Origin of the sequence: Niastella soli, assembly GCF_017742245.1 — a bacterium.
GTDB lineage: Bacteria > Bacteroidota > Bacteroidia > Chitinophagales > Chitinophagaceae > Niastella > Niastella soli.
Genome location: NZ_JAGHKO010000017.1, coordinates 1 through 115,343, shown reverse-complemented (window position 1 = coordinate 115,343; position 115,343 = coordinate 1). Strand labels below are relative to the sequence as shown.

The window sequence follows — 115,343 nt, the reverse complement described above, 5'->3', positions numbered from 1 at the left end:
GAACTACCCTCGACCCCACAAAAAAAGGAAATACAATAGTATTTCCTTTTTTTGTGGGTGAAATATCATCAGTGATCTCCTCTGTGGGCTACTGAACTTCCTGTAATTCTACATCAAATACCAGAACAGAATTGCCTGGAATGCCCCTGTAATCACTACATCCATAAGCCAGGTAAGGCGGAATGATCAATTTTATCTTTCCGCCCTGCTTGATAAGGGGAATACCTATTTGCCAGCCTACAATTACACCTCCCAACGGAAAACTTGCTACTCCTGAATCGAAAGATGAGTTATTGGTGAATTTCCCTGTATAATTGGCTTTCACCGTTGAATTAATTGTGGGGGTGGCACCGGTGCCCGGCTCAATGATCTGGTAATAGATCCCACTGGCATGTTTGGTAGCGGAAATGCCATTATCATTAATATATTTCTGCATGGTGGCATCATCTTCTGCTGCGGTAGTGCATCTGGGTTCGTTTTTATCTTTATTACTACAGCCCGTCAGCGCCAGGGCCAATACCATACTAAAAGCAAGATTGATCAAACGCATGTATCTTATAAGTTTAGGGACAAATATAATGTGGAGTTTTCTATATTTTACCAATAAATTACCCTCCATAAATGCAAACCTTGAACTGAAAGCGCTTCTCTTAAATTGGCGTTAAAATAGCAGCCATCCTGAAAACTAATGGCTTTCGGCTTTTAGCCAGTGGGTGAACTAATTAAAGCTGCATAAATTGAATCTCTGCGGAACATGGATTGGCGTTCTCCTATTTTTTCGATTTTGGAAAAGCCTGCCTCCCCAAATATCGACCGTGCCCGTGCATACGAAATGGGAAAAGGGACCCATTGATTTCCTTTATCTGTGTCATATTCAATCAGAATAAAAGCTCCTGAGCCATTGCGGAAATGGGTTTTTAATTTTTTGATACAGGCTACCTGTTCTTGTACATAATGAAGCGAATTGGCCATTAATATACCGTCGAGGGGTGGAATTGGTAATTTGTCCTTCACAAAATCTGCCTGGTGAAAAATGATCGCGGGATGACGTTCCGGACCAGGTTGTTTATGCAAATCAACCGAATGGATAGTTGAACCCGATGGTAAAATGGAGAATAAGGCTTCTGAGAATAATCCATTGCCGGCGCCGAGGTCGGCCCAGGTTTGTGGTGAGCTATGCGGCAAAATTCCTCTTTGAATCAACGATATCGCTTCGGATAATTGCATGCTATTGGGGTGCTTTGTATTTAGTACATCTAATTTTTTTAAATATACGGATTAAATCATGCAGGACCAGTATGAGACGTCGTACATTGAGCTTGTTTCGAAAACTGATAATAACTCACTAAAATATCATTAATGATTAAGAAATGCTCCAAATGTGAAGTGCCGTTTACCTGTCAGAACGAGTCAAGGGGGTGTTGGTGTGAGGATATTCAATTGTCAACTCAGGTGTTGACCTATTTAAAAGACAATTATGATAATTGTCTTTGCTCAAAATGCTTGCAGGAATTTCAAAAATTAAACGAAACTCCTAATAATTTGACTTGACGAGGAAATAACCCAACAGGCTGTTGGACTAATGTTGAATAGTCGGCATAAAACTTACCTGGCTGTTAATGAATACAGGATTATTTTTCTGAGAGTATAGAAAGAAAATTACCTGCTGGATCTTTGAACCATGCAATTACCGGCCCGGAACCCCGGCATATGCCTTTATTATCCGTTTTCAATGGGCCACTATCATAGTGTTCAAATACAATACCTCGAGTTACCAGTTCGTCCACTGCTTTTTCCACCTCATCGACATCAAAATTTAATACGGTATAACTGGCGGGCTCATGATTGTCCTTTTCGTATATTATCATGCCATGCTCATTTCCGGGTATATTAAGTCTTAACACATTCATGGGCAGTTTGGAAACATTGAGCTGGAGTATATTGCCATAAAAGTTGAACGCGGCTTCTAAATCGTTAACTGAGAAAGAATTGAAAACTTTATTAAATTTAAGTGTGCTCATATTATCAATTTATAATTTTATAACAAAATTTATGCCTTCCGATTGTACTGCAATTAGGGTAGCGGATTGTGGTTGTCAAAAAAAAGCAATCCGGATGGGTGATAACTTCAGAAATTTGGTATAAAGAATGGATAAACAATAGAAAGTATGCCTGAAATATCAGATGACAGCTTATTGAGTCAATTAAAAAATGAGGAAAATGCAGCGTTTGATTACTTGTATGAAAGCTGCTTCCCTTCAGTTACAAAATACATCAGACAAAACACTGGGAGCGAACAAGACGCAGAAGATATTTTTCAGGAATCGGTTATTGTTCTGCTCAGCAAAATAAGGCAACCTGAATTTCTTTTAACGGCGTCACTTAAAACATATATGTTTTCCATTTCAAAGAATTTATGGCTTAAAAAATTGCGGGACAGCCGGTCTGTAATGGTTGCTGTTGAAGATTGTTTACCAGATATGGCGACCGATGAAAAAGGAACTGCATATGGGAATGGAAATGATCTTTTAATCTGGCTTAAAAAATTAACAGCAAATTGTCAAAGAATATTAAAAGCAATTTTTTATTTCAATGAACCAATGGAAAGCCTGATTATAAAAATGGGGTGGAAGAATAAACATACTGCTTCTAATCAAAAGTATAAATGCATAGAACAATTAAGAAGAGAAAGCAAAAAATAATTGCTGCAATTCGTTGCTTCCTGGGGGTGATAGTTTGTTCCTTTTGGTATAAATAACTGAATCAAGAAAAGTAATCACTTATTGACAATCTTGTAAAACATTAACTATGACCAAAAGAACAAAAATAATCCTCTGTATAACTTCAGTTGCGCTCTTTACATACTGCATTTATCATTTTTTCGCATAAATAAAATAGCCTGACGATGAAAGAAAGCATAAATATTTGGAACATTAAAGAATATGAAGGCGATGGTGTAAGTTGCCCGATAGTTCCCGCAAATTTATCCTGGTACAAAAAAGTTGCTTTGACATTTTTTAGGTTTGGGGTTTGCCCAATGTGTATAACGATGAGTGTTTCATATAGCATTGGAAAATTTTTTAAGAAGCTTTTGAAGGTTGCGACTGGAAATTAAATTTATTAAAGACTATAATGGAAAATCTGCAACTATTATTTCTAAAAGATAAAAATAAAGTAAGGGGCTATTCTTTTATGACCAGAAGGTTCGAGTTATCATGAGCAATAAAGTAGCCTCTTGATGCCGCAAAAGAGGTGGCGTGACGCTTTTTGACGTATAAATCAGTATATTGTCGAATAAACGGTGTGAAAAATAACCCGATCACAAAATTAGCGGTCATTGTATGGCGACACCCTACAAAATTTTGAGTAAATATTATGCAAGAACAAAAAGGGAAATATGAGGGCTTACAGAATGATGAGCTGGGAATAAAGATACGCTCAAACGACAATCCTTATCTTTCTGTTGATATTCAAAAAAAATTGCTGCAACCTCGCAGATTATCTTCTTATTTTATTGTATTAATTGAAAGCGGTTCAATTACATACAATATAGACTTACAAGACTTTACGCTTACTGACGGGCACTTGCTTTTTGCAATGCCAAATCAAATTTTTACACCACCTGCTAAAGCAGACAATCTTAAATATTTCAAGCTGCTGTTTGATGAAAATACTTTGGCATTGTTGCCACAACAGTTTCCCTTTTTAGTCAACCCTTTAAATGCTCAAACCATAGTTTTTAACAGTGCTGCAAAAGAAAGAGTAATAAAGGTTTTTGAAATTTTAAATCAGATACTTCACTTAGATAAAAATGAGACCGACACTGAAATAATATTAGCTTATTTGAACTCATTGCTATCAGAATTAAACGGCGCTTATTTCAAAAACAAAGAACCCGTCAATCTCTTAAACACTAACCTTTCAAAGTTTATCGAGTTCAAATTAGTCGTGGAGACGTACCTTACAGAGCAACCTTCTATCAACGCAATTGCAGAAAAATTAGCTTTATCTACAAACAGTTTATACCGGATTGTAAAAGAATATGCTGGAACATCGCCAAAGGATTATTTTATTAACCGTTTGATAACGGAAGCTCAGAGAAAATTGCGTTATTCTAATATTTCTATCAAAGATTTGGCCTATGAATTGGGTTTTAATGACCCTGATTATTTTTCAAGGCTCTTCAAAAAAAGCACGGGCAAAAGTGCAAGTGAATTTTTGCCCAAGCAAGATTTGTCGGGGAAATAAAATGATTTGTCCATTTCCGCTATTTTTTGGCCCTCTACTTTTGCCTCATAAAATTCACACAAGAAATGAAATTTGCATTAGTAACAGGGGCTAACAAAAGCATTGGCTTTGAAGTTGTACAGCAACTTGCTCAAAAAGGAATTTATGTTTACCTCGGCAGTCGAAATTTAGAAAATGGCATTGAAGCCATTGGTAAATTAAAAGCGAATGGATTAAGCAATGTAGAAGTTATTCAGCTTGATATTACAGATGACGAATCAGTAATTAAAGCCCGTAAGGAAATAGGCAAAAAAACAAAAGTGTTGGACATCCTTATTAATAATGCGGGTGTTTATGGAGGTTACCCACAAACGGCACTTGACTCAACCATTGACCAGTTTAAAGTAGCTTATGATTCAAATGTTTACGGCGTGGTGCGAGTTACACAGGCGTTTATTGATTTATTGAAAAAGTCGTCAGAACCTCGTATTGTAAATGTAAGTTCAAGTCAAGGTTCAATTGCCCTGCACAGCGACCCAACATATAAATACTACGACTACAAAGGTGTTGTATATCTTTCTTCAAAATCAGCCTTGAATATGTACACAGTTGTTTTGGCATACGAATTAAAAAATACCAACTTCAAAATAAATGCCGTTTGCCCGGGATATACAAAAACAGATTTCAATGGACATCGTGGGCCCGGAACTGTTGAAGATGCCGGAAAACGGATAGTAAAATATGCCCTAATTGACAATGATGGCCCAACAGGAAAATATTTTAGTGAGGAAAATAATCCTGGAACAGGAGAAATACCCTGGTAACGAAGATCAATTATAAGAACCGGGTATACCTGGCCCTACAAGGCTTGTTCCCGAAAGTGCTTTTATTATTCCGGAACGATAGTCAGGATGCTTTTCCTTTATCTCGATCCATTTGGCAGCAGGATCAACATTTATATACAATTCGGCGGGTTCATCTCCTCCGTTGATATCAAAAAACAATTTATAATCACCGCCAAGCTTTTCTACTTCGCCTTCCTTATATTGTTTTGCCATTTTGCGAATGTCTACATACCGGGCTGTTATTTCAGCAACAAATAGTACTGAATCACCTGGCTGGTGAACATCCGGATAAGATAACAGTTCCAACAAATGATTACTGGGTTCTCCAACGCTTTTCAGTGTAAAACCATCTGAAAATGGACTCGTTCCGGTGTCTTTGGGAATACTGATCATCAAACCGACCTCCTGGTCGCCATTCAAAGCAAGCACATTATAATTGGTAGCAAAGGTATTCTGGGTGGTGTCTATTACAGACAACCTAAGATCAAGGGCGCCTGTTGGCCGTTTCCCAGGTTCAACGTTTAAAAAAACTACGTTTTTAACCCGGGGATCAAGCTTTTTCTTAGGTGCGTTTTCAGAACAACCAAACATGGCGAGTAAACCAAATACAACTAAACTATATTTCATAGTATGCTAATAAAGCCCCAATATATAAAATAGCCTCAATAGATGCAAGCCCGGTGGGACGCAGCCATAAAAACAAAACCCATACGGGATGTAACGGTATTAGCAGGGTGTTTCGTAAATTGTAGGTAACTTAACCAAAACAACACATGAGAAAGATCATCGCCCCTCTTATAGCAGGATTGGCTTGCCTTATTGCCATCGCTGCCCATTCACAGGTTACAACCCACGCCGACAGTATACGCGCCGCAGGTTATTTGTTTGCCGATTTTGTAGAAGGAAGTGTGTTGATGAAATCTGGCAGTACAGAAAAGGCCCGGCTGAATTACAATACCAACAATCAGCAGATCGGTTTTATGAAGGATGGCCAGTACATGGAACTAACCAGTATGGAAACCATCGATACGGTATACATCAACGGAAAGAAGTTTCTGCCCTACCATGAAAAATTTTACATGGTATTAACTACTTGTTCCAATATGATGACCCTGCTGGCGCTCATTTACAATAGACCAGTTCCGCAATCAGTTTCAATTGAACATTCCGGTCTCGACAAAAGGAATAGTGCAACCGTAAGCAACAATGTGACGAATGCGTATTCAAACCATAACTTCAGAAGCTATTCTGAGTTGACTTATCAGAAGAAGTTTTTTCTGCTGAAAGGCAGGGTGCTGTTAAAAGGCAATAGCCAACAAGAGATCATCAATATCTATCCTGATAAAAAAGAGTTGATCAAAAATTTTATAAAAGAAAACAAAACCAATTTCAACGAGGAGAAAGATGTTATAGCGTTGCTGGCCGAATTAAAATAATAAAAGAGGCTCTGAATTACTAAAAATTAAAAGGCTAGTTCGAAATTCTGGTCCAGATCTTTAATTTTGACACAGACTGTAGCCAAAAACTATGAAGTTAAATCTAAACCAGATCACCATTTCTGTAAAGGACGTTGAGAGATCAATTGAGTTTTACCAAAAACTTGGATTAAGACTCATTGTAAAAGCACTTCCTGCCTACGCAAGATTTGAATGCCAGGCCGGTGAAACAACTTTTTCGTTACATCAATCAACTGAAAGGATAAACGACTCAACCTGGACTTATTTTGAAACAGAGACATTAGACGAGGACGTTAAAAAACTCATAGACTTAGGCGTTGAGTTTGAGACTTTACCAACAGACCAAACCTGGTTGTGGCGGGAAGCAAGGCTTAAAGACCCCGATGGGAATCAATTAATACTTTACTATGCGGGTAAAAACAGGAAAGATCCGCCCTGGCGGATAAAGTAGAAATGATTCGCTCAAGGGAGATCACCGAGTGTAGTAAAATCACCAGGCCGATCGCTATCCGTAAGTAAGGTCGGTACTCTGTCCGACCTCGATAATATAACCGTCCGGATCGCGTATGTAGCAGCGAATCTCGCCATACTTCGGGATCGGCTCCGTGATGAACTCGGCTCCCCGACTTTTCCATAGTTCGTAACAAGCCTGAATATCCGCAACACGGATATTCATAAAGCTGTTGATCTTGTCGGGGTCGGGGACACAAAGTGTTACCGTTGGCTTGTCGGGTGTTGGTCCACCCCCTACGTTGACAATAAGCCAGGTATTCGCAATTTTAATATAAGCTGGTGCGCCGCTGCTGTCGCCTTTGCTCAGAATACTACCATCGAAAACTTTTTCGTAGAAACGTGCCGATCGGTCGATGTCGGCGACGGTGAGGAAGTGTGCAACTGTAAACCCGTCCCGGGGCGGCATCTCATAGCGCTTTTGTTCAACTTGTACGGTGTTTATTGATGACCCCGATCCTGATAAACCGTGCTCATCTGCAGATGCTGTTTCTTTCGTATTCATACCTGCTGCCGATTTGTTGTATGATACGTAAGTTACCAAAAATTTGAAAGTACTATACAAGCATTGATCTATATTAGTGTTTCTGAACACACCAGGTTGTCATGCATCTCATATTTTGCACGTTGGTAGTTTTAATGGGTTCATATAAAACCCCCAATTGGTTGGTATATTTTAACAACACCTGTTCATTAACTAAAAAGCGTTCTGAGCCATCGGGCAGTAAATAGCGATCATTGCCTAGTGGTTTTATCAGGTGCTCTATACCCATATCAGACGCTAACCGGGCAAAGAAGTAACCGCCTGGTCTTAAAACCCGAAACATAGACCGTAGCATGGCGTCAAAATGCTGGCCATCCTTTGCAAAATGCAATACTGCGCTGCAAATTATCAAGTCAAATGTTGCATCGGGATAGGGCAAATTTTCTGCGGCACAAACCGTGAAATTTCCCAGCGGGTTATCAGGGGCTAGCGTGACTGATAATTCCTTAACTGTTTCAATTGCCTGCGGGTGTGGGTCAACCCCAAACACCTCGTACCCGTTGCGTAAAAAATAGATCAGGTTTCGTCCATTACCGCAGCCAACATCCAATACTTTTTTGCAGTTGTCAAAGCGTCCTTTCAGTAGTTGGTCAAACAGATAGATGTCAATATTACCGAATGCTTGTTGAATTTTGTTTTGCATGTGTCGTATAGAACACAATTTACTTCAAATTAGTTTGAAAGGGGCAAAATAAGGGTACTGGAGAAAAGCACCCCCGAACAGATTGTAAACTATCCGGGGGTTGCTTTATTGTTTAAAGACTTATTCCATTAGAAGTGTGCAACAAAGGTCTTGATGATCTTTGTTCTGGCGGCAGGATTATTGTTGGGCGTTATATCGAATGATATGCGTAACCAGGCCTGATCAATAATGGGGTAGGGGTGCTGCTGTCTGCCAACATTATACGCTACTACAGCGTTCGATGCTGGTTCCGTCCAATATACTATATCGCCTACCTGTTCCCTGGTACCATATACATCTTCGTTACCGGTCCGTTCTATAACCACTTCCTGCGTCAGATTGGATATAGTGGCGCCATTAGCAGTACCATTGACTACTGCCGGATTAAACTGAATGGTGTATGAATTGGTATTAATAGCAACTTCGGTCCTGTTTTCATAACTTCTATCGGCGTTTTGAATAGAATAGCTCTCCTTAATCGCCGTGGGGGCACTGCTTAAACTGAAAACACCTAATGGATTTTCATATAAAGGAATATATCCCTGAATATTGGCGCTGTTCGAAGCGGTCAGTCCTTGTGTTCCTGGTACCCAAATTGACGTTGGACTGGCAGGGAATGAGCCGGGTGCAGTAGTCGTGCCATTCAGGGTGAGAGTCGCATTAAGATTCAGGCTGACGGTCTGTTGTTGGGGTTGGGAAGAACCACCAAAGATAGCACTGAATACACCTGCAACCGCACCGGGAATATTACCGGTTGCTGCCGAGAGACCTGCTGCCATTCCATCTTTCATCGATGTGAACAGCTTATCCGGCAAACCCAGGTTGTTATTCGAATTGTGATTCTCATCGCCGGTTACATTTCCCTGGCTATCATAAGTAAAATTTTTGCCCGGATAATTTCCTGCCGCATTATTAAGAAACTGGCTTCCTACCGCAGCCAAACCTACTGTTCCGGCAATTTTTCCAGCATTGCCAAGGGCAGATTTTAATACGTTGTTTGACCCTTCCCCGGAGGCTGCGATCGTGCCCTTGATCGTTCCATCAATATTCCCCCCTAGTGAGATTTGAGAAATGGCATTATAATTTGTAAACCAGCTAAGTTGCATATTGGTAAATGGAATGGAGGCCAGTTGTGGGTCATAGGCTAGTTCATACTGCATCATGAACCATTTGTTGGTTGCCATGGGCATTGAGCCATCGATGGGCGCTTTTTCTATTTGCGTAAAAGACATATGCGGTTGCGTGAGGTCAACAAAATTATTACCCATATAGGCGAGCATTTGAGAAGGGGTACCGGATAATAAGGTCATACCATTCGTAAGATGACTCGATTCTAATGCAAAATTACCGGTAAGGTAGAGGAATATACGCATCAACCCCCTGAATCTGTTATATAATATAAAGTACGGATTTTGCAGCGGGCCCGAAGCATTAGCGTCAAAAGTACTATACAATAATATCCATCCATCCTCGTGTCTGTTGTCACCAATAACATCAATTCCATACAGGGATGTAAGGCTCCCCTGCCCAATCCACGGTACCGGAATGAGCGTTTGCCCCGGAGGAGTGGGCATATAATCCACCGTTTTCCAATCGAAGGTTACGGGAATGACTCCCTTTAATTTAACAGGAGTATCATCTGTGATGTCCTCGGTGGATTTGATGTCTTTTCTGCAACTAACGAAATTGACGGCGAGTAAAAGAAGAATTACATTCTTCCGGATAAGCGTGTTGATCATAATTATAAGATTTAATATTAATGGCGAGAAAATGTTGCATAACTGGTACTCATTAAAGCTAACGAACAATGCTTATTTCAGAGGTTATAATTGATAACCGTGCAGTTTTGACAATAGCCGTGTTGTTTTTTGCAATAAGTGTTAAACTATTGGTGGAACACCGTTAGGAACAGGGTTAAATAGGTGGGATGCAAACGAATTGCAGTACAGACATTGATTTTTCATTTATTACAACAGGAAAAATTATATATTTAGAGTTTAGGAAAAATAAACCCCGTTATGAATTATTACGTCTTCGTGTTATCGCTTTTTTTATTTTGTAATAGCAATGCGCAAACTAAAACAGGAACCACGGTTTGGAAATATCCCACACAGGGCCGGATTGTGAGTACCCCCTGTATTGACAACTCAGCTATTTATTTCGGAAGCGAAGACGGTAATTTTTATTGTAATTCATTGAGTAATGGGCAAATGTTGTGGAAATATATTGCGGGGAGACCTATCCGGTCATCTGCAACGGTAGCGGCTGGTAAAGTATTTTTTGGTTGCGATGATGGCAATGTATATGCATTGAATGCAGTTAACGGAAAATTGCTGTGGAAATTCATGACTAAAGTTGAACAGAAATATGACCTGTGGGATTACTACCGGTCATCGCCCGTATATCATAAAGGAAGTTTGTTTATTGGAAGTGGTAATGGTAATGTATATGCTATCAATGCGCTGAACGGTAAGGAGCTTTGGCATTATACCACCGGTGGCATTGTTCATGCCGATCCGGTTGTTAAGCATGACACGGTTTACGTTGGCAGCTTTGATGGCAGTTTTTATGCTTTGAATGAAATAACCGGAAAACTTATCTGGAAATTTAAAACTATCGGCGACCGGTTCTTTCCTAAAGGTGAAATTCAAAAAGCGGCGCTTGTAACCAATGATGCCATCTATTTCGGCAGCAGGGATTATAACCTGTATGCATTGAACAGGTCCACAGGGGCCGGGCTTTGGAATATGAAAGAATATGGCAGTTGGATCATTTCAACTCCATATGAAAAGGATGGCAGGATCTATTTTGGTACTTCCGACTCTCATAAGTTCTACTCCCTGAATAATTTCTATGGAGAAGTTGAGTGGAAAACAGCACTACCCCTGCGATCTTACAATACCCCAGTAGGTTATGATACACTGATCTTTACTGCGGCGTTTGATGGACATCTTTACGGGTTCGGTCAAAAGAGCGGTCATCTTCAATGGATATTCCAGACCGATGAAAGCAAGCGGAATTATTCAACTGTATATGATTCCACAGGACATTTCAGAAAAGATTTTACGCTTTATGGTAACGATTCGCTTACCCTCGTTGGCGAACAAAAGATCATGAAACTGGGCGGCATTCTGGCTACACCTATTGTTAAAGAAGGTGTTCTTTATTTTGGAAGCGCTGATGGCTATTTATATGCGGTAAAAATTGATTGAGTTCGGAAGAAGCGCGGAAAATCATTGAACAGCAATGGCCGATACATGCTGAATTAAAATATGAGACAAATAAACAAAAAGTTGAACAAGCGTTACTGGATCTATTGATTTATTTTGAATTGCCATAACGAACATATTGCAGCATTCCGACTACATACATTCGTTATAGATAGTGTACAATGAAAGCCTGTAATAGTATATTTAACTGCTTGCTTAACAACTAACGATTAATTGTCTTATGAGAGAAAAATTATTTATAGCAACCGGTTTCGCCCTTTCCTTACTGGCGGCTGGCTGCCTGAAAACCTACCTGAACAGTATCCCTCCTGTGGATACGCCAATACTAAATGAAGCAAAAATTTCAATTAAGGCGGCCCCACCATTGGGCACATTGATAGACAGTGCGGTCTACCGTATCCGGGGTTTATCATCATTGCCTTATGGCCCGGTAGTAGAAGTTACAGGAAACTCAACGGCCGATGCTGCTAAAATTCAGCAATGGTCCTGGTTTCCCAATAACGGGCAAAAATGGAAACTCATAAAAACGGACGCCACTTATTATAAGCTGGTCAATGTTACCAGTAACAAATGTCTGCAATCGCCTTCCACAACTTCCGGTGATATACTGCAACAGGGAACTGATAATGGTACCGATGCGCAACGTTGGGCCATTAGTTATTCCGGCAGCAACAATTTGTTTGCGCTTACTAATAAAGCAACTGGGATGAAAATGGTGGTAGACCCTGATGATAATACACCGGGCAGAAAAATAAGACAACAAGCCAGTGTAACGGGCACGCAGGACCTTTTTGAATTTCGCAACCTCAATTTTCAGAATCCGTTGGTCAATGCCGGCCGTCCCGACCCGTATGTAGCACAAAAAGATGGGTATTATTATTTTCTGTCAACCAAAGGCAACAGGATCACCATTACAAAAACACCTTCCATGTCGTTGTTGGCAGCCATGACCGAAACCCTGGTCTTTACGCCGCCTGCTGGTACAGATCATTCCTCCAATATATGGGCGCCCGAATTACATTTCCTGTCGGGCAAATGGTATATTTATTTTGCCGCTGACAATGGCAGTGATGATAATCACCGGATGTTTGTTTTGGAGAATGCAAATGCAGACCCTACCACGGGTACATGGACGTACAAAGGAAAAATAGCTGATACAAGTGATCAGTGGGCTATAGATGGCTCGGTGCTTACCATCGGCAGCAACAATTATTTCATCTGGTCAGGGTGGGAAAATATAGCTACTAAATATAAGCAATACATTTACCTGGCCCCTATGTCGAACCCCTGGACGATAAGTGGCGCTCGCGTCAAAATTTCTTCACCTACCAATAACTGGGAAAAATATGAACCTAATTCATTAGGCGCCGGCGTAAACGAAGGTCCTATTATGCTGCAAAAAGATGCCAGCAGCCCGGTCTTTATTATCTATTCCGCCAGCCGTTACAGCAGCGATAATTATTGCCTGGCACAAATACAGTTAAAAAGCGGCGGTGATCCAACAACCGCAGCCGACTGGATCAATAAAAAACAGGTGTTTGTCAGAAATGATGCGAACGCTGTTTATGGGCCAGGGCACAACGGCTTTTTTACCAGTAGTTATACCGATGGAAATGGCTTGCTACATACCGAAAACTGGTTTGTATACCATGCGCGTAGCACTGCTGCCACCACCAACGGTGCCCGCAGCCCAAGAATGCAAAAATTAACCTGGAATGCAGATGGATCGCCCAATTTTGGCACCGCTGCGGCCACAGGGGTAAATACTCCCATCCCTATAGGCGACTGATCAAAAAGAAAATAAAACAACCAGATACAAAACAGGCGTTAGGTCGGTAACATCAGTTATTGATTTACTTTCTAATTCATTAATACAATGTTCTTCATTTTTAAACGGAAGCATCCATGCTTCAAAGGGCTTCTATTGCCTTTACTTATGGCTGTTTTGTTGTTGGGATGTAAGAAAGGTTATGACAAGTATTGGTCTGATGAGAATCCTAAAACCGGCTTTATATACGATAAGGTAAAAGGCGATCCCAACTTTACCACTTTCGCTGAAGGTTTGGAGCGGGCAGACCTGGTGAAATTTGTAAATGTTTCAGGGCTGTATACGGTGTTCGCGCCTACTAATGAGGCTTTTCAGCAATATTTCAAACGTACAGGTTACGGCTCAATTAACGATGTTCCTGTGAATGAGCTCTTTGCTATTCTGAGTTATCACATAGCCAACAACATGTGGTATTATTATGATTTCAGAACGCGGTTCACCACTACTAAAAAAACGACTTATATCACCAGGAATAACAAATTCCTGAACATAGATGTATCTGCCGCAGACGTGTTTAAGGTAAATGGGGTTCCTGTTATCAACAACCTGCAGGATATTGATGCTGAAAATGGGGTTATTCATGGAATAGGTGAAGTACTTATGCCGCTGCCGAATGCAGAGCAGCTTTTTGCATCAGCGTTCCCTAATAGCACGTTCTATAAGTTGATGCAAAATCTGGCGAGTAAACAATACGACCGCTTCAATAGCTATGATAGTGACCGGGATGGTACAATTGATTCGGTATTCAAGAGCGCCAGGAAAGCGCTGGTTCGATCTGTTGAGGCTGGCAAGACGCGGCCGGCCGGAAATACTTAAGGAGGCCATCAAGACCCGTATCGGCATCGAAAGGTATAATGAACTGGATCTAAATAATAAATTATCTGATCCTGTCAATTGGTATTTACCTTTTAATGCCGAAGAGGTCAAACTCAATCCAAACCTGAAATAAAAAGATCTATTTATTGCTGTTTCACAAACACATAAGGATCTTCTTCTACAAAATCGCTTTCTTTGGTTTCGATGGATACCACTTTGCTGCCACTGAGCTTGAATTTTACAGAGAAGATGCCATACTCAATATTGTCGTATTGAAGCAGCCATTCATTCGAGTCCATATACGAAAGGGTAGCTGTTAAATGTTCATGGCTGTTGAATTTTATGCGTAAGTCCTTTTTGTCGGCCGACAGATCAATATCCAGCGATCCATACAACCCGTTTGTATAATGGCCCACATAAGCCGATAGCGGAAGTGAAGGCGCTGTGCCTTTTACCCGGGCCTGCCAACCGTGAATGGTTTTTAAAGTATCGGCCATGGTATTGTTGAAATCTGCAAGGTATTTTTTGCTTCTGTTCTGGTAAGGCATCCCCGTATAGGCATCCAGCACCTGAGCCCTCAACGCGCCATACAAACTCTGGTTATCGTTGTTTGTAAGCACAGCCATTCCCAGTCTTTCTTCAGGAACAAAACATACAACACTTACCATGCCGGCAGCACCGCCCGTATGCCAGTAGATCTGTCGGCCGTTGTAATCGCCCACTATCAGACCCAATCCGTATCCTACAATATGGGTAGGCACTACCGCTGATCTCCGGCTTGTAATGGGTGTATTGATATCGCGGGTTGCTTGCAGCACACCAAAAGGCATCACACGTTTTCCTTCGTAGCGGCCGCTATCCAGTTGAAACAATAACCAGTGTGACATATCGCTTACGCTGCTGATCAAAGATGCAGCAGGGGCCAGATTATCCCAGTCGTCCCAGGGCACCTGGTTCAGTTTACCGGTAAAACTGGTTGTATAAGGTTTTGACAGCAGGCGGGTATCAGACAGGTTGTGTATGCTGGTATAGGTATGATTCATCTGCAAGGGCGTTAGGATGCTATCCTGTATGTACTTATGCCACGACTGACCGGTTATTTTGGGTATTACTTCGCCGGCCGCTAAAAAGCAACTGTTACAATATCCGTAATGGTTCCTAAAACCAGCCTCAGGTTTCAGCAGCTTCATTTTTTGCATGATCTGCTGAGAAGTAAGCAGGCTGTTCCAAAAGGTAAAATCACCCTGAAAGGTTTTGGTGCCAATGCGATGGCTAAGCAGGTCACGCACCGTTAACAAACCGGTTGTGGCAGGTTCATATAATTTAAATTCGGGGTAGTATTTGGTGAATTTATCGTCCAGCGAAAGTTTTTTGTTATATGCCAGCTGGCTAAGGGCGGTACCGGTAAACAGCTTGGTATTGCTGGCGATCATAAACAAGGTGTTTTCATCTACGGGTTGGCGTGTAGCTGTATCTGTCACCCCATAACCTTTTATAAAAGCTACCTGTCCATCCTTTACTATTACAATGGCTAACCCCGGTACATTCCAGTCTTTCATACCTTGTTGGATGTAACTATCCAGGCTGTCGGTAATAAAGGCAGGTGTTTGACTGAAGATGCTTTGGCTGAGGTGTACAAGCAACAGCAGGGGCAGTAATTGGCGCATGATCAAAGACAGGTTTGATTAGGCACCGAAAATAAGGAAAATGATCCGGTCGGGTGAAAATTTCCAGGCCGATGCCTGACAGCAATGGCGTCGTGCATTGGCCTGGAAAATAAGTTGCTACTATTCCGGTGATCCCTGTTTTGCCGTAGCTTTCAATTGTTCTGCTTTATTTACCAATTCCAGAAATTCTTTTTTGTAGGCATCGCTGTTACTGTCTATACTACTTTCTGCCAGTGATTTTACCAGTTTATAGTCGCTGCCTCCTTTTAATACTGAGTTTCTTAATACCATTCCAAACGCCGCCACTGCCGACGCAAAGCGCAGATTATTGCTGGCAGACTGGATGTTTTCTTTTACTGGTACTTCCATGAGGTTACTGCTCATTTCATCCGGTTCTTTATAACGGATCTTCACAAACATCAGTTCTTCGGAAAAGGATGCGGAGCGCTTTTTCCGCTTTTTACTTTGGTAACGTAAGGGGTCAACTGTTGCCAATCCTTCATCACCTGCTACGCTGGCAGGGATGATCTCGTACAAAGCAGTAACAGAATGATTGCTGCCCATATCGCCCGCGTCTTTTTTATCATTGTTAAAATCCTCTTTTGCCAGCATCCTGTTTTCGTATCCAATGAGCCTGTACCCTTTTACTTTGGCGGAGTTGAATTCAATCTGGAGCTTTACGTCTTTCGCAATGGTGAAAAGCGTTCCGCCGTATTCGCTGATCAACACCTTTTTTGCTTCATTTATATTATCGATGTAAGCATGGTTGCCATTGCCTTTATCGGCCAGTTTTTGCATTTTGCTATCCTGATAGTTACCTGTGCCATATCCAAGTACTGTAAGGTATACACCAGATTCGCGTTTTGTCTCAATAAGATTTTCCAGCTCATCATCGCTGCTGGCGCCAACATTAAAATCACCGTCGGTACAAAGTATAACGCGATTGTTTCCATCCTTCATGAAATTTTGTTGTGCAGTTTGGTACGCGAGTTTTATACCCGCGCCGCCTGCTGTTGATCCGCCGGCTTCCAATGCATTGATCGCTTCCCTGATCTTGTATTTATCATTGGTGGATGGCAAAACCAGTCCGGCACTACCTGCATATACCACAATGGCCACCTTATCCTGCGGACGCAATTGTTCTGCTAATAAGTTCAATGATGATTTAACCAGTGGCAATTTATTTTCTGTTTGCATACTGCCACTTACATCGATGAGGAAAACAAGATTGGAGGGAGGCAGTTTGTCGAGTTCTATTTTTTTTCCCTGCAGACCGATCATTACTAATTGATGGTCTTTATTCCACGGACACGGTGCAGATTCTGTGGTTATTGAGAAGGGCTTGTCATTAACAGGTTGCGGATAATTATATGAAAAATAGTTGATCATTTCTTCAACCCGAACAGCTCCCGGAGTGGGAAGCGTACCTTCATTGATCAATCTGCGAACATTGCTGTAAGAAGCTGCATCCACATCAATAGAAAAAGTAGAAAGCGGATGATCGGTGACTTTCTGGAATTCATTCTCTTTAATATTGTCGTATCCTTCTCTGTTATAGTCTTCGTTTGGAGAAGAGGCGTTACGATGATTCCGGCCATTGATACTTACTCCTGCAGCGCTTCCGGAAAGTATGGCCACAGAGCCTGTCACGTCCTTTCTTTTCTGTGCTGCATAGCCAATAACCACCACTTCCGAGAGACTGTTTGTAGCCGCCTTGAGTATTACGTTGATCACGGTGTTTTCATTTACCGGAATTTCCTGTACATCAAAACCAACATTTGCAAAGACGAGTGTTGCTTTCTTATCGGGCACCTTAATTGAATAGAAACCTTTTACATCACTTGCTGTAGCAGTATTTGTACCCTTGATCTTGATGGTGACGGCTTGTAACGGCACTCCCTTTTCATTAGTGATCTTTCCTGTAATAGTAATCTGTGCATTAAGCAAAACGGTGCTTGTACACAGCAATAGCAGTGTTAATATAATTTTCATTGGCAGTTTTAGAAGCAGATGCAGGAAAAAAGCCAATTACATAAAGTGATCAGTAAATAAATCAGATTTTCTTTGAAGCCACTAAAAAACCCGACGGTAACCATCGGAGTTTTTAGTGACTTTCAGGGAATACAATAGCAGATATAAACAAAATGCTACATATAAGTAAGGTAGTTAGTGACTCAGTCCGGGAATTGGTATTTAAAATCCTTCTTCTGCCTCAAAGCTGATCCTTTCTTTGGTTTTGGGGTGCATAAATTCGAGATGAGCCGCGTGGAGATACAATCTTTTAGATGCCATACCATAAAGATCGTCACCCACAATTGGGGCATTAAGACCCAGTTCATGAGCCGAGTGCATACGCAATTGATGGGTCCTGCCAGTGAGTGGCCAAAAATCAACTTTGGTCATGGCGTTGTATTTTTTTATCACTTTATACCTGGTGATACTTTTTTTTCCGGTTTTAAAACAAACCAGTTGTCTTGGTCGATTGAACAGATCGGCACGCAGGGGAAGTTCGATCTCACCTTCTGACTGATCAAGCTCTTTAGAAAGTAATGCCCTATAGCGTTTTCTTACTGTACCCTGCATAAATTGCCTTTGGATATGCTTATGCGCGTGTTGGGTTTTGGCCACTACTAAAAGTCCGGAGGTGTCCATGTCGAGCCGGTGAATGATGAGGGGCTCAGTAGCGCCCAATAATTCTTTTAACCTGGAATATACAGACTCTTTGATCTCGACTCCCGGAACTGAGAGTAATCCGGCAGGTTTATTCACTACAACAAGACTTTCATCCTCATAAATTATTTCAAGTTCGCGCCTTTCATGCGGGACCTGCAAGAATGGATTTTCATCAAGAGGTATTCCTTCCAGCATATGGGCCAGAATGGGTTTGCATTTACCTGAACAGGCCGGATAATATTGTTTATGCTTTCTGATCTCAGATTTTGGTGCAGCTCCCCACCAGAATTCTGCCATAGCAAGTGGTTTGTAGCCGTTCGCAAATGCGTATTGCAAAAGCTTGGGTGTTGCACATTCACCTGCTCCGCCAGGCGGTTTGCCAAAAGCTGTCAGGCTGAAGATCTCCTGCAGGCTTTTGGTTTTCCCATCTTTGTTTAAAAATACATATTGTTCAAAAAGCTGTTGTTGCAGGGTAGCCGATCTTTCCTTACGTTCATTTTTTAAATTTTCGATCTCACTTTCAAATGGAGCCAATCCTGTTTGCACAGTCGAAAGGACCTGCGCCCATTTGTTTGTGAGAATGTTCAACTGATGCTTATCGTGTAGACTCTGCTTTATAAGATCGGCTTCAACCACATCATACTCCTGCTGGCTAAGGCTGTTCTTTTGCTTTTCTCGGATCTGCTTCCGGTGTTCTTTATTGTTTCTTAATTGATCTCTGAAAGCTGCTATTTCCTGTGAAGATTGCGCTGTTAATTTTTCAAGTTCCAGGATCAGGTGCTGGTAGTTTTTGTTCAACTCAATCTCCTTAATACGGTCATTAATAGTATTAATGATCACAATCTCCTTGAGAAAAAAGCTGTTCTCAGCCAACATATCGAAGACCGGCGGAACAAATCTCGGATGATCGTTTGAATCTGCCAGTTTACCCGAGAAAGCTGATAGATAACCCACTTTCCCGTTTGTATCCTGCACCACCAACACGCCAAACATTTTGCCGATAGCCGTTCCCTCCGTATCTGTGCTCAGCCCGAAATTATGATCAAGGTGTGTTTGGGTTTCGAGGTAATGTTGCAGTTCAGCGGCTGCTATTTTTGTTAAAGGATGTGGCTCATAATAAAATGGAAAAGTAAAACGCGCTGGTAACTCATTTTCATTTATCGTCGTGTCCAAAAAATAGGAAATCCTTTGACTATTGTCTCTCAACTGTTTTGTTTCGTTTAATGCGCGAAAATATCGTATTTCTGACACGAATGGAAGAACTTAGTCTATTCAGGGGCAATCCTGCCAGAATTAATAGCAATACCTTATTCGTCACAAAGAAAAACAGTTATTAAATGCAATTAAAGGACAATAAATCCCGGGCCTGTCGTAACCTGATTAACTTCAATTTGACCGGAAACCCCAATTGAATAGGGGCAGGGCACAAATTTTGTTGTATCCTGGTAAAATTGAATTATGAAACTGCCTGTTATTGCTACGGTCGAGGGATTGTTTTCTGTACCACCTGAACGTGTATTTGAGGCATTTCTGGATACAAAGATGATTGGTCGTTTTATGTTTGGACCCGAAGTCAGGGAGGAGGAAATTGTCAGTCTTCAAAACGAACCCCGGGTTGGAGGCTCATTTTCTTATGTTGTTCGCAGACAGGGTAAAACATTCAGTCATACGGGTGAGTATATTGAAATTGACCACCCCAACCGTCTGGTCTTCACCTGGGCTGTAAAAGAAGATCCCGCAAATATCGAATCGCGTATCGATATCGAGATCTTACCCGTTATTGATGGCTGCGAACTTACATTAATGCATGAAATGCCGCATGGGCAGGAGGAATTTGTGGAGAAAAGCAAAATAGCCTGGGGCAAAATGATAGACAAGCTTACGGAAATACTTGGCTAGTTTTACCTCAATTTGATATCAAAATGAAAAGGCTTATAAAACATATGTTTTATAAGCCTTTTGAATATAATAGTCCACACCTCTCCCGATCACAGTTTTCAACTATTTATCTCCTTATGTGATATATTGTCTTTGTGAGTTTTATAATGATCTGATAATCATTCAAACATTTTATTTTGTAGAGGTTTTGATGTGGTCGCAAATTTGGCAACCACTCCTAATAAATGCATTTTTGCAATCCCTTCGCACTAACTCCTGCTGATGTATTGAATTAATCAGCTAATGCCCACCGTTGGTTATATGATCAATATGTAATATAAACTGCCTGGTTAAACAACCAGGAGCATTGCCCTATTGCCGAATACACACCCCTGGATTTTACATGAAATCCGTACATTTTTTTTGTAACCTTTAAAAATGAAAACATGGTGAAAAATCCCAGAATGTTGTTGTTTGGCAAAACAAAGCTATGTAGAATGATGTGCTGTATGCTGTTGGTATTGCTGTCGTCATTAATGACACCGGCAGAAGCTCAGTTTAAAGTAGTAGGCTACCTGCCAACCTGGGCCGGTTCGGTAAGTAATATTCAGTTCAGCAAATTAACACACGTAAACTATGCTTTTTTGATACCTACTTCCAATGGCGGGTATCAGCCAATTGAAAATGCTTCAAAACTTCAAAGTCTGGTTACCGCTGCACACGCCAATGGCGTAAAAGTGCTGGTATCAGTAGGTGGCGGAGGCGGTGGCGATGGCTTTCATGGAATAGTGGCCAGTTCAGCCAATCGGATCAACTTTGCAAATAATATGCTTGCTTTTGCAAACCAGTATAATCTGGATGGTATAGACATTGACTGGGAATACCCTTCCGATGGAACAGAGGCTAATAACTTCTTATTGATGATGCAACAGTTGTCAACTACCATGCATAACAATGGAAAGTTGTGTACCATTGCCGTTATCGGTAACTATGGTACCCATATTGTAACCGGCGTTTTTGATACGGTGGATTATCTGACCATTATGGCTTATGATGACAACGATTATGAACACTCTACCTACAACCTGGCGGTACAATGTATGAATTACTGGCGGGGAAGGGGTGTGCCGGCTGCCAAAGCCATTCTGGGGGTTCCTTTTTACGGCCGGCCTACCTGGGAAACTTATGCGCAATTACTGGCTAAAGGAGCAGATCCTTATTCCGATACTTATAATGGGGTAGGATATAATGGTATTACTACCATTAAAAACAAGACCAATCTGGCTTTTGATCAGGGTGGTGGCATTATGATGTGGGAACTTTCTGGTGATGTAAGCGGTCAGTACTCATTGGTATCAGCTATCAATGAAGTGGTAATAAACAGAGGTGGCGGTTCCGTTATTTCTGCAGCGCCCATAGGTAAAACCGTTTCATTATTGGGCGTGAATGCGCAGTATGTAACTTCAAATGGGGCCGCTGGTCCTATTTGGTGCAATGCCACTGCTGTACAAAACGGGAACAAGTTCTTAATAGTTGACGCCGGTAATGGAAAAGTAGCCTTGCGCAATCAGGGAAAATATGTTTCCAGTGAAAATGGAGTGAATGCTATGAACTGCAATCGCGACACCATTGGTGCTACTGAAAAATTTGACTGGGTGGCCAATACAAACGGGTCCATTTCTTTAAAAGGCAACAACGGATTGTATGTAAGCTCAGAGAACGGTGTAAAAGCGATGACCTGTAACCGGACAGCCATCAATACCTGGGAACAATTTACTGTTGGTGTTGTACAGGTAGCACCGGTAACCCAAACTATTTGGCTGCAGGGCAGTAACGCATTGTATGTAAGTTCGGAAAATGGGACAAAGGCAATGAATTGTAACCGTTCTACCCCCCAGGGCTGGGAACAGTTTTTAGTAGCTGATGCCGGAAATGGTAAAGTAACGCTGCAGAGCATGGGAAAATATGTGTCCTCTGAAAATGGTGCGCAGGCCATGACTTGCAATCGCGCTACCCCGCAAGGTTGGGAGCAGTTTGACTGGCTGGTAAATGCAGACAATACCATCTCGTTGCGTGGTAGCAATGGATTGTATGTAAGCTCAGAAAACGGTACAAAGGAGATGACCTGTAACCGCACCAGCATTCAGGGCTGGGAGAAGTTCAACTATGGCAACATCACCACAACAACCAGGGTTGCAACAGCCGCATTTAATATTCCTACAGATAACACGCCAGGTATAATTTACCCCAACCCGGTACAAAAAGGGTCAAAATTAACTGTTAGCGTAAAACAATACAATGCCAATGCATTGGTGCATGTAACTGTAATAGATATCTCTGGTAAAACATTGGCTCAATATAAAACCGGGAACGGTAGTATTAATATTCCAGTGAAATACAGGCCAGGAACATACTTCGTGAAAATTGAAAATGCTGGCAACAGCTATGTTCAAAAGCTGATAGTTCAATAAAGGAAAGCACCGTTAATGTGAGATGGGGTCGCTGTATAGGCGGCCCCTTTTTTGTGCAATTACTAAATAACTGCATCTCCTGCCTTTCAATTATTTAAGTAATTTAGTTTGTATGAACCTTAAAAAGATAAAACACCGGCCTTTTTTGATCTTTCTCCCCATATTAATGGCAGGCTGTTCCTCAAAAAAAGATCTGGCCATATGGAGCAATGCAACATTCGACAACAATATTTTAAAAGTACCTGTGTATGCACAACTAGACAAACAAAAGGAATTGTTCTCTATGCTAGAGAAACAGGACTCTTTGTCAAAGAGAACAAGCGACGTGGAATATTCGTCAGGACAGGCAATGAGTGCTGAATATTTAAAATTTAATAATTGCCGGGCTCACTATTATCATTCGGACACCTTATCCATAAATATTGGAATAGGAACCGGATTTGGCGGAAAAGGCTTTATTATTTTGTATAAGGACGGGAAGTTTTACACAAAACCTTATTTTTTTACTGACGTAATTACGGGAGAACCTGATCCCACCTACAAAATTGTTTATCAAAAACTGATATTGGACAAAACCGCCTATAAGACTGGGGACAGTTTGTATGGATACATAAACTTCCAATCAATTGAAACCGACAATAACAGGGTTAAAACTGAGCACTGGGGAAAAGGTTATTTTAGGACAAGAATTACTGAATTATAACGTACAATATTACACTTGATGATTTTTTGTAAATTCCGACCATGAACTATGATATAGCTATATATAATGATGATCATAAGCAACCGATAATCGACCTGATACTTAGCATCCAAACAGAAGAATTCAAAGTGGCGATAACAGCCGGCGACCAACCCGATCTGCAGGATATTCCTGCATATTACCAGCATGATGCCGGAAACTTCTGGGTAGCAGCCATTAACAACACTGTGATCGGCACCATTGCGCTTTCAGATATTGGCAACCAGCAAGGCGCCTTGCGGAAAATGTTTGTTCATAAAGATTACCGGGGCAAAGACTATGGAGTTGCACAGGCGCTTTTGAACACGCTGCTATCCTGGTCAAGGGAAAAAGGGTTGCAGGAGATCTTCCTGGGCACAACTGATAAGTTTCATGCCGCCCATCGTTTCTATGAAAAAAATGAATTTCAACGGGTGCCGGTTGACTTATTACCTGCTAATTTCTCACGGATGGCCGTTGATAGCATTTTCTACAGGCTTATTTTAAAATAAATTGTGCTGGTTCCTCAAATTCCAATACTCCTGCTGACATAGGGCTGTCACTTGCCCCTTTTATCTTTATAAGGTAAATAAAAAAAATATGACAACTCAGGAAACAGCAGCTCGTTATCACGAATTGGCCAACCAACGGAATTTTATCGAGATCCAGGATACACTTTATGATGAAAATGTCGTTTGCGAGGAGCCTGAAAAAGCCGCATCGATGGGGATGGCCATCTTTACAAATGGTCGGGAAGCCATTAAAGCGAAAGGTGTTGCACGCAGGGCCACCATTGAAACCGTTCATAGTTATAGCTGCAGCGAGCCGATAGTCGCAGGTGAATTTTTTAGCGTCGTGCTTAAACAGGAGATCACGTTCAAGGGCAAACCACGTATGGCACTCGAAGAAATAGGGATCTTTCAGGTAAAGAACGGTATGGTCATCAAAGAACAGTTCTTTTATTAAATTATATTATTTAGGGTCATTTAAGCAAACAGCCAGTACGCAATATGTATTGGCTGTTTGCTTTTGTATTGATGAGCTACTCTGTTCGTAATGACTTCACCGGGTTTGCCAGGGCTGCTTTTATTGCCCTGAAACCTATTGTTGCCAAAGCAATAATTATTGAAACAAATCCGCCAGCGGCAAATAACCACCAACTGATGTTGATGCGATACACATAATCCTGCAACCATTCGTGCATGTAATACCAGGCAATGGGTGTAGCAATCACAAAGGCTATAGCAATAAGTATGATAAATTCTTTGGAAAACATATAAATGATATTCCCTGCTGTAGCCCCAAGCACTTTACGAATGCCCACTTCTTTTATTCTTTGCACTGCCATGAACGAGGCTAACCCATACAACCCAAGACAGCTAAGAAATATGGCGATAACTGCAAAGATCTTATACAACTGGGCTAATTGATTTTCCTGGGTGTAAAACTTGTCAATTTTGTCATCTAAAAATCTGTACTCATAAGCAAAAGCAGGGAATGTTTGCTCGAATATTTTTTTGACAGATGGCAGGGTCGCCGAAATATTTTTTGTTTGAAGTTTTATCCCGGCCTGGCTGTACATAGTTACGTTTGTAGTAATGAGCAATGGCGCAAGATCATGGCGAAAAGACCTGTTATTAAAATCCTTTACCACACCAACAACAGGACATTTTATTCGATCGCCCCAGATGCTTATTTCTTTGTTCAGTATGTCTTCGGGTTTTTTAAGTCCCAGGCTTTTTACTAGCGATTCATTCACCAAAAATTCCCTTGTCATATTAGCAGGGTGCAGATTTCTTCCTGCTATCAGTTGTAATTTATAAGCCGGTACATAGTCGTTATCGGCGAATTTGGTAATAGCTTTAAAATCTGTTTCTTTTTTTGCCTGGTTAAATCTCAATGCGCTCCAGATATCATTATTAGCTTCAACAGGCGTATTTGAACTGAAGCTTACTGCCTGCACGCCGTTTACTGATAGTAACTGTTCCCTTAAGAACTCCAGCCTGCTGATGCGAAGGCTATCCACGCGGAAAGGGACGTTTATGATGGCATCTTTATCGAAGCCCAGCGGTTGATCCATAAAATAATTCATCTGCTTTACAATGATAAGCGTTCCTATAATGAGCGCCTGTGCAACGATGAATTGGAACACTACCAATCCTCTTCTTAAGGTAAGTCCCGTTGTTGTATTTGCGGTGAGTTTGGTTTTTAAAGCGTGAACAGGAGTGAAGCGTGATAAAACAATAGAAGGGTAAAAGCCTGCCAATGCGGTTACAAGAAAGGTTACGCTTAAAAGAAATAAAATAATGGCAGGATTGATGAATACGTTAAATGATAGCGATAATTCCAGAAGCTGATTTACAAAAGGCAATGCGAGATTGGCAACAACTGCTGCAATGATTACCGAGGCGATAACGATCAAAAACGTTTCAATGATAAACTGGATTTGTAATCGGGTTTTATTGCTCCCCAAAACTTTTCTTACACCCACCTCTTTGGCACGGGTAACAGCTTGTGCGGTAGAAAGGTTGATAAAGTTAACGCAGGCAATCAACAAAATGAATGCGGCGATCAGCCATAATACGTTGAGCAGTTCATGGCTGATCGTTTTGTTGCTGTAATTACCTGCTTGTGTGTCATAATGCACTTCAGATACTGGTTGTATAATATGACTGTTCTTATTGTCGGCAGATCCCATCTTTCGCGAGTACGCGCTTAATTGCCGATTGAAATTATTAACGGGAACATTCGACGGCAATAAAATATAGCAGCCAAAATCAGTTATCGTTTCATCCCAATTGGTGGAGCTTGATAAATAATCACCCGTGAACCCGGTTCCAAAGCTGACAACCAGTTTTAGCTGGAAGTCTGTATTGGCAGGTATGGTTTCAAGGATACCTGAAACTTTTAATACTTCCGTGCCGTGTTCGAAGATAAAGCCGCCTGCTTCCAGTTTTATGGTTTTACCCATTGCGGTCCTCCAGTCGCCAAAATATTTCTCTGCCATCTCTTTTGTAAGCAGTACCTGGTTCGGATCTTTTAAGGAGGCATATGAACCAGCGAGTAACGGGAAATCAAACATTTTAAAGAAGGAAGGTGCTGTAAAAAATACACCCCGCTGTTCTTTAAATACTTTTTCTGTATTTCCTGTAGTCTCGGGTATCAGTATCTGATCATTTTGACTTGCAAAAACCGGCGCTATCTGTTCTATTTGTGGAAAGGCGGTCTTCAAGCCTACAGGCAATGGAAAAGGAACGTCTTTTCCATAAGAAATGTTGGCTGCATCTGTATGATGATATTCGGTCAATACACGGTAGAGGCGATCTTTCTTTGCATGAAAACTATCGAAGCTTGTCTGAAATTGTATAATGATAAAGATCATGATACAAACGGCCATACCAACAGCCATTCCGGCGATGTTTATAATCGTGTAATTCCGGTTACGCACTAAACTTCTGAAAGCGGTTTTAAAATAATTGCGGATCATAACTACCATCTTTACCTGTTACGAATACCGGTCCTGTTAGCCGACTGTAAGGAAAACAACATGAGTATCAACAGAATAGTAAAGGATGTGGCAGTGAAAAATATGCCAGGTATTACTGTTTTGAACTTCAATCAATTATAAATGAAGGTATACCAGATTGTTCGTTTCTGATACATTGGGTCGTTTGATTTTGATACAATGCACGTAACATTTGATACCACACAAAGAGAAACCAGCATGCATAGATAGATAGTATTGTTTGCAAAGCAAAACGCCCTGACGATACTGTCAGGGCGTTTTGCTTATATACATCAATTATAAAAGCTTATGTAATTTCAGCACTTTACATGTGTTTGTCCGGATCTCTTTGGCAAGGGCGGCGTCTTTGCTCAATGATTTGCCAAATGAAGGGATCATTTCCCTGAGCTTGTTTTGCCATTCGGGGTTGTTGACATGTTCGCCGAAACATTTATGTACCAGGTCTATCATAATGGAAACTGCGGTAGATGCACCTGGGGACGCACCAAGCAGGGCAGCAATACTTCCATCGGCTGCACTTACCACTTCAGTACCAAACTCCAGGATGCCGCCTTCTTCTTCATCTTTTTTGATAACCTGTACCCGATAACCGGCTACGGCCAGTTCCCAGTCTTCTTTACGTGCATTTGGATAATATTCACGCAGTGCATCGAGCCGTGCATCGGGAGTAAGCCTTACCTGATCGATCAGGTATTTTGTCAATGGGAGATTATTCTTACCGGCAAATAGCATTGCCTTGATGTTGCTGAATTTGATAGATTTGAAAAGGTCCATCAAAGAGCCGCTCTTCAAAAATTTTGTAGTAAATCCTGCATAGGGGCCGAAAAGCAATTCCCTTTTTCCTTTGATCCATCTGGTATCCAGGTGGGGAACAGACATGGGCGGGGAGCCCACGGCTGCAGCGCCATATACTTTAGCAGCATGCTGCTTTATGATCTCTTTATTGGTGCAACGTAACCATTGGCCGCTTACGGGAAAGCCGCCAAATCCTTTTGATTCGGGTATTTTTGATTTTAGCAATAAAGGCAGTGATCCGCCGCCAGCGCCTATAAATACAAATCGTGCGCTTAAAACGTGATGGGTATTATTGTTTTCATTCAGCACCTTTACATGCCATTTATCGTTTTTCTTCTTCAGGCCGGTAACTCCATGTTTAAAAGCAATGTTCACATTTTCCATTGCGCTAAGTCCTTCCAAAAGATTCTTTGTCAGCGTACCAAAATTAACGTCAGTACCTAGGTCCATTTTTGTAGCAGCAACCGGCTCATCACTTTTTCTTCCCTCCATAACCAGCGGTACCCATTGGCCGATGACGCTGCGATCTTCCGAATATTTCATGCCTTCGAAAAGGTGACATGTTTGCAATGCTTCATATCGCTTGCGCAGATAGCTTACATTCTTATCTCCCCATACAAAGCTCATATGAGGAATAGGTTTTATGAATAGGTCGGGAAGTTTGATGATCTGGTTGTCTACCAGATAAGCCCAGAACTGTTTCGATACCTCAAAGGATTCTGCAATTTTTATTGCTTTCGAAATATCAACCGAGCCGTTTTTTTCAGGGGTGTAGTTTAATTCACAAAAGGCGGAGTGGCCGGTGCCGGCATTATTCCAGGCATCTGAGCTTTCAGCAGCTGCACTGTCAAGCCGTTCTACAATTTCAATCTTTAACGTGGGATCCAATTGTTTCAACAACATACCGAGGGTTGCGCTCATGATTCCTGCCCCTATCAGTAGTACATCAGTTTCTACGATTGCTTTACTAGCCATTACTTATAAATTATAAATAATATGCCAAGCAATCGAGGTGTTATAAACGTTTTGTGTGTGGCAATGTTGTGGCGGTAATATTCTTTTTAAAGGAATTACACCTGTTAAAGGAATTACACCTGAGTCGATGGATTCTTTTCGACCCCACATCAAATTTTTGCAAATATAAATGGCTGGTTCAAAATCAGCCGATTTTTGTTTTTGCGGTTACGCAAACGTTTGCAAAAATATCATGTACACTTTAAAAGATATATTTCTTTCTGTTTCGAACATTTTAATTTAGTCTTTCAGAATGTTTCATTATTATTGCTTGATAATCGAAATGAAACTGAACGAAAGCTTAAGTAATCGAATGGAACTGAACCGTACGAAATCGTAATCCCCTGACCTAAAAACTCATTAACGGGGTCCTGGTTCCTGTGTTTACGAATTTTTAAAAAACCTAATGAAATGACTAACTGTCAACGATTGCTCGTCGGAAGACGACTAGCTACTGCTTTGCACTGTATTGCCGTATTGCTATTAACAACGCTCTCCCTACAGGCGCAGCAACAAACCATCTCCGGAAAAATTGTATCGGCTAAAGACGGAACCCCCATGGCGGGCGTCACTATTCAGATCGCCGGAACAACACAGGGCGCTTCTACCAACGCAGATGGAAAATTTACCATACCCGCCAAACCCGGCAGTAAACTGGTAATTTCTTATATAGGTTATGTTGATAAGGAAATAACCGCAAGTGGCGGTGATGCCGGTGTCATAAAACTGGAAGAAGACGCCAAGGCCCTGAATTCGGTTGTGGTGGTAGGATATGGCACTCAAAAAAAGGTTAACCTTACCGGCTCTATCTCCACGCTTAGCATGGCCGATAAAGAAGGACAACCCATCACCAACGTTAGTAATGCATTAAAGGGCATGCCTGGCCTGTTTGTAAATCTTGGTAACAGCCAGCCCGGGGTAGATCGTTCAACAATTCGTATCCGTGGTGTGGGTACCCTCAATGATAATGATCCACTGGTACTGGTGGATGGGATTGAATATTCAATGGATGAGCTGAACCCCAACGACATCGAAACCATCACGGTGTTAAAAGATGCATCTGCCGCTATTTATGGTTCCAGGGCTGCCAATGGCGTTATTCTGGTTACCACAAAAACGGGTAAAGGCGCATCGCGGGTGAATTACAGCTATTATAACGGGCTGCAAAAAGCCACTACATTGCCTGATGCCATTTGGGACCCTATTGTATATATGAAATTGAAAAATCAGGCGGTAAGAAATGGCGGCAAGCAAACGGTTGATTATTCAGATGCCGACATCGCAGAATATGAAGCCGGCATGGCTAATGATCCCATTACGTACCCTGCCAATAACTGGTTTGATATTGCTTTGGGCAATGGTAAAATTCAAAAGCATGACCTGAATATTTCGGGTAGCACTGATAAAGGACAATACCGCCTTTCTCTGGGTTATTTAGACCGGAATGGTATCCTGTTCGGGCCCGGTAACCATGAAAATAAATATTCGCTGGGTTTAAACACCTCTTATAATGTAAACAGCAGATTGAAAGTAGGACTGACCCTCGATGGTTATTACCGCAATTATACTGAGCCGTTGTACAATGCCATCTGGCAGTATCTTTTCCGCACGCTGCCCATTCTTACCGATCAGCTGGCAGACGGAAGATACGGCAACTCGTGGCTGCGTACCACCGGTCGTAATAACTGGGAACATCCCCGGATGCTTGCATACAATGGATTAAGCAATAAAAAAATTCAGCGTTTCCTGTCAACCGTTTTTGCCGAATACAAACTGCCTTTTGATATTAAATACAACATCAAATTTGGAGTTGATAAATACGATGGTTTGCTCGATCAGTTCACACCCCGGATGCAAACCTTTAATCCGAAAACGCTGGCCGCTACCAACTGGAATAGCCCCACTACCGCACCGCGTTCTGCTAAAACGGATTATAACGACATGGCCATCCATTTTTACAATACATTGGGCTGGCAGCACAAATTCAAGGAGGTGCATAATCTGTCTGCCATGGTGGGCGCCAGTTACGACAACTTTGGCACCGATACCTATTCCGCTACTATGACCGGTTATCTGGATGGCAGGTTGACTGCGCTTGATCCGGGTACCATCCGTAATGCTATTTCAGGACATGATACAAAAGATGTACTCGAATCCTACTTCGGCCGTGTCAATTACGATTATGATGGCAAATATCTTTTTGAAGTGTCTTTCCGCGATGATGGATCCTCCCGTTTTGCCGAAGGCCGTCGCTGGGGCTTTTATCCTGCTGCTTCTGCCGGCTGGCGTGTAGATCGCGAATCATTCTTTAAATCGAATTTAATCGATCAGTTAAAACTGCGGGTGTCGGCTGGTAAACTGGGTAACCAGGCTGTTCCGTTGTATAGTTATAAAACAACCGTTAATCTGGGACAGGATTACAGCTTTAACAATTTGCTGTCGGCAGGTGCTGCCGTTACAGGTTACTCTGATTCTACCATTAGCTGGGAATCTACTACCACCTATGATGTCGGTACGGATCTCGCCTTCTGGAATAACCGGATCAATCTTACGATCGACTGGTATAAGAAACGTACAAATGGAATTTTACGCCAGCTGATCCTGCCTGATCAGGTGGGAGATCTCAATGGCCCACAGAAGAACATAGGTACTGTGGACAATAGCGGTATTGAAGTAACCCTGGGATACCACGATCATATAGGCCAGGTAGAATATGAATTCAACGGTAACTTAGCCTATAATAAAAACAAAGTGATTGATCTGGGTGGTCAGGTATTATATAATGATGGCACCAATTTATCAACCATCACCAAAGCTGGTGAGCAAATGAATGCTTATTATCTGCTGGAAGCAGATGGTCTTTTCCAAAGCGATGCTGAAGTAGCGGCCAGTGCCTTTCAAAGCAATGCTACCAAAGCCGGTTATATAAAGTATAAAGACCAGGATAAAAACAACATTATCAACGGCGATGACCGGGTTGTTGTTAAAAATTCCTCCATCATGCCTAAATATACATTTGGCTTTGGCTTTAATGTTGGTTATAAAGGATTTTCTCTTAGTGGATTCTTCCAGGGCGTGGCTGGAATAAAAATATATCCTACCGCCAACCTTGCCTTTCCGTTCAATAATGGCGCCAATGCTACCTGGGAATGGGCTACTGATGCCTGGACACCTGATAACCCTAATGCCCGCCTGCCCATTGTTACTGAAAGCGCTGCCGGCCAGGATAATTTCCAGAACTCTACTTTCTGGTTACGGGATGGTTCTTACCTGCGGATGAAAAATATCCAACTCAGTTATGCCGTGCCTGCCAAATGGTTATCAAAAGCAAAGATCAACAAGGTAAATGTGTTTGTGAATGCAGAGAACTGGCTGACGTTTACAAAGTATAAAGACTTCGATATCGAGTCTATTGTAAACGCGTCTACACTGTATCATTATCCAATGCTGAAAACATTAAGCGGCGGGGTGAATGTTACTTTTTAATTCACCATCTGTTAAACCTCATTTACCTGAATTCAAAAAATGCTGATATGAAAAAGTTTGTTTTAATATTTACATTAACCGGATATATACTGGCTGGTTGTAACAAATCCCTGCTTGATACAAAACCAACGGACCGCTATTATGAAAGTGATTACTGGACTACTCCTGAAGCTGTTACTGCAGGGCTTACTGCCTGTTACTCTTCATTAAGGGGAGGCGGCACGTATGGCAGCACGGCAGTCCCTTTATGGGAAGAAGGGGCATCCTCCAATGTCTATTGTTACAGTAATGATCTGGGTTTTAATTCAATTGCCAAGGGGCAGCAATCGCCCACTACCGGTGGTATCATTTCAAGCCGTTGGGCCAGCTGTTATGGTGGTATCGGCCGCTGTAATACCTACCTGGTAAAATCAGAACTGGTGGATATGGGTACATTGAAGAACCGCATGAAAGGCGAAGCTTATTTTTTAAGGGCTTTATATTATAACATGTTACAGGTGCATTACGGCGATGTGCCTTTGATCCTCGATCCACCCGATCCTGCTACCCAGTCTGATATAAGCCGTACACCCCGTGCACAGGTTGTTGAACAGATCTTAAAAGACCTTGACAGCGCCGCTGCGCTTTTACCCAACAAAAATGCCACTGCCGATAAAGGAAGAGCAACAAAAGGAGCCGCATTGGGCCTGAAAGCAAGGGTATTGCTCTTTGAAGCCAGTCCTTTGTTCAATACAGGCAATGATAATAACAAATGGAAAATAGCCGCCGATGCGGCAAAGGCCGTTATGAATATGGCAACTGCCAGCGGTTATGCCTTAGATACCGATTACCGGCTAATGTTTTTACCCGCGGATGAAAACAATTCGGAAGTATTATTCGATGTACAATACATGTACCCCGACCAGGGCAATTCATTTGACCTTATTTGCCGGCAATACAATTCCAATGCTCCCTTGCTCGATCTGGTCAATGCCTATCAAATGAAGAACGGGTTGTCTATTAAGGATCCTGCTTCCGGATATGACCCAACCAAACCTTATAATAACCGCGATCCGCGTTTATATGCAACCATCGTTTATCCGGGTGATACCTATATGAATGTTAAAGTAACGGATAGCCGCTTTGCGCTTACGGGGTATGGCATGAAGAAATACAGCATTTATGATAAAGGGGTGCCTGCTGCGGGTACATCTGATTTGAAAGATGGCCAGTCAGAAACCAATTTTATCATTTTACGTTATGCAGATATTCTGCTGATGTATGCAGAAGCGCAAAATGAATTTGCCGGTCCTGACGCCACTGTATATGATAACATTAATAAAATACGTAAAAGAGCAGGTATGCCTGATATTGCTGCCATTTATACCAAAGACCAGTTACGTGATATTATCAGACAGGAACGCCGGGTTGAATTTGCAGGTGAGGCTTTGTATTATAATGATCTGAGAAGATGGAAAACCGCGGAAGTAGCGTTGAATGCAACCATTTATAATTTTAAAGGCGCAGCCATTGAAACCCGTAAATTTAATCCTGCGCGTGATTATTGGTGGCCGGTCCCGCAAACACAACGTGATCTGAATCCCAACCTGAGTCAGAATTTGAATTATTAACACTATGAAAAATAAAGTGGAGTAGGAGCTTGATAGAAGTCACATCCCCCTTAACGGTACATTTGATCAGTTGGATCAGGTGTACCGTTTTTTATTGGTGATCGCTTCTGCCTGGCAAAAGCCATTCGCCACGCTACCATTATCTGCCAGCCCGCTGATCGTACTTCATTCAGTTGTGTTTTTTCCGATCCGCCAGTGACAAGATACAATTCGTCAATGCCGCGGCCGGTTTGCCAGCGGGAATAGCAGCCTGTAAGACCTATTGAATGTATAGCCGAAACGTGATATAACACAGCTATGGGGGTGTTTATCCCGTAGCCGTTGGCCGTATGGCGAAAGCTTTCAGGATGACTGAACTCCCTGATCAGGTTCCAGTTGGCGCTGGCCCTGTATTGCACCTGACTATACCGCAGACCGGCATTCACAAATACTTTCTTTGTTAATGCCAGTGAACATAATAACTGTGCATATGGACCAGTCCATTTTGTTTTGTAGGTGCTGTTAAGGTCACTTATAGAAGCTGTATTACCAGTTAGATAGAATGTTTGATGAAACACCCCGTATCCCGCCGAAGGGGTGATGGCGAATTTACTGGTCACCGGGATTTGGTTGGCCAAACCAACCTGCCAGTAATTAGACCCGCCTTTGCCTGCCTGGAACTGTGCCGCATACACTATATTGGTCCGGTCATTGCCACCATAATCCGTATCGGATGCTTTTCCGGATAAAAAGAAGGTGCGCTCATAGTCGCCTTCCAGCTTCCAGTGGTTAAATAACTTAACCTGTACCTGCATACCGGTTACAGGTCCGCCAACCTGTTCCCATTGGAGGGCTGACAATACATTCGGCTGCTGACCATTGGCATTGCCAGCAATGGACCATTGCAAATTGTTTTGCCGGTAGCCGCTGGTTATTGAAAGCTGTAACCTGGGATGCTGGGCCATGGATACATACGAACCGGATAATAGTAACAGCGTGATTAATTTCAACATAATTTTTATGAATGAAGTTGACCTGTAAGGTTCGTCATTGAGTCTTGCACAATCAGCTTGATGCCTTGAACCTGACAGGTCAATTCGCTTCACTTAAACATGACCTGTCAGGAGTGCCTGCGCCCTCTACAAATGAAAGTTCAAAAGGCGCACCTTACAGGTCATCCGTTACTTTTTTCAATTCGACCTGTCAGGTGCAATACAACCCACTAATAAGGCAAGCTCAAATGATGCACCTTACAGGTCTTTTTTTTCTGTAATGGCATCCCGCTGAGGCGGGACGCCATTTAAAAATTCTGAAGCAGACTCTTACAGGTCATTTCTTTAATATTATTGGTTCACGCGGAATTTTTCCCAGCCATCGATAGTAGTGCGGTTGCACGTCATCGGTTGAGTACCATTTTCACTGCTCACAAAAAGACCGTTATTACCCTGGAGAGAAACAGTACCGTCGGAATTGGAGATCCAGTTAAACTGCTCCCAGCCGCCAATGCTCGTTCTGTTACAGGTAATAGGGTTAACGCCGTTCTCGCTGGATACGTATTTACCGGTGCTCTGTAATGCGACCTTGCCACCACCGGCATCTACTACCAGAAACTGTTCCCAGCCTTGTGCAGTAGTGCGGTTACACGTCATAGCCTGTGCACCATTCTCACTGCTTACATACAAATTATTGGGACCTTTGAGCGTGATGGTTTGTCCAATGGGCGGGGCAGATGAATTATTCATACTGTATACCCGCACATAGTCAACATACATGGAGGTAGGCAGGGCACCATTATTAACGGTAGAACCGGGCAGATCGCCACCAATAGCCAGGTTAAGAATAATATAGAATGGCAGGTGGAAGGCTCCGGTGTTATTGATGTTGTTGGCAATATTACCGGTCACATACAGGGTGTTGTCAACATACCACCGGATGCTGGAATTATCCCACTCTACTGCATATACGTGAAAATCTCCGGGTGTGGTAGATATGCTGCTTCCGTATTGAACATGACCACCGCTGTTCCAGTGCATAGTGCCGAGCGTACTGTTGGAGGTGTTTACATGCTCCATGATATCTATTTCACCACATTGAGGCCATCCGGCGCCGGTGTTGATATTGTTACCGAGCATCCAGAACGCAGGCCATGTACCTTGTACCATGGGTAATTTCATGCGGGCTTCAATGCGCCCGTAGGTGACCGAGAATTTTCCATATGAGTTGAGCTTGGCAGAAGTATAAGGCTGGCCGCCCATGCTCTGCTGCCGGGCTGTGATCACCAGGTTACCCCCGGTTACAGTAGCATTGGCCGCCTGATAATATTCCAGCTCGTGGTTTACGTTGGGGTTTCCATTATCTATGTTCCAGTTGGCTGTGTTCACGCTGGTGCCATTGAACTCGTCGGCCCACACAAGCTGATAGGTTACCGCCCTGGCTGAAGTGCCTTCCCTGTGGGCAGGGGAGTCGGGGGTATTCATATTCTTTTTGCAGGATAAGACACAGAAAGATAATGTGATAAAGGCGATAGCGCATACCAGGATGCGCGAAGATTGTTTTCTCATGTTGACAGGTTTAATTTATTTATTTACACCAAAAGCTTCCCATCCACTAATGGAGGTGCGATTACAGGTCATGGCCTGGGTACCATTCTCACTGCTGATATAGCGGCCGTTATTACCTTGCAATGAAATAGTACCGTCTGCATTCACGATCCAGGTAAACTGTTCCCAGCCGCCGATAGTTGTTCTGTTGCAGGTAATAGGGTTGGCGCCGTTTTCACTGGAAACATATTTGCCCATGCTTTGCAGCGCAATTTTTCCACCACCGGCATCCACTACCAGGAACTGTTCCCAGCCCTGAGCGGTAGGCCGGTTGCAGTTCATGGCTTGTGTACCATTTTCACTGCTTACATACTGGGCGTTAAACCCTTTCAAGGTGATGGTTTGTCCAATGGGTGCACCACCACCGCCGCCGCCGTTGTCCTGAGTGCCCGTCCATTTAAACGAAGCCACTGCACCTGCTGCCAGCGTATAGGTAAATGATTCAACACCCCATTTTACTTTGAAGGTTTGGCTGGACCCCGAGGTATTAAGTGCAAGAAGTACTTTGGAACCATCGGGATTTTTGAAGGCTACGTTTTGTATACCACCCGAAAAAGTGTTGGATGAAATGCGAACAGCGCCTGGTTTTACGAATTGTGATGCATGTGCAATAATGTAATAGGCGGTGTTGCGGGTAAAGGAATTGCCGGAGATGGTAACGGCGCCCATACAGTTTGAACAGCCACCGGGCGTATGCGGATTATAATTGGGATCTGAAGCCAGGTTCCATTCCAATGCCACTCTGCTCCAGTTCCTTGTAGAGCCAATAACCACATTGTTCACATGCCATTGAAGATCGCCGCCAAAATTGCCGGGGCCGCCGATATACTGTTCTGTAAAATAGATATTCTTGGCAGGGTAAGCATTATGCACAGTGGTAAGTGCACTGATATCGCCGCCGTATAGGTGAAAAGCAGACCCATCGATATATTGATTAGCGCTGGCATCACCCAGTACCGCCGTAGGATAACCCGGCTGATCGCAGTTGTGATCATATATGATGATCCGGGTGTTAAGGCCATTGTTACGCAGCTGGGGGCCCAGGTTATTCTTGATAAAGTTGGCCTGCTCGCCGGCCTGCATGGTCATAGATGGGTTATTGTACGGATTGAGTGGCTCGTTTTGCGGACATACCGCATAAATAGGGATACCCTGTGCCTGCATGGCCTGAATGTATTTTACAAAATACCTTGCATAGGCATCATAATAGGCTGTGTTCAGTTTACCGCCTGTAAAACCATTGTTGCCAGTAGTGCTCACCTTCATCCATACGGGGGCTGTCCACGGGGTGGCCAGTATCTTGATGGAGGGATTGATGGCAACGATCTTTTTCAAAACAGGCACCAGGTCCTGCATTTCGGGGGCAATGCTGAAACTGTTCAGGTTTACGTCAGTTTGGCCAGCCGGCACGTCATCATAAGTAAAATCATACGAGCTAAGGTCCGAGGCGCCCATGGTGATCCGTACAAAGCTTGAACCTACCTGTGAGAGACTGAATACCTCATTCAGGAATGCTGTTTGATTGGCTCCCAAGCCATTAATGAGGGAGGCACTCCCACCGGTGAGAGTGAAGCCAAAACCATCGATGGGTTGGTAGGTGACTGTTTCATCAACATTTATAGTAGTTGCGTTGGTGCCTGCATCGGCAGCAAAGTTGATGGCTGTTTGCTGTTGTAGCAGTTTGGATTTGTCACTGGTTGTAACCCATATATTCACCGTTTCATTGGCAGCCCTGGCCGTTGTACCGGATGTTGGTCCCACATTGGGTAAAACATCTCTTTTACAGGCAAAAGGGATAATGATTGCGCATAGTAAGGTAAAGACCTGTAACAGCCATGGTCGTTTGAAGTAAAAGAACATGCTAAATTGGTTTTAATTAGTTTGGAAAATGATAGGTGCGCTAAAAGGGGTAAGTGCAGGCGGGGAGTGAGAGGTGCCTTCAATGGGTTGACATAATAAAGTACTTCCTCCCCGGGAGGGGGCAGTAGGCAGCAATCGTTCCATATGGTAGTTAATTTTAGTGGATGCTTTGAAATTGCCAATAAATAAAATAGATACCAAAATAGAGGGCACATCAAAAACACTACAAGGCGGGAAAATTAAAAAAAAGTTACCCCCTCAACACTACTACAGGCGTAAAAGCCTATATATAACGTTAAAGGGGTAACCCATTGACTGTAAGCAATTTTTATTTGCTCCAGAAATTCCTAAATACTGTTATTTCGTTTCTTTCCGGCTAAGGCAGCAGATCCGTAGGAAATAAGAAATTGTAAGGTAAAAAGCGAATAGAGTGTGGTTTGCGATTTGGAAGTCGAAGTAACCCTATTCATACGACACTTACAATATTTTAAATTCAGTTTATAAATAATAACAGGGCAAAAGGCAAACGAGTGGGCGGGGCTGCGCATGCCGGAGTCGAACGGGATGGAGCGAAGTAACCCGTTTTAACGGCACCTGTTGTATTACGGCGATAAAAAATTGTAAGGTAAAAAGCGGATAAAGTACGGTTGATGCTCTACCAGCTGAGCTACCATATCGTTTTGCGATATGGGCGGGAATCGAACCCGCGACACTCACGATTAATAGTCGAAGTAACCCTATTCTACGACACTTACAATTTTTTATTGCTATAATGCTATCTTTTCAATTACATCTATTGCATTGGTCCCATTTTCAATGGCTGCCATCACTTCAAATACTTTATCACTCCAGCCTGCAATCAAATGAACACCATTTTGCTCCACTTTTAGTGGTACATGTTGATGACCTGCCAGGTCAAAGACATACAATTTGGCGTTGGGTGCTATTTTTTTATAAGCATTCCATTGATAGCTAATGGTGTTTTCTGCCGACTGGTTATTGGTATTGCTGTCCCACATTTGCGTATCGGTAAACAACATGATCTTATCTGCAAGATATCTTTTAGTTATAAGGTCTTTTATAACAAGATATCCATTTGTTGAATAACCCACTTCCCCTTCTCTTTGATAGAATGCATCTACATTGGCCAGTATGCCTGTAGAAGGCAATGGCACCATTTTCCAGGTATCGCCAAACATTCCGGTCAACACATTATCGCATTTGGCCTGCAACAGCATACCAAGCAATAATCCAATATCATACATATTGACTTTGCTTTTTGGAGAAACCGGTTGTTGCATAGATCCGGATACGTCGCAGGCAATAACCACTTTTGTACCCAGGTCAAAACCTTTCATGTTTTGAACACTCGCTATCAATGCATTTTCCAACGCCTTCATGATATAAGAGGTGTAACCTGAGTTTACAGCCTTCAGCTCTTTGTAGGCTGCCAGAAACCGGAAAGGCAATTGTTTTGAATTACGCACCGCTGTTGGGTTGGTTAAGTGATCATACACCATTTGCATATGATCTTTACTTACGTCACTCTCCAGGATGTTTCTCAGGTTTCTAAGCAAGGCCATATAACCCAGCTTCCTGCTGCTGATCAGTTCTTCCCATTTGGCTTTTACTGCATGTTGCTTTGCCATTACTGATTCAAATGGTTGTTGACCCAGTGCCGATAACTCGGTTTCCCAGGTATAAGGAACAGCCAGTTCATTGTTTACAATTTTATTGAAAAGCAATTGCTGCGCTTCGTCCTTTGCTTTTGGGTGAACAAGGAATAGGGCATCACGTAATTTGACAGCCGTGTTACGGTTATATTTTGCAAACTGATATTCATCAAAGTTGTTGAAGGAGGCCGCCAAACCCTTTTGCAATTGTTTGGAGATCCTGTTCAGCTTTTTAATACCTGTTCTTTCATTGGCTATTTGATAATAGGCCAATAACTCTGTTATCTCATCAGGTCTTTTCACCACCATTTCAACGGTTTTTCTAACCAGGTCGTTTCCTTTATGAATTTTAGCCAGTTCTGTGGCTAGTACAACAGGGGCGGTACGCAAATTCATTTCCGTTCTTGCATATACAGCCAGTTTTGCAATGAATGGTGTCTTTACCCTGGTCATCAGATCTTTTATCCTTGCTAACCGGTCATCTGCTTTTTCATAAAAGGTATCGTTCAGCATGGTGGTTGCAATGGCTGAGTACAATTCCATCTCAGGAGTTAAAGTATAAGCTTTTGCACCTGCGTGGTTAAGGGCTGTTTTCTCTTTTGATCTGAAATTGAATCTCATAAAATTTGTTTTATCGTGTTGACATTGCAAATATGCACACGCTGCCGCGCAGCCGACTTGCGTAGCAAAATAAATTTTACAAATAATCTTAAAGAGGCTTGAATTTCAGCTTTTTAAAGCAAGAATAAACTTTTTAATAAAGAACGGGAAATTGAAATGCGCAGTTCTATTGCGTAGCTGTTTACTCAACAAGAGTCCAGCGGCGTAAAATGCCAGTCCCAGCCTTGTTAAATAGAACGGGAAAATGTAAAACGACTGCTACAACTATTTGAATGAACATCGATTATTCCATGTTGTTTAGTTAAAGCTTGTTTTAAAGGATCCCCTCCTGGGAGGGGTAGGGGTGGGCCCCCTGTGTTTCATTCCAGGTTAATATTTATCCATTATTGTATAAAAAGAGAGCTGGTTTTAGCGGGAACAGGAAAAACTCCGGATTTACAGGTTTGTAAAATTAGTTGCCATTGTCAACCTATTTTCCTTACTTTGTGTAAAACGAATACTTAATTATAACCCAGGAGGAAATTATGAGAACCATTGCACTGGATGAGATCTCTATAAGAACAACCCTGCTTCCCGGTGATCTCGGGTATGTTGCCTATCTGCATGGAGATCTGTATACAAAAGAGAACGGGTATGGCCTTAGTTTTGAATCGTATGTGCTTAGCGGCCTGGGCGAGTTTGGCCATGAGTATGATGCTGAAAAAGACCGCATCTGGATGTGTGAACACGAGGGCCGGAGGGTGGGTTTCCTATTGGCACAGCACCGTCCAAACGCTTTGCAACTGCGCTACTTTATCTTCCTGCCTGAATACAGAGGCATCGGGCTGGGAAAAAAGTTGATGACGGAATTTATTACATTCATGCAACAATGCGGGGTTAAAGATGCTTATCTGTGGACCACCGACGAACAGGATGCCGCCATCAGCTTATACCTCCGTCACGGATTCAAGCTTACTGAAGAAAAGCCTTCCACTTCCTTTGGTAAAAAGCTTACTGAGCGGCGTTATGACCTGCACCTGGTTTAAGGCAGAGAAACCATTTCCATTAATTTGTTGTCAACGTCAACAAGTATATGAAAGATAAAACCAAGCTCATACAGGACATAAGAGAATTTAACCGGTTCTATACCCGGTTGATCGGTTTGCTCGATGGCCATTTGCTGAATAGCAATTATTCGCTGGCGGAAGTACGTATAATGTACGAGATTTACACCGCCAAACAAATAAGTGCCTCTCAGATCGTTGCTACCTTACATATGGATAAAGGTTATGTAAGCCGTATTTTGAAGAAGTTTGAAAAGGATGAATTGATCAATAAAGAGAACTTCTCTACCGATGCCCGGGTATCGGTGCTGGCACTGTCAGAAAAGGGCCTTAAAGTTTTTCAAACCTTAAACCGGGCGTCAAACGATCAGGTAGATGAACTCATCTCTCCGCTGGCCATCAGTAAACAAAAAGAACTGGTGATGCATATGCAGGAAATTATGCAGATCCTGAATGGGCAGCAGTAAGTCTTGCTGACAGCGGTTCTTTTAATAATGTGAAAAACACATTTGTAAAACACTGGGTTGCAATAAAATATTCTAATCCCCTCTGGTAATAGGTACAAAATCCATTACTTTGTTACCTTTTATTACATTTGACTTACTGAAAGCGATTCCTTGTTAACCTCGGGACCCATACTACCAGATGAAGAACGCGCCTTGCTGGTGCAATTACAGACCGGCAGTGGGGCGGCATTTACGCTTTTATACCAGGCGTATGCAGAACGGTTGTATTATAATATCCTGGCGCTTGTAAAGGATGAGTTAACGGCTGAAGAGTTGGTGCAGGATATCTTTTCCCGCATCTGGCAAAAACGAGAAACTATCCAGATAGATACCAGCTTTGGCGCATATTTGTTTGCGGCCAGCAGGAACCGGGTGTATGACTTTTTCCGCAAACTCGACCGCGATCATCACCTCTATGCGACCATCAAGGCTGCTGCTTCCTATGAATACAGTTATATTGAAGAGGCCTTGCTGAATCGAGAAAATGCCGACATTCTGCAAAAAGCCATCAGATCATTACCTCAGCAACGCCGCCGGGCCTTTGAATTATGCAAGATCGAAGGCTGCTCTTACAAAGAGGCCAGTGAAATAATGGGTATCTCCCTTTCTACCCTGAAAGATCATATGGCAAATGCCCGGGAAGCCATCCGCACTTACGTTTCCAAACATTATGAAATAACAACCATCAGCGTAGCCCTTTTTTATCTTTGGGACCGCAAATAACAGCTGACTGATCCACCTTTGGCGGATGCATCATTTGAGCTTGCATTAGTAGTGGCTAAGTTGCAGCCCGATAAATCGGGAAAGGTCTATATTATTAAAAGCAAATGACCTGTCAGGTTCGATTGATCTTCTTAATTGTTCAAGACCCTATGACGAACCTTACAGGTCGGGCCCAATAATATTTTTAAAGACCGACCGATACTTTTTCTCCGCCGCGCGTCTTTATTAAAATTACATATTGGACAACTCCCTGTTATTTGCCAACCTGTTCCAAAAATACCTGGACAATACCTGTTCCGGGGAAGAGGTTGATCAGTTGATGGTCTTATTAAAAGATGAGGCCTATAAGCAGCAGGCAGATGAATTGATAGAACGGCAGCTGGCTACCCAACAGGATGCCGTTCGTCCCGTTGATGAACTGCTCAGAGAGCGGCTGTCGCTGCGGTTACAGTCGATCCTGGAAACGGAAGCGCCGGCTGAAAAACCAACTCATTACATCCGGCGCAACCGCTGGTGGCTGGTTGCGGCAGCTATTATACTACTGCTTGGTACAGGCGCTTATATCTGGTTAAGCAGTCCGGCAATTCAGCCAAAACCGCCTGTAGTACAGGTACAACCTGAAAGCCCGCTACAAAACGATGTACAACCTGGTGGTAACAAAGCTATGCTTACATTGGATAATGGCGCTACCATAATTCTCGACAGCGCCCAATCCGGCGCGCTGGCCCAACAAGGCAATACACAGGTGGTAAAGCTGAACGACGGACAATTATTATATAATCAGACTGCCAAAAGCAGCGGGAACCCACTCACCACTCACCACTCACCACTGACCTATAACGTGCTCAGCACTCCGCGGGGCGGACAATACCAACTGGCCCTGCCCGATGGAAGTTTGGTATGGTTGAATGCCTCCTCATCCATTCGTTTTCCCACCGCCTTTACCGGTAACGAACGGACCGTAGAGATTACCGGTGAAGTTTACTTTGAAGTAATGCCCCTTCGACTCCGCTCAGGGCAAAAGATGCCATTTACTGTTTATTTCTCCTCTTCGCCAGCTGGCGGAGGAGGCCGGCTGGGGTCGGTAGAAGTAATGGGCACTCATTTTAATATAAATGCTTATAATGATGAAGCGTCCATCAAAACTACATTACTGGAGGGATCAGTAAAGATAAAAAAAGATGCTGCGTCAGCTATACTAAAACCCGGCGAACAGGCATCCGTATCTCATTCATTCCAATCATCCCAGGTCATCCCGGTTCAGACAGCTGATGTAGAAGAAGTAATGGCCTGGAAAAACGGTGCTTTCCAGTTTAATGGGGCCACTATACAAACCGTGATGCGACAGATCACTCGTTGGTATGATGTGGAAGTGGAATACAAAGGGAACATTACCCTGCATTTTGCCGGCGCTATATCGCGTAATGTAAATATTTCGCAGGTGCTTCAAATGCTTGAAAAAGCAGGTGGCATAAAAACATCCATAACAGGAAAAAAAGTAACGGTAATGCCCTGAAACGTCAGGGCGCATATAAGAAAGTGTTGACCCAAAAGAAAACCGGATTCCGGTGGAGCGGAACCCGGTGAATAGCCTGGGCCAACCAATTACAATTCATAGCAGAACTGCCATTTTCCCCCGCGGCTCAGCCGGGGGGAAAGTGTAAAACATTGTTTAACCCAAAACTGAAACAAAGCTATGCTTTTTAGGGATCTATTTAAACCGATGCCAATGGGCAGCGGGCACCTAACCAAAACGTTGCGGCTCATGAAACTAACCGCCATTCTATTAATTGCCGGTTTTATGCAGGTAAGTGCAAACGGCATTTCCCAAACCGTTACGCTTGTCAAAAAACAGGCGCCACTGGTTACTGTTTTCAGGGAAATTCAAAAACAAACAGGGTACCGGTTCTTTTACACGCTCGAACTGCTGGAGAACACCAGCAAGGTAGATGTGGATGTAAAGAACGTACCGTTGAAAGATGTACTTGACAAGTGTTTGGAAAACCAACCGCTGGTATACAGTATTGTCGAAAAGCATGTGATCATTGAGATGAAAGCGACAAAACCGCCTGCTGTTGACCGGTATGCAAAAACGATCAGGGGAACTGTTAAAGATGCCGATGGGAACCCGGTTGTGGGCGCCAACATCATGGTGAAAAATACTACGAGGGGCACCAGCACCAACGCTATGGGGCAGTTCTCGCTGCCTGTAGAAGACAACGATGTGTTGGTGATCTCTGCCATTAATTATGTAACCGTTGAAATACCTGTAGGCAAGGAAGAAACTGTCAGCATCACCATGGAGTTGTCGAAGAAGAATTTGAATGAAGTAGTGGTGATAGGGTATGGTACGCAAAAGGTTGGCAACCTTACCGGGGCAGTCTCCAATGTAAACTCAAAACAACTGGAAAGCCGGCCGCTGGTGAATCTAGCGCAGGGCCTGCAAGGTACTGTTCCGGGGCTGAATGTGAATTTGGGTAATGGGGCGCCGGGGCAGGGTGCTACCTTCAACCTGCGGGGAACAGGCTCCTTCGCCGATGGCAATACAGCGCCGTTGGTGTTGGTAGATGGAGTAGTGATGGACCCCAATCTCATCAGTCCCGATGATGTGGCCGATGTAACGGTACTGAAAGATGCTGCTTCAGCTGCCATTTATGGAGGCCGGGCCGCATTTGGCGTTATACTCATCACTACAAAAAAAGGAAAGCCTAATGCGGGCATGAAAATAAGTTACTCGGGCAACTATACTATCTCGCATCCTACCCGGATGCCCGACTACCTCAATGGTCCCGAATACATCGACATGTTCAGGGCCGCACAAAGAAATTCATCGGGTGGTACTTACCAGAACTTTACCGATCAGGATTCTATCATGGCATTGGCTTATTATAAAGATCCGGCCAATAATCCTACTGTCTATGTTGATCCGGCCAATCCGAATTTGTATCGTTATGTGGGCAATACCAACTGGATAAAAGAATTGTATCCCGGCTGGCAGCCCATGACGAACCACAACCTGTCGGTTTCAGGTGGTGAAGGAAAAACAACCTATATGGCCAGCCTGGGTTATTATAACCAGAAAGGATTGTTAAAGGAAGCGAACCAGGAATATAACCGCTATAACGCCACGCTGAAAGTAAATACCAAAGCTACCAGCTGGCTGGAGCTGAATTTTAAAACAACGCTCAATCATACTGATCTCAATACACCGAACGGCACCAAATTCAATGATACCAATTCGCTGTACAGCGCATTTATTCCAACCGATCTTAAACCCATTATGCCGGTATACCACCCTGATGGCCATTTTTCAGGACAGGGAAGTTTCACCAATCAGTTTGCATTGATGGAATTGAACGGCCGGCAAAAGTATGCGGTCAATGACCTTTGGTTGTCTGGTGGTGTAGTAATAAAACCGGTGAACCATGTACGAATTGTGGCCGACTATACCTGGAATACTTATAACTATAATAGAACGCAGCATTACAAAGCATTTAATGAATACGGCGCCAATGGCGTATTACTGGGTACTTATCCCTGGACAACTCCAAGCCGCTTGTATCAGACCAACAGCAATAACACCTATTATGCGTTGAATGGGTATATTGAATATGAAAACACCTTTGCACAGAAACATTATGTAAAGGCAATGGCAGGTTATAACGAGGAGTTGAAACAGAACAGGGACTTTTCTGTAACTGCCAAAAACCTGATCGATCCAACGATGCCCAGTCTGGTACCCAATTATGATCCGGCACCTGTAGTAGGCGCCTTACAGAATGAATGGGCGGTTAGCGGATCGTTCTTCCGGGTGAATTATATTTTCGATAATAAATACCTGTTAGAGGTGAATGGCCGCTACGACGGTACTTCCCGCTTCCCTCGCGGCAACCGTTACATTTTTGCACCATCTGTATCGGGCGGCTGGCGGATCTCGGAAGAAAAATTCTTCGCCCCGCTCACAAAATATGTTGACCAGTTAAAGGTGAGAGCGTCCTATGGTACACTGGGCAACCAGGCTACCAAAAGCCCTTATCCTTATATAGCAACTATGCCGGTTGGTCAAACAGGTTATGTATTCGATAATAATCTTACCAGCCCGTATGTTGGTGCGCCCAACCTGGTGAATGCCAATTTTACCTGGGAAAAAGTAACTACGTTCAACCTGGGCGCTGATGCATCGGTCCTTGACAGCAGGCTCAATATCAGTTTTGACCGCTATACCCGCACTACCCGCGACATGCTGGTAGGGTCCTTTCCTTTACCTGCTATCTTAGGTACTGACCCGCCATCGCGCAATGCCGCTGAATTGAGAACAAAAGGCTGGGAATTGAACCTGGCATGGAAAGACAAAGCCCTGCACGACCTGCATTATAGTGTAACCTTCAACCTGTCTGATTATTCTTCCACCGTTACCAGGTACGATCTCAATCCAACCGGGCTTACCAGTAATTATTACGAGGGGTACAAGTTTGGTGATGTCTGGGGCTATACAACCGATGGCTTTTTTCAATCGCAGGAAGAAGTGCAGAAATCCCCGTCACAAAACGGACTTGGGTACAGCCGTTGGGTGGCAGGTGATATTAAATACCACGACATGAATGGCGATGGTAAAATTGATGTGGGTGATAATACGTTGAAAAATCCCGGCGACCAGCGTGTTATCGGGAACACTACAGCCCGTTACCGTTTTGGTTTGAACCTGTCGGCTGAATACAAAGGGTTTGATGCCACGCTGTTCTTTCAAGGGGTGCTTAAAAGAGATTACTGGTTAGGCGGCACCTATTTCTGGGCCTTTGCCGATGATGAATGGGGCGTTCCTGTGAAATCTCAACTGGATAGCTGGACACCACAGAACCCGAATGCCTATTATCCTTTAACACAATTTGGCGCCTGGTGGGACCATCAAAACCAAACAAAGTATAAGCAAAATGCAGCCTATACCCGGCTGAAGCAGGCTACTATCGGTTATTCATTGCCGTCGACTATGTTGAAAAAATATAAGATCGACCGCATAAGAGTGTATGTTACCGGACAAAATCTTTTTGAGATCACCAAACTGCATGAAGGCTTTGATCCGGAATTGCTGAGCGCCATTGCCTACCCATTAAGCCGGGCAGTTACATTCGGTCTGCAATTGGGACTGTAATTTCTTAATACCAAACATCACCCGATCATGAAAAAGATCATTTCAATAGCATTTCTTTCAATAATAGCCTTCGGCGCCTGTAAGAAAGAAGATTTTCTTGACAGGTTTCCGCAGGATGCCATAAGCGAGCCTACTTATTTTAAAAATGAGAACGATCTGAAGCTGTTCATAAACAAGTTTTATGACACGTTACCGGTGCAAAGCCCATCGTTCCAAAGTATCTACAACGATTTTAATTCCGATAATTTCGCTCCTGCGGCCATTGACCAGTTCCTGGCAAATCAGTTGACCGTACCACCAAGTGGCGGCGGCTGGTCAAATTCAACCTGGTCAAATATCCGTAGTGTTAATTACTTTTTGCAACGCTATAACAAGGCGGAGGCAGATGCTACAACAAAAGGGTATTATGCTGGCGAAGCCCATTTTTTCAGGGCGTTCTTTTACTGGCAAAAAGTACAACGGTTTGGCGCCGTTCCCTGGTTGTCAACAGACCTAACAGATACTTCACTGACGCAGTTGTACGGTCCTCGCCAGCCGCATACTGTAGTAATGGATTCTGTGCTGGCCGATCTGAACTTTGCAGTGGCCAATGCGGCCGAAGCCACCAATACGCAGTTTGCCGGTCGTATTACTAAAGACGTAGCCCAGGCTTTGAAATCGCGCATCTGTTTATGGGAAGGTACTTATCGTAAATACTGGGGACTGACCGGCGATCAAACCTGGTTACGCGAATGTGTTACCGCCTCAGAAGCATTAATAAACAGCGGCCGCTACGCTATTTACAAAACAGGCAATCCTTCAACAGACTATTACAATCTATTTATTCAGGAAGAATTAAAAGGCAATAAAGAAGCTATCCTGGCCAGAAGATATGTAAAGGATGTGAACATGCAAACTACCACCCGTGATATCTCCAACGTATGGCCTGCGTTGAGCAAGAATTTCGTTCGTTCATTTTTGTGTTCAGATGGATTGCCAACTTCACTAAGTACATTGTATAAAGGCGATGATTCGTTAGACCAGGAAAAACTCAACCGCGACCCCCGGTTCACCCAGATCATTGCTACACGCGGTTTTTCATTTAAGAATAATGTAGATGGTTCTAAAGACCTGATGACACTCCCCCGCATTCCATCCATAGTTACAGGGTATGGCGCCATAAAAGCGTATAGCCCTGATCCTGTACAGTGGAACATCAACCAGTCAACCCTTGATCTGTTTATTTTCCGCTATGCAGAAACATTGCTCAACTATGCCGAAGCAAAAGCAGAATTGGGTGAAGCCGATCAAACCGTGATCAACAATTCCATTAATAAGATCCGCGACCGCGTAGGCATGATACCCATGGTGATCGCTTCATTAGTAAAGGATCCCAAATCAGATTTTCCCGGACTGCCGGTATTGATAGATGAGATAAGAAGAGAGAGAAGGATTGAACTGGTAGGGGAAGGGTTCCGCTACGATGACCTGGTACGCTGGAAAGCAGGTAAACTGATCGAGAATCCCGAAACCATTCTGGGGATGAAGCTGGTACCTGCCATCCGCGCGCAATATCCTGCCGCCCAGATCAGCAGCATACAGGTTGATGCCAATAATTACATCCGGGTATATACGAATATTTCAGCAAGGAGCTGGAACGATAAGTTATACCTGCATCCGTTACCAATTGACCAGTTGACGCTGAACCCGGCGCTGGCGCCGCAAAACCCTGGCTGGTAATAACAGGTTTCAACACTAAACTGTAATGCTTATTAAAAAAGAGAACAATGAAAAAACTAATTATAAATTCTTTAAGCTGCTGTCTTATTCTGGCAACAGGCAGTTGCAAAAAAGATAAAACCTTTTCAGAAGAAAGCGGGGATGTTAAGATCTATATGTCGCAGGCGGTAAGCAACAATGCTGATAACAATGGCTACACCACCATTTCAGTGGTACAACGGGCAACAGGGCAGGTCGATAGCCTGTTCTTGTTTGAGGTAAATGCCTACTTTGGCGGCTCAGGCTACCCGCATGCACCCGGTGATGTACAGGTAAGCTTTCAATTGGATTATAGCAAATGGGACTCCATAAATGCCGACAGACAAAAGGCCGGTCTTCCGCTGTTTGAAAAGATCCCCGACAGTGTATTTTCATTCCCCAACACTACAGCAGTAATTAAAAGCGGCAACAACATCAGTGAGAATATTGTATTTAAGATAAGCTCAAAAAAGATCCAGAAAGATCACAACTACATGATCCCACTGGGTATTGCAAGCGTTAATAACGGGTATCAGATCAATACACAAAAAGGCACTGCCTACTTTTTAGTAAAAGCAGAGGACCCTTCGTTGGATCGTAAAAACTGGACCATTAACGAATTCGACTCACAGGAAGCCTCAGGAGAAGGCCCCAACAACGGCCGCGCGGTATTTGTGCTGGATGGCAATACCAGTACTTTCTGGACGAGCCAATGGGATGGGGTTGAACCGCCATTGCCACACCACGTGTCAATAGATATGCATGCAACAATAACGCTGAATGGGGTAATAATAACCCGCAGACAAAATGTGACCAATGGGTCACCCAAAGCATTTACTGTAGATGTGAGCACCGATGGTACTAACTGGAAGACAGCCGGCACATATGAACTGGCATCTGTAAATGCGAAACAGTTCTTTGTGTTTGTCACGCCCATGTCCGCAAGGTATTTCAGAATTACAGTTACAACTGTATGGGGCGTAGCCAACTCCACCTTCTTATCTGAGATAGGCGCTTTTTAAACTGTTCTCTCTAATACATTAACCCCGACCGCAGCGTCGGGGTTTTTTATTTTATTCAATCACATTCAATTGACCAAGTACTGTTTTGTATAACTTCCTGGAAATAGGAATAGCGGTTTTGCCCACTTTTACGGTGTCTTTTTCCACATTAACGATGTGAAGAATGGAAACTGCCCATCCACGATGTGTTTTAATAAAAAGTTCGGGTGGCAGTTTTTTTAAAGCGTTTAATAGGGTTGACCGTACCATAAAGAGTTTATAATTTCTTAGCACAACTTCCGTATAGTTTCCCATTGCTCTTAAAAACAGTACGTCTTCAGGATTAACAGGTAACAGTTGTTTTGATTTCCATACAAAAAAGGGTATCATCATAACGTATAAGCTTTATAGTTAACGGTAGTACAATTTAATAAAAAAAATAGGTAACAAAAAAATATTGCATTATTACTCAATTCCTCCTCAATGGTACCTTATTGGTACCTCTTTGCCTCCTCTTTGGGTCCTCGGAATTCGAGGTCTTTCGTGGAGAAATCGAGGATGAGCCGGGGAGAAGGCGGGGAGAAGGTGTCATTCATCACAGAACTGTTACCATTCACCCCAGGGTAGTTGTAGTTCCGTCCCAAAAAATGGAGCGTTCCCGAGGAAAAATTACCAACCGTCACAAAAGGTATGCATTTCGTCACATCATGAAGGCAACTCTGGCACATTTCCGTAAAATGGGAAAGCGAGCTGTTTTAGTTTTGTGTCATCAGTCGCCGCAATGGAGTTTCGCTCAGGGCTAGCAGATAGAGCGAGTCTGTGAATCCTCTCCGGCAGCGACTGCAGTCATAACATTTTTCATCTTTAAACATTTATTAAAATGGCACATTCTAATAACAGCCTGGTAACAGGCAAACTAAGAGGTTCACTCGGTAAAGAACTCGTATTTCGTGAGTGGGCGGGGAAAACAGTAGTAGCCAAGGCGCCTAAAAAGCGGAAGGGGGAACCAACCGCCAAACAAGTTGAAATTCAGGAAAAATTCCTGATCGCTTCACGATATGCAAAGGCAATTGTAGAAAGTGCAGATAAAAGCATGGCGGAAGCCTATGCTGCTGTACTAAAACCCCGGCAAAATGTGTATAGCAGGGCGCTGGAAGATTTTATGTCTCCACCCATTGTAAAAAGCATCGATACACGTGATTATAAAGGCACTGCAGGCAACAAGATCGTTGTTCGTGCCATTGATGATTTCCGTGTTGTAGATGTACAGGTGGAAATATATGCCGCCAATGGCACGCTCCTGGAAACTGGCAAGGCAATTCAGGCCATCTATGGTCTTGATTGGACCTACACGGCCACGCAGGCTAATACCCCGCTGGCTGGTACTAAAATCAAAGCCATTGCTACCGATGTTCCGGGAAATGACGGAATATTGGACGTATCTTTGTAGTGCTTACCGGGTCCCGACGGGTAGGCCGTCGGGACCCTTTTTGTTTCATTACAATCAAATGATATGAGCAAGTTATCGAAGCGGCATTTTTGGGAATGGTTCAAGCGAAACAACAAAGAATATCTCGACCTGAATAATAAAACAAAAAAAGAAGCTACTTACTGGTTAAATGAATTGAATGCGCACTTACGCGCCTATTACAAGTTCTTTGAATACAGAATAAGTTTGCCTGATAAAGGGATTCCAAATTTGACTATTACTGTAAGCGGCAAGGCCATGCATTTTAAAAAGGTTGATCTATTTGTGGCCACTGCACCGGAAATAGCTGGCTGGCAAATAAGTGCACTCGAAGATCCTATGCCCATTGAATTCCTATTGGAAAAGCATATGGAAAGTACCGGTATTCATCCGGCTGAATTTAGTTTTTCTTTTGCCAGCGAAGATCCTGAAGATACCAATGTTATAATCTATCATCCTTTATGCACCCCTCAAAATGAAGGACCTTATTTACAACTGGCATATGCAGCCGTATACAATCTTGTAGGGGAGCGTGCTTTTGGGTTGGATATCGGGCAACTGGAAATGTCTAATTTATCCACCGCCGACCCCGATGATGTGTATCCACTGGAAGAATTATTAATTCATATTTCTTTACGTAAACCTGCTATGGTGGTAGGTCCTAATGGTACATTGGAAGGTCTGATTTGAAATAACTGAAAAACCCCTTTCTCGGCTTAACCGAGACCGGGGTTTCAATTTATTCTTTTAGCTATTTTCTATCCCTGTCTGATACACGAAAAAACTGGCTGTCACTGCTGCTGTTCTGTGCTCGGTCACATTGCCCACCGTTTTTTGATAGTGCAAAGTTCCGGAAAGAGTGCCTGCTACCAGTTCTCCCATGTTTCCTTTTGTATAGTAATATTCGATACTGCAGTAATGTTCCCTTTACCGGTATTGATGCTGGCACTTACTGCTACCAGGTTATTGGCTGGAATATCAGCCGGTGTTTTCCGGTTTTACCCCCCGTTTTTTGGTGTTTGCCGGAATTATTTTACCGCCCCTTTACTTCGTTCTTATTTTACGGTAACAAAAAATTGAAACAATGAAAACAAAGATCATCTTGCTTCTTGCCGTGATAGTGATATTTATCCTGCCGGGATGTGTCTATTCCCTATATCCGCTTTACACCAACAACGATCTGGTATATGATAGTAAACTGGAAGGGGTATGGAGTGAGCCGGGTTCCAAAGACGTTTGGAAATTTGAGAACCTGTTTCAGCATGAACTGGCGCCTTATAAAGGCAAAGAACGTGCTGAAAAGGAAAACTTTAAAAAGCAGTTCATTAATAAAAATACATATCTGTTGACCTATACCGAAAACGGGGAAACAAAAAAAATGCAGGTGAATATGGCCAAACTGGATGATAACCTGTTTTTAGATATCTTTCCTGAGTCATTAAATTTAAAGAACAGTTTTTTTGAAGATCTGTATGTGCCTGTCCATACGTATGCTAAAATAAAGATGGTGGGTGACCGGTTTGAATTGTATTTCATTAATACCGAATTACTAAATAAATTACTGGAGCAAAACACGATCAGAATTAAACATGAATCATTGGATTACTATAAAATAATTACCGCTTCTACTGAAGACCTGCAAAAATTTATAAAGAAATATGCCGACCGGGAAGACCTGTTTATAAAACCAACCGTGTTTACTAAAAGCGTTCAATAATTGGAAAAGTCAAAAAAAATTATAAGCGAATACAGGATATTACAACATATCCTGTATTGGTGCGTGTCGTACTATTACCTGATCCACTTCTTTTCTATTACCAATAACATTGAAACGATCGACTACATCTATACGGCAGTATTTCATATAACCATTGTGCTGGCCGTTTATGTCAACCTGTTTGTTTTGGTTCCCCGGTTATTGGGAAGAAAGAAGTATTTGTTATTCGTATTATGCGTGATAGCGCTGTTAGCCATAACGGCCTGGTTAAATAGTTTCATCTACAATTATGCCATCGACTTCTTTTTGCCGAACTACTTCTTTGTTTCCAACTTCAGCTTTTGGCAGCTGGTACAATTTGGGTTTGTGTATGTGGCCATTACCACCTTGTTAAAGTTATCCCGCGCCTGGTTTAAATTGCTGGAATCCCAAAACCACCTGATCAGGCTGGAAAAGGAAAAGGCCAATACCGAGCTGCTGTTCCTGAAAATGCAGATCAATCCGCACTTTTTGTTCAACAGCCTGAATAATATTTATTCCCTGGCGCTGAAAAAGGATACAATGGCTCCAACAAGTATCCTGAAGCTGGCCGAAGTGATGCGGTATATGATCTATGAATCGAATGAGAATGCGGTGCCTTTGCAAAAAGAAATTGAGTACCTGAATAATTATATAGATCTACAAAAGCTCCGCACCCGGGATAATGCTTCGGTTGTATGTAACATAACCGGCGAACCGGCAAACAGGTACATTGCGCCATTGATCCTGCTGGTATTTATTGAGAATGGGTTTAAACACGGTATAAAAGCCACCATACATCAGTCGTATGTGAACATACAAATAAATATAACCGATGAACAATTGCAGATGCGGGTGGAGAACAGCAAGGGGGTGATTGATGAGGTGGAGAAGGACGCCAATCGGGGGCTTGGGCTGGAAAATGTAAAAAGAAGACTGGAATTATTGTACCCGGGAAAATATGAATTGACCATACACGATACCGACAAAAAATATCTGGCTGTATTACAGCTTCCATTACAAAAAAGGAACAACCAATGAAGATAAGGTCCCTGATCGTAGATGATGAACCACTTTCGCAGGAAATTCTTGAAACGTATAGCAAGGACCTGCCGGTTATTGAACTGGTGCAAACCTGTAACAATGCCCTGGAAGCGTTGGAGGCCTTAAAACAGCATGACATTCAGTTGATCTTCCTTGATATAAATATGCCCATGCTGTCAGGTATAAACATGGTTAAAACGCTTACTGCGCCCCCCGCAATAATCTTTACCAGCGCCTACGCCGAATACGCCATCGATGGGTTCGACCTGGATGCGATCGATTACCTGGTAAAACCCTTTTCATTTGAACGGTTTGTAAAAGCCGTTAATAAAGTACGCGATAAACTGGATACACAAAATGCCGCTGCCTTGCTAAAACAAACGCATAAAGAGCAGGACTTCATTGTTATTAAGGCCGATAAAAAATTATACAAGCTCGATTATGACGATATTATCTATTTTACTTCCGTAGGCGATTATGTAAAGGTCTTTACAAAACAGGGCAAAGTGATCATTACCAATGAGACCCTCCGCAATATTGAAATGAGCCTGCCCGGCGAATTGTTTGTAAGGACCCATAAATCCTACATCGTTTCCATTAAAGCCATCCGCTATATAGAAGGCAATCAGGTAATGGTTGATAACAATCCCATTCCTATTGGATTAACCTATAAGGAGGAGCTGATAAACAGGTTTAATGCTTAATATAAGGATGGTCGTTTGATAGCAGCGTATCTTTGAGAATGTTAGTTGCAACAGTGGCGCCTTTGTCATTTAAGTGATCGATGTCATAAAATAGACTGTCTGCGGCCAGTAAATGATTGTTCTGCAGGTTTATATATTTAGTATTGGTACTGTGCGAAAGGCTGTCAATTAACTGATAGTTCCTTTTAAGAAGTGCGGGGTCCAAAAGAGAACATATTATCTATTGTATAGTAATATATTATTTTTATTGCATGTTAATGATGAAATCCCTGATTATCCCAGTGGCAATAACGGCGCCTTTGTCGTTTAAGTGGTCAATATCGAAGAATAGGCTGTCGGCAGCCAATGAAGGGTAGGTTTGCATGTTAATGTAGGTGGCGGTGGTGTGGTGCAGGAGGCTGTCTATTAACTGTTTGTTCTTGTTAACCAGATTGGTATCGAGGTAAGGGTAGAAAGGTTGACATACCGGCATGGTTACTAAAATGGTTTTGATCTGCTTTTGTTGAAGGGTTGAAATAAAGTTCAATAACCTGTTATAGATCTGACGGCTGCTGGTGGTATCTATCCAGTAAGTATTCCAGTCGATTATTTTTCGCTGGTATTTTTTTAATCTGTAGTTCGGGTCAGCTTTTGACAGATCCGCAAACTCGGCCCGGTAGCCCATAATGGTATCATATTGATCGTCTTTACAGTGTTCGTTTATTAAAAACCCACAGGTAAATACATGATACCTTTTAAAAAAATAAGATTTAATAAATTCATCTTTTAAATTCCAGTGATGATACAATTTAGGGGCAGCGTCTTCCCGCTTTCCTGTAAAATAAAAAGAGAAATAATCGATCGGGAAGATCACATATTTTAAATGGGGTAACTGGTCCAGGTTCTTCTCTATTATTTCCATATCCAGTTCTGCCGGTTTGCCCTCTTCGGCAAGGTTCAGGGTTTTGACGGGAAGCAGGGTGGGATTGATCCCATTTAAGGTATGGCTGGTACCTGCTATCAGGCATTGCACGCTTCCCTTGTTCTGTTCAAATAATTGCCGCTTCAGGGTTACTATCCGGTCTTGTTCCTGGCGAAGCCCTATCAGAAACAGCGCCAGCGCCGGGATAATAGATAGTGTAATTATTTTTACAATAAACTTTTTCATCAGAACTGAAAATAAATAAATGACATGTTTTCTTTTTGTATAATGGCATTCAACAGGAATAATGCCGTAAGTGTGTAAATAGTATACATCACCACCCTTGAGCTCAGGGCTGCGAACACATTTCTCTTTGAAATTTCCAGCCTTCTTTCATTTCTTCTGAACTGCCAGTCTATTATTAGCAAGGGCAGAATGTAAAAGAAAATGGAAAGGTAGGAGAGGGATTCAGCAGGGTTTCGGTAATTGGTAAAGATGCTTTTTACATAATCAACCGCATTACTCATATTGTGTATTCTAAAGAAGATCCAGGCAAAGGATACAAAACAAAATGTGGTGAACATTTGCAGCAGTTCTTTACCATTGGGCCATAACCTGTCGGCAGCCACCACTTCTTTAACATGCGTACGATTGCGGTCTAGTAATAATAATGGCAGGAATCCACAGGCATGTATAAACCCCCAGGCAATAAAATTCCAACTGGCGCCATGCCAGAACCCGCTGACCAGGAAAATGATAAAAGTATTTCTGACCGCTTTCCCTTTACCATCCTTTGAGCCACCCAGTGGAATGTACAGGTAATCCCGGAACCAGGATGACAGTGAGATATGCCATCTTCGCCAGAACTCGGCTATATCTCTTGAAAAATAAGGGAACCTGAAGTTACTTAGCAGTTCAAACCCGAATAGTTTGGCCGTACCCAGGGCAATGTCTGAATAGCCGCTAAAATCGCCATAGATCTGAAAGGAGAAAGCAATGGTGCCAAGTACAAGGGTGATACCGTTATGCTCGGGATAATTATTGAAAATATTGTCGGCTATTGATGCGAGGCTGTCGGCTACCACTACTTTTTTAAACATGCCCCATAAGATCAGCCGGCATCCTTCAACGGCCTGCCTGTAATTGAAAATGCGCCTGTTTTGGATCTGTGGCAGCAGGTGCGTGGCCCGTTCAATAGGCCCTGCTACCAGTAACGGGAAAAAGGCTACGAAAACCGCATACTCAATAAAATTGGAAATAGGTTTTTGTTTTCCCCGGTATATGTCAAATACATATGACATGCCATGGAAAGTGTAAAATGAAATGCCGATAGGCAGCCCGATCTGCAATAGAACGGGATGAATATGCAGTCCCAGCATTTCAAACCCCAGTTGAAATTGTTGGGCGAAAAAGTTGTAATACTTGAATACGGCGAGTATACCCAGGTTGTTAATAACACTCAACCATAAAAAGAGCCGTGCTTTTTTCCGGTTTGGGGACGCAACCGAAAATCCATATACATAATCAAGAAAAGTACTCAGTGCCAGCAGTGCCATAAATTGCCAACTCCACCAGCCATAGAAAAAATAGCTGGCTATAAGCAACAGGCAATTTTGCCAGCGCAATTGCTTATTGAACACATACCAGTATAAGCCAAACACAATGGGCAGGAACACCAAAAATGGCAGGGAATTGAACAGCACAGGGATTGAGTTTTGGTATTAAATGGTAAACTAAATTTAAATAAAAAAGCATTCTGATGAATGCTTTTAGTTATGATCTTCGTAATGATCCAGGTCATGATTCTGCGGCTACTCAACGCCTTTGACTTTCATTTCTATTTCATAAATAGCTTCCGAAGCGGTGATGAATAATTTATTTCGTTGTTTACCGTAAAATGCAACATTGGCTGTCCATTTTTCGGGAATATCAATATGGGCGATCTGTTGGCCCTGGTTGTTGAAAACAGTAACGCCCTTGCCTGTAAGGTATACATTCCCTTTATTATCGATCGTCATTCCATCGGACCCCATGTTCACAAACAACTGCCCATTACTTAAAGTGCCGTCTTTATTAATGGTATAACGGTAAGTTTTATTTCCATTGAGGTCTGAGACGTATAACTGACTTCCATCAAGCGTGCCCACAATGCCATTGGGTCGCTTCATGCTGTCAATTAATGGTTGCGGGGTTTTGCTTCCACGCATCAGGACATACACTTTCTCCGCTTCCATTTCAGGTTTGGTCCTCGTCCACCAGGAACGCTGATAATAAGGGTCAGTGAAATAGATATTACCACCGGGTGAAACCCAAACATCGTTCGGGCCATTTAATTTAAGACCACCCACATCGGTTATCAATACTTTTATTTTTTTGCTTCTGTCAATAGACCAAAGCTGGTTTTGTTCATCGGCACAGGAAATGAGGTTGCCTTTTCTATCGAAATACATTCCGTTCGACCGGCCGGCGCTGTCTAGAAATACGGTTAAACTGCCATCGGTGCCATATTTCCAGATCTTGTTGTTGGGCTGGTCGGTAAAAAAAACATTTCCCTTACTGTCAGTAGCCGGGCCTTCTGTAAAACTGAATTGCCGGGAAATAAGGCGGGGTGTGGCGCCATCGGCTATTATTTTTGATTCCGGTAATTGATTGTCTTGCGCTTTTCCCAATAGGCAGCTACAGTACAAAGCAGCCAGTAATAACATTTTCTTCCATGTGCTATTCATGATCAGTTTGATATTAGGCATTGAAGATACAACGGGGAAAGGTTTTTTTTACAGACAGTACAGGATGGTGGCCCATCTAGATGTGTTTAAGGTCTTGTATGTTATATGTTTAAATATGATTATATAAGCAGGGGTATTTCATTTTTCCGTTTTTTCTTGCATCTTTATGCCAACCAATAGACCCTATGCATACAAGAATTGCAGAAATTCAATCGTACCTGCAGCACCATGATTTTTCCCTGGCCGTAAGAAGAATATTAGATGCTTCCCTCGACACGGCAGACGGGACGTTGTTAAAAGAGGCCATTCAGGTGAGTCAAACCTACCGGCAATATAAAGAAGGGGAACTACCCGCGGCATTTTTTGAATCGGCCAACAGCCTGTTGAGCAAGATCAATGCGGTTACAGAGCGGTTTGCTTTTCAACCCGCCCGGTTGGTAACTGCCAGCGAGATCGGCAAAACTTATGATTCAGGCTATTTCAGTCTGGAACCCATCAGCATTCAGGTAAATACCGGCGATATCCTGGGAGTGGTGGGGGAGAATGGAAATGGTAAAACAACCCTGTTGCGTTGTATGGCCGGACAGCTGGCATTGAGCTCCGGTGAGCTTGATTTCCCGCTGTTGGAACATCCCGACCATTACGCCATAAAACACCACGTGGCGTTTATTCCCCAACGTATTCCCAAATGGTATGGGTTATTGAAAGATAATCTTCATTTTGCGGCCGCTATTGCGGGTGTTACCGGCGAAGAGAATACAACGATGGTTGACTTTATGCTCGAGCGCCTCGATCTTACTCCTTATGCACATCTTACCTGGAACCAGATCAGCAGTGGTTACCGCACCCGGTTTGAGATCGCCCGCATCTTATTACAAAAACCCCGGTTGCTGGTCCTGGATGAACCCCTGGCCAACCTGGATATCAATGCCCAGCAAAGCATTCTCACCGATCTGCGGTTCATGGCCAAGTCGGTGCACAACCCCATGGGCATCTTGTTGAGTTCCCAGCAACTGCATGAAGTGGAAAAGATTGCCGATACGGTACTGCTTATAAAAGATGGCACCTGTCTTTTCAGAACAGGTGAGCAGGAAAAAACGGCCACTGCCTTTGTCATTGAACTGGAAACTACGGCTAACAGGGAAACCTTGTTGCAGGTGTTGGATGGTAAGGGTGAGTTACAATTCAATGGCGGCTTTTATACCATTACCTCAAGCAAATTACCCGCGCAGGAAGTATTATCAACATTGGTGACTGGAAGTATCCCTATTACCTATTTCCGAGACATAACCCATTCAACCAAACGTTTTCTTTAATCCTACTACCTATGAACTTAAACAGACCCCTGATGCCAGGGTTCCTTAAAAGAGCTGAACATAAATTATTGCTGAATAACCCCCTCATCTGGAGTACCCGCGTACACCTGGTTTTGTATTATGGGATCTTATTTAACCTGTTGCTGGCCGGTATTTGTTTTCTGGAACCATCAGATCTCAGGTTTAGATCAAAGTCGATGTACTGGGTAAGTTTTGTAATTATTATTGCCATAATAGGACTTACCGTATGGCTTATTTACCTGCTTCGCTTTAATGTATTCAAGAAGTATGGGAACATTAAGCCGTTGCATGGATTGGTAACATTCCTGTTCTATTTTATTTCTGCGGGAATGATCGTGCTGTCGGTGTTTGTTTATCCGATAGTAGAATGTGTGCGTGCCAACAGGGCGTTTAGCGATAAGGAACTGGTTGGGGATATAAATACTATAAACCTCAGTTTGGCCCAGTTAAACCGTGATTCACTCAATATAAGAAAGTATTATTATTCGGACCTGGAATTTGTGTCCAGTTATTGGATAGATGAGCATATGAGAAAAAAAGTATTGGGTTCAGACGAGATCAGGGATGAGATACTCCGGTATACACCAACGGCTGCAGAATTGGCGGATCTTGAAAAAGAGTATTATGCGCTGCGAAATAAGTATGCGGGGGCTGATGAATTTCCCTATAATAATGAGGTTGAAATGTATGCCTGGGATTCACCCGTTGAAAGAGTGCGGAAGCGATACAAGGCCACTAAAATGATTGACAATATTGGGCGTATTACCGAAAAAAAGTATAGCTTTTCAGGAAGGGAATTGTCGTGGAAAATACGGGCGTTTTATTATTTTACATTAGGCATCACCTTACTCGTATTTTGTTTCAGACAAACAACCGTCCGCACCTTTTTCCTCTCCCTGCTTTCGGGAGTGTTGTTGGGTATTTTAACGGTATTGATCATGGCATTTGGAAGAGCAGAACTTTCCACTGTCACCGGCTGGATGATCTGCTATGCGCTTGTATTTTTTGCGGGCTCCCTCTTTACAATAAGGTGTAATAAAAGAAAGGCGCTGAATGGTATTTTCATCAACCTCTTTGTTTTTATTATACCGGTATTCCCGCTGCTTGTGGTGAGTTTGATCTATGAACTTACAAAATACAATCGTTATAAGTATGTTGGGACCGGCAAATCTTATATGGAGGAATATTTCCGGTATGCAGAGATCGGCGGGCCGGTGTTGTTGCTGATACTACTGGCTACTTTCATTCATAAGATCTACCGGCACTGGTATTCGCTGCCGGAGAATTAAACCTTATTAATACCGTTATTGGTGATAAGATCGCATACGTAAGTTTTGACGAATACAGGAAACTCCATATTACCCGGGATACCAAAGAGGTGACCTTTATTTTAAAGTATGCCAGCTGCCAGGAGGTTAAAAAAGAATATTCAGATAATGTGTTTAAACGATAGTAAGTGTATGAAGCAATTAGTGCTTGTCTATATAGTGTTGTTATTGCCAGCATGCGGTCAACATCCTGCTCCTGTTAAGAAAGAAACGAAGATCGATTCAATGCCAGCACCGCAAACGGTACTGGTTTCCGATACAGCTGCCAGTCAAACTGAGGAAGCACCGGAAAACGAGACTGCCACTTATTATATAGTTCAGGTGGCGGCAGGGCACAATTTCGATTCCTTAAAAGCAATTTCAACCAACGCCGTTTCCATTTTGGGCTCCAGGTTCAACATGCTCGACCGCACTTATAAACCGGGCAAGGGGATCATTGTGCCGGACTCTTCTGATGATGAAATGTATGCGGGGTCGTATTACCCAAGGAGACCTACTGAAGACGAGAACTTTGTGAGCATTGAAATGTCCAATCAATTCTGTAATGAAAAAGCCGATAATGCAGAAATGGTTTCAATAGCCGGCATGTATGCTGCAAAAGGTCAGGCCGATAGCGTGACCAGGCTGCTTAAAGACAAAATCCCTTCCGTAAAAACCATAAAAGAGGACGTGTTCATGGGGTGTATGCATTAATAATGCTCCAATTCAAATTTTGGGTGGTATGATATTTTTTGCCTTCAATCCTTGAGTGAGGCAGTTTTATTTGTTCGACGGCTGTCAAAGATTACACCGTAAAATAATAGTCGTAACCGGCTATTTTGTATATTTCACCCGTTTTTTGGAATAGAAAAGCAGGGTGAGGTTGTGTGCGCGCGGTTTTAACGTTCCTTTAATAAACATTTACGTGGATTGTAATACAAAGTGAATAATGAACGAGAATACTATTGACAGTTTGCGGGAGGCGTTGCGGCATTCGCCCAATAATACTCCGCTGAGGTTGTTACTGGCTGATACATTACTGGCACTGAACCGTCTGGAAGAAGCGGAAGCGGAATTTACCCTGGTACTGAAATCATCACGCGATACAAAAGCCACGATAGGCCTGGCGAAGACCTTTTACCAAAAAGGCAATTATTCGGCCTGTAATGTAATTCTGGAAGAATTTATTGAAAGCGGTAACCAGGACGTAGAGGCGCTCACCTGGTATGCAAAAGGATTGCTAAAAGAAAATTCCATTGCGCGGGCTATTGAAACGTATAAAAAAGTATTGTCTATTGACCCCGGTTTCTTTGATGAAGAACTGGATAGTCACTTACGGGTAAAAGGTGGCCGGCCGGAGCCCGAGGTCTATGAAGAAGAGATCTATGACACCCGCTTTTTACAAAAGCCATCGATCAATTTCAGCGATGTAGGTGGTATGGATGCGGTGAAAAAAGAGATCGAACTAAAGATCATAAAACCATTGATGCATCCTGAGCTGTATAAGGCCTATGGTAAAAAGATCGGCGGTGGTATTTTATTGTATGGCCCGCCCGGATGTGGCAAAACCTTTTTGGCCAAAGCAACGGCAGGACAGGTAAATGCCAAATTCATCAGTGTAGGGTTGAACGATATTCTGGACATGTGGATCGGTAACAGTGAGAAAAACCTGCATGAAATATTTGAACTGGCCCGGTACAACACACCCTGTATTTTATTCATTGATGAAATTGATGCCCTCGGCGCCAGCAGGACCGACATGAAGCAATCAGCCGGTCGACACCTCATCAATCAGTTTTTGCAGGAGCTGGATGGCATCGATACCAGCAATGAAGGCGTATTGATCATTGGCGCAACCAATACACCCTGGAACCTGGACCCCGCTTTCAGAAGACCCGGCCGGTTCGATCGGATTGTGTTTGTACCACCGCCAGATGAGCCAACCCGCGAATCGATCTTACGTTTGAAGCTTAAAAACAAACCAACCGATACTATTGACTATTCACAGATATCTAAAAAAACAGAGCACTATTCCGGTGCAGATATTGACGCCCTCATTGATATAGCGATAGAGTTAAAGCTGGAATCTTCCTTCACCGACGGTATTCCCAAACCAATTGAAACAAAAGATCTGTTGAGTGCCGTTAAAAAACACAAAGCAAGTACCCAGGAATGGTTCATGACCGCCAGGAACTTTGCCATGTTTGCCAATGATTCCGGTTTATATGACGATATCCTATCCTATTTAAAAATAAAAAAGTGACATGACGGATTATAGTCTATCGAAGGTTGGTATTCTAATTCAACAAAGAAAATACGACGCAGCAGAAAAGATCCTACGACAATTACTGGCTCAGGAGCCTACTAATATTTATTACCTGGGGTTGCTGTCAGAGTTAAATCTGGCGCAGGCTAAGATAGAGGAGTCTGAAAGTATTATTGAAGATGCAATTGGATTGTCGCCAGATACGGCGCATTTATATTTTATAAAATCCCGGGTTGATATACATAAAGATAAGTATGATGATGGCGAGAAAAGCATTCAGCAGGCTATTTCGCTCGATCCTTATACAGCAGATTATTTTGCCTGGTTCGCGAATATAAAATTAGCCCGCAAGCAGTATGATGAATCCTTACGGCTGGCCAACCGGTCATTGGAGATTGATCCCGAAGACCTGCTGGCCCTGAATGTAAGAAGCACGGTATTAATAAAACTGAATAGAAAAGAAGAATCATTTGCCACTATTGAAGGCGCTTTAAGAAATGATCCCAACAACCCGTATACCCATGCCAACTATGGCTGGGGCTTGCTGGAAAAGGGCGATCATAAAAAAGCATTGAAACACTTTAAAGAAGCCTTAAAGAACGACCCCAATTTTGACTATGCGCAACGCGGCATGATCGAAGCGCTCAAAGCCAGCAATCCCGTATACCGGTTGTTTTTGAAATATGCATTCTGGATCGGCAACATGGGGGCAAAGTACCAATGGGGTATCCTGCTGGGGCTTTGGCTTGGTACGCAGGCATTGAACGAACTGGCCAGTAGGAAAACAGGCTTACAGCCTGTTCTTATTCCCGTGATCGTTTTGCTTGCCCTGTTTGCTTTTTCAACCTGGATCATCAAACCGGTCAGTAACCTGTTCCTGCGGTTCAACCAGTATGGAAAATTCCTGCTTGATAAAAAGGAGAAGATGAGCTCTAATTTCGTAGCGGTGAGTGTGGGTGTTTTATTGACCGGACTGGTAATGCTTGCCGTCAAAGGCGACGTACGATATATGTTTGTAGCAGCTTATGGCTTAACCATGATGGTGCCGCTCAGTGTTATGTTCGTGCCTTCGAAATATAACTCAATACTTATTTATACCATTAGCCTGGCAGTACTGGGTGCAAGTGCGTTAGCCACCGCTTACGCCCAAAGCCCTGTTTTCGACACCCTGGTAATTGTATACCTGATAGCCTTTGTTGCCTTTCAGGTGCTGATTAACTTTTTGGTGATCAGAAGGAATAACAAATAATGACCCAATACTTACAGGTTATGAGCAACATATTACGGCAGCAAATTGAAGCGTTTGTCCCATTGACCGATGAGGAGTTTGAATTGGTGCTGTCACGTTTTTCGGCTAAGAAATTCAAGAAGCACCAGATCATCATAAGAGAAGGGGAATATGTACATAATGACTATTTCCTGGTTAACGGGCTCATGAAAGTGAGTTACATAGATTCGGAGGGCAAAGAGCACATTGTTCAATTTGGGATGGAGCACTGCTGGATCACCGATCCGCAGGCCTACCACCACCAAACAACTGCCACGCTTCAGGTTGATTGCCTGGAAGACTGTGATACCCTGTTTATTACTTTACAGAACCGCGAAAAGCTTTGTCGCGAGGTGCAGAAAATGGAATACTTCTTTAGTAAACAGGCAACGGCTAATTATATTCAGTTTCAACACCGGATCTTATGTTTGATCAGCAGCAGCGTTAAAGAACAGTATGACAAACTGGTCTCAAATTATCCCGGTCTTATTCAACGTGTTCCCAAATCATTGATCGCCTCCTTCCTGGGTGTTTCCCGCGAAACCCTGAGCCGCCTGGCCAGCGCGTGATAATTGTCACTCCATATTAGTGATAAATGTCCTTTATCCCCGGCAGCCATGTACTGAAATTTGTGATATAAATTAAATGCACAAAACATGGAATACAGAAATTTAGGCAGGTCGGGATTAAAAGTACCGGTATTAAGTTTAGGCACAGCAACATTTGGTGGCACCAATGAATTTTTTAAACGTTGGGGCGAAACAGATATAAAAGAAGCAACCCGGCTGGTAGACCTCAGCATTGAACGGGGCATGAATTTTTTTGATACCGCCAATGTCTATTCTCAGGGAGCTTCAGAAGAAATTTTAGGCGCGTCGATTAAAGGCCGTCGTGATAAAGTGATCCTCGCTACCAAGGCCGCCTTTGCTATGGGTGAAGGGCCCAATGACACAGGTTCTTCCCGCTACCATCTTATTAAAGCTGTTGAAGACAGTCTGAAAAGGTTAGGAACTGATTACATTGATGTGTTCTTTATGCATGCTTTTGATGAGGACACGCCGGTTGAAGAAACATTGCGCACTTTAGATTACCTGGTTACCAGCGGAAAAGTAAGATATATTGGGGCTTCCAACTTCACCGCCTGGCAACTGATGAAATCATTGTCAGTAGCTGAACGGCATAACCTGGAGAAATACGTGATCTATCAGGGATACTATTCCCTCATCGGGCGGGATTATGAACAGGAATTAATGCCTTTGTTGAAAGACCAGGGACTGGGGCTGATGGTTTGGAGCCCGCTGGGCTGGGGGCGTTTAACCGGTAAGATCAGACGGAATAACCCATTGCCGGAAGGACGCGTTAAAGCAGGTGGATTGGCCGGAGCGCCACCAGTGGCAGACGAACATCTGTATAACGTGATCGATGTATTGGACCAGGTAGCGGCGGAGACAGGTAAATCCATTTCCCAGGTGTCTATCAACTGGTTACTGAATAATCCTACAGTTTCGAATGTTGTTATTGGCGCCCGCAATGAAAAACAATTGCTTGAAAACCTGGATGCGACGGGCTGGAGTTTATCTCCGGAACATCTTTTACAATTGAATGCGGTGAGTGAGCAAATTCCCATTTACCCGCACTGGGTAGGCAAACGATAACCTATTTTCCAAAATGACCAGCCGTATACGCCGCCAGGTATTGGTTAAAATCAGCTTTTACCTGGTTGGCATATTGCCTGGCATATTCTATTATAGCAGGCATCCAGGCTTCATCACGGCCAAAAGCCATCAATTCATCGGCTATGGCTGAGCCTTGCCGGCCTGAACTTCTTAGTTGGGCTGATGCCGTGAGCAGGGCCATATTTTCCAGTATTTTCTCTATATCATCGAACCGGTTCTCCAAAGTAGCAAAGTTGATCTTATCGGCTGTGGGCTGCATCTCTTTTATTACATACGATTCGTTGTTGAACAGCACTGGTCGCAACAGGGCGGGGGAGATATTTTGCATCCATTCCTGCACGGATACCACCCTGGCCGCCTCAGACAACCAGGCGGGCTGCTTTATAGATAATTGTGATTGAAGGGAAGAAGGGAGCGATAGTTTCATATCCAGCAACAGGTATTTCTGTTCGCCATGTAACCGTTCCAGTAAAAAAAGATAGCGTTTAACGCCCAGGCTGCCAGTTCCGGCTATTCGAAAACCCGAATCAATTACCTGAAAGCGGTGGTGATGCACATTCACCATCCAGCCGTCAACAAACTCAGTCAATTTTTTTGTTAGCGCCGGGTCATTGATGGGGAACAACCGTTTACGGTCTACCAGCAGGGCAATGTTGCCGTTCTTGCGGATGGTGCGTTCTTTTATCAGGTCCTTTTGTTTGCGTTCCCCCACTTTTAACAGAAAGGACCTTACAATGCCCTTGGCGGTTTGCGGTTCAATATACCGCGACCGGCCCTTACTTAACACCAGTGAATAGGATTTAAGATATAGCAGTGCCATGTTTTTGGCTTCCGGCTCGCCCACACCCATAGCGATCAATCCCACAAAAATGCTGGTCAACATCCGGGTCAGTTCCCAGGCGGCAGGCGCCAGGGCCGATTCGTCAAAATCATTCAGGTCGAAGTATACCAACCGGTTATCACCTTTGTAGCTGCCAAAATTCTCGAGGTGCAGGTCGCCGCATGCCCAGATAAGAGGAGAAGCCGGCAGGGCATTGGCACTGGCAAGGTCCTCATAAAACAAATGGGCGGTACCCCGGAAAAAGTAAAACGGGTCCTTGGCCATGGCCTCATATTTCAACCTGGTATAAAAAGGCAGGCGGTTACTGTTAAAGTTTTGTATCCGTTCGACAACTGATGGCAAGGGTTATTTTTTAATAGGAAGTTAATGCAAATTTTGGATGATCAATTGGATTTAATTTTGATAGGGTTAGTATTGGTCCCTTTAACAATAAAAATTAAGTATCATGAAAAAAGTCGTTTTCGTTGTTTGCTTTTTACTCGCCTGTGCAGGAATGAATTTTGCCCAAACTACTCCTGCTAAAAAAGAAAGTGCTAAAAAAGCACAAACCGCTCCTGCTAAAAAAGAGGCGGCCCCAACAAAAAAGGATGGTTCGCCCGACATGCGCTACAAGGCTAATAAAAATGCCGCTGCCGCTGATACCGCTACCAAACATGTGAAGAAAGATGGTACCGCCGATAAGCGGTATAAAGAAAATAAGAAAGGATAACCCGTTACAAAGCTTGTCCCGCCTAAGTGGGGTTACAGGTTACTGGTTTCAGGGGAACACAATTGTGTATCTATAACTCCAAAATTGTGCACCAGCCGCTGAAATAGGTAGCCTGTAACATTTTTTGGTTTGCTAAACACCTACCTTCATTCAAATGATTACAATGAGAAAGTTATCTATTGGCTTAACGCTGGCGGGTTGTTTAATTACTATTGCCAGCTTTGCACAAAAGCAGTCGAAAGGATGGATCTCGCTGTTTGATGGCAAAACGCTTACCGATTGGAAGGTAGGAGAGAATGCCGGTACTTTTACTGTTGACAGCGGTATGATCATTGCCCACGGAAATGTGGCCCACCTGTTTTATAATGGACCCGTTCAGGACCACGACTTCAAAAATTTTCATTTCAAGGCACAGGTGATGACCAGGCCCGGCTCTAATTCAGGCATTTATTTTCATACTGCTTACCAGGAATCAGGCTGGCCATCCAAAGGGTATGAAGTTCAGGTGAATAATTCACACACAGACTGGCGCAGGACCGGCAGCTTGTATGCGATCCAGGATGTAAAAGAGGTGTTTGCAAAAGACAACGTTTGGTTTACTGAAGAGATCATTGTACAGGGAAAAAAAGTTACCATTAAAGTAAATGGTAAAACAACTGTTGAATATACAGAACCCGCTGATGCGAAACGCCCGGCCGATATGAGTGGTCGTTTACTCTCCAGCGGCACATTTGCTTTACAGGGCCACGATCCCAACAGCAAAGTATACTATAAAAATATTCAGGTAAAAATTCTTCCTGATACCAAGTAGTTGATTGCAGGATTTTGCGATTTGGAGATTTTGAGATTTAATCAATAACAGGACTGCCAATACAGAGGAAATCCCAAAATCCCCAAATCTCAAAATCAGAAATTATTTCTTTTGTCCTATTTTTAGCGCTCCGGTAAATTTTTCAACCGCGAGCCGACTATGTTTAACAAATTATCCCTGTTTGCAGCGAGCTGCCTGTTGGTAGTTCTGATTAGTGCATGTTCTTCTTCAAAAAAGACAACTAAAACTGCTGATGTCCGACAACAACCGGCATCGCAAACATCCCAGCAATCGCAGCAATCCCAGTCATCCCAACAATCTCAATCCCAGCCATCCCCAAAATCACCGGTATCCCAGTCTGAGTTTAGAGCTGCCTGGGTAGCCACTGTGGCCAATATTAACTGGCCCAGCAAACGCGGGTTAACTACTGAGGAGCAACAACGGGAAGCTATTCAATTACTCGATTTTTTACAGTCCCATAATTTTAATGCAGTGATCTTTCAGGTACGTCCCCAGGCAGATGCTTTGTATCAAAGCGATCTGGAACCCTGGTCGTATTTTCTTACCGGTAAACAAGGAAAGGCCCCAGAACCATTTTATGATCCCTTACAATTCTGGATAGAGGCGGCGCATGATCGAGGACTGGAATTACATGTTTGGTTGAATCCCTACCGCGCACATTCACCGGCGGGTGGTGAAGTGAGCAATACTTCCCTGGTAAAGAAAAAACCGGAACTGGTGGTAAAACTGAAAGATGGTCACTGGTGGTTCGATCCTTCAAAGAAAGGCACACAGGAACATGCTAATTCGGTTGTGATGGATCTTGTGAAACGATATGATATAGATGGCGTGCACTTCGATGATTATTTTTATCCCTATCCATCTTATAATGGGAATGCAGATTTTCCCGATTCAGGCAGCTATAAAGAATATGTTGACAAAGGTGGTCAGCTTAGCCTGGGCGACTGGCGTCGTAATAGTGTGAATGGTTTTATTGAGACCCTGTATAAAAACATAAAGGCGGAAAAGCCATACGTAAAGTTTGGATTGAGTCCCTTCGGTACCTGGCGGCCTGGCTATCCTTCCATTGTTGAAGGGTTTGATCAGTACAATCAGTTGTATGCCGACGCGCGCTTATGGTTGAACGAAGGCTGGGTAGATTATTTTACGCCACAACTATACTGGAAAATTAATAGCCCATCCGTAAGCTATCCCATTTTATTGGGCTGGTGGTCGGGTGAAAATAAAAAGGACAGACACTTATGGCCTGGTATAAGTGTTGGCCGTGATACAACCCTTTCCAATACAACCGAGGTAATGAACCAGATAATGGTTACCCGGGGCATGTTGCCAAAAAGCAGCGGCGAAGTACATTGGAGCATTGGTTCTTTAACAAAGGATTCCAATCTGGCAAAAGCGGTGGTAGAAGGCCCTTATAAAAAACAGGCATTGGTACCTGCCAGCCCCTGGCTCGACGCTACAGCACCCGAGGCGCCACAAATTTCTTCTTTAATAACAGGCGACTCCCTGAGAATTTACTGGACGCATCCCAATGAACAGGATGTGTTTCACTACGTAGTATATTACCAGTATGCCAATAAATGGAATTACACCATTCTGACCCGTCGCGATCGTACATTCATTCTAAGTAGAAATAAGTTAAGTGGAGTTTTTGTAACAGCTGTAGATAGAACAGGGAATGAAAGTCAGATGGCTACAGTGAATTGGCAATAATCAGTTGTCAGTGGTGAGTTGTGAGTCGGCAATCGGCTAACGTGAAACGGCAAAGAGGTCTAAATAATCGCGAGCCCACTCACAACTCACTACTCACTAATCAACTCACTTCCCGTTTGCCTCGACGCTTCAATCGCTTTCAATTTACTGATGAGCTCATCGCCAAGACCATCAACATGTGCTTCTATAAAAGCAGATAAACGCGGATCATTGGTCATGGCCAGGTAGCAGGCAAAGTTATCGATGATCAGTTCGCCGTTGTTGTCAGCATACAGTTTATCGATGAATTTTTTATTGTCTTCGATATTCAGCTGCGCAGCTATATACTTATCAATTTTGAGAATAAGATCGAGAAAGAAATCAACGGTGGTGCCGTATATATTCTGATGGCGGAAATCGTATTTGGTGGGGCCGTAAATGTATTCGTTCCTTCCGGTTTTATTGGTCTTGATCCATTTTTTTAATTTTTTGGAACCCACATAAGGTAATATCTCAAGGCCAACGCTGCTTCCTGCCATATTGCTTCTTGAGCTCCAGAAATTAATTTCCACGAAAAGATCTTTGGATTCAATCTTTACTTTAGGACGGCTTTTCGTATACTTATAACCTTTCTGTTGATAATAAAATCCGATAGCCTGACAAAAGGCATCAAATATCTCAGCGGGCGGAGTATGTTCGCTTTGATTGGTGAGGATACTATCTTCAGTCCAAAATGTTGTCATATAAGTTTACCAAAACCGAATGGATTTTGACAGTAATTTACCAATAATTTGTACGTTAATTTAGCGAATAACGATTTTAACGACCGCCTGGTTGACAAGAAAATACAATTAAATGATGATTAAGCAGATACAGATTAAAGAAGTAGTGCGATATTGATTAGAATCATCGAAATTAAAAGCGGTTGCCAATTTATTTTGATATGACCACCGTCATTGTTTTGACTTTCTTATTGTTGTAAATTCATATCAGAATTACCAGATGGTGCTTTCGTTAAGGAAGGAAGCTAGTAAAACTGTAACGCTATTGTTTGAAATTAGAGGCAAGAACGATACAGAAAACTAACTGCCTAAAAAAAGCAGAATACATCTGTTATCTTAACGCGAAAACCTGATTGGTTAAGCAAACGCTGATAGCATAATAGGTTTTAATTAACTACAAGCTACCAACGTTAGATGAGGGCGTCCCGTACAGGGACGCCTTTTTTTTATGGCCCCCAAAAGGGGCTATTGGCTTTATTTTCTGCCCTCTGCCTTTCTCCCATTGCTTTGCCCGCCGAAGCTTTAGCGTAGGAGGGCCCTCTGCCTTATTTAATAATAAACTTTATCGTACGCATCGGCATTATAATCGCATGCAGCCCATTATTCAATGCATGGTTCAACTCCAGCAATGATTTTTCCAGTAAATAAGTTTGTAGCATTACCCTGAAATCAGCAGTATCCGGTGGCACAAATTGGGCACCTTTTACTGTATCGAGATATGCCTTCATAAAAAAGCCGCCCATATAATGGGCCCACAGGCGAATGAAAGGAACATATTTCGGCAAATTATCTTTTAGGTGATGGGTTGCATGAAAACCATCAAATATAACATTGTGGAATGAACGCAGCATGGTGGCCACATCATGCAACGGCGATCTTTTCAATCTTCTTTCACTATAGGGGCGAAGCGGGTCGCCGCCATATCCCTGAATGGTAATATCTTTTCCCGTTAGTAATACCTGGCTAAGATTATAAAAACCATGGATGCGGATCTTAAGTACATCCAGTTTTTTGGTATAGATCTTTTTAAAAACATTCAACACATCATCGCGGTGTTTGAGCAATTCTTCCGCTTCGGGCTGTAATTCTTTTGGTAAACGGGAAATATTTCTTTTAAGGTTTTGAAAAACTTCCCGTACCAGCGATACCATGGCCGAGAACAACGATCGCTGGTAATGCAGCGAAAATTCTTCGGGTCTGAAATCTTTCAGTTCAACCCCCGATGCCAGCGCCAGGTGCATTTCACCGGTTCGTACGCCAATCAACCGGGCCATGTCTGCCGCCCGGCTGCTCAACAGTTCTTTTAGCTCTCCGGGCAATTGATCATAAGTAACCGGGTCGGTAAGGCTTCCCTGTTGTTCCCAGGAAGGGAGGTTCTCCTGGTTCAGCGCAAGTATTCTTTCAATATAATTATACACACGCTCCTGAAAGAAACTGTAGCCGTTACCATGGTTTTCTACCATTACCTGTAACATTCCAGTTGTGATCATTCCTTTATCCGTCACCCACTCTATAGCACCCAAAAAAGGAGGAACGTGTTCGAATTTTGCATGCTCGCTAAGGAAATGAGTGATCTCCGCATCGGGGTTTATATAATAATCAACCCGCCGGTAGATAGTTAAAAAGAAACTGTTATCGTAAGTAATTGCAAGTTGATAGCGGTTGCCTTCATATATTTTTGATTTTATATCATCGTGTTGAGCGGCATAAGTGCCCAGTACGCCATTGTTATAAAACTTTATCTGATTATTATCTTTAACGGCCAGTGTTTCATTGCGCACCAGCTTTTGAAGGAGCCATTGTTGAAATCCGGTTACGTACAGGGCGTCGCACAAAATGCCTTCCTGGTCACCCATATGTATATGTGCAATAACTGAATGCGGGAAACTGCTACTGATCTTTTTTGCCACGGCATTCTGAACATATGTAACAATAAATCGATACAGTTCGGGTAACCCGCTTTCGTAAGTTACTTCCAGCAATAATAACGTTGTCTCGGGTGAAGAAGGAATAGTTATCTGGTTAATGATGTCCACATTATGTATCAGCCTCGACCGCCCTGTAAACCATCTGGATTGTTTCAGATAGGCCGGCAAAATGGTATTCTCCAGTTCTGCCCGTGGCCCTTTATTGGAAAGGTCCTTAAGCTGGTTTAGCTGAATTGTCGGGATCACCTTTTGTTCATCAAACTCCGGATGCGCTTTTTCAAGTGAGAACCACAACCAGGTATGCGGACCGAGTGTAAAGAAATACGTCTCTGCTTTGCCAACAGCAGGAAATGTATTCCTGCTCATCAATTCTATTAAGGCAAAGCCTTTGTATCCTTCAAGCGGTACTTCGGCTACCTGTGCAAACTTCGACAGGTTCACCACTATCAGCAGGGTTTCCTGATCATACTTCCGCAAAAAGGCCAGCACTTTCGGATTGTCGACATTCAAAAAAGTTAGATCACCCCGCCCAAATGCTTTGTGTTTTTTACGCATGTTTATCATGCGTTTCATGAACCAGAACAACGATGAGGTATTGCGGCGTTGCATTTCCACATTCACCGACTCATAATGATATTCAGGATCGAGTATCAAAGGCAGATACAGTTGATGGGGATTGGCTTGCGAGAAACCGGCATTACGATCGGGCGACCATTGCATAGGTGTGCGAACCCCATCCCGATCTCCCAAATAAAAGTTATCGCCCATCCCAATTTCGTCACCATAATAGATCACCGGCGTGCCGGGAAGGGAGAACAGCAGCGAATTGAGCAGCTCAATTTTTTCGCGGTTGTTTTCCATCAGCGGCGCCAGTCGATGCCGGATGCCCAGGTTAATGCGGGCCTTGGGATCTTTTGCGTAAACTTTATACATGTAGTCCCGTTCTTCATCCGTCACCATTTCAAGCGTCAGCTCATCGTGATTGCGCAGGAAGATAGCCCACTGGCAATTGGCCGGAATAGCGGGGGTCTGGTCAAAAATATCAGTGATAGGGTAGCGGTCTTCCATTTGCAACGCCATGAACATACGTGGCATTACGGGGAAATGATAGTTCATATGACATTCATCGCCATCGCCAAAATATGAGGCAGAATCCTCAGGCCACATATTGGCCTCGGCCAGTAATACCGTGCCGGGAAATTGGGCGTCAACATGTGCCCGTAACCGTTTTAGAAAAGCATGGGTCTCGGGCAGGTTCTCACCATTCGTGCCTTCACGTTCATACAAATAGGGCACCGCATCCAACCGGAAACCATCGACACCCATTTTACACCAGAAATCGATAAGATTGAACACTTCTTTTTGCACCAGCGGATTGTCATAATTAAGATCGGGCTGATGATGAAAAAAGCGATGCCAGTAGTATTGTTCCGCAACGGGGTCCCAGGTCCAGTTGGAAGCTTCAAAATCCTGGAAAATGATCCGGACATCTTTGTATTGTGAAGGATCGTCTGTCCAAACATAATAATTCCTTTCGGGCGAACCTTTTGGTGCAGATCGTGCCCGCTGAAACCAGGGATGCTGGTCGGAAGTATGGTTGATGACCAGTTCGGTAATTATTTTCAGGTTGCGCTGGTGGGCTTCATGCAACAGGGTCTTTAACTGGGTAATATTGCCATATGAGGTGTTGATGTTGTAATAGTCGGCAATATCATACCCATCATCACGAAGGGGTGATGGATAAAAAGGTAATAACCAAATTGCATTCACACCCAGTTCCTGCAAGTAATCGAGTTTTTGCATCAGGCCGCCAAAATCACCGATACCATCGCCATTGCTGTCGCAAAAAGCTTTAATATGTAATTCATATATAATGGCGTCTTTATACCAGTGCAATTTTTCGTTGAATACGTTTTTTGTTGGTTCCATTTTCGCCTATTAGGTATTTACAATTCTTACATAATTTTTATGCCAGAACAGGGGCAACAAGCCATCATGGAAATACCGGGCAAACCGGTTGGGATTGTTAACGAAATTTTAGAATAAGGCTATTAGCACCTGAAAAGGAATAAATGGTAGAATTGATCATTATCAATTGTCAATTAATAGCTACACCGTATATGCCTAAAAGTTGTACATTAGCATTAGCCTTTGCTGTAGCATGTACTGGTAAAGGTTAATTCAAGGGTTCTGGCAGGCATTCTGATTAGTAAGCGCAAAGCCGTTATTGGCAAAAATTTAAATCGTACTCATCAGCATGACTTTAGTTCTGCCGCTGTTATCCCTAACAGCATCAACTACCGTTCCGAAAACACGTCTCCGCTCAACAGAACTTCCTGGTTTTTGTATTATTCCCCATGCTTCAAGGCCTTTTTTTAAACAATGGTGCATTCACACAATTGATGTCATCCGGATCATGTCGATCCCTTTTTCAGAAGCCCGGCAGGTAGTGTCTGAATTACGCAGTATTTATGGGAAATCTAAACGTGAGTCTATCACGGTGGAGGAGTTTTGCGAATTTACCGGGATCGGAAAAAGTATTGTTAGAATGCACCTCTTATCACGGGCGATGGAGGGGGAACTTAGGAAACTGGGCAATGAGTAGTAGGCAATGGGCAATAGATACGCTAAAGTTCCGGCGGGCGAGGCAGACGGCAAATGGCAGACTGTAAAGGCAATAGGCAATGGGCCGCGTCAAGACCTGTAAGAGCTTGTCCGCCTTTGGCGGATTCGTCTTTTGAGCTTCCCCTACCTCCTCATATATCGCCCCATTAGCTCCCCATAAGCCAAAACATGTCCATCCATGGCCCTTTCCAAATCCTTTTTATCGGTTTGAGCAGGAAGGATCAACTGGGTATCCAGGGCATAGAACTTAAAAAAGTAACGGTGCACACCATAAGGTGGACAGGGCCCGCCATATCTGTTTTCCCTGAAATCATTGATTCCCTGTTCTTTAAGCAAAGTATCCTCTTTTATATGGTGAGACACGGGCATATTCCAGGCCAGCCAGTGCACCCAGGGCCTAATAGGCGCATCTGGGTCGTCCATGATCAGGGCCAGGCTTTTCGTAATAGCTGGAATATCAATGATATCCAACGGTGGATTCACATTGGCACCGTCGCAGGTGAACCGGGAAGGTATAAACCCATTAGGTTCAAACTCCGGGCTTGAAACATGTAAAGCGGCTATATCGCGAAAGGTTGATCTGGTTGTGATATCGAATGAAGTAATTTTCATGGCTATACTTTTTTGATATAGTTGGTCAATCGTCACCTGATGGTTCCTTTTTTTGTCCTTTTACCAAATATATTATTGCTAATAAACTTTAACAATGACCACGATCACCCTTTTAAGGTGATTGCCGTTAAAGGTGATTGGGTATTCCTTTTCTGCAAATCAATTAGCTAATAACAATTTTAAGTAGGTTGCCCAATATCTTTTGAAAGTCTATCGTTATATGTGTACAGATACCCACCACCATTAAACTTCCTCAAAGCCCCTACGTCATACATAATAATGATTAGTGGCTGGTATATAAACCAGTAACAACATTGATTACAGGTTTATATGCTTGCAAACCGCTGTGTGGCCGTTGTATTATTGTGATGTGGTTTTCATTGCTTCACTAAAAATCACTGTTATGTCCAGCTATCCTTTCAACACCAGCTTCACCAAACAATTCAGGCAGGAACAAGCTGTTACCTTTCGCACTGAAGAAAAGAACTACGAGCAGATCGTTATCAGTGCTTTCTCCCCAGTAAATGATGCTGAAATAAATAAACTGGGCAGTGCATTGAATGAAAAATTGTTCGACAATGGCATCATCGATCGTCTGTTAACAAAGCTTACGGAAAAGGACAGTCAGGACGCGCACCGCCTGTTGGCTTTTATTCAGAATACGAAACAGGAATTTCAAAGCCATGCCAGTGCAGAGCCTTTTACTGCTCATTATTATAAACACCTGCTTGAATTACTGGGTTCGTTCCTTGACCTGGTGAATGAGTATGATAACAATGGCCAGGAATTATTACTCGGCAATTTGAATGCGTGTTATTTTGATGAGATCAGCTTTGCGGTTAACCAGTCGGTAGACAGCGAAGAAGTGGCTACTATGCACCGCATTATTGAAGATTATTTGTTCCAGATAGGCGAATTCTACCAGTACTTTCACATGCTGCTGCAAAAGGAATCGGAACAGGACAATAACAAAAGCCGGGTACAGGTTATATCGCACATAGCGTATTACCTCGATACCCTGATCACCTGTACCGAAAAGATGATCATGAATATGGAAGGTACGCTGGATATGCTGATGGAATGGCAGAGCTCCTTACAACACCGAGAAGCGCAGAGTTTGTTTAATTAGTTGACAGGCTCACCCTCACTACCACCGCCTTCGACACCGGCGTATTACTCTTCTTTGCCACACTATTCACTGGCACCAGTACATTGGTTTCAGGAAAATAAGTAGCTGTGCATTTGGTCGGAATAGGATAGGGCACAACAATGAACTTATGCGCCACCCGTTCCACGCCACCATGATGGTTGAAAATATCAACCACATCACCCTGTTTTAAATTACGCTGGTCCATATCAGCCTGGTTCATGAGTATTACCCGTCTTTCTTTATAAATACCACGGTACCGGTCGTTCAATCCGTAGATCGTTGTATTGAACTGATCATGGCTGCGAATGGTCATCATCAGCAATTCCCCCTCGTGCAAATGAATGGGATGGATGGACCCAATATTAAAATGCGCTTTCTTCGAAATGGTGTTAAAGGCCCCATCCCGGTTACAGTTAGGTAAATAAAACCCACCCGGATCTCGTAACCGCTTGTTGTAATCGCCGAAACCGGGAATAGTTCGTTCAATATCTTCTCTTATACGATCGTAGTGTTGTAAATATTTATCCCAGTTTACAGGGCTATGGTTTCCAAGCGTTGCTTTAGCCAGCCGGCAAACAATCACCGGTTCACTCAACAACTGATCACTTACAGGTGGCAATACGCCTTTCGAAAATTGAATGACGCCCATGGAGTTTTCACACGAAACAATTTGTTCTTCCCCATTCATCCAGTCTTTATCACTGCGCCCCAGGCAGGGCAGTATCAGCGCTTCATGCCCATGCACAAGGTGGCTTCTGTTAAGCTTTGTGGATACATGTACCGTCAGGGAACATTTGCGCAACGCAGCGGCCGTATACAACGTATCGGGCGTGGCAGACAGGAAGTTGCCCCCCATGGCAATAAATACCGATGCTTTGCCCCCATGCATGGCTTTAATGGCCTCCACTACATCGTATCCATATTTATTGGGTGGGGTAAAATGAAAGTTGGCCGCAATGGCATCAAGGAATTGTTGCGAAGGCTTTTCATAAATACCCATGGTACGGTCGCCCTGTACATTGCTGTGACCCCGAACAGGGCAGGTGCCTGCACCAGGTTTGCCAATACTGCCTTTTAATAACAACAGGTTTACGATTTCTTTGATGGTATCTACTGCATTCACATGTTGCGTTAGCCCCATGGCCCAACAGGCAATGATCTTTGTTTTATCTTTTAACAGGTCGGCCGCTTCTTTTATCTGGTTTAAAGAAAGACCACAGGCGGCGGCCAGTTGTTCAGGGTCCTGGTGTTGCAGGTCATTGATGAATTCAGCGTAACCAATAGTATTATTCTCAATAAAAGAACGATCGAATACTTTACCCGTCTCCCGTTGTTCATGTTGCCATAACAGGTATTCTATGGCTTTCAGCAGGGCCATATCACCATTGATGATCACCGGAAGAAAGATGTCGGTGAGATGGGTGTCCATGCCCAGCAATCCTTTCATTGATTGCGGGTTGTTAAAACCCATAAGCCCCGTTTCTGGCAGTGGGTTAACGGCTATGATCCGGGCGCCATTAGCCTTGGCTTTTTGTAAAGCCGTTAGCATCCGGGGGTGATTGGTGCCCGGATTTTGTCCTAGGATGATGATCACTTCAGCTTCATACAGATCTTCCAGTTTTACCGAGCCCTTGCCAATACCCAGCGATTCCCCAAGGGCTACGCCACTGCTTTCATGACACATATTGCTGCAATCGGGCAGGTTATTGGTGCCATAGGCACGAACAAAAAGCTGGTATAAAAAAGCCGCTTCGTTACTGGTGCGTCCTGAAGTGTAAAAGATCGCTTCATCGGGGCTTGACAATTTATTTAAAGCAGCACCCATTTTGTGGAAAGCATCATCCCAGCTTATGGATTCGTAGTGTGTGCCGCCATGGCGTAGGAACATGGGCTGGGCAATGCGGCCTTTACGGCCTATTTCATAATCCGTTAGCGTTGCCAGTTCCTGTACGCTATTTTCAGCAAAGAATTCCGGCGTTAATTTTTTAAGAGTGGCTTCATCGGCAACGGCCTTTGCGCCATTTTCGCAATATTCACCCAGGGTGGAACGGTCATCATCAGGATCGGGCCAGGCACAACTGGGACAATCAAACCCGCCTTTTTGATTCATATGGTTCAGTGCCTTAAAACCCCGGGCCGCGCCGGCTTCACCCAATACTTGTTTTATTGTTTCCACAATAGCTGGTAACCCGGCCGCTGATTTCTTAATAGGCCCCAGGTGTAAACCGGTAAAACGTTCCGGATTTTCGGCACCAGGTTGGTTATGGTTGGAATCACTCATAATAACGTTGTTCTTCTTTAATAACGATTTTTTGCGGCCGTAGGTTTATGAGGTATGAAGTATGATGTAGGAAGTACGAGGTTCGCAAATTTCTTATATCCTACTTCCTACTTCCTACTTCTTACTTCGTATTCTTTGTATTGCATAAAAAGCACTTATCCTATACGCCTACTTTAATCCGATTAGCACAAGTATATACATTAAATCTATCCTTTCTTAAAAAACCAATTAAAGTGATCTCATGCTCCGTGGCCATTTGCACTGCCAGACTGCTAGGTGCCCCTACTGCTGCTATAACCTGTATGCCCGCCATTACGGCTTTTTGTATCAATTCAAATCCGGCCCGGCCGCTCAATAACAAAATGAATTGGGATAAAGGCAATTGCCCGTTCTGTAAAGCCGCGCCAATCACTTTATCTACGGCGTTGTGCCGGCCAACATCTTCGCGCAACAAAATACATTCACCATTTAAATTGAACAAACCGGCTGCATGCAAACCACCTGTGCTTTCAAATAATACCTGTTTTTGTTGTAAGGTCTGTTGCAGTCCGTAAAACAGCTTGTCCGGTATCACCAGTTCTTCGTGTTGATGCGTAAATACCGGAACTGTTTTAATGGCATCTATACCTGTTTTGCCGCAAACGCCACAGCTGGACGTAGTAAAGAAATTCCGTTCAGCCTGCTGTAATTGGGGTACAATGCCTGGCTTCAAAGCAACCAGTACACTGTTTTCCTGCGGCAGGATATGTTGTATTTGATCAATGTGTTGAACAATGCCTTCCGTAAATAGAAAACCGGCCGCCAGCTCGGCATCATGTCCGGGAGTACGCATAGTAACGGAAATATTTTTTTGTGCATACCCGGTAGGTTGGTGCCAGCCCAGCTGTATTTCAAGCGGTTCTTCAACGGCCAGTTCATCTTCTATCTCTGTTTGTACACCGGCATTGATCTTTTTTATTTTAATATGGGCCACTGATGGTTGCATTGTGTAAAGTTACTAAAAAGGCCGCAGGCGGTAGGGAATAGCAATGGAATGGTAAATTGCCTTCTGGGCAGTAGGCAGTAGGCAATGGGCAGTAGGCAATAGGCAATAGGTCTCGGCCAAACCGGGAGCAATTCGTTTTGAGAAGCGCTCTTGGATACAATTCGTCAATCGCCTATTAGTTTGTTAGTTTTTTAGTTATTAAGTTCACCCCAGCCTCAAAAGCTAATAAACTAACGAACTAAAAAACTATGAATTGAAAACGTTTACACCACTCAAAAGGGAGAACCCCGTATCCGCGAACAGGCCCATTGCCTACTGCCCAATGCCTATTGCCATAAAAAGTTAAGTGTAAAATTGACAGATATGTTGTTTTAGCTTAGTTTCACGGTGCTAAATAAAAACGATCGCTATGCTGTCTGTCATCCTCCTTTCTATACACTACCAATACTTAACATTCATTAATTATTCAAATTAAAGCTCTTACATGAAACGTTTGCTTTTTGCCTGTTCAACACTGATCACTTTTAATTCGTTTGCTCAGAACAACCTGGTTTTAAATGTAGATGCTGCTAAAACTACCATTAGCCGGCAGATCTATGGTCATTTTGCCGAGCACCTGGGCCATTGTGTATATGGTGGTTTTTATGTGGGAGAAGGGAATACCAAAATACCCAACACAAATGGGGTACGCAATGATGTTATAGCGGCACTGAAAAAATTAAAGATCGCTAACCTGCGCTGGCCGGGTGGTTGTTTTGCCGATACCTATCACTGGAAAGATGGTATTGGTCCCAAGAACAAAAGGCCAACGATGGTAAATGCCTGGTGGGGCGGCGTAACCGAAGACAACAGCTTTGGCACCCATGATTTTTTGAATATGTGCGAACTGATCGGCACAGAACCTTATCTCGCGGGTAATGTGGGTAGTGGCACTGTGCAGGACCTTACCGATTGGGTACAGTATGTAAACTTCAACGGTAAAAGTCCAATGAGTAATCTGCGTCAGCAAAATGGCCGCGAAAAACCCTGGCATGTAACGTACTGGGGAGTAGGCAATGAAGCCTGGGGCTGTGGAGGTAATATGACGCCTGAACACTATGCCGACATATACCGGCAGTATGCCACCTTCATGACTGGTTGGTCGAATGAAACCAAAATATTCCGCATAGCCTCCGGCGCCAGTTCAGATGATTATAACTGGACCGAGGTGCTGATGAAAAATATCCCGATCAATATGCTGGGTGGCGTGGCCTTGCATCATTATTCAGTGATAAACTGGAGTAAAAAAGGCCCGGCAGTTGATTTTAGCGAGGAACAATATTTCCAGATCATGAAACAGGCCCTCCTCATGGATTCACTGGTGATCAGACATTCCGCCATTATGGATAAATACGATCCGCAAAAACGGGTAGCCCTGGTGGTGGACGAATGGGGTGGCTGGTACGATGTGGAAGCGGGTACTAACCCCGGTTTTCTGTATCAGCAAAACACTATGCGCGATGCCATGATCGCCGGCGCCACCCTGAATATTTTCCATAACCATTGCGACCGCGTTAGGATGGCCAATCTGGCCCAAACCATCAATGTGTTGCAGGCCGTTATCCTGACCAATGAAGAAAAAATGATCCTGACGCCTACCTATCACGTAATGGAAATGTATAATGTGCACCAGGATGCCAAAATGGTCCCGTTAACTGTTACCTGTAACGATTATGCTTTTGGAAATGAAAAGCTGCCGGCGATTTCCGCTTCTGCTTCCAAAGACTCCACGGGCGCTATGCATATCTCCCTGGTGAATATCGATTCAAAAGCCACGCAGGATGTAAACATTACGTTGGAAGGCGGGAATTATAAGACCGTTGGCGGCCGTATCCTTGCTTCCGGCAAATTACAGGACCATAATACTTTTGCAGCGCCCGATAAAATTAAACCGGTGCTCTTCCAGGGAGCAACTCTGAAAGGCAAAACATTGAGTGTTAAAATGCCGCCATTCTCTGTAGTAGTGCTCGAGCTAAAATAGTATGTTTGGAGAATATCCAGATATTTGACAAATTTTTAAAGTAACCTATTTTCTAAAACTCAATAAGGGATACCATATGAACAAATTGATTTGCCAGGTAGCATTGCTGGCGCTGCTTACCGGCGCAGCATCCTGCGGGGGCGAAAACAAACAACCTTCAACAGAAAATTCTCAAGACATGATCAAAGCAGGCGTTACAACAAAGGAGTGGGGTGAAACAGATGGAAAAAAAGTGCAGTTGTTCACCCTTACCAATAAAAACGGTGTAACTGTAAGTATTACCAACTATGGAGGTATCGTAACATCCTGGGTTACACCCGAAAAAAGCGGAAACAAATCAAGTATAGTAGTTGGCATGGAAAGTTTGGCCGATTATCTGAAAAAGCCGCCTTATTTTGGTGCTCTTATTGGCCGTTATGGTAACCGGATTGGTGATGCCAAATTCAAACTCGATGGCAAAACCTATACACTGGCTGCCAACAACGGCAAAAATAACCTGCATGGTGGTAACAAAGGGTTCGATAAAGTAGTATGGGATGCTACACCCGCAGCCGATAGCACACCTGCGCTTACTTTAACTTATTTAAGCAAAGACGGCGAAGAAGGTTTCCCCGGCAACCTGAAAGTAACGGTGGTGTATACCTTAACTGATGATGATGCGCTCAATATCGACTACACCGCTGAAACCGATAAAGCCACACCGGTTAACCTGACTAACCACAGTTATTTCAACCTCACTGGCAGCACAGAGAATACTATTTTAAACCATAGCCTGCAGATCAATGGTGATCACTATACACCGGTTGATACCACGTTGATCCCCACTGGTGAGATCAAAGCGGTAAAAGGAACGCCGTTCGACTTTACCAAAGCCGAAACAATTGGCGCCCGTATCGATTCAGTACCCGGCGGTTACGATCATAATTTTGTGTTGAACCGCACCGACAGCACCCTGCAACTGGCAGCTACTTTGTCTGACACAACCAGCGGTCGCAAACTGGAAGTATTCACTACCGAGCCTGGCATCCAGTTTTACAGTGGTAACTTCCTCGATGGTACCTTTACAAGTGGTGGCAAACCCGTAAAGTTGCGTTCAGCGCTTTGTTTGGAAACTCAGCATTTCCCTGATTCTCCCAACAAACCAAAGTTCCCTACTACTATTTTACAACCCGGACAGAAATACCACACCGTAACTAAATACAAAGTTTCGTTACAGTAATTGGCTTTATAATTTAAGACCTGTAAGAGCTTGTCCGCCTTTGGCGGATGCATCACTTGAACTCGCTTTAATAGTGAGTTGTCTTGCACATGACAGGTCTTTACTTTTTAACTGGACGAATCAAAGACCTGACCGTGTTAACCATCTGGTTGTTCAAGACCTGATGGCGGACCTGACAGGTCTTTCTTTTTCTACCTACTGCCGTCTATTGTTTGCCTCGCCCGCCGAAGCTTTAGCGTAGGAGGGCCGTTTGCCATCTGCCGTTTGCCGTCCTTTACCTGGCGCAAGCGTACGCTTGTGCCTCCTATTAATTAATTAAGCGCATCTTGCAGGTCTTTTTTATACCAAACTGGTGGTGCGCAGGCCTTTTCCCGTATAGGTAATCATGAAGCATACACCTGCATTTAAAATTGGTTTGTTTGGGATTGGACTGGATACTTATTGGCCCCAATTTGATGGATTAAAAGAACGACTGGAAGGCTATTTGCAGGAAGTGCATACGCGCATTGCTGCCCTGCATCCTGAGATCGTAAACGCCGGCCTCATTGATACCGCTGATAAAGCCTTTGAAGCAGGATACCGCTTTAGGACCGAAGGCGTAAACATTATATTCCTGTATGTAACTACCTATGCATTGTCATCGACGGTATTGCCTTTGGTGCAGCAAGCCAAAGTTCCGGTGATCGTCCTGAACCTCTCGCCCGAAGCCGCAATTGATTACGCCGCATTCAATAAAATGAACGACCGCACCCGCATGACGGGGGAGTGGCTGGCTTATTGCTCGGCCTGCCCGGTTCCCGAAATAGCCAATGTATTCCTGCGCACCGGCATACAGTTTTATCAGGTAACAGGTATGCTGCGCAATGACCCAGTATGCTGGAAAGAAATAGGGGAATGGGTAGAAGCGGCTAAAGTGGCACACACCATGTCGTTTAACCGGTTGGGTTGTATGGGCCATTATTACAGCGGTATGCTGGATATTTATGCTGACCTTACCCAGCAATACCGCTTCTTTGGCGGGCATATTGAATTGATAGAAGTAGATGAACTGGCAGCTTTACGCCGTTCAGTAACGGATAAAGAAATTGAAGCCCGTGTCCGGTTGTTTTACGACACTTTTGATGTACAGAACGATTGTGAGGTAGATGAATTAAAACGCGCTGCACGTACTTCCGTTGCGTTGGACCAGTTAACGGCCCAATACCAGTTAGGGTCCCTGGCCTATTATTACAAAGGCACCGGTAATGCAGATAACGAGGATACCATCAGCTCCATCATTCTGGGTAACTCTTTATTGACTGCCCGCGGTATTCCCGTGGCTGGTGAGTATGAGATCAAGAATGCACAGGCCATGAAGATCATGGACAGTTTTGGCGCGGGTGGCTCATTTACCGAATACTATGCCATGGATTTTAATGAAGATATTGTATTGATGGGGCACGATGGACCAGGTCACATTGCCATTGCAGAAGGGAAAACCAAAGTACGCCCGCTGTATGTATATCATGGTAAAGTAGGTCGCGGTCTGTCGGTGGAAATGTCAGTAAAGAACGGTCCGGTTACCCTGCTTTCGGTTATACAACAGGGAAATGGAAAACTCGCGCTGTTGGCCGCAGAAGCAGCATCTGTTGCCGGTCCCATTTTGGAAATAGGCAATACCAACAGCCGGTATAAATTCTCCATTGGCGCCCGCCGTTTTGTAAATGACTGGAACAGTCATGGCCCTGTACATCATTGTGCGGTAGGAGTGGGGCATGTAGTTGCTAAGATCAGGAAATTGGGTTTGTTGTTGGGGATGGAAGTTGTTCAGGTGTGTTAAAGATGCAGACCTGTAAGGTCCATCATAGGGTCTTGCTCTATCAGTCTGGTGTTTTGGACCCCGCATGGCGGGGCAGGCTCTTGACAGGTCTGCATCGTCTCACTTTAAACAAGACCTGTCAGGTGCGCATAAACTCACTATCAATGCAAGCTCAAATGGCGCACCTTACAGATTCTGTGTTAACTATTTTATTGTAACGATCTCCCAACCCTCCGGTTTCTTGATCACATGAATGCCCAGATCATGTTCGTTCTTGATCATTTCCAGCTCAAAAAGTTCATCGCCGAAACGTAAGTTGGAGATCCTGATCTGTTTTATGTAATCGGGAAGCATGGGTTTGTATAACGTCAGCTTTTTTTCATGGCCATCGAACGAAATGCGTAAACAGGCCTGTAACAACAGAAATACTGCTGCTACCGACCAGGCTTGTGGTGAACAGGCTACCGGATAAGCTGTAGGCGCCTCACCCCGTCTGAATGGGAAGCCACAAAATAATTCGGGTAACCGTTGCAGCTCTATGAACAGGGAGGCGTCAAACAAACCCTGCATCAGCCGCATGGCAGGTTCCATCATATTATAGCGGGCAAGCCCATATGCTGCAATGGCCGTGTCGTGTGGCCATACCGACCCATTGTGGTACGACATAGGGTTGTATCTCGCCGCCTTTGACGATAAGGTGCGGGTGCCCCAGCCATTGAACATATCATCACTCATTAGCAGTTTGGCTGCCTGAGCGGCCCTTTCAGGCGTTGCTATTCCAGAATATAGAAGATGGCCCACATTAGACGCTACTACCCGGCAGGGCTTTTTATCGCCATCAAGCGCCAGAATATAGGTGCCTAATTTTTCATCCCAAAACACTTCGTTGAAATGTTGTTTCAGGTCATCAGCCTCTATTGTCAATTGTTCGGCCATTTCATTATAGCCTAACCGTTGCGCCATATAAGCGGCCTGTATTTTTGCATCATACACATAACCCTGCACTTCACATAAGGCAATAGGAAAACTGGCCAGATCGCCATTCTCGTGAGAAATAGAATCGTGCGAGTCTTTCCAACCCTGGTTGGCCAATCCGCTTTCCGCTTTTCGCTGGTATTCAACGAAGCCATCGCCGTCCATATCGCCATATACTTTTATCCAGGTAAGTGCCTGTAAGATATTATCCCAGATGGTGCGAATGGTGGCGAGGTCATCGGTCCTTTTTAAATACTGGCCTGCCAGCACAACGAATAAAGGCGTGGTGTCTATGCTGCCATAGTATAATTTAAAAGGAATTTCACCGGTCTCGGCCATTTCACCCGATCGTATTTCGTGTAAGATCTTGCCCGGTTCTGCATCCTGTAATGGCAGCACTTTGGTTGCCTGCCGGGCCGCCTGGTATAATAAAACACCTTTAGCAATATTGGGCGATACCCACAGGGTTTCCAATGCCGTAAAGGTACCATCCCGGCCGAATACGGTGTTGTACCAGGGCACTCCTGCATAAGGATAACTACCAAAAGGTGTTTGCACCAGTAATGACAGCAAATCGTTTTTTGACCGGTTGATCCAGTTATTAAATTGTTCATTGTCCGTAAAGACCTCTGCAATCAATTCCTTGCTTTTTTCCATGCCCGTTCTGATCTTATCGTAGGCAATGAAATACGGCTCAAATTGTACAGGATTGGCATACACGGAAAATACCGAGGTGCAGTTGATGCTATACATCCCCAGTGGCTCCAATTTGATCTTGTAAGTGATCTTATTGTCTTTTATATCCGCCGGTTCGGGATCAAAATGCAGGTTGGTTTGCCGTTCAATTTGGTCGAGCCCGGTATAAGAAACCACTATATGGTTGTTGGCAGATGTAAAAGGAGGTTTCAGCATACCCCGTTTATTTCTTTCCATACCCCGCACTTCGAATATGTCCCTGAAATCACTGTCGAATGTGATCTCCAGGTCCATCTCATGGGAGTCTGATCCATAATTGTACAGGATGATCAACTCATGACAGGCGCCATCCTGTAAAAATTTACTGCGTGAAATGTGTAATGTCCCTTTGGGTATAACTACATTATGGCCATCACTGATATCGGGGTTGGTGAGGTCAACCGACAGCATTTCGTTCTCGTTCTTTATGTTGGAACTAAGCAGCATGGGCCGGTAATGGTTTATTTCCAGTTCCATATCACTTATGAACCGCGTGCCCTGATGATAAATGCCCTGCACACAAGTGCCAAATTGTTTTATATCGCCCCAACGATCGAAGATCCCAAAAGTATCGCCATAATTTAAAGTGAGTACACGATCATCAGCATACGAAGATGATGCGAGTATGTAATACTTGTCGTCATGTAGTTTTACCAGGGTGTCGTGCTTTTTCATAAATAATAATTTATGAATGGTTAGAACTTATTTTCTATACGCTTGTGTTAAGTAGTAACTTCTTTCAGATTGTTTATGCAATGCTTTTTCGTACAGCCGTACATAATTCTGGGCCATCACTAAATCGCTGAATCTTCTTTCAAAAGTCTCGCGGCAGGTGTCCCGGCTTATTAAATGAATATTTTTTAATGCTTCTACTGCTTTGTCCAGGCTGTTTACAATAAATCCTGTTTTGCCATGTTCAATGATCTCAGGTACTGAACCATGGTTATAAGCGATCACAGGGGTACCACAGGCCATGGCTTCTATTAACACCATACCAAACGGTTCGGGCCAGTCAATAGGGAATAACAGGGCTTTGGCATTTGCCAGCAGCGGACCTTTTTCCTGTTCGCCAATCTCTTGCAGGTATTCTACATGCGGTTGATCGAGCAAATGTCTGATCTCTTTTTCAAAATATTTTTCATCTGCTTTGTCAACTTTGGCGGCCACCTTTATTTTCATATTTGCCCGGCGCGCAATTTCAATGGCCCGGTCGGCCCTTTTTTCCGGAGAGAACCTGCCCAAAAATGCAACATAATCTCCTTCACCTTTTCCATATTTATATAGGTCAGCTGGTAAACCATGATATACGGTAGATACCCAGTTGGCCATTGGTATTGGTCGGCGCTGTGAATTGGAGATAGATACCACTGGCATATCATAGAATTTTTCGTATAACGGTTTTAGCTCAGGAATATCTAATCGGCCGTGCAGGGTGGTCAATGTTTTTTTATGGCTGCGCCGTGTTACAGGAAAATGTAAATAATCAGTGTGAAAATGCAGCAGATCAAATTCATGCGACCGGTCCATTACTTCCTGCAATTGCAGAATATTGCCGGCCATAAGATCTACACAATTACTCAATCGTAATGCAGTGGGAGTAACAGATACCAGTTTAGCCCTGGTTATTGAATCGCCGGATGCAAACAATGTTACATCATGTCCCAATTTCACCAATGCATCTGTAAGATAAGCTACTACCCTTTCAGTACCGCCATATAATCTGGGTGGTACCGATTCAATGAGTGGTGCTATTTGTGCAATTCTCAACATAGCCAATATTTTCTGTTAAATGAATAGATATAAAAATTAAAGTTACTGGTTGAGTAAAAGGGTGTTGAGGTCAATGGGGAAAATATGCGTCAGGTGGTTTTCGAAGTATAAAATCATGCATAGTTACGCTCCTTATTTAATCTCTATCTCTTTCTAAATGAAAGTACAAATGTGATTTATGTTAATAAGGGATACGCAATTAGAGTGCCAGGGGATAAAGATTACTTTGTATGCTTGTTTCTAAATTGAATTGGTGTTATACCAACTTTTTCCTTGAACAACTTAGAAAAATAAAAGTTCGATTCGAAGTTGAGTTCGAACGCAATCTCTTTTACTGATTTTGTGGTATGTGTTAATAGCTCTTTTGCTTTGTGGAGCTTTAATTGTATTTGGAATTGTCCCGGCGCAAGACCGGTATATTCTTTAAATATTTTTCTGAACCGGGAATAACTGATCTGTAATTCGTGCGCCACATCAACCGGTGAAATATTTTGCTCGATATTCGATCGAAAGAGTAACCGGGCTTTGTCAACAATGGCTTCTACATTTTGTCCGCTGAACTTTTCCTGTTGCGAAAGAGAATAGATAGTTCCCAATAAATGTAATACCGTGCCGGCAATGTGTGGCTGGTAGCCTGCTTTTTCTTCTTTGGTTTTATCAACGATCTCCTGAAAAAGGTGCAGCAGCGTTTCCTGGTAACCAACAGGTATAACCGGACTGGCTGGCGTAAAGAATTTTTTGGTTAAGAGATTTTTGGCGATGGGTCCGGTGAAGCCTACCCAATATTCATCCCAGCCAGTTTTTTTATCTGGCTTATACCGGTGTCTTTCTTCCGGGAATAAGAATAGGATGGAACCGGCTGTAATGATTTGTTTACCGCCGCTTTTCGATTCAAAGATACCGCCACCCCTGGTGATATAAATAACCTGGAACTCCTGCAATACCCTCCCTTTCTCCCAATTGAAATAATGATGCGCCGGGTGCGAGTCGTAGGGATAGGAAGAACCGGCCACAATGTGCGTGCAACCGGTGTTCAATACGTTCAATCCCCAGCTTTCATCTGTGGAGCTTACGGGCAGGTATTTGTAATAATTGACCATTTATAAATATCAAAAAATACAACGCAAATATCAAATTGGGCAACTGCGCTGCACAATAATAACAATAATTTTAATGGTACAACTATTTGCTATGGACAGAAACACAACAGATAGTCATTTATTGGAATTGTGGCGGAGTGGCAATGATAAAGCCTATCGGGCATTGTTCGATCGTTATTTTTGTAAATTGTATAATTATACAGGGAAACTGATCCCGGACAAAAGGGTTTCTGAAGAGATAGTGATGGACGTTATGCTGGCCATTTGGCAAAAGCGCGATCAGTTGAAAAGCGATCTGTCATTATCTGCCTATTTATATAAATCGGTTAGAAACCGTCTTATAGATCATTTGCGTAAGCAACAGGTGCCCACCGTGTCATTGGAGTTATCGACAGTAGAACCGTCCTCTTCTTTTATAACCGATAGCCGCATATTGCATAAGGAACTGGAAACTTTATACCGCATGTCGCTGAATCGGTTACCGCCCCAAAAGAAACGCATCTTTGCCATGAGCCGCGAAGAGGGCAGTTCGTATAAAGAAATTGCTGATAGATTGCAGCTGTCGAAAAATACCGTGGAGAATCATATGGTTGCCGCGTTAAGGCTACTTAAGCGGAATATGCAGGTTGTAGGGAGTTATTAAGTTATTGAGTTATTAGGTTTGGTTTTTTTCTTCGAACTCAATAGCCTACGAACTAACACATAATAAGCAAAAAGCTGAAATTTAAACAATTGTTACTTCAATACCGCGGCTTTCGAGCTGATTGACCATATGCTCTGATATTCCCTTATCAGTAATTATTCTATCCACTTCTTCTAAACCGCAAATGCGGCCAAAGCCCCGTTTACCAAATTTGGTAGAATCAGACAGTACGATCACCTTTTGTGATACATCGATCATCTGGCGGTTCAGGTGAGCCTCCATAACACTCGTTGTGGTGAGACCGAATTCCAGGTCAATACCATCAACCCCGAGGAATAATTTACTACAGAAAAAATCGGTGAGTATTTTTTGCGCATAAGGTCCGGTTACAGAAGAAGAGCTTTTGCGGATGATACCGCCCAACTGCATGATCTCTACATCGGCGTGTTTGTTAAGTTCAGTTGCTACCGGTAAGGAGGCGGTAATAACGGTTACATTCATTTTTGGGGGCATGTTCTTGGCAAGCGCCAGCACAGTAGTACCGGACGCAATGATAATAGAATCATTATCGGTAATAAGTTGAGCCGCAGTAGCCCCGATCCGCATTTTCTCGCCCGATTGCAGTTTTTCCTTTTCATTAACGGGACGATCAATGGTATATGGGTTATTAATGGTGGCCCCGCCATGTGTGCGGAACAGCAGACTTTTATCCTCCAGCAGTTTCAGGTCCTTTCGAATAGTGACCGAAGAAACATCCAGTTCCTTACATAGTTCAAGCACGTTAACAAAGCTTTCCTTGCTCAGTTTGCTAAGGATGAATTGATGGCGTTCAGTTTGTGAGATCATAATTAGTACCTCAAATTAAATGAAAATTCTCAGACGACTGCAAACCAATTGTTTGATTATCCTTACGGCAGGCAAACAGGGATAAACTCCCTGCTTAATGCCTCCCAGGTCCTTGTGAAGTACTGAGAATATCCTATATCGGTCCTAGCAAGCTCCTTTACTTATACCACCAAACCCGCACTGTATATGGGGGTTCAGTGCGGGTTTGGTGCGGGTTCAGTGCGGGTTTATAGGGGAATTTAGCTATCTAACCTAAGTATGACCAGTGTTGGATAGTGAAACAGGTAGTTTTAAACCGGTATTTGCAGGGAGTAGGCCTTAAAGTTACAGGCGCTCTAGTACCATAATACGTTACAAAGCGTCCTTAAATAAGCTCACTGGTTGATTTTCATTACGATCAAAACAGGAAGGGGGAAAGTAAACAGGCAAAAAATGCTTTCCAAAAGTTTCGATATGTTTTATTCGTGGTTTCAAATTGTTTCACTAATATTGTCTCATAATCTAATTGAAATAAAACGAAAGTCTTCGATATAGAATGGAAGCTGAAACCAAACAAAACCGCAATACCCTGGTAAACAGGCTGACAACGCAGAAAGAATGGGACCTGATCATAATTGGGGGTGGGGCAACCGGCTTAGGCATTGCTTTAGAAGCAGTTAGCAGAGGATACAGTGCCTTGCTCGTAGAGCAGGCCGATTTTGCCAAAGGCACCTCCAGTCGCAGTACCAAACTGGTGCATGGGGGCGTACGTTACCTGGCACAAGGTGATATTCAATTGGTTAGAGAAGCCAGTATTGAACGTGGGCTGTTGTGGCGTAATGCGCCGCATCTGGTAAAAAACCAAACTTTCATCATTCCTATCTATACCTGGTGGGACCGGCTGAAATATACCATCGGGCTTAAACTATACGATTGGATTGCGGGCCGTTTAAGTCTGGGCGCTTCCGTTTTTATTCCCCGTAAAAAAGCCTTAAACAAATTGCCAAACATAAATGCCAAGGGGTTAGTGGGCGGCGTAGTGTACCACGACGGCCAGTTCGATGATTCCCGCCTGGCTATAAACCTGGTACAAACGATCATTGAAAAAGGGGGCGTGGCACTGAACTACATAAAGGTGACCGGGCTTATTAAAGATAATAGCCAGCATATTTCCGGGGTGACCGTAACAGATATAGAAACCAATAAAACCTATACCTGTAAAGCTAAAGCAGTGGTAAATGCCACTGGTGTGTTTGTTGATGAAGTGTTGCAAATGGATAACCCCACAGGTGCAAAAAGTATTACGGCCAGTCAGGGCGTACACCTGGTGCTCGATAAAAGATTTTATCCGGCAGATGATGCCCTGATGATCCCCGCTACCAGTGATGGACGGGTACTGTTTGCCGTGCCCTGGCATGGAAAGGTAGTTGTAGGCACCACAGATACGCCGGTGAAGGAGGCTTCGCTGGAGCCGCAGGCGCTGGAAAAAGAAATTGCCTTTATTCTGGAAAATGCAGCCAGTTACTTTGTAGAACAACCCAAACGTAGCGACGTTTTAAGTGTATTTGCCGGGTTACGTCCGCTGGCAGCGCCACAAGACGGCGAACAAAAAACAAAAGAGATCTCACGCAGTCATAAGATCATGGTAACGCCATCACAACTGTTTACCATTTTAGGCGGTAAATGGACCACCTTCCGCAAAATGGGCGAAGATATGGTTGACCGGGTGGAGAAGGAATTGCAATGGCCGCACAAAAAAACGGCTACGCGTAATTTGAGCATACATGGTGCAGTGGCCAATGTTTCTATGAGCGATCCTTTCTATTTCTATGGCAGTGACAAAGAAAATGTAAAAGCATTGATGAACGGACATACCAATCAATGGCTAAGTAATAGTTTACAAATACACGAAGCGCAGGTGATATGGGCCGTGCGGCACGAAATGGCCCGCAACGTTGAAGATGTATTGTCTCGCCGGACCAGGGCTTTATTGCTCGATGCACGCGAAAGTATGCGCATGGCGGAATCCGTGGCTACGATCATGGCGAAGGAACTTAATAAGGATGATAGTTGGATACGTGAGCAAGTAGCTTCCTACACAAAACTTGCACAGAGGTACGTATTGGGTTAAAGTTACTGAGTTCTTTAGTTTGTTAGTTTTTTAGTTCAAAAACTGATAACCTACAAACTAATAAACTAACAAACTAACAACCTCATTGCCGGTTCGTAGACCAAAGCAGCACTTAAAAGTATAATCTGTATAAATGAAACGTAGAAGATTTCTCTCTTCCCTTGGTTGGCTGACTGCAGGATGGGTATTGACGCCTTTTTCACCAGCAAAAGCATTTATTGGTGCTGATAAGAAAGTAAAAGGAGCTGTTCTGGCGAAAGGCAAAGGATTAAAAAATGTAATTGTAAGCGATGGTTATTCCGTTGTAGCTACCGATGGTTCCGGAAAATATGAAATGGAACTGCATCCCAATGCCGTGGCCATTTTTGTTTCTACCCCGGCCGGCTATGCATTCAATCATGAAAAGGGGTTATCGCGCCATTACAAAATGGTGCAGGACATCAACCCGCGCAAAGCCATCAACTTTGAGCTGGAAGCGCTCACCACCGACGATACCACTCACCAGTTTATTATCTGGGCCGATCCGCAAGTGAAGAATGAAAAGGACGTGGAACGCATGATGGCGGAATCTGTGCCTGATGTACAGAAATTCATAAAAGGCGCCAATGGCGCATTGATACATGGAATAACTGTGGGCGATATGGTTTGGGATAACCATGATCTGTTCCCAAGCTATAATGCTGCCGTTGAAAAAATGGGCATTCCCTTCTTTCAATGCATCGGCAATCACGACATGGATTATAACAAAGGCGGCGATGAGATGTCGGACGATACCTTTCAACAACATTATGGGCCAACCTGGTATTCCTTCAACAGGGGTAAAGCGCATTATGTGGTAATGGACGATGTTCGTTACCTGGGGAAAGACCGGGAATACGATGGCTATATCTCAGAAGAACAATTAACCTGGTTACAGAAAGATCTCTCCTTTGTGCCGAATGATCGCCTCGTGATAGTATGTGTACATATCCCCGTTCATAACGAAGTAAAGAATAATGAGGCGCTGTATGCAGTGCTGAAAGGCCGCAATGTGCATATCATGTCGGGCCATACGCACTACCACCGCAACGTGATACAGAACGATATTTTTGAACACAACCATGGCACCGTTTGCGGCGCCTGGTGGACGGGCCCCATCTGTGGCGATGGCACGCCTTCCGGTTATGGCGTATACTCGGTAAAAGGCACTGAGTTGAGCTGGTATTATCAGTCAACCGGCAAAGAAGCCGATCACCAGGTGAGTATGCATGTGCAGGACCAGGATGCCACCAGCAAAAATCTGCAGGTGAATGTATGGAATTACGATCCGGCCTGGACGGTGGAATGCTGGGTAGATGGCGCCAAACACCATGACTTTAAACAACAGAAAGGTTTTGATGCCCTGGCTGTGGCCTTATATGAGGGACCCCAACTGCCCAAACCACGTGGGTTTGCAGAACCAAAGAAAACAGACCATTTATTCAATGCGATGATCCCCGCCTCGGCTAAGCAGGTAAAGGTGATTGCTACGGATCGCTTTGGAAAGAAGTATGTTTCTGAATACAATGCATAGGTATTATAAGGATATATGAGGTAAGATGTAGGAGGTTGATCAGTTGATCAGGAAGGAATACAGGAGGTAAGAGGTAGGAAAACGTAGGACGCAAGAGATAAGAAATAATAGGAGAGACGAATAATCAGACCCTTCTTACTTCGTACATCATATTTCTTACTATACATTTTAATGGAAAGCTAATTTTAAAAAGGCCTGCCCATTGTTATAAATAATATGTTCTACATATATTTACGGCCTAACTTAAATAAAAAGCTCATATGAAAAGAACGATGCTCGGATTTGTGTCTTGCATAGTATTGATCTTATTGAATGTGAACGTGTTGGCGCAGCAGGCAACCATTGACAGCGCCATCCGCCCTGCGGCTTATAAATTACGGTATGGATTGTTTAAGAGCTATCCGAATTCCACGAAAGACATTATTTTTCTCGGCAACAGCATAACCCAGGGGGTTGATTGGGCGGAGTTGCTGCAGAACCCGAATTGCAAAAACCGCGGCATCTCCGGCGACATCACCTATGGCGTACTGGAAAGGCTGAGCGAAGTGACCGAAGGCAAACCGGCAAAAGTGTTTGTGTTGATCGGAATTAACGATATTGAGCATAATATCCCAGATACGCTGATCGTAAACAACTATCGCCGTATCATCAGGCAGATAAAAGCGGAATCGCCCAAAACAAAGATCTATTTTCATACGCTGTTACCCGTTAATAACGAATTCACGCAATTTAAAAAGCATTATAACAAAGACGAGCATATCGCCTTTGTAAATACAGAACTGAAGAAGATCGCGGAAGAAGAAAAGATCACGTTGATCGATCTGCATCCGCACTTCCTTGATGCCACCAACAAACTGGATAAACGGTATACCCAGGATGGGTTGCATCTCAATGCCGACGGATACCAGGTGTGGGCGGGGATCTTGAAACAATATTTGTTGTGAGTTGTGAGTTGTGAGTTGTGAGTGGACTCGCGAAGATAGAAAAGTCTGAGTAATCGCGATCCGTTTGCCGTCTGCCGTCTGCCGTTTGCCGATTGCCGATTCACGAATGCATCTGTTTTCACTTAAAGACCTTATTTTATAACTAACGATTATATTAAGAAACTATGCCACAATACATCCTATCATTCGATCAGGGAACAACCAGTTCACGGGCCATCATATTCGATCAGGCCGGTTCCATCATATCAATAGCGCAGAAAGAATTTACCCAGTTGTATCCGCAACCGGGTTGGGTAGAGCACGATGCCAATGAGATCTGGGGCACACAACTGGCTGTTGCGGTAGAAGCCGTAAGCAAAGCAGGGTTGAAAGCAACTGATATTGCTGCCATCGGTATTACCAACCAGCGCGAAACAACCGTTGTATGGGATAAAGAAACCGGCATACCCGTACACAATGCTATTGTATGGCAAGACAGGCGTACGGCCGATTTCTGCGATCAGTTGAAAGTAAAAGCCGGCAAATTGATCCAGGAAAAAACCGGATTGATCGTAGATGCTTATTTTTCTGCCACCAAGATCCGTTGGATATTAGATAATGTGGAAGGCGCCCGTAAAAAAGCGCAGGAAGGGAAACTGGCCTTTGGTACCATCGATACCTGGCTGGTTTGGAAGCTCACCCGTGGTCAGGTACATGCCACCGATATTTCCAATGCCTCACGCACCATGCTGTTCAATATTCATACCTGTAGCTGGGATGAAGAATTGTTGAAACTGATGGATGTGCCGGCAGCTATGTTACCAACTGTTCGCTCATCGAGCGAAGTGTATGGGCAAACAGATGCGCAGATCCTTGCCGCGCAAATTCCAATTGCCGGTATTGCCGGTGATCAGCAGGCTGCTTTATTCGGACAAATGTGTACAGAACCTGGTATGGTAAAAAATACTTACGGTACCGGCTGTTTTATGTTGATGAATATTGGCGATAAACCTATTTTATCAAAGAATAACCTCGTGACTACCATTGCCTGGAAAATTGATGGCAAAGTACAATATGCATTGGAAGGCAGCATCTTTATTGGCGGTGCTGTTGTACAATGGTTACGGGATGGATTGGGTATTATTAAGAACTCTTCTGAAATTGAAGAACTGGCCAAAAGTGTGCCTGATAACGGCGGCGTATACCTGGTCCCTGCATTTGCCGGTTTGGGGGCTCCTTATTGGGACCAGCACGCACGTGGCACTATGGTAGGGGTTACCCGGGGTACCACTTCGGCGCATTTGGCCCGTGCTGCCCTTGAAAGCATTGCCTTGCAAACCATGGATGTATTGACTGCCATGCAGGCCGATGCCGGCAAACCCATCAAAGAACTTCGGGTTGACGGTGGCGCAACTGCCAATGACCTGATGCTGCAAATACAGGCCAATGTATTACAGGCAACGGTTATAAGACCTCAGATCACTGAGACCACTGCTATTGGTGCCGCTTATCTCGCTGGTTTGGCAGTAGGCTTCTGGAAGAACATTGATGAAATAAAAAAGCAATGGAAGCTCAATAAAAGCTTCTCCCCCAATGGCACGGATGCTGCGCCTTTAACAAAAGGCTGGCAGAAAGCCATAAAGGCAGCGAAAGCCTGGGCGGAGGAATAGTTCTTTAGTTATTGAGTTCTTTAGTTTTTAGTTCCTGGGTTTTATATGGAACTGAAGAACTAATAAACTAACAAACTAATAAACTGATAACAAACTAACGATAAACTAAACCAAATGAGTCCATTTTCCGCCGAAGTGATCGGCACAATGTTTTTGATCTTGCTAGGGGCTGGTGTTGTAGCGAATGTAATTTTAAAAGGAACTAAGGGCAATAGTGGTGGCTGGATGGTGATCACCACCGGCTGGGCGCTGGCAGTATTTGTGGGTGTTGTAATTGCAGGGCCATATAGCGGCGCGCACCTGAACCCTGCCGTAACTATTGGACTGGCTATTGCCGGCAAATTTGAATGGGCCAACGTCCCTGCGTATATAGGCGCACAGTTACTCGGCGCCATGCTGGGTGCTTTCCTGGCATGGGTCATTTACCGTGATCATTTTGATGCCACTAATGACCCCGATACACAACTGGCGGTGTTCAGCACAGGGCCGGCTATCCGAAATACTACTTTCAATTTATTAAGTGAGATCATAGGCACCTTCGTATTGATCTTTGTGGTATTTTATTTTACCGATGCAGAGATCAAAGAACCCAAATCGCCCATCGGGTTGGGGTCGTTAGGAGCTTTACCTGTTGCCTTCCTGGTATGGGCTATTGGTTTATCACTGGGTGGAACAACTGGATATGCCATTAATCCTGCGCGTGACCTTGGTCCCCGTATTGTACATGCCTTACTGCCTATTAAAGGAAAAGGCAGCGGTAACTGGAAATATGCCTGGATACCGGTGATCGGTCCAATCGTTGGGGCTGTAATAGCGGCCATTTTATACATGACATTGAAGTAATAGACTTGAAGTAATCAAAAAAACATATGAAACGAATTTTGGGTGTAACTGTAGTAGCAGGTTGTTTGGCAGCCTGCACGGCCTCTAAGCAATTGACTATACCTGCCAACTATCCTGTCTTTTATAAAGAAGGTCATCGTGGTACCCGTGGTTTGATGCCCGAAAATACCATTCCGGCTATGAAAAAGGGCGTTGAAGTGGGCGCCAATTGTATTGAAGTGGATGTATACCTTACGAAAGATGGCAAGGTGTTGATCTCCCATGATCCCTTTGTAAATGTGACGCATTCCCTGAATGCCGATGGCAGCGAAATAGCGAAGGACGAGGCTAAAAAATACATCTGGCATCAGATGAATTATGAAGACATTCGCAAATTCGATGTGGGTTCCAAACCATATCCCGCCTTTCCCCAGCAACAAAAAATGAAGGTTGGCCTGCCTTTAATGGGCGACCTTATAGATTCAGTGGAGGCGTATGTTACCGCCAACAACCTGCCCAAACCTATTTATAATATCGAGCTGAAGACCTCGCCCAAATATGACAGTCTGAAATACAATGCAGGTCCGGCCGAAGTAGTAGAAGCTGTGCTGAAAGATGTAAAAGCCAGGAATATCGGTAACCGGTTCTATATACAATCTTTTGATGTACGACCGCTGCAATATGTCCACAAACAGTACAAGGATATTGTAATAGGGTATTTAACTGCCGGAAAGAACATCGACAGCAACCTGAAGAGCCTGGGTTTCCTGCCTCATATTTATAGTCCTGAGTCAAGCCTGGCGAACAAGGCCATGGCCGACTATTGCCATAGCAAAAAAATGAAACTGGTTCCCTGGACCGTGAATGATAAAGAGAAAATGAAAAGCCTGATAGCGGATGGGGTGGATGGAATTATTACTGATTATCCTAACTTATTTGCGGAAATAGGTCGGTGAGTGGTGAGTGGTCAGTTGTGAGTGGGAACCCGATTATTCAGCCAACTGCATTGTCGCGGGCCTACTCACGACTGAACACTCAAAAACTGACCTTTACCTTTTGCCATTGTCTTATTACTTGATGCATGTATCGCCCTTTGGCAGATGAAGGCTGTTTTCCCGCGAAGCGGTATCTACTGCCTACTGCCTACTGCCTACTGCCTACTGCCTACTGCCTACTGCCTACTGCCTACTGCCTACTGCCTACTGCCTACTGCCTACTGCCTACTGCCTACTGCCTACTGCCTACTGCCTTTTTCCGCGTAGCGGTATTGCCCATTCAATGTCGTTTAGTTAATGCTTGTTTTAAGAAATCCCCTCCTGGGAGGGGTAGGGGTGGGTTTATAATGTTAATATTATTCCCTGTGTTTCATTCCAGATTAATCAAGCGTTTATGTGCCGCACGCTGCGGCCTCCCGATGCATCGGGAGGATTTAGCTCTCCTCACCATTGCGCTTAACTAAACGACATTGATTGCCAATAGCCCCTCAATTTCATTCCAGCTACACGATACATTAAATTGCAACTGAATAAGTCGTAATTTCATTATCATGAAAGGTAGTTGGCAAAGCTTCAAAAGCATAGTTGTAGTTTTCTGTTTTGTATTGATCCATTCTTTTTCATTCGCTCAGCATTATACAGATTTTGTAAACCCATACATTGGTACAGCAGGTCATGCACACGTATTCCTGGGAGCCAATGTGCCCTTTGGCGCGGTGCAGCTTGGTCCTGATAATGTGTTCAGGGGGTGGGACTGGTGTTCTGGCTACAATTATACCGATAGCATTATCAAAGGTTTTTCTCACACGCATTTAAGCGGTACCGGCATGCCCGATCTGGGTGATGTGCTTATTATGCCGTTTGCCGGTGCGGTGAAAACTGGTAAAGTAACACAGGAGGCACCCACAGCGGGCCCTTCTTCCCATTTCTCTCATACAAAAGAAAAAGTAACGCCGGGTTATTATGCAGTTACGCTGGATGATTATAACATTCAGGTTCAATTAACAGCTACCGAACGGGTAGGCTTTCATCGATACCGATTCCCCGCAAAGGAAGCTGCCCATATCCTCATCGATCTCAAAGAGGGTATTGGCGATAAAACCACTGAGACCTATCTCGAAAAAGTGGATGATTCCACCCTCTACGGCTATCGCTATTCAAAAGGCTGGGCCCCTGACCAGCGATTGTATTTTGCTATCCGCTTTTCGGCGCCGATCCAGCAGTTTGATATAATTGGCGGGGCCAAAAGCGATAGTATGAAAGGCGTTATCAGCTTTAATAAGACGCCTGCCGATACCCTCTTATTGAAAGTGGGCATCTCACCGGTGAGCTCAGCCAATGCCCTGGCCAATATCAATGCTGAGATCCCGCATTGGAATTTTGACCAGGTAGTGCGGGATGCCGATGCCAAATGGAATAAGGAGCTGGGCAAGATCTCCATTGACACCAAAGACGCTGCCGCAAAAAAGATCTTTTATACCTCCCTGTATCATACCATGATTGACCCGGCTTTGTTCAATGATGTGAATGGTGAGTACCGCGGTCCGGATAAACAAACGCATCAGGCGTCGTTTCAGAATTATACCATCTTCTCTTTATGGGATACTTATCGGGCATTGAATCCTCTATATACCCTCATACAGCCAGAGCGGGTGAATGATATGATCAATACCATGCTGGCCATTTACCAGCAACAGGGCAAACTGCCCATCTGGCATTTGGCGGGTAACGAAACCAACCTGATGCCCGGAATGAGCGGGGTGCAAATAGTAGCAGAAGCCTATTTAAAAGGCTACCGGGGATTTGATACTGCACTGGCATTTGAAGCCTGTAAGAACACCTCCCTGCGCGATGAGTTTGGGCTTAAATATGTAAAATCCCTCGGCTATATCCCTAATAACAAAGTAGAGGAATCGGTGGCCAAAGCCATGGAATATTGCATCAGTGATGGCAGTATTGCGTTGATGGCAAAACAAATGGGCAAACCAGACGATGCCGCTTTATTTACAAAACGGTCGCATTATTACCGCAACTATTTCGATAGCACTACCAAATTCTTCAGAGGTAAAAATGAGCAGGGGCAGTGGAACCAGACCTTTGGTCCGGGCCGCACCAGCCATCCTTTTATAGATGACTACTGCGAAGGCAATGCCTGGCAATACACCTGGCTGGTACCACAGGATGTGGAAGGCCTGATAAAACTGTTGGGTGGTGATGCTGCTTTTACAAAACGCCTGGATACCTTCTTTAAACTAAAAATAGAATTCGATCCCAAATCGCCGCCCGATATTTCAGGGATGATCGGACAGTATGCGCATGGCAATGAACCGGGACATCACACCACTTATTTGTACACCTATGCCGGTCAGCAATGGAAAACTGCCGAGAAGGTGCGATATATTCTCAAAAACCTGTACGACAACAGTACCGAAGGCATCAGCGGCAATGAAGATTGCGGGCAGATGTCGGCCTGGTACATCTTTTCTTCATTAGGGTTCTATCCTGTATTTCCTGCCAGTGGGACCTATGTATTGGGCAGTCCACTGTTTGATAAAGCAACGATCCAACTGCCGAATAAGAAAACGTTTTCGTTAAAAGTAGAACAGAACAGTGCAAAGAATATCTATATTCAACGCGTAATTCTGAATGGCAAGCCCTGGCCTCATAGCTATATTACGCATCAGCAGATCATGAATGGAGGTACGATGGTTATTGTGATGGGGGATAAGCCGAATGCGGGTTTATATAGGCCGAGGTAAGTGTCTTTTAGTTATGTGAAATGGGTGGGTATTGATACTATTAACCTGGAATGAAACACGGAGAATAATATTAACATTATAAACCCACCCCTGCCCCTCCCAGGAGGGGATTCCATTACACAAGCATTAACTAAACGACATTGATTGCCGATTCAGGATTGCCGATTTCACGTTTCACGAAAAAGCTCCAAATGAAAATAGCAGCCTCGTTACTAATTTTAACGCTTGTTACAACTACAGTATTCTCTCAAAAAGTTTACGACATTACCACCTTTGGCGCCAAGGGCGACAGCAGTACTAACAATGCTTCTTTTATTCAAAAAGCCATTGATGAGGCTTCTGCAAATGGCGGTGGTCGGGTATTGATCCCTGCCGGTCGGTTTGTGACCAGTGTTATTCAATTAAGATCGAATGTAGAGCTGCATGTATCGGCCAATGCCATGTTGTTGGGCAGCACCAAACGCAGCGATTATGGTACGGTAAAGGCATCTGCATTGATCGTTGCCGACAACCAACACCATATATCTATTACCGGCACCGGCACTATCGACGGGCGGGGCAGGGAAGTAGTGGCTGATGTTGATCGTATGTTAAAAGAAGGTACCCTGCAGGATCCGCAATGGCAAACGGTTAATCCCTGGGGACAAAAACGTTCGGCTGAATTTAACCGGCCTCACCTGGTCACTTTTAATAAATGCGATCACGTTACCATTAAAGGCATTTTATTAAAAGATGCGGCCTGCTGGGTAGAGACCTATCACGAATGTACCAATCTTACCATAGACAGTATTCGCGTGCAAAGCACCGCGTATTATAATAACGATGGAATAGATATAGATAACTGCAGCAATGTAAAGATCACCCGCTGTAATGTAAATGCCGACGATGATGGTATTTGTTTAAAATCGAACAATGATGCAGCTATCTGCGAAAACGTGGAGATCAGTGATTGTGTGGTACGTTCCAGTGCCAGTGCCTTGAAATTTGGTACTGCATCGCATGGCGGGTTTAAACATGTAACAGTCAGGAATCTAAAAATATATGATACCTACCGTTCGGCCATTGCGCTGGAATCGGTTGATGGCGGCACGCTTGAAGATGTAAGTATCGAGAATATCAAAGCCACCAATACCGGCAATGCCATTTTTATTCGCCTCGGGCATCGAAAAAAAGAAGCACCCATTGGTAAGGTGCGTAACGTCCGGATCACTAACGTAAAAGTAGAAGTGCCGGCGGGTAAACCCGATAAGGGTTATGAAATGGAAGGGCCGGCATTGACCTATCTGCACAATGTATTTCCCGCTTCTATCACCGGGCTGCCCGGGCACCCCGTTGAAAATGTAACGCTGGAAAATATCAGCATCAGTTACGAAGGCGGTGGTAGCAAACAGGTAGCGCAGTTTGGTCTCGACTCCCTGGCAAAGGTACCTGAAAAAGAAGGTGATTATCCTGAGTTCTCTATGTTTGGCGAATTGCCCTGCTGGGGATTATATATACGGCATGCCACTGGAATACAACTGCGGAATGTAAAACTGCAATACAAAAAAGAAGATTTCAGACCGGCCATGGTTGTTGATGATGTACAACAATTGCAGGTGCAGGGTCTGCAAATACCCACTGCCCAATCGGCCCCGGTTATCGTATTGAAAGACGTACCGGAACCAGCCCTCGCTGATATGAAGCTTCCATACGAGAACAGCAAAGCGGTGAAGGTTTGGAAATAACACCATAAGCCAATGAACAGCAAATAGATAGACTTCTTTCCCCGTAAAATTTGGTAGTCTACCGCTCATGCAGGAAATTGCAGCCCTGTTATTCGTCCCGATGTATCGGGCGGGGGCTTCTCTCACCCTGGCTAGCATTGTATTCCGTTAACAAAATTAATTATGAGCATTCTTTCAAAATTTTCATTGGCAGGCAAAACCGCACTGGTTACAGGCTGCAAAAGAGGTATCGGTAAATCTATTGCTGTGGCCCTTGCAGAAGCAGGTGCTGACATTATTGGTGTATCTGCGAGCCTGGAATTAACAGGCAGTAAAGTACAGCAGGAGGTAGAAGCTACCGGCCGTAAATTCAAAGCTTATCAGGCAGATTTCAACGACCGCAAAGCCATTTATGCTTTTATCGATAAGGTAAAAGGCGAGTGCGCCCCGGTTGATATCTTATTCTGCAACGCTGGTACCATTATGCGCAAACCCGCTGCCGAACATCCGGATGAATACTGGGATGAAGTGATCAATGTGAACCTGAACGCCCAGTTTATTTTAAGCCGCGAATTTGGTAAAGACATGATCGCTCGCGGAAGCGGTAAAATCATCTTTACAGCTTCATTATTGAGCTTCCAGGGTGGTATCACTGTACCGGGTTATGCGGCCAGTAAAGGCGCTATTGCCCGTTTAACGATGGCCCTGAGTAACGAATGGGCAAGCAAAGGGGTACAGGTGAATGCCATTGCGCCTGGTTATATTTCAACAGATAATACCGAAGCATTGCGTAATGATCCTGAGCGCGCCAAATCTATTCTGTCGCGTATACCTGCCGCCCGTTGGGGCGAAGGGGAAGATATGAAAGGAGCCGCTGTATACCTGGCTTCTGCCGCCTCTGATTATGTTACCGGTACTATCATCACTGTTGATGGCGGTTGGATGGGGAGATAGAGTTGACAGGGTTGATAGGGGTGATAGAGGGCTCTCGGCTGAGCCGAGACGGATTGCCGATTCAGGATTGCCGATTGCCGACTCGCCCTTCAAGACCTCAAAAACAAGAATTTAAAACTAAGTAATTAACTATGGATAACAGACTCGCTATAAGTCCAAACGAAGCAAAGCAAATGGATACTGCTGCTTTGCGCAAGGCGTTTTTGATAGATAAATTATTTGAAGCCGATGCCGCTCATTTTACCCTGTCGCATTATGACCGGTATATTGCCGGTGGCGTTATGCCTGTGAAGGGTGCTGTAAGTTTACCTAACCCCGAAAAGTTGAAAGCGGCCTTCTTTCTCGAAAGAAGAGAAATGGGCATCATCAACGTAGGTGGTAAAGGTACTATTACGGCCGATGGACAGAAATATGAATTAGACTATAAAGAAGCGTTATACATTGGTAAGGGAACAAAGGATGTGCAGTTTGCTTCAGCAGATGGCAGCAAACCCGCCAAGTTCTATATCAATGCAGCACCTGCACACCATACCTATCCCACCAAAAAGATCTCCCGTGCCGATGCAGATGTAGTGGAACTGGGCAGTCCGGCAACAGCCAATCACCGCGTGATCAATAAATTGATCGTAAACAGTGTACTGGAAGTTTGTCAATTGCAAATGGGGATGACTGAATTGAAAAGCGGCAGTGTTTGGAATACCATGCCAGCCCATACGCATGACCGCCGGATGGAGGTATATTTTTATTTTGAAGTGCCACAAGGACAAAGCGTTTGTCATTTTATGGGCGAGCCGCAGGAAACACGTCATATCTGGATGCAGAATGAGCAGGCGGTGATCTCTCCTAACTGGAGCATACACTCCGGTGCAGGTACCTCGAACTATACCTTTATCTGGGGTATGGCCGGTGAAAACCTCGATTATGGCGATATGGACCACTGCGCTATTACTGAATTGCGTTAGTAGTTTACATTTATAAATTGACCTGTTAGATGCATCATTTGAGCCTGTTATTATCAGGCTGAATTGTACCTGACAGAATCTCATTTATAATGACCTGTCAGGACCGCATAATCATTCTGGTTGTTCAAGACCCGATGGCGGACCTTACAGGTCATTAATTTTTATAGCCTTCTGACCTGTTAGAGCTTGTCCACCTTTGGCGGATGCATCATTTTAGCCTGCGTTATTATTAGGCTGAATTGTACCTGACAGAATCTCATTTATAATGACCTGTCAGGACCGCATAATCATTCTGGTTGTTCAAGACCCGATGGCGGACCTTACAGGTCATCAACTTTTATAGTCTTCTGACCTGTTAGAGCTTGTCCACCTTTGGCTGAATTGCCCCCCGCAAAGCGGGGCAAGCTCTGACAGGTCTTTGTATTTTCTGCCGTCTGCCATCTGCCGTCTGCCATCTGCCGTCTGCCATCTGCCATCTGCCGTCTGCCGTCTGCCGTCTGCCATCTGCCATCTGCCGTCTGCCGTCTGCCATCTGCCGTCTGCCATCTGCCGTCTGCCTGGAGACTCTTACAGGTCATCATCTTTTATAGGCTTATATATTCTTCGTTCGTAGTTAAGCCGTTATAAAAATATTTTTTAAATGTGACGATTACATTTATATTAGGAGTAACGATTGACTGCCAATAATGATCCAGACTGCTATTCATACCGACAACCTTTGTTGGGAACGCCTGCTGCAAGGTGATAAAGAAGCTTTATACGAGCTTTACACCAGGTATTATCACACCCTCTTGTTTATTGGTCTTAAAAACAGTCACGACAGCGATCTTGTAAAAGACGTAATACAACAACAATTCCTGTATCTGTGGGAAAAGCGGCATACCCTGATGGTTGCCAAGAATGTACGCAGCTATCTCATCATCTCCTTTTTACGGCGGCTGACAAGCGATTGGGTTAAGGCCCGCCGCACAATTAATCTGGAAGTGGCCTGGAGCAAAAAAGAAGAAGAAGGATTTGAAACTTCCTGGGAAGAGACCCTGATCATAAAAGACGAGCATGAAGCCATGAGCAAACACCTGATGGCCGTTATCAATGCGCTGCCTGCAAGACAACGTGAACTGATCCTGCTGAAATTTTATGAAGGCTTAAGTTATGACGCCATCACCCAAAAAACCGGGCTCACTCACCGCACGGTATATAATAAGATCCACGAAGCCCTCTACAAGATAAAACAACGATTGGTGCAACCTTCGGTTGTTTCAGGTATTCAATCACTTTTACTATTATATGCAGCCTCTCTGTTTCATTTCTGAAATTTATTTTACAAACGGCGGGTAAATATGGTGGACCTGGTACTCTGCTTATAAAAGAGCGGCAATGCAACCAAAGTACCGGACAGTTGAAGATCTGTTACAAGAGGAGTCCTTTATAAATTATTGTTTACGGAATAATGAACAAGACGTTCGTTATTGGGAAAACTTTATTGCTGCGCATCCCGGTAAAAGAGAATTGATTGCAGAAGCGGTACAGGAGTACCGGTTATTATTCACCGCGCTGGCCCAAAGCGACCTGAATGAACAATTAGGCAATCTTAAGAATAAGCTGGAAGGCAATGAAAGCACGCCGGTTATTGAATTAAACCGGACAGGCAGGCTGCGTGCTCCCTTTTACCAGCGATTTTCTTCTACAGCCATTGTAGCGTTGACAATTATTACCATCGGTCTTTATTTATTCTGGAAAACACAACGTACACCCACGGCCCAGCCAAACAGGGTGCAATATGTTTGCAAACCCGGTGAACGTAAGAGTTTTCAATTTCCTGATGGCACCCAGGTGATCCTGAATGCGGGCAGTGAATTATACCTGAATGAAGAGTATGCCAAAAACACCCGCGAAGTATATCTGAAAGGCGAAGCGTTTTTTGAAGTGCAGCACAATGCTGCCGTTCCTTTTATTGTGCACACCAGCAGTATGGATGTAAAAGCGCTGGGCACAGCCTTTAACGTAAAAAGCTACAACAATGAAAATAAAACAGAAGCCGTGTTGATTCGCGGGTTGGTAGAAGTGACCCTGAAAAAAGATAACAACCGCAAATTGCTGTTGCATCCTGATGAAAAAGTATTGTGGACTGAAAAAGAAGGGGAAGCTACAAACGGACCAGCAGTAAATAAATCGAAAATGGAACAGGCGGTGGTCCAGTCAGTGAGGAAAACAGATAATGGCGATGTGAAAGAAGTGGCCTGGGTACAAAACAACCTGGCATTTGAAGATGAGGCTTTTGAAGAAATAGCCTATCAGCTCAACCGCTGGTACAATGTGACAATCCAGTTTGAATCAAATGACATCAAGCAATATCACTTCACCGCCACCTTTAAAAAGGAGAAAATTGAACAGGTGTTGGATATTCTAAGAACGTCCAAGCGGTTTAATTACAGGTTTGAAGGAGAGCAGAAGATACTTATTTATAAATAGGATGTAGGTCACCTACGCCAAGGCTTCGGCGACCGAAGGAGGTACGAGGTAGGAAGTAGAATGTTGATAAGGAAAGCAAGTTGATCAGTTGCCGAGGAGGGAATTCTGGGGTGACAGGATGAGGTAAAAAATATGAGGTAAGAAATTTTAAGTATAAGGCGCGCGAAATTAACGAGCCTCTTACATCAAACTTCCTACTTCATACTTCGGTATGAAAAAAATCGGTATGCTCTAATTTAACGGGTGCATATTAAATAACAACGAGGTACTAAATAAATAGGGGAATGCGGCAACATTCCCCCGCTTAAAGCCGAAACAGGTTAACGTGAATGGTTTGACCTGTTCCCATTATTCATCTTTAAACTTTCTAAAGGTATGAAAAAATTTCATCCGCCAAAGGCGGATACCTTGCTTTACGTGGCATTAGCCCAAGCTGTAAGGATTATGAAACTAACGACTGCTTTATTGATCATTGGTTGCCTGCATGCTTCAGCCAAGGGACTTTCACAGGAAGAGAAAGTAACCCTTACGTTGAAAAATGCTTCCATTCCCCAATTGTTTAAAAGTATTGAAAAAGTAACCGATTATCGCTTTGCCTACAGCAACGATATCTTACCGCGGGATTTTCTGGTCACCATTTCTGTAAAGGAAACACCGGTATCTTCCGTACTAAGATCTGCGCTTATTGAAAGCGGCTTGCGGTTCAACCTCATCGATAATGAAGTGATCGTGATCTCAAAAGACCTCAATGCCGTGGTGAGCATACCAATCAGCGGCACCGTCACCAATGAAGCGGGCACGCCGATGCAAGGCGTATCTGTAATAGTAAAAGGCTTCACTTCCATAGGCACTGTTACCAACGAAAAAGGATTTTACCGGCTCGAAGCGCCGGATGGAGCTACTACGCTGGTGTTTTCATCCATCGACATGCAAACTACAGAAGTGTCCATCAATAGCAGGGCCACCATAGATGTGGTGTTGAAAAAAAATGTCATTGAACAGGAAGAAGTGGTGGTGATCGGTTATGGAACGCAAAAGAAAAAAGACCTTACTGGTTCCATCAGTACCGTTGATCCGAAAATGTTAAGCAAAATTGCTACCAATGATGTCCTGAAAGCGATCCAGGGGCAGGTTGCCGGTGTAAGTGTTACCAGTGGCGGTCAGCCTGGCGCTGCACCAGCCATCAAAATTCGTGGTATCGGAAACTTCTCCAATAACAGTCCGCTGTTTATTATCGATGGCGTTCAGGCCCCGGTAAATGACCTGGTGATCGCAGATGTAGAATCAATACAGGTTTTAAAAGATGGATCGGCCGCTGCCATTTATGGTTCGCGTGCTGCCAATGGTGTTATCATCATCACCACCAAACGTGGTAAAACCGGTAAATTCAAACTGGATTACAACGGCTATTATGGTGTTCAAAATATTGTAAAACGGTACGACGTAACCAATACGCAGCAATATCAGCAACTGGTGAACGAGGCCAGTGCCAATGCGGAACCAGCGCAGGTGATAAAACCGGCCAATGATCCTGCCTCACCGTTGTTTGTAAAAAATGTAAATACCGACTGGCAGAAGGAAGCCTTCAAAACCGGTAATATTCAGGAACATACAATAGGCATTTCAGGTGGTTCCGATGCCGCTAAGTATTATGTATCTATCAACTATTTCGATCATGCCGGTACGGTAGCGGGTAAAGGCCCAACCTATAAACGCTATTCATTCCGTATTAATACCGATTTTAAAGAAGGGCGGTTCCGGTTTGGTGAATCGTTCAACTATGCAAAGATCGATCAACGCTTTATGACCTTCCTGCATACCGGTAATATCCTGGGATACATTGTAAATGCTATTCCCTCTTTACCGGTGTACGATACCACTACACGCGATGGATACAGCAGTTCCAGCCAAACCATTCACGGCTCTTATACCGCCAACCCCATTGGGTTTAACAATGTGTTGGACAGTAAAACAGACCGTTTCCGTTTTATTGGGAATGCTTATGGTGAATATGAGTTTGCCAAATGGTTGAAGTATAAAATAAGTCTGAGTTATGAAAGGACCGACTGGCGCGATTTCTATTTTGAACCCGTGCATGACCTGGGCTGGTTCTATGTAAATAACATTGCCAAAATGAACGATTGGCGTGGTTCAGGCAATACGGGTACTATCGAAAACACCCTTACGTTTGATAAGGTATTTGGTCAGCATTCATTAAATGTACTGGCCGGGCAGTCGGTGCTGGAAAGCAACTTGTCGCGCAGCTTTGGCCATGCCGAAGGATTTACTCAGCCATATTTACCGGTGTTGAGTAATGGCACCTCCGGTATTACGGCTACAGGCGATGAATACAAAAGCCGCCTGTCGTCTTACTTTGGGCGGGTTAATTATATCTACGATGACAAATATTTATTAACGGCTACCATTCGCCGGGATGGTTCTTCCCGTTTTGCACCTGGTAACCGGTGGGGTAATTACCCTTCACTGGCAGTAGCCTGGAAATTGCACAATGAACATTTCTTGCAAGCAGCGTTGCCATCATTTGTAAATCAGTTAAAGTTGCGAGCTTCTTATGGTGAACTGGGTAACCAGGAAATAAGGGATTATCAATACCAGGCGTTTGTGAATCGTTATGCGCATGCCGTATTTGGAAATCAACTGGCCCTGGGCGCCACACAAACTCTTTTTCCGTCGCCTGATATTAAATGGGAGAGTATGATCAGCCGCAATATTGGTATTGACCTGGAGATGTTCAAAAAGTTAACTTTCTCTGCTGAATATTTCCGCAATACCGGAAAAGACATCTTGTTGCAGGTGCTGATCCCCGGTTCTACGGGTGTGTATCCCGGTGAATACCCCTACATCAATGGTGCGTCTACTCAAAATTCCGGCTTTGAGTTTCAACTGGGTTATGCCGATAAAAAAGGCAGTTTCAATTATAATATTAATGCCAATATCTCTACTCTTAAAAACAAAGTATTGTCACTGGGTTATGGTAACAATCCTATTTATGGGTATGGCAGTCTCACCAAAACTGAAGTGGGCCGCGAAGTAGGGGAGTTGTACGGCTGGGTGATAGATGGTATTTTTCAGTCGAAGTCAGAAATAGATGCATTGAATGCCAAATCGCCTATTAAACGGTACCAGGAAGAATTGACCCGCCCCGGTGATTATCGCTTTAAGGATATCAATGGCCGCGATGCCAACGGGAAACTAACAGGCACGCCTGATGGAAAAATTGATGATGACGACAGAACTTACCTGGGCAGCGCCATTCCCAACCTGTACTATGGCTTTAATGCAGCTGTGTCATACAAACAATTTGATCTGTCGATAGTAGGCCAGGGTGTTAGCGGCAACAAGATCTTCAACAGCATTCGGGCGGGTATTGAAAGTGGTGCCGGCTGGGATAATTATGGCACGCGTTTACTCGATCGTTGGACGCCCTCCCATACCAATACCGATGTGCCCCGCGTAGTGATGTTTGACCCCAACAAGAATGGCCGCGCTTCTTCCCGCTGGCTCGAAAATGGTAGTTTCTTCCGCATCACCACCCTGCAGGCCGGTTATACTTTGCCGCAGCATATGTTGCAGAAAGCGCATTTGTCGAACCTGAGAATTTATGTCACGGCGCAGAACCTGGTAACATTTGCCGAATACACTGGTTTTGATCCTGACTTTGCCAATAATAATGGCCTGTTCGACCGGGCTATTGATAATGGATCGTATCCCAACCGGCCATTCACTGCCAATGAAGCAGGTGGGTTGCCTAATCCAAGATCATTCCTGTTTGGGTTACAGGTTGGCTTGTAATGGGGGCAATGGGCAATAGGTAAGAGGACAACCCTGAAACCTGGAACCCGGAATTTGAAATGCCGCCCTCGACTCCGCTCGGTCGACTGGTACGTCCTTCGACTGCGCTCAGGACTTGAAACCCGGTAACCGGTAACAAAGGACAACTAAACTAACGTGAAATGAACTTCAAAAAAATTATACTAACTATTGTCATAGCTGTTTATGGGATGTCATGTGGTAAAGACTACCTGCAGCTCGACAATCCCAATCAGCAGGTAATTACTACCTACTGGAAAACCGAGAATGATGTTATTATGTCTGTAAATGCCATCTACCAGGGATTGTATTACGATGGTACTTTTTTACGGTTTGCCCAATGTGCGCTCGATTTTCGCGGCGACGATATGATGAGCCCCAGTCCCTGGGATGTATTATCGAATACCGGCTCGTTTAAGCTGTTTAACAATACCATCATGCAGCAATGGTTATGGATCGCCTTTTATGGCGGGGTTACGCGCTCCAACTTTGTGTTGTCTAATATCGACAAAGTGCCTTTTAAAGATCAGAACCTGTACAACCGCTTAAAAGGCGAGGCCCTCTTTTTGCGTGCATTGAATTATTATTACCTGGTCACTTTCTTCAATAATATTCCGCTGATAACAAAGTTCTATGAAAAGCCCGAAGAATACTATCCGGCACAGGTAACACCTGAAGTACTTTGGAACCAGGTATACCAGGATCTTGATGAGGCATCCAAACTGTTGCCGGTTGCTTACAGCGGGGCTGATCTGGGTAGGGCTACAAAGGGCGCTGCGCTGGCCTTCCTGGGCAAGAGTTATTTGTTCAATAAGAAATACGATCTGGCATCGGCAAAGTTTAAAGAAGTAATGGGGCTGGGTGGTTACGACCTCATGGCCAACTATGGCGATAATTTTACCGATGAATTTGAAAATAACAAGGAATCAATCTTTGAAATACAATTCAGCCGCGAGGCGGGCGGTATAACGGTGGGCTGGGTAAGTTCACCCGGGGCCGACTGGAGTAAAACAACTGCCCGCGCCATTACATTTGCACCCGCGCCTTTTGGCTGGAATGATGCCGCACCTACTCAGTGGATCGTTGATGAATTCAAAAAGGAAAAAACAAAAACCGGCGATGATGACCCCCGCTTGCGCGCCAGCATTTATTACAATTACCCCGGTTGTGAACTGTATGGACAAAAATTTGCAACTGTTTATGCCGCAGAGCTGGGCAAACTGGGAGTAAAAAAATATGGCAATGGCGGAGGTAAATTCCTTGATGAAAAGGACTGGCGTTCCGGTATCAATGAACGCCTGATGCGTTATTCCGATGTACTGCTGATGTATGCCGAATGCCAGAATGAGTTGGACCATCGCGCTGAAAGCGCCAAATATATTCAACGCGTACGCAACCGCGCTAACCTGCCCGATCGCGAGGCGGAATTTGCGGCCCTGACGAAAGTACAAATGCAGGACCGTATTTCTCATGAGCGTGCCCTGGAATTTGCACTCGAAGGCCACCGTTTCGATGATCTTCGCCGCTGGGGCTGGCTACAGGACCCCAACAAACTGACCGAACTTAAATCACATGATGCCGAGTTCAACAGTTTTGTACCAGGCCGCGAATTCTTTTCCATTCCACAAGCTGAAATGGATGCTAATAGGAACCTGAAACAGAATACGGGGTATTAGAAAGGGCAATGGGCAGAAGGCAGAAGGCAGAAGGCAGAAGGCAGAAGGCAGAAGGCAGAAGGCAGAAG

91 protein-coding genes are annotated in these 115,343 nt (G+C 43.7%); 59 read left to right on the top strand and 32 right to left on the bottom strand.

Annotation, left to right across the window (positions count from 1 at the left end):
• Positions 1-88: 88 nt before the first annotated feature.
• A complete protein-coding gene (locus tag J7I42_RS31300) occupies positions 89-550 on the bottom strand; it encodes an FKBP-type peptidyl-prolyl cis-trans isomerase (protein WP_209143761.1) in 462 nt (153 codons plus the stop codon).
• Between the two features lie 152 nt (positions 551-702).
• The gene (locus tag J7I42_RS31295) at positions 703-1,227 is read right to left on the bottom strand and encodes a class I SAM-dependent methyltransferase (RefSeq protein ID WP_209143759.1); all 525 of its coding nucleotides are present in this window, start codon (positions 1,225-1,227) and stop codon (positions 703-705) included.
• 132 nt (positions 1,228-1,359) lie between these two features.
• On the opposite strand from J7I42_RS31295, the gene J7I42_RS35800 reads away from it, so the two are divergent.
• Entirely contained in the window at positions 1,360-1,551 is a 192-nt protein-coding gene (locus J7I42_RS35800; RefSeq protein WP_209143757.1) for a cysteine-rich CWC family protein, read from the top strand.
• Between the two features lie 80 nt (positions 1,552-1,631).
• On the opposite strand, the gene J7I42_RS31285 is transcribed toward J7I42_RS35800, so the two are convergent.
• Positions 1,632-2,021, bottom strand: a complete 390-nt coding sequence (locus J7I42_RS31285; RefSeq protein ID WP_209143755.1) for a VOC family protein — start codon at positions 2,019-2,021, stop codon at positions 1,632-1,634.
• A 147-nt stretch (positions 2,022-2,168) separates the two neighbouring features.
• On the opposite strand from J7I42_RS31285, the gene J7I42_RS31280 reads away from it, so the two are divergent.
• The 4 genes from J7I42_RS31280 (at position 2,169) to J7I42_RS31265 (ending at position 5,051) form a co-directional block, all read left to right on the top strand.
• Positions 2,169-2,702: an RNA polymerase sigma factor gene (locus tag J7I42_RS31280; protein WP_209143753.1), complete on the top strand. Its 534-nt coding sequence runs from the start codon at positions 2,169-2,171 to the stop codon at positions 2,700-2,702.
• Positions 2,703-2,905: 203 nt separating this feature from the next.
• A complete protein-coding gene (locus J7I42_RS31275; RefSeq protein ID WP_209143751.1) occupies positions 2,906-3,115 on the top strand; it encodes a hypothetical protein in 210 nt (69 codons plus the stop codon).
• A gap of 260 nt (positions 3,116-3,375) precedes the next feature.
• Complete coding sequence (locus tag J7I42_RS31270) at positions 3,376-4,248, top strand: helix-turn-helix domain-containing protein (protein WP_209143749.1); 873 nt, start codon at positions 3,376-3,378, stop codon at positions 4,246-4,248.
• 65 nt (positions 4,249-4,313) lie between these two features.
• Complete coding sequence (locus J7I42_RS31265; protein WP_209143747.1) at positions 4,314-5,051, top strand: SDR family oxidoreductase; 738 nt, start codon at positions 4,314-4,316, stop codon at positions 5,049-5,051.
• 6 nt (positions 5,052-5,057) lie between these two features.
• Here J7I42_RS31265 and J7I42_RS31260 read toward each other — a convergent pair whose 3' ends face one another.
• Positions 5,058-5,699 (bottom strand): hypothetical protein, encoded by a 642-nt coding sequence (locus tag J7I42_RS31260; protein ID WP_209143745.1) that lies wholly within the window; start codon positions 5,697-5,699, stop codon positions 5,058-5,060.
• Positions 5,700-5,845: 146 nt separating this feature from the next.
• Between J7I42_RS31260 and J7I42_RS31255 the strand changes: the two genes are divergently transcribed.
• Both J7I42_RS31255 and J7I42_RS31250 read left to right on the top strand, forming a co-directional pair.
• Positions 5,846-6,508, top strand: a complete 663-nt coding sequence (locus J7I42_RS31255; protein ID WP_209143743.1) for a hypothetical protein — start codon at positions 5,846-5,848, stop codon at positions 6,506-6,508.
• Between the two features lie 91 nt (positions 6,509-6,599).
• Complete coding sequence (locus tag J7I42_RS31250) at positions 6,600-6,980, top strand: VOC family protein (RefSeq protein WP_209143741.1); 381 nt, start codon at positions 6,600-6,602, stop codon at positions 6,978-6,980.
• Positions 6,981-7,034: 54 nt separating this feature from the next.
• On the opposite strand, the gene J7I42_RS31245 is transcribed toward J7I42_RS31250, so the two are convergent.
• The 3 genes from J7I42_RS31245 to J7I42_RS31235 form a co-directional block, all read right to left on the bottom strand.
• Entirely contained in the window at positions 7,035-7,544 is a 510-nt protein-coding gene (locus J7I42_RS31245; RefSeq protein WP_209143739.1) for a VOC family protein, read from the bottom strand.
• A gap of 73 nt (positions 7,545-7,617) precedes the next feature.
• Positions 7,618-8,226, bottom strand: a complete 609-nt coding sequence (locus J7I42_RS31240; RefSeq protein WP_209143737.1) for a class I SAM-dependent methyltransferase — start codon at positions 8,224-8,226, stop codon at positions 7,618-7,620.
• A gap of 128 nt (positions 8,227-8,354) precedes the next feature.
• The gene (locus J7I42_RS31235) at positions 8,355-10,004 is read right to left on the bottom strand and encodes a hypothetical protein (RefSeq protein ID WP_209143735.1); all 1,650 of its coding nucleotides are present in this window, start codon (positions 10,002-10,004) and stop codon (positions 8,355-8,357) included.
• A 279-nt stretch (positions 10,005-10,283) separates the two neighbouring features.
• On the opposite strand from J7I42_RS31235, the gene J7I42_RS31230 reads away from it, so the two are divergent.
• From J7I42_RS31230 to J7I42_RS31220, 3 genes are all read left to right on the top strand, one after another.
• The gene (locus J7I42_RS31230) at positions 10,284-11,477 is read left to right on the top strand and encodes an outer membrane protein assembly factor BamB family protein (RefSeq protein WP_209143733.1); all 1,194 of its coding nucleotides are present in this window, start codon (positions 10,284-10,286) and stop codon (positions 11,475-11,477) included.
• 238 nt (positions 11,478-11,715) lie between these two features.
• Positions 11,716-13,284 carry a family 43 glycosylhydrolase gene (locus J7I42_RS31225; RefSeq protein ID WP_209143731.1) on the top strand — a complete coding sequence of 523 codons (1,569 nt, stop codon included), beginning with the start codon at positions 11,716-11,718 and terminating at the stop codon, positions 13,282-13,284.
• A 147-nt stretch (positions 13,285-13,431) separates the two neighbouring features.
• Positions 13,432-14,139 carry a fasciclin domain-containing protein gene (locus J7I42_RS31220; RefSeq protein WP_209143726.1) on the top strand — a complete coding sequence of 236 codons (708 nt, stop codon included), beginning with the start codon at positions 13,432-13,434 and terminating at the stop codon, positions 14,137-14,139.
• 143 nt (positions 14,140-14,282) lie between these two features.
• Here the strand turns inward: J7I42_RS31220 and J7I42_RS31215 are convergent, their stop codons facing one another.
• The 3 genes from J7I42_RS31215 to J7I42_RS31205 form a co-directional block, all read right to left on the bottom strand.
• Entirely contained in the window at positions 14,283-15,806 is a 1,524-nt protein-coding gene (locus J7I42_RS31215; protein WP_209143724.1) for a serine hydrolase, read from the bottom strand.
• Between the two features lie 120 nt (positions 15,807-15,926).
• Entirely contained in the window at positions 15,927-17,798 is a 1,872-nt protein-coding gene (locus tag J7I42_RS31210) for a vWA domain-containing protein (RefSeq protein ID WP_209143722.1), read from the bottom strand.
• Positions 17,799-17,999: 201 nt separating this feature from the next.
• The gene (locus J7I42_RS31205; protein WP_236065623.1) at positions 18,000-19,652 is read right to left on the bottom strand and encodes an RluA family pseudouridine synthase; all 1,653 of its coding nucleotides are present in this window, start codon (positions 19,650-19,652) and stop codon (positions 18,000-18,002) included.
• 285 nt (positions 19,653-19,937) lie between these two features.
• On the opposite strand from J7I42_RS31205, the gene J7I42_RS31200 reads away from it, so the two are divergent.
• The 5 genes from J7I42_RS31200 (at position 19,938) to J7I42_RS31180 (ending at position 24,515) form a co-directional block, all read left to right on the top strand.
• Positions 19,938-20,378, top strand: coding sequence for an SRPBCC family protein (locus J7I42_RS31200; protein WP_209143720.1), 441 nt, complete (start codon positions 19,938-19,940; stop codon positions 20,376-20,378).
• 425 nt (positions 20,379-20,803) lie between these two features.
• A complete protein-coding gene (locus J7I42_RS31195) occupies positions 20,804-22,828 on the top strand; it encodes a glycosyl hydrolase family 18 protein (RefSeq protein ID WP_209143718.1) in 2,025 nt (674 codons plus the stop codon).
• 145 nt (positions 22,829-22,973) lie between these two features.
• Complete coding sequence (locus J7I42_RS31190) at positions 22,974-23,531, top strand: hypothetical protein (protein WP_209143716.1); 558 nt, start codon at positions 22,974-22,976, stop codon at positions 23,529-23,531.
• 41 nt (positions 23,532-23,572) lie between these two features.
• Positions 23,573-24,061 carry a GNAT family N-acetyltransferase gene (locus J7I42_RS31185; RefSeq protein ID WP_209143714.1) on the top strand — a complete coding sequence of 163 codons (489 nt, stop codon included), beginning with the start codon at positions 23,573-23,575 and terminating at the stop codon, positions 24,059-24,061.
• An 88-nt stretch (positions 24,062-24,149) separates the two neighbouring features.
• Complete coding sequence (locus tag J7I42_RS31180; RefSeq protein WP_209143712.1) at positions 24,150-24,515, top strand: SnoaL-like domain-containing protein; 366 nt, start codon at positions 24,150-24,152, stop codon at positions 24,513-24,515.
• 76 nt (positions 24,516-24,591) lie between these two features.
• Here the strand turns inward: J7I42_RS31180 and J7I42_RS31175 are convergent, their stop codons facing one another.
• Both J7I42_RS31175 and J7I42_RS31170 read right to left on the bottom strand, forming a co-directional pair.
• A complete protein-coding gene (locus J7I42_RS31175) occupies positions 24,592-27,036 on the bottom strand; it encodes an ABC transporter permease (RefSeq protein WP_209143710.1) in 2,445 nt (814 codons plus the stop codon).
• A 315-nt stretch (positions 27,037-27,351) separates the two neighbouring features.
• On the bottom strand, positions 27,352-28,845 hold the full coding sequence (locus J7I42_RS31170) for a malate:quinone oxidoreductase (protein ID WP_209143708.1): 1,494 nt from the start codon (positions 28,843-28,845) through the stop codon (positions 27,352-27,354).
• A 450-nt stretch (positions 28,846-29,295) separates the two neighbouring features.
• Here J7I42_RS31170 and J7I42_RS31165 point away from each other — a divergent pair, with 450 nt between their 5' ends.
• Positions 29,296-32,370: a SusC/RagA family TonB-linked outer membrane protein gene (locus J7I42_RS31165; RefSeq protein WP_209143706.1), complete on the top strand. Its 3,075-nt coding sequence runs from the start codon at positions 29,296-29,298 to the stop codon at positions 32,368-32,370.
• A 47-nt stretch (positions 32,371-32,417) separates the two neighbouring features.
• Complete coding sequence (locus J7I42_RS31160) at positions 32,418-33,980, top strand: RagB/SusD family nutrient uptake outer membrane protein (protein WP_209143704.1); 1,563 nt, start codon at positions 32,418-32,420, stop codon at positions 33,978-33,980.
• 50 nt (positions 33,981-34,030) lie between these two features.
• On the opposite strand, the gene J7I42_RS31155 is transcribed toward J7I42_RS31160, so the two are convergent.
• From J7I42_RS31155 to J7I42_RS31140, 4 genes are all read right to left on the bottom strand, one after another.
• Positions 34,031-34,972 carry a hypothetical protein gene (locus tag J7I42_RS31155; protein ID WP_209143702.1) on the bottom strand — a complete coding sequence of 314 codons (942 nt, stop codon included), beginning with the start codon at positions 34,970-34,972 and terminating at the stop codon, positions 34,031-34,033.
• 330 nt (positions 34,973-35,302) lie between these two features.
• Positions 35,303-36,520, bottom strand: a complete 1,218-nt coding sequence (locus J7I42_RS31150) for a family 16 glycosylhydrolase (protein WP_209143700.1) — start codon at positions 36,518-36,520, stop codon at positions 35,303-35,305.
• Positions 36,521-36,535: 15 nt separating this feature from the next.
• Positions 36,536-38,419, bottom strand: coding sequence for a glycoside hydrolase family 30 beta sandwich domain-containing protein (locus J7I42_RS31145; RefSeq protein ID WP_209143698.1), 1,884 nt, complete (start codon positions 38,417-38,419; stop codon positions 36,536-36,538).
• A gap of 767 nt (positions 38,420-39,186) precedes the next feature.
• Complete coding sequence (locus tag J7I42_RS31140; RefSeq protein WP_209143696.1) at positions 39,187-40,713, bottom strand: TROVE domain-containing protein; 1,527 nt, start codon at positions 40,711-40,713, stop codon at positions 39,187-39,189.
• A gap of 524 nt (positions 40,714-41,237) precedes the next feature.
• On the opposite strand from J7I42_RS31140, the gene J7I42_RS31135 reads away from it, so the two are divergent.
• The 7 genes from J7I42_RS31135 to J7I42_RS31105 all read left to right on the top strand — a co-directional run bounded on the left by J7I42_RS31135 (position 41,238) and on the right by J7I42_RS31105 (position 50,893).
• Positions 41,238-41,738, top strand: coding sequence for a GNAT family N-acetyltransferase (locus J7I42_RS31135; protein ID WP_209143694.1), 501 nt, complete (start codon positions 41,238-41,240; stop codon positions 41,736-41,738).
• A 47-nt stretch (positions 41,739-41,785) separates the two neighbouring features.
• Entirely contained in the window at positions 41,786-42,223 is a 438-nt protein-coding gene (locus J7I42_RS31130) for a MarR family winged helix-turn-helix transcriptional regulator (RefSeq protein ID WP_209143692.1), read from the top strand.
• 150 nt (positions 42,224-42,373) lie between these two features.
• The gene (locus tag J7I42_RS31125; protein WP_209143690.1) at positions 42,374-42,985 is read left to right on the top strand and encodes an RNA polymerase sigma factor; all 612 of its coding nucleotides are present in this window, start codon (positions 42,374-42,376) and stop codon (positions 42,983-42,985) included.
• Positions 42,986-43,223: 238 nt separating this feature from the next.
• Positions 43,224-44,501, top strand: coding sequence for a FecR family protein (locus tag J7I42_RS31120; protein WP_209143688.1), 1,278 nt, complete (start codon positions 43,224-43,226; stop codon positions 44,499-44,501).
• Between the two features lie 249 nt (positions 44,502-44,750).
• Positions 44,751-48,134: a TonB-dependent receptor gene (locus J7I42_RS31115; RefSeq protein ID WP_209143686.1), complete on the top strand. Its 3,384-nt coding sequence runs from the start codon at positions 44,751-44,753 to the stop codon at positions 48,132-48,134.
• A 27-nt stretch (positions 48,135-48,161) separates the two neighbouring features.
• Positions 48,162-49,853, top strand: coding sequence for a RagB/SusD family nutrient uptake outer membrane protein (locus J7I42_RS31110; protein ID WP_209143684.1), 1,692 nt, complete (start codon positions 48,162-48,164; stop codon positions 49,851-49,853).
• A 47-nt stretch (positions 49,854-49,900) separates the two neighbouring features.
• Complete coding sequence (locus J7I42_RS31105; protein WP_209143682.1) at positions 49,901-50,893, top strand: discoidin domain-containing protein; 993 nt, start codon at positions 49,901-49,903, stop codon at positions 50,891-50,893.
• A gap of 51 nt (positions 50,894-50,944) precedes the next feature.
• On the opposite strand, the gene J7I42_RS31100 is transcribed toward J7I42_RS31105, so the two are convergent.
• Positions 50,945-51,265, bottom strand: a complete 321-nt coding sequence (locus tag J7I42_RS31100; RefSeq protein ID WP_209143680.1) for a LytR/AlgR family response regulator transcription factor — start codon at positions 51,263-51,265, stop codon at positions 50,945-50,947.
• Between the two features lie 487 nt (positions 51,266-51,752).
• On the opposite strand from J7I42_RS31100, the gene J7I42_RS31095 reads away from it, so the two are divergent.
• The 5 genes from J7I42_RS31095 to J7I42_RS31075 all read left to right on the top strand — a co-directional run bounded on the left by J7I42_RS31095 (position 51,753) and on the right by J7I42_RS31075 (position 55,823).
• Positions 51,753-52,322, top strand: a complete 570-nt coding sequence (locus J7I42_RS31095) for a hypothetical protein (RefSeq protein WP_209143678.1) — start codon at positions 51,753-51,755, stop codon at positions 52,320-52,322.
• A 63-nt stretch (positions 52,323-52,385) separates the two neighbouring features.
• Positions 52,386-53,030, top strand: coding sequence for a hypothetical protein (locus J7I42_RS31090; protein WP_209143676.1), 645 nt, complete (start codon positions 52,386-52,388; stop codon positions 53,028-53,030).
• Positions 53,031-53,424: 394 nt separating this feature from the next.
• On the top strand, positions 53,425-54,057 hold the full coding sequence (locus J7I42_RS31085; protein ID WP_209143674.1) for a hypothetical protein: 633 nt from the start codon (positions 53,425-53,427) through the stop codon (positions 54,055-54,057).
• Positions 54,058-55,116 (top strand): sensor histidine kinase, encoded by a 1,059-nt coding sequence (locus tag J7I42_RS31080; protein WP_209143672.1) that lies wholly within the window; start codon positions 54,058-54,060, stop codon positions 55,114-55,116.
• Positions 55,113-55,823 (top strand): LytR/AlgR family response regulator transcription factor, encoded by a 711-nt coding sequence (locus tag J7I42_RS31075; RefSeq protein ID WP_209143670.1) that lies wholly within the window; start codon positions 55,113-55,115, stop codon positions 55,821-55,823. The genes J7I42_RS31080 and J7I42_RS31075 overlap by 4 nt, the downstream gene beginning before the upstream one ends.
• On the opposite strand, the gene J7I42_RS31070 is transcribed toward J7I42_RS31075, so the two are convergent.
• The 4 genes from J7I42_RS31070 to J7I42_RS31055 form a co-directional block, all read right to left on the bottom strand.
• Positions 55,813-56,028 (bottom strand): hypothetical protein, encoded by a 216-nt coding sequence (locus J7I42_RS31070; RefSeq protein WP_209143668.1) that lies wholly within the window; start codon positions 56,026-56,028, stop codon positions 55,813-55,815. The genes J7I42_RS31075 and J7I42_RS31070 overlap by 11 nt on opposite strands.
• A 39-nt stretch (positions 56,029-56,067) precedes the next feature.
• Positions 56,068-56,970, bottom strand: a complete 903-nt coding sequence (locus J7I42_RS31065) for a hypothetical protein (RefSeq protein WP_209143666.1) — start codon at positions 56,968-56,970, stop codon at positions 56,068-56,070.
• The gene (locus J7I42_RS31060) at positions 56,970-58,427 is read right to left on the bottom strand and encodes an MBOAT family O-acyltransferase (protein WP_209143664.1); all 1,458 of its coding nucleotides are present in this window, start codon (positions 58,425-58,427) and stop codon (positions 56,970-56,972) included. Before J7I42_RS31060 ends, J7I42_RS31065 begins: the two co-directional genes overlap by 1 nt.
• Before the next feature lie 108 nt (positions 58,428-58,535).
• Entirely contained in the window at positions 58,536-59,450 is a 915-nt protein-coding gene (locus J7I42_RS31055; protein WP_209143662.1) for an SMP-30/gluconolactonase/LRE family protein, read from the bottom strand.
• A gap of 185 nt (positions 59,451-59,635) precedes the next feature.
• Between J7I42_RS31055 and J7I42_RS31050 the strand changes: the two genes are divergently transcribed.
• The 7 genes from J7I42_RS31050 to J7I42_RS31020 all read left to right on the top strand — a co-directional run bounded on the left by J7I42_RS31050 (position 59,636) and on the right by J7I42_RS31020 (position 67,282).
• Positions 59,636-60,766 (top strand): ABC transporter ATP-binding protein, encoded by a 1,131-nt coding sequence (locus J7I42_RS31050; RefSeq protein WP_209143660.1) that lies wholly within the window; start codon positions 59,636-59,638, stop codon positions 60,764-60,766.
• Between the two features lie 11 nt (positions 60,767-60,777).
• A complete protein-coding gene (locus J7I42_RS31045) occupies positions 60,778-62,076 on the top strand; it encodes a hypothetical protein (RefSeq protein ID WP_209143658.1) in 1,299 nt (432 codons plus the stop codon).
• A 171-nt stretch (positions 62,077-62,247) separates the two neighbouring features.
• On the top strand, positions 62,248-62,808 hold the full coding sequence (locus tag J7I42_RS31040) for a hypothetical protein (protein WP_209143656.1): 561 nt from the start codon (positions 62,248-62,250) through the stop codon (positions 62,806-62,808).
• 235 nt (positions 62,809-63,043) lie between these two features.
• Complete coding sequence (locus tag J7I42_RS31035; RefSeq protein WP_209143654.1) at positions 63,044-64,357, top strand: ATP-binding protein; 1,314 nt, start codon at positions 63,044-63,046, stop codon at positions 64,355-64,357.
• A gap of 1 nt (position 64,358) precedes the next feature.
• Entirely contained in the window at positions 64,359-65,609 is a 1,251-nt protein-coding gene (locus J7I42_RS31030) for a tetratricopeptide repeat protein (protein WP_209143651.1), read from the top strand.
• Positions 65,610-65,629: 20 nt separating this feature from the next.
• Complete coding sequence (locus J7I42_RS31025; protein WP_209143649.1) at positions 65,630-66,196, top strand: Crp/Fnr family transcriptional regulator; 567 nt, start codon at positions 65,630-65,632, stop codon at positions 66,194-66,196.
• A gap of 87 nt (positions 66,197-66,283) precedes the next feature.
• On the top strand, positions 66,284-67,282 hold the full coding sequence (locus J7I42_RS31020) for an aldo/keto reductase (protein WP_209143647.1): 999 nt from the start codon (positions 66,284-66,286) through the stop codon (positions 67,280-67,282).
• Position 67,283: 1 nt separating this feature from the next.
• Here the strand turns inward: J7I42_RS31020 and J7I42_RS31015 are convergent, their stop codons facing one another.
• Positions 67,284-68,486, bottom strand: a complete 1,203-nt coding sequence (locus J7I42_RS31015) for a DUF2252 domain-containing protein (protein WP_209143645.1) — start codon at positions 68,484-68,486, stop codon at positions 67,284-67,286.
• 103 nt (positions 68,487-68,589) lie between these two features.
• On the opposite strand from J7I42_RS31015, the gene J7I42_RS31010 reads away from it, so the two are divergent.
• The 3 genes from J7I42_RS31010 (at position 68,590) to J7I42_RS31000 (ending at position 71,398) form a co-directional block, all read left to right on the top strand.
• Positions 68,590-68,853, top strand: coding sequence for a hypothetical protein (locus tag J7I42_RS31010; RefSeq protein ID WP_209143643.1), 264 nt, complete (start codon positions 68,590-68,592; stop codon positions 68,851-68,853).
• 163 nt (positions 68,854-69,016) lie between these two features.
• The gene (locus J7I42_RS31005; protein ID WP_209143641.1) at positions 69,017-69,664 is read left to right on the top strand and encodes a 3-keto-disaccharide hydrolase; all 648 of its coding nucleotides are present in this window, start codon (positions 69,017-69,019) and stop codon (positions 69,662-69,664) included.
• A 159-nt stretch (positions 69,665-69,823) separates the two neighbouring features.
• The gene (locus tag J7I42_RS31000; RefSeq protein WP_209143639.1) at positions 69,824-71,398 is read left to right on the top strand and encodes a glycoside hydrolase family 10 protein; all 1,575 of its coding nucleotides are present in this window, start codon (positions 69,824-69,826) and stop codon (positions 71,396-71,398) included.
• Between the two features lie 89 nt (positions 71,399-71,487).
• Here J7I42_RS31000 and J7I42_RS30995 read toward each other — a convergent pair whose 3' ends face one another.
• Together J7I42_RS30995 and treS are read right to left on the bottom strand one after the other, a co-directional pair.
• Complete coding sequence (locus J7I42_RS30995; protein WP_209143637.1) at positions 71,488-72,120, bottom strand: hypothetical protein; 633 nt, start codon at positions 72,118-72,120, stop codon at positions 71,488-71,490.
• A gap of 584 nt (positions 72,121-72,704) precedes the next feature.
• Positions 72,705-76,016 carry a maltose alpha-D-glucosyltransferase gene (gene treS / locus J7I42_RS30990; protein ID WP_209143635.1) on the bottom strand — a complete coding sequence of 1,104 codons (3,312 nt, stop codon included), beginning with the start codon at positions 76,014-76,016 and terminating at the stop codon, positions 72,705-72,707.
• Positions 76,017-76,344: 328 nt separating this feature from the next.
• On the opposite strand from treS, the gene J7I42_RS30985 reads away from it, so the two are divergent.
• A complete protein-coding gene (locus J7I42_RS30985; RefSeq protein ID WP_209143633.1) occupies positions 76,345-76,692 on the top strand; it encodes a hypothetical protein in 348 nt (115 codons plus the stop codon).
• A 143-nt stretch (positions 76,693-76,835) separates the two neighbouring features.
• Here J7I42_RS30985 and J7I42_RS30980 read toward each other — a convergent pair whose 3' ends face one another.
• Complete coding sequence (locus J7I42_RS30980) at positions 76,836-77,324, bottom strand: YbhB/YbcL family Raf kinase inhibitor-like protein (protein ID WP_209143631.1); 489 nt, start codon at positions 77,322-77,324, stop codon at positions 76,836-76,838.
• 403 nt (positions 77,325-77,727) lie between these two features.
• Between J7I42_RS30980 and J7I42_RS30975 the strand changes: the two genes are divergently transcribed.
• Positions 77,728-78,453, top strand: a complete 726-nt coding sequence (locus J7I42_RS30975) for a hypothetical protein (protein WP_209143629.1) — start codon at positions 77,728-77,730, stop codon at positions 78,451-78,453.
• On the opposite strand, the gene J7I42_RS30970 is transcribed toward J7I42_RS30975, so the two are convergent.
• Positions 78,446-80,755: an FdhF/YdeP family oxidoreductase gene (locus J7I42_RS30970; protein ID WP_209143626.1), complete on the bottom strand. Its 2,310-nt coding sequence runs from the start codon at positions 80,753-80,755 to the stop codon at positions 78,446-78,448. The genes J7I42_RS30975 and J7I42_RS30970 overlap by 8 nt on opposite strands.
• Before the next feature lie 160 nt (positions 80,756-80,915).
• On the bottom strand, positions 80,916-81,740 hold the full coding sequence (fdhD, locus tag J7I42_RS30965; protein WP_209143624.1) for a formate dehydrogenase accessory sulfurtransferase FdhD: 825 nt from the start codon (positions 81,738-81,740) through the stop codon (positions 80,916-80,918).
• Positions 81,741-82,224: 484 nt separating this feature from the next.
• On the opposite strand from fdhD, the gene J7I42_RS30960 reads away from it, so the two are divergent.
• The 3 genes from J7I42_RS30960 (at position 82,225) to J7I42_RS30950 (ending at position 86,798) form a co-directional block, all read left to right on the top strand.
• Positions 82,225-83,760 (top strand): alpha-N-arabinofuranosidase, encoded by a 1,536-nt coding sequence (locus tag J7I42_RS30960; protein WP_209143622.1) that lies wholly within the window; start codon positions 82,225-82,227, stop codon positions 83,758-83,760.
• Between the two features lie 76 nt (positions 83,761-83,836).
• Positions 83,837-84,979 carry an aldose epimerase family protein gene (locus J7I42_RS30955; protein ID WP_209143620.1) on the top strand — a complete coding sequence of 381 codons (1,143 nt, stop codon included), beginning with the start codon at positions 83,837-83,839 and terminating at the stop codon, positions 84,977-84,979.
• A gap of 385 nt (positions 84,980-85,364) precedes the next feature.
• A complete protein-coding gene (locus tag J7I42_RS30950) occupies positions 85,365-86,798 on the top strand; it encodes a hypothetical protein (protein ID WP_209143618.1) in 1,434 nt (477 codons plus the stop codon).
• Positions 86,799-86,981: 183 nt separating this feature from the next.
• Here the strand turns inward: J7I42_RS30950 and J7I42_RS30945 are convergent, their stop codons facing one another.
• The 3 genes from J7I42_RS30945 to J7I42_RS30935 all read right to left on the bottom strand — a co-directional run bounded on the left by J7I42_RS30945 (position 86,982) and on the right by J7I42_RS30935 (position 91,357).
• Complete coding sequence (locus tag J7I42_RS30945) at positions 86,982-89,162, bottom strand: amylo-alpha-1,6-glucosidase (RefSeq protein ID WP_209143616.1); 2,181 nt, start codon at positions 89,160-89,162, stop codon at positions 86,982-86,984.
• Between the two features lie 27 nt (positions 89,163-89,189).
• Entirely contained in the window at positions 89,190-90,257 is a 1,068-nt protein-coding gene (locus tag J7I42_RS30940) for a glycosyltransferase family 4 protein (protein ID WP_209143614.1), read from the bottom strand.
• 221 nt (positions 90,258-90,478) lie between these two features.
• Positions 90,479-91,357 (bottom strand): AraC family transcriptional regulator, encoded by an 879-nt coding sequence (locus J7I42_RS30935; protein WP_209143612.1) that lies wholly within the window; start codon positions 91,355-91,357, stop codon positions 90,479-90,481.
• 91 nt (positions 91,358-91,448) lie between these two features.
• On the opposite strand from J7I42_RS30935, the gene J7I42_RS30930 reads away from it, so the two are divergent.
• Positions 91,449-92,000 (top strand): RNA polymerase sigma-70 factor, encoded by a 552-nt coding sequence (locus J7I42_RS30930; RefSeq protein ID WP_209143610.1) that lies wholly within the window; start codon positions 91,449-91,451, stop codon positions 91,998-92,000.
• Between the two features lie 81 nt (positions 92,001-92,081).
• Here J7I42_RS30930 and J7I42_RS30925 read toward each other — a convergent pair whose 3' ends face one another.
• Positions 92,082-92,846 carry a DeoR/GlpR family DNA-binding transcription regulator gene (locus J7I42_RS30925; protein WP_209143608.1) on the bottom strand — a complete coding sequence of 255 codons (765 nt, stop codon included), beginning with the start codon at positions 92,844-92,846 and terminating at the stop codon, positions 92,082-92,084.
• Positions 92,847-93,381: 535 nt separating this feature from the next.
• On the opposite strand from J7I42_RS30925, the gene J7I42_RS30920 reads away from it, so the two are divergent.
• The 10 genes from J7I42_RS30920 to kduI all read left to right on the top strand — a co-directional run bounded on the left by J7I42_RS30920 (position 93,382) and on the right by kduI (position 107,296).
• Positions 93,382-94,956: a glycerol-3-phosphate dehydrogenase/oxidase gene (locus J7I42_RS30920; protein ID WP_209143606.1), complete on the top strand. Its 1,575-nt coding sequence runs from the start codon at positions 93,382-93,384 to the stop codon at positions 94,954-94,956.
• 133 nt (positions 94,957-95,089) lie between these two features.
• Positions 95,090-96,508: a calcineurin-like phosphoesterase C-terminal domain-containing protein gene (locus J7I42_RS30915; protein WP_209143604.1), complete on the top strand. Its 1,419-nt coding sequence runs from the start codon at positions 95,090-95,092 to the stop codon at positions 96,506-96,508.
• 260 nt (positions 96,509-96,768) lie between these two features.
• A complete protein-coding gene (locus J7I42_RS30910; protein WP_209143602.1) occupies positions 96,769-97,452 on the top strand; it encodes a GDSL-type esterase/lipase family protein in 684 nt (227 codons plus the stop codon).
• Between the two features lie 164 nt (positions 97,453-97,616).
• The gene (gene glpK, locus J7I42_RS30905) at positions 97,617-99,101 is read left to right on the top strand and encodes a glycerol kinase GlpK (RefSeq protein WP_209143600.1); all 1,485 of its coding nucleotides are present in this window, start codon (positions 97,617-97,619) and stop codon (positions 99,099-99,101) included.
• A 114-nt stretch (positions 99,102-99,215) separates the two neighbouring features.
• Positions 99,216-99,944 carry an MIP/aquaporin family protein gene (locus J7I42_RS30900; RefSeq protein WP_209143598.1) on the top strand — a complete coding sequence of 243 codons (729 nt, stop codon included), beginning with the start codon at positions 99,216-99,218 and terminating at the stop codon, positions 99,942-99,944.
• A gap of 26 nt (positions 99,945-99,970) precedes the next feature.
• Positions 99,971-100,879: a glycerophosphodiester phosphodiesterase family protein gene (locus J7I42_RS30895; protein WP_209143596.1), complete on the top strand. Its 909-nt coding sequence runs from the start codon at positions 99,971-99,973 to the stop codon at positions 100,877-100,879.
• Between the two features lie 590 nt (positions 100,880-101,469).
• A complete protein-coding gene (locus J7I42_RS30890) occupies positions 101,470-103,677 on the top strand; it encodes a GH92 family glycosyl hydrolase (RefSeq protein ID WP_209143594.1) in 2,208 nt (735 codons plus the stop codon).
• 191 nt (positions 103,678-103,868) lie between these two features.
• On the top strand, positions 103,869-105,401 hold the full coding sequence (locus J7I42_RS30885) for a glycoside hydrolase family 28 protein (protein ID WP_209143592.1): 1,533 nt from the start codon (positions 103,869-103,871) through the stop codon (positions 105,399-105,401).
• Between the two features lie 168 nt (positions 105,402-105,569).
• Positions 105,570-106,334: an SDR family NAD(P)-dependent oxidoreductase gene (locus tag J7I42_RS30880; RefSeq protein ID WP_209144357.1), complete on the top strand. Its 765-nt coding sequence runs from the start codon at positions 105,570-105,572 to the stop codon at positions 106,332-106,334.
• Positions 106,335-106,465: 131 nt separating this feature from the next.
• Positions 106,466-107,296, top strand: a complete 831-nt coding sequence (gene kduI, locus J7I42_RS30875; RefSeq protein WP_209143590.1) for a 5-dehydro-4-deoxy-D-glucuronate isomerase — start codon at positions 106,466-106,468, stop codon at positions 107,294-107,296.
• A gap of 320 nt (positions 107,297-107,616) precedes the next feature.
• Here kduI and J7I42_RS30870 read toward each other — a convergent pair whose 3' ends face one another.
• Positions 107,617-107,877: a hypothetical protein gene (locus J7I42_RS30870; protein ID WP_209143588.1), complete on the bottom strand. Its 261-nt coding sequence runs from the start codon at positions 107,875-107,877 to the stop codon at positions 107,617-107,619.
• A 105-nt stretch (positions 107,878-107,982) separates the two neighbouring features.
• Here J7I42_RS30870 and J7I42_RS30865 point away from each other — a divergent pair, with 105 nt between their 5' ends.
• From J7I42_RS30865 to J7I42_RS30850, 4 genes are all read left to right on the top strand, one after another.
• Positions 107,983-108,609, top strand: coding sequence for an RNA polymerase sigma factor (locus J7I42_RS30865; protein ID WP_209143586.1), 627 nt, complete (start codon positions 107,983-107,985; stop codon positions 108,607-108,609).
• Between the two features lie 64 nt (positions 108,610-108,673).
• Entirely contained in the window at positions 108,674-109,768 is a 1,095-nt protein-coding gene (locus J7I42_RS30860) for a FecR family protein (RefSeq protein ID WP_209143584.1), read from the top strand.
• A 444-nt stretch (positions 109,769-110,212) separates the two neighbouring features.
• The gene (locus J7I42_RS30855) at positions 110,213-113,581 is read left to right on the top strand and encodes a SusC/RagA family TonB-linked outer membrane protein (RefSeq protein WP_209143582.1); all 3,369 of its coding nucleotides are present in this window, start codon (positions 110,213-110,215) and stop codon (positions 113,579-113,581) included.
• Positions 113,582-113,742: 161 nt separating this feature from the next.
• Positions 113,743-115,275, top strand: coding sequence for a RagB/SusD family nutrient uptake outer membrane protein (locus J7I42_RS30850; RefSeq protein WP_209143580.1), 1,533 nt, complete (start codon positions 113,743-113,745; stop codon positions 115,273-115,275).
• Positions 115,276-115,343 lie beyond the last annotated feature (68 nt).

What these genes read in the sequence shown, in the direction of transcription:
- J7I42_RS31300 (WP_209143761.1), bottom strand. Translation starts at nt 550, where the DNA reads ATGCGTTTGATCAATCTTGCTTTTAGTATGGTATTGGCCCTGGCGCTG.
- J7I42_RS31295 (WP_209143759.1), bottom strand. Translation starts at nt 1,227, where the DNA reads ATGCAATTATCCGAAGCGATATCGTTGATTCAAAGAGGAATTTTGCCG.
- J7I42_RS35800 (WP_209143757.1), top strand. Translation starts at nt 1,360, where the DNA reads ATGATTAAGAAATGCTCCAAATGTGAAGTGCCGTTTACCTGTCAGAAC.
- J7I42_RS31285 (WP_209143755.1), bottom strand. Translation starts at nt 2,021, where the DNA reads ATGAGCACACTTAAATTTAATAAAGTTTTCAATTCTTTCTCAGTTAAC.
- J7I42_RS31280 (WP_209143753.1), top strand. Translation starts at nt 2,169, where the DNA reads ATGCCTGAAATATCAGATGACAGCTTATTGAGTCAATTAAAAAATGAG.
- J7I42_RS31275 (WP_209143751.1), top strand. Translation starts at nt 2,906, where the DNA reads ATGAAAGAAAGCATAAATATTTGGAACATTAAAGAATATGAAGGCGAT.
- J7I42_RS31270 (WP_209143749.1), top strand. Translation starts at nt 3,376, where the DNA reads ATGCAAGAACAAAAAGGGAAATATGAGGGCTTACAGAATGATGAGCTG.
- J7I42_RS31265 (WP_209143747.1), top strand. Translation starts at nt 4,314, where the DNA reads ATGAAATTTGCATTAGTAACAGGGGCTAACAAAAGCATTGGCTTTGAA.
- J7I42_RS31260 (WP_209143745.1), bottom strand. Translation starts at nt 5,699, where the DNA reads ATGAAATATAGTTTAGTTGTATTTGGTTTACTCGCCATGTTTGGTTGT.
- J7I42_RS31255 (WP_209143743.1), top strand. Translation starts at nt 5,846, where the DNA reads ATGAGAAAGATCATCGCCCCTCTTATAGCAGGATTGGCTTGCCTTATT.
- J7I42_RS31250 (WP_209143741.1), top strand. Translation starts at nt 6,600, where the DNA reads ATGAAGTTAAATCTAAACCAGATCACCATTTCTGTAAAGGACGTTGAG.
- J7I42_RS31245 (WP_209143739.1), bottom strand. Translation starts at nt 7,544, where the DNA reads ATGAATACGAAAGAAACAGCATCTGCAGATGAGCACGGTTTATCAGGA.
- J7I42_RS31240 (WP_209143737.1), bottom strand. Translation starts at nt 8,226, where the DNA reads ATGCAAAACAAAATTCAACAAGCATTCGGTAATATTGACATCTATCTG.
- J7I42_RS31235 (WP_209143735.1), bottom strand. Translation starts at nt 10,004, where the DNA reads ATGATCAACACGCTTATCCGGAAGAATGTAATTCTTCTTTTACTCGCC.
- J7I42_RS31230 (WP_209143733.1), top strand. Translation starts at nt 10,284, where the DNA reads ATGAATTATTACGTCTTCGTGTTATCGCTTTTTTTATTTTGTAATAGC.
- J7I42_RS31225 (WP_209143731.1), top strand. Translation starts at nt 11,716, where the DNA reads ATGAGAGAAAAATTATTTATAGCAACCGGTTTCGCCCTTTCCTTACTG.
- J7I42_RS31220 (WP_209143726.1), top strand. Translation starts at nt 13,432, where the DNA reads ATGGCTGTTTTGTTGTTGGGATGTAAGAAAGGTTATGACAAGTATTGG.
- J7I42_RS31215 (WP_209143724.1), bottom strand. Translation starts at nt 15,806, where the DNA reads ATGCGCCAATTACTGCCCCTGCTGTTGCTTGTACACCTCAGCCAAAGC.
- J7I42_RS31210 (WP_209143722.1), bottom strand. Translation starts at nt 17,798, where the DNA reads ATGAAAATTATATTAACACTGCTATTGCTGTGTACAAGCACCGTTTTG.
- J7I42_RS31200 (WP_209143720.1), top strand. Translation starts at nt 19,938, where the DNA reads ATGAAACTGCCTGTTATTGCTACGGTCGAGGGATTGTTTTCTGTACCA.
- J7I42_RS31195 (WP_209143718.1), top strand. Translation starts at nt 20,804, where the DNA reads ATGGTGAAAAATCCCAGAATGTTGTTGTTTGGCAAAACAAAGCTATGT.
- J7I42_RS31185 (WP_209143714.1), top strand. Translation starts at nt 23,573, where the DNA reads ATGAACTATGATATAGCTATATATAATGATGATCATAAGCAACCGATA.
- J7I42_RS31180 (WP_209143712.1), top strand. Translation starts at nt 24,150, where the DNA reads ATGACAACTCAGGAAACAGCAGCTCGTTATCACGAATTGGCCAACCAA.
- J7I42_RS31175 (WP_209143710.1), bottom strand. Translation starts at nt 27,036, where the DNA reads ATGATCCGCAATTATTTTAAAACCGCTTTCAGAAGTTTAGTGCGTAAC.
- J7I42_RS31170 (WP_209143708.1), bottom strand. Translation starts at nt 28,845, where the DNA reads ATGGCTAGTAAAGCAATCGTAGAAACTGATGTACTACTGATAGGGGCA.
- J7I42_RS31165 (WP_209143706.1), top strand. Translation starts at nt 29,296, where the DNA reads ATGACTAACTGTCAACGATTGCTCGTCGGAAGACGACTAGCTACTGCT.
- J7I42_RS31160 (WP_209143704.1), top strand. Translation starts at nt 32,418, where the DNA reads ATGAAAAAGTTTGTTTTAATATTTACATTAACCGGATATATACTGGCT.
- J7I42_RS31155 (WP_209143702.1), bottom strand. Translation starts at nt 34,972, where the DNA reads ATGTTGAAATTAATCACGCTGTTACTATTATCCGGTTCGTATGTATCC.
- J7I42_RS31150 (WP_209143700.1), bottom strand. Translation starts at nt 36,520, where the DNA reads ATGAGAAAACAATCTTCGCGCATCCTGGTATGCGCTATCGCCTTTATC.
- J7I42_RS31145 (WP_209143698.1), bottom strand. Translation starts at nt 38,419, where the DNA reads ATGTTCTTTTACTTCAAACGACCATGGCTGTTACAGGTCTTTACCTTA.
- J7I42_RS31140 (WP_209143696.1), bottom strand. Translation starts at nt 40,713, where the DNA reads ATGAGATTCAATTTCAGATCAAAAGAGAAAACAGCCCTTAACCACGCA.
- J7I42_RS31135 (WP_209143694.1), top strand. Translation starts at nt 41,238, where the DNA reads ATGAGAACCATTGCACTGGATGAGATCTCTATAAGAACAACCCTGCTT.
- J7I42_RS31130 (WP_209143692.1), top strand. Translation starts at nt 41,786, where the DNA reads ATGAAAGATAAAACCAAGCTCATACAGGACATAAGAGAATTTAACCGG.
- J7I42_RS31115 (WP_209143686.1), top strand. Translation starts at nt 44,751, where the DNA reads ATGAAACTAACCGCCATTCTATTAATTGCCGGTTTTATGCAGGTAAGT.
- J7I42_RS31110 (WP_209143684.1), top strand. Translation starts at nt 48,162, where the DNA reads ATGAAAAAGATCATTTCAATAGCATTTCTTTCAATAATAGCCTTCGGC.
- J7I42_RS31105 (WP_209143682.1), top strand. Translation starts at nt 49,901, where the DNA reads ATGAAAAAACTAATTATAAATTCTTTAAGCTGCTGTCTTATTCTGGCA.
- J7I42_RS31100 (WP_209143680.1), bottom strand. Translation starts at nt 51,265, where the DNA reads ATGATGATACCCTTTTTTGTATGGAAATCAAAACAACTGTTACCTGTT.
- J7I42_RS31095 (WP_209143678.1), top strand. Translation starts at nt 51,753, where the DNA reads ATGGCACATTCTAATAACAGCCTGGTAACAGGCAAACTAAGAGGTTCA.
- J7I42_RS31090 (WP_209143676.1), top strand. Translation starts at nt 52,386, where the DNA reads ATGAGCAAGTTATCGAAGCGGCATTTTTGGGAATGGTTCAAGCGAAAC.
- J7I42_RS31085 (WP_209143674.1), top strand. Translation starts at nt 53,425, where the DNA reads ATGAAAACAAAGATCATCTTGCTTCTTGCCGTGATAGTGATATTTATC.
- J7I42_RS31075 (WP_209143670.1), top strand. Translation starts at nt 55,113, where the DNA reads ATGAAGATAAGGTCCCTGATCGTAGATGATGAACCACTTTCGCAGGAA.
- J7I42_RS31065 (WP_209143666.1), bottom strand. Translation starts at nt 56,970, where the DNA reads ATGAAAAAGTTTATTGTAAAAATAATTACACTATCTATTATCCCGGCG.
- J7I42_RS31055 (WP_209143662.1), bottom strand. Translation starts at nt 59,450, where the DNA reads ATGAATAGCACATGGAAGAAAATGTTATTACTGGCTGCTTTGTACTGT.
- J7I42_RS31050 (WP_209143660.1), top strand. Translation starts at nt 59,636, where the DNA reads ATGCATACAAGAATTGCAGAAATTCAATCGTACCTGCAGCACCATGAT.
- J7I42_RS31045 (WP_209143658.1), top strand. Translation starts at nt 60,778, where the DNA reads ATGAACTTAAACAGACCCCTGATGCCAGGGTTCCTTAAAAGAGCTGAA.
- J7I42_RS31040 (WP_209143656.1), top strand. Translation starts at nt 62,248, where the DNA reads ATGAAGCAATTAGTGCTTGTCTATATAGTGTTGTTATTGCCAGCATGC.
- J7I42_RS31035 (WP_209143654.1), top strand. Translation starts at nt 63,044, where the DNA reads ATGAACGAGAATACTATTGACAGTTTGCGGGAGGCGTTGCGGCATTCG.
- J7I42_RS31030 (WP_209143651.1), top strand. Translation starts at nt 64,359, where the DNA reads ATGACGGATTATAGTCTATCGAAGGTTGGTATTCTAATTCAACAAAGA.
- J7I42_RS31025 (WP_209143649.1), top strand. Translation starts at nt 65,630, where the DNA reads ATGAGCAACATATTACGGCAGCAAATTGAAGCGTTTGTCCCATTGACC.
- J7I42_RS31020 (WP_209143647.1), top strand. Translation starts at nt 66,284, where the DNA reads ATGGAATACAGAAATTTAGGCAGGTCGGGATTAAAAGTACCGGTATTA.
- J7I42_RS31010 (WP_209143643.1), top strand. Translation starts at nt 68,590, where the DNA reads ATGAAAAAAGTCGTTTTCGTTGTTTGCTTTTTACTCGCCTGTGCAGGA.
- J7I42_RS31005 (WP_209143641.1), top strand. Translation starts at nt 69,017, where the DNA reads ATGAGAAAGTTATCTATTGGCTTAACGCTGGCGGGTTGTTTAATTACT.
- J7I42_RS31000 (WP_209143639.1), top strand. Translation starts at nt 69,824, where the DNA reads ATGTTTAACAAATTATCCCTGTTTGCAGCGAGCTGCCTGTTGGTAGTT.
- J7I42_RS30995 (WP_209143637.1), bottom strand. Translation starts at nt 72,120, where the DNA reads ATGACAACATTTTGGACTGAAGATAGTATCCTCACCAATCAAAGCGAA.
- treS (WP_209143635.1), bottom strand. Translation starts at nt 76,016, where the DNA reads ATGGAACCAACAAAAAACGTATTCAACGAAAAATTGCACTGGTATAAA.
- J7I42_RS30985 (WP_209143633.1), top strand. Translation starts at nt 76,345, where the DNA reads ATGACTTTAGTTCTGCCGCTGTTATCCCTAACAGCATCAACTACCGTT.
- J7I42_RS30980 (WP_209143631.1), bottom strand. Translation starts at nt 77,324, where the DNA reads ATGAAAATTACTTCATTCGATATCACAACCAGATCAACCTTTCGCGAT.
- J7I42_RS30975 (WP_209143629.1), top strand. Translation starts at nt 77,728, where the DNA reads ATGTCCAGCTATCCTTTCAACACCAGCTTCACCAAACAATTCAGGCAG.
- J7I42_RS30970 (WP_209143626.1), bottom strand. Translation starts at nt 80,755, where the DNA reads ATGAGTGATTCCAACCATAACCAACCTGGTGCCGAAAATCCGGAACGT.
- fdhD (WP_209143624.1), bottom strand. Translation starts at nt 81,740, where the DNA reads ATGCAACCATCAGTGGCCCATATTAAAATAAAAAAGATCAATGCCGGT.
- J7I42_RS30960 (WP_209143622.1), top strand. Translation starts at nt 82,225, where the DNA reads ATGAAACGTTTGCTTTTTGCCTGTTCAACACTGATCACTTTTAATTCG.
- J7I42_RS30955 (WP_209143620.1), top strand. Translation starts at nt 83,837, where the DNA reads ATGAACAAATTGATTTGCCAGGTAGCATTGCTGGCGCTGCTTACCGGC.
- J7I42_RS30950 (WP_209143618.1), top strand. Translation starts at nt 85,365, where the DNA reads ATGAAGCATACACCTGCATTTAAAATTGGTTTGTTTGGGATTGGACTG.
- J7I42_RS30945 (WP_209143616.1), bottom strand. Translation starts at nt 89,162, where the DNA reads ATGAAAAAGCACGACACCCTGGTAAAACTACATGACGACAAGTATTAC.
- J7I42_RS30940 (WP_209143614.1), bottom strand. Translation starts at nt 90,257, where the DNA reads ATGTTGAGAATTGCACAAATAGCACCACTCATTGAATCGGTACCACCC.
- J7I42_RS30935 (WP_209143612.1), bottom strand. Translation starts at nt 91,357, where the DNA reads ATGGTCAATTATTACAAATACCTGCCCGTAAGCTCCACAGATGAAAGC.
- J7I42_RS30930 (WP_209143610.1), top strand. Translation starts at nt 91,449, where the DNA reads ATGGACAGAAACACAACAGATAGTCATTTATTGGAATTGTGGCGGAGT.
- J7I42_RS30925 (WP_209143608.1), bottom strand. Translation starts at nt 92,846, where the DNA reads ATGATCTCACAAACTGAACGCCATCAATTCATCCTTAGCAAACTGAGC.
- J7I42_RS30920 (WP_209143606.1), top strand. Translation starts at nt 93,382, where the DNA reads ATGGAAGCTGAAACCAAACAAAACCGCAATACCCTGGTAAACAGGCTG.
- J7I42_RS30915 (WP_209143604.1), top strand. Translation starts at nt 95,090, where the DNA reads ATGAAACGTAGAAGATTTCTCTCTTCCCTTGGTTGGCTGACTGCAGGA.
- J7I42_RS30910 (WP_209143602.1), top strand. Translation starts at nt 96,769, where the DNA reads ATGAAAAGAACGATGCTCGGATTTGTGTCTTGCATAGTATTGATCTTA.
- glpK (WP_209143600.1), top strand. Translation starts at nt 97,617, where the DNA reads ATGCCACAATACATCCTATCATTCGATCAGGGAACAACCAGTTCACGG.
- J7I42_RS30900 (WP_209143598.1), top strand. Translation starts at nt 99,216, where the DNA reads ATGAGTCCATTTTCCGCCGAAGTGATCGGCACAATGTTTTTGATCTTG.
- J7I42_RS30895 (WP_209143596.1), top strand. Translation starts at nt 99,971, where the DNA reads ATGAAACGAATTTTGGGTGTAACTGTAGTAGCAGGTTGTTTGGCAGCC.
- J7I42_RS30890 (WP_209143594.1), top strand. Translation starts at nt 101,470, where the DNA reads ATGAAAGGTAGTTGGCAAAGCTTCAAAAGCATAGTTGTAGTTTTCTGT.
- J7I42_RS30885 (WP_209143592.1), top strand. Translation starts at nt 103,869, where the DNA reads ATGAAAATAGCAGCCTCGTTACTAATTTTAACGCTTGTTACAACTACA.
- kduI (WP_209143590.1), top strand. Translation starts at nt 106,466, where the DNA reads ATGGATAACAGACTCGCTATAAGTCCAAACGAAGCAAAGCAAATGGAT.
- J7I42_RS30870 (WP_209143588.1), bottom strand. Translation starts at nt 107,877, where the DNA reads ATGATGACCTGTAAGAGTCTCCAGGCAGACGGCAGATGGCAGACGGCA.
- J7I42_RS30865 (WP_209143586.1), top strand. Translation starts at nt 107,983, where the DNA reads ATGATCCAGACTGCTATTCATACCGACAACCTTTGTTGGGAACGCCTG.
- J7I42_RS30860 (WP_209143584.1), top strand. Translation starts at nt 108,674, where the DNA reads ATGCAACCAAAGTACCGGACAGTTGAAGATCTGTTACAAGAGGAGTCC.
- J7I42_RS30855 (WP_209143582.1), top strand. Translation starts at nt 110,213, where the DNA reads ATGAAACTAACGACTGCTTTATTGATCATTGGTTGCCTGCATGCTTCA.
- J7I42_RS30850 (WP_209143580.1), top strand. Translation starts at nt 113,743, where the DNA reads ATGAACTTCAAAAAAATTATACTAACTATTGTCATAGCTGTTTATGGG.